115 protein-coding genes, 1 tRNA gene and 2 pseudogenes (2 of these 118 cut by a window edge) are annotated in these 115343 nt (G+C 41.6%); 44 read left to right on the forward strand and 74 right to left on the reverse strand.

Going from position 1 to position 115343, the window contains the following annotated elements:
• Positions 1–1326 carry the 5' portion of a translational GTPase TypA gene (gene typA, locus D469_RS0100590; RefSeq protein WP_018921411.1) on the reverse strand. The gene continues 507 nt to the left of window position 1, outside the view, so the window shows 1326 of its 1833 coding nt (coding positions 1–1326); the start codon lies at positions 1324–1326; its stop codon lies off the left edge, out of view.
• 163 nt (positions 1327–1489) lie between these two features.
• Here typA and D469_RS0100595 point away from each other — a divergent pair, with 163 nt between their 5' ends.
• The gene (locus tag D469_RS0100595) at positions 1490–1681 is read left to right on the forward strand and encodes a DUF5325 family protein (protein ID WP_018921412.1); all 192 of its coding nucleotides are present in this window, start codon (positions 1490–1492) and stop codon (positions 1679–1681) included.
• Between the two features lie 142 nt (positions 1682–1823).
• Here D469_RS0100595 and D469_RS0100600 read toward each other — a convergent pair whose 3' ends face one another.
• Both D469_RS0100600 and D469_RS0100605 read right to left on the reverse strand, forming a co-directional pair.
• The gene (locus D469_RS0100600; RefSeq protein ID WP_018921413.1) at positions 1824–2633 is read right to left on the reverse strand and encodes an inositol monophosphatase family protein; all 810 of its coding nucleotides are present in this window, start codon (positions 2631–2633) and stop codon (positions 1824–1826) included.
• Between the two features lie 368 nt (positions 2634–3001).
• A complete protein-coding gene (locus D469_RS0100605) occupies positions 3002–3190 on the reverse strand; it encodes a hypothetical protein (RefSeq protein ID WP_018921414.1) in 189 nt (62 codons plus the stop codon).
• 257 nt (positions 3191–3447) lie between these two features.
• Here D469_RS0100605 and D469_RS0100610 point away from each other — a divergent pair, with 257 nt between their 5' ends.
• On the forward strand, positions 3448–4095 hold the full coding sequence (locus tag D469_RS0100610) for a YktB family protein (protein ID WP_018921415.1): 648 nt from the start codon (positions 3448–3450) through the stop codon (positions 4093–4095).
• 140 nt (positions 4096–4235) lie between these two features.
• Here the strand turns inward: D469_RS0100610 and D469_RS0100615 are convergent, their stop codons facing one another.
• The 5 genes from D469_RS0100615 to D469_RS0100635 form a co-directional block, all read right to left on the reverse strand.
• Positions 4236–4514: a UPF0223 family protein gene (locus tag D469_RS0100615; RefSeq protein ID WP_018921416.1), complete on the reverse strand. Its 279-nt coding sequence runs from the start codon at positions 4512–4514 to the stop codon at positions 4236–4238.
• Positions 4515–5132: 618 nt separating this feature from the next.
• Positions 5133–5261: a GapA-binding peptide SR1P gene (locus D469_RS21395; RefSeq protein WP_083910672.1), complete on the reverse strand. Its 129-nt coding sequence runs from the start codon at positions 5259–5261 to the stop codon at positions 5133–5135.
• A 247-nt stretch (positions 5262–5508) separates the two neighbouring features.
• Positions 5509–5949, reverse strand: a complete 441-nt coding sequence (locus D469_RS0100625) for a hypothetical protein (RefSeq protein ID WP_018921417.1) — start codon at positions 5947–5949, stop codon at positions 5509–5511.
• Between the two features lie 280 nt (positions 5950–6229).
• Complete coding sequence (locus tag D469_RS0100630) at positions 6230–7321, reverse strand: M23 family metallopeptidase (protein ID WP_018921418.1); 1092 nt, start codon at positions 7319–7321, stop codon at positions 6230–6232.
• 43 nt (positions 7322–7364) lie between these two features.
• Positions 7365–8243, reverse strand: coding sequence for a polysaccharide deacetylase family protein (locus D469_RS0100635; protein WP_018921419.1), 879 nt, complete (start codon positions 8241–8243; stop codon positions 7365–7367).
• Between the two features lie 403 nt (positions 8244–8646).
• Here D469_RS0100635 and D469_RS0100640 point away from each other — a divergent pair, with 403 nt between their 5' ends.
• The gene (locus D469_RS0100640) at positions 8647–10353 is read left to right on the forward strand and encodes a glycine betaine uptake BCCT transporter (RefSeq protein WP_018921420.1); all 1707 of its coding nucleotides are present in this window, start codon (positions 8647–8649) and stop codon (positions 10351–10353) included.
• Between the two features lie 782 nt (positions 10354–11135).
• Here D469_RS0100640 and lpdA read toward each other — a convergent pair.
• The 5 genes from lpdA to D469_RS0100670 all read right to left on the reverse strand — a co-directional run bounded on the left by lpdA (position 11136) and on the right by D469_RS0100670 (position 17267).
• Entirely contained in the window at positions 11136–12551 is a 1416-nt protein-coding gene (gene lpdA, locus D469_RS0100645) for a dihydrolipoyl dehydrogenase (RefSeq protein WP_018921421.1), read from the reverse strand.
• A gap of 2 nt (positions 12552–12553) precedes the next feature.
• Complete coding sequence (locus D469_RS0100650) at positions 12554–13837, reverse strand: dihydrolipoamide acetyltransferase family protein (RefSeq protein WP_018921422.1); 1284 nt, start codon at positions 13835–13837, stop codon at positions 12554–12556.
• Between the two features lie 168 nt (positions 13838–14005).
• Positions 14006–14983, reverse strand: coding sequence for an alpha-ketoacid dehydrogenase subunit beta (locus tag D469_RS0100660; RefSeq protein WP_018921424.1), 978 nt, complete (start codon positions 14981–14983; stop codon positions 14006–14008).
• A gap of 3 nt (positions 14984–14986) precedes the next feature.
• Positions 14987–16069 carry a pyruvate dehydrogenase (acetyl-transferring) E1 component subunit alpha gene (gene pdhA / locus D469_RS0100665; RefSeq protein ID WP_026286041.1) on the reverse strand — a complete coding sequence of 361 codons (1083 nt, stop codon included), beginning with the start codon at positions 16067–16069 and terminating at the stop codon, positions 14987–14989.
• A gap of 487 nt (positions 16070–16556) precedes the next feature.
• Positions 16557–17267 (reverse strand): YkyA family protein, encoded by a 711-nt coding sequence (locus D469_RS0100670; protein ID WP_156816869.1) that lies wholly within the window; start codon positions 17265–17267, stop codon positions 16557–16559.
• 420 nt (positions 17268–17687) lie between these two features.
• Between D469_RS0100670 and D469_RS21400 the strand changes: the two genes are divergently transcribed.
• Together D469_RS21400 and def are read left to right on the forward strand one after the other, a co-directional pair.
• The gene (locus D469_RS21400; protein WP_018921427.1) at positions 17688–17828 is read left to right on the forward strand and encodes a YjcZ family sporulation protein; all 141 of its coding nucleotides are present in this window, start codon (positions 17688–17690) and stop codon (positions 17826–17828) included.
• Positions 17829–18008: 180 nt separating this feature from the next.
• Positions 18009–18545 (forward strand): peptide deformylase, encoded by a 537-nt coding sequence (def, locus tag D469_RS0100680; RefSeq protein WP_018921428.1) that lies wholly within the window; start codon positions 18009–18011, stop codon positions 18543–18545.
• 382 nt (positions 18546–18927) lie between these two features.
• Here the strand turns inward: def and D469_RS0100685 are convergent, their stop codons facing one another.
• The gene (locus D469_RS0100685; protein WP_018921429.1) at positions 18928–19701 is read right to left on the reverse strand and encodes a Cof-type HAD-IIB family hydrolase; all 774 of its coding nucleotides are present in this window, start codon (positions 19699–19701) and stop codon (positions 18928–18930) included.
• A gap of 332 nt (positions 19702–20033) precedes the next feature.
• Between D469_RS0100685 and D469_RS0100690 the strand changes: the two genes are divergently transcribed.
• Together D469_RS0100690 and rnjA are read left to right on the forward strand one after the other, a co-directional pair.
• Positions 20034–20243: a DNA-dependent RNA polymerase subunit epsilon gene (locus D469_RS0100690; protein ID WP_018921430.1), complete on the forward strand. Its 210-nt coding sequence runs from the start codon at positions 20034–20036 to the stop codon at positions 20241–20243.
• 2 nt (positions 20244–20245) lie between these two features.
• A complete protein-coding gene (gene rnjA / locus D469_RS0100695) occupies positions 20246–21916 on the forward strand; it encodes a ribonuclease J1 (protein WP_018921431.1) in 1671 nt (556 codons plus the stop codon).
• Between the two features lie 109 nt (positions 21917–22025).
• Here rnjA and D469_RS0100700 read toward each other — a convergent pair whose 3' ends face one another.
• From D469_RS0100700 to D469_RS0100710, 3 genes are all read right to left on the reverse strand, one after another.
• A complete protein-coding gene (locus D469_RS0100700; protein WP_018921432.1) occupies positions 22026–22718 on the reverse strand; it encodes a potassium channel family protein in 693 nt (230 codons plus the stop codon).
• Between the two features lie 489 nt (positions 22719–23207).
• Positions 23208–23681, reverse strand: coding sequence for a TlpA disulfide reductase family protein (locus D469_RS0100705; RefSeq protein WP_018921433.1), 474 nt, complete (start codon positions 23679–23681; stop codon positions 23208–23210).
• 97 nt (positions 23682–23778) lie between these two features.
• Positions 23779–24330, reverse strand: a complete 552-nt coding sequence (locus D469_RS0100710) for a peroxiredoxin (protein WP_018921434.1) — start codon at positions 24328–24330, stop codon at positions 23779–23781.
• Between the two features lie 400 nt (positions 24331–24730).
• On the opposite strand from D469_RS0100710, the gene D469_RS0100715 reads away from it, so the two are divergent.
• Positions 24731–25573 carry a mechanosensitive ion channel family protein gene (locus D469_RS0100715; RefSeq protein ID WP_018921435.1) on the forward strand — a complete coding sequence of 281 codons (843 nt, stop codon included), beginning with the start codon at positions 24731–24733 and terminating at the stop codon, positions 25571–25573.
• A gap of 142 nt (positions 25574–25715) precedes the next feature.
• Here D469_RS0100715 and D469_RS0100720 read toward each other — a convergent pair whose 3' ends face one another.
• The 3 genes from D469_RS0100720 to dapD form a co-directional block, all read right to left on the reverse strand.
• On the reverse strand, positions 25716–26846 hold the full coding sequence (locus D469_RS0100720; RefSeq protein ID WP_018921436.1) for an N-acetyldiaminopimelate deacetylase: 1131 nt from the start codon (positions 26844–26846) through the stop codon (positions 25716–25718).
• Complete coding sequence (locus D469_RS0100725) at positions 26846–28024, reverse strand: aspartate aminotransferase family protein (protein WP_040606424.1); 1179 nt, start codon at positions 28022–28024, stop codon at positions 26846–26848. The genes D469_RS0100720 and D469_RS0100725 overlap by 1 nt, the downstream gene beginning before the upstream one ends.
• Before the next feature lie 192 nt (positions 28025–28216).
• The gene (gene dapD / locus D469_RS0100730; RefSeq protein ID WP_018921438.1) at positions 28217–28933 is read right to left on the reverse strand and encodes a 2,3,4,5-tetrahydropyridine-2,6-dicarboxylate N-acetyltransferase; all 717 of its coding nucleotides are present in this window, start codon (positions 28931–28933) and stop codon (positions 28217–28219) included.
• 370 nt (positions 28934–29303) lie between these two features.
• Between dapD and rraA the strand changes: the two genes are divergently transcribed.
• Entirely contained in the window at positions 29304–29783 is a 480-nt protein-coding gene (gene rraA, locus D469_RS0100735) for a ribonuclease E activity regulator RraA (RefSeq protein WP_018921439.1), read from the forward strand.
• Positions 29784–30192: 409 nt separating this feature from the next.
• On the opposite strand, the pseudogene D469_RS22480 reads toward rraA, so the two are convergent.
• From D469_RS22480 to D469_RS0100750, 3 genes and pseudogenes are all read right to left on the reverse strand, one after another.
• Positions 30193–30372, reverse strand: a pseudogene (locus tag D469_RS22480) (isocitrate lyase); the annotation flags it as partial.
• Between the two features lie 329 nt (positions 30373–30701).
• On the reverse strand, positions 30702–31703 hold the full coding sequence (locus D469_RS0100745) for a phosphotransferase (RefSeq protein WP_156816871.1): 1002 nt from the start codon (positions 31701–31703) through the stop codon (positions 30702–30704).
• A 43-nt stretch (positions 31704–31746) separates the two neighbouring features.
• Positions 31747–32541, reverse strand: a complete 795-nt coding sequence (locus D469_RS0100750; RefSeq protein WP_018921441.1) for a HipA family kinase — start codon at positions 32539–32541, stop codon at positions 31747–31749.
• 350 nt (positions 32542–32891) lie between these two features.
• Here D469_RS0100750 and D469_RS0100760 point away from each other — a divergent pair, with 350 nt between their 5' ends.
• The 3 genes from D469_RS0100760 (at position 32892) to D469_RS22490 (ending at position 34877) form a co-directional block, all read left to right on the forward strand.
• Positions 32892–33971 (forward strand): glycosyltransferase, encoded by a 1080-nt coding sequence (locus tag D469_RS0100760; RefSeq protein WP_018921443.1) that lies wholly within the window; start codon positions 32892–32894, stop codon positions 33969–33971.
• Positions 33972–34397: 426 nt separating this feature from the next.
• Positions 34398–34589, forward strand: coding sequence for an RraA family protein (locus tag D469_RS22485; protein WP_240473296.1), 192 nt, complete (start codon positions 34398–34400; stop codon positions 34587–34589).
• Positions 34590–34628: 39 nt separating this feature from the next.
• A complete protein-coding gene (locus D469_RS22490; RefSeq protein ID WP_240473298.1) occupies positions 34629–34877 on the forward strand; it encodes an RraA family protein in 249 nt (82 codons plus the stop codon).
• An 88-nt stretch (positions 34878–34965) separates the two neighbouring features.
• On the opposite strand, the gene aceA is transcribed toward D469_RS22490, so the two are convergent.
• The 3 genes from aceA to D469_RS0100785 all read right to left on the reverse strand — a co-directional run bounded on the left by aceA (position 34966) and on the right by D469_RS0100785 (position 38002).
• Positions 34966–36243 (reverse strand): isocitrate lyase, encoded by a 1278-nt coding sequence (gene aceA / locus D469_RS0100775; protein ID WP_018921445.1) that lies wholly within the window; start codon positions 36241–36243, stop codon positions 34966–34968.
• A gap of 4 nt (positions 36244–36247) precedes the next feature.
• Positions 36248–36406 carry a hypothetical protein gene (locus D469_RS21895; RefSeq protein WP_018921446.1) on the reverse strand — a complete coding sequence of 53 codons (159 nt, stop codon included), beginning with the start codon at positions 36404–36406 and terminating at the stop codon, positions 36248–36250.
• A gap of 372 nt (positions 36407–36778) precedes the next feature.
• The gene (locus D469_RS0100785) at positions 36779–38002 is read right to left on the reverse strand and encodes an MFS transporter (protein WP_476748567.1); all 1224 of its coding nucleotides are present in this window, start codon (positions 38000–38002) and stop codon (positions 36779–36781) included.
• A gap of 105 nt (positions 38003–38107) precedes the next feature.
• Here D469_RS0100785 and D469_RS0100790 point away from each other — a divergent pair, with 105 nt between their 5' ends.
• Complete coding sequence (locus D469_RS0100790; RefSeq protein WP_018921448.1) at positions 38108–38983, forward strand: LysR family transcriptional regulator; 876 nt, start codon at positions 38108–38110, stop codon at positions 38981–38983.
• A 252-nt stretch (positions 38984–39235) separates the two neighbouring features.
• On the opposite strand, the gene D469_RS19320 is transcribed toward D469_RS0100790, so the two are convergent.
• From D469_RS19320 to D469_RS0100815, 5 genes are all read right to left on the reverse strand, one after another.
• The gene (locus D469_RS19320; protein WP_083910673.1) at positions 39236–40108 is read right to left on the reverse strand and encodes an SDR family NAD(P)-dependent oxidoreductase; all 873 of its coding nucleotides are present in this window, start codon (positions 40106–40108) and stop codon (positions 39236–39238) included.
• Positions 40105–41154, reverse strand: a complete 1050-nt coding sequence (locus D469_RS0100800) for an HD-GYP domain-containing protein (RefSeq protein WP_018921450.1) — start codon at positions 41152–41154, stop codon at positions 40105–40107. Before D469_RS0100800 ends, D469_RS19320 begins: the two co-directional genes overlap by 4 nt.
• A gap of 471 nt (positions 41155–41625) precedes the next feature.
• Positions 41626–42021, reverse strand: coding sequence for an HPr family phosphocarrier protein (locus tag D469_RS19325; RefSeq protein WP_018921451.1), 396 nt, complete (start codon positions 42019–42021; stop codon positions 41626–41628).
• A gap of 414 nt (positions 42022–42435) precedes the next feature.
• Entirely contained in the window at positions 42436–43596 is a 1161-nt protein-coding gene (locus D469_RS0100810) for a mechanosensitive ion channel family protein (RefSeq protein WP_018921452.1), read from the reverse strand.
• 216 nt (positions 43597–43812) lie between these two features.
• Positions 43813–44952 carry an amidohydrolase gene (locus D469_RS0100815; RefSeq protein ID WP_018921453.1) on the reverse strand — a complete coding sequence of 380 codons (1140 nt, stop codon included), beginning with the start codon at positions 44950–44952 and terminating at the stop codon, positions 43813–43815.
• A gap of 550 nt (positions 44953–45502) precedes the next feature.
• Between D469_RS0100815 and D469_RS0100820 the strand changes: the two genes are divergently transcribed.
• Positions 45503–45577: transfer RNA gene (locus tag D469_RS0100820), tRNA-Val, on the forward strand.
• A 164-nt stretch (positions 45578–45741) separates the two neighbouring features.
• Here D469_RS0100820 and D469_RS0100825 read toward each other — a convergent pair.
• Positions 45742–46248 carry a copper amine oxidase N-terminal domain-containing protein gene (locus D469_RS0100825; RefSeq protein ID WP_018921454.1) on the reverse strand — a complete coding sequence of 169 codons (507 nt, stop codon included), beginning with the start codon at positions 46246–46248 and terminating at the stop codon, positions 45742–45744.
• 237 nt (positions 46249–46485) lie between these two features.
• The gene (locus D469_RS0100830; RefSeq protein ID WP_018921455.1) at positions 46486–46863 is read right to left on the reverse strand and encodes a hypothetical protein; all 378 of its coding nucleotides are present in this window, start codon (positions 46861–46863) and stop codon (positions 46486–46488) included.
• Positions 46864–47258: 395 nt separating this feature from the next.
• On the opposite strand from D469_RS0100830, the gene D469_RS0100835 reads away from it, so the two are divergent.
• Together D469_RS0100835 and D469_RS0100840 are read left to right on the forward strand one after the other, a co-directional pair.
• Entirely contained in the window at positions 47259–48317 is a 1059-nt protein-coding gene (locus tag D469_RS0100835; protein WP_018921456.1) for a glycosyltransferase, read from the forward strand.
• 2 nt (positions 48318–48319) lie between these two features.
• On the forward strand, positions 48320–49735 hold the full coding sequence (locus D469_RS0100840; protein ID WP_018921457.1) for a protein kinase family protein: 1416 nt from the start codon (positions 48320–48322) through the stop codon (positions 49733–49735).
• Between the two features lie 115 nt (positions 49736–49850).
• Here D469_RS0100840 and D469_RS0100845 read toward each other — a convergent pair whose 3' ends face one another.
• Positions 49851–50567 carry a metallophosphoesterase family protein gene (locus D469_RS0100845; protein ID WP_018921458.1) on the reverse strand — a complete coding sequence of 239 codons (717 nt, stop codon included), beginning with the start codon at positions 50565–50567 and terminating at the stop codon, positions 49851–49853.
• 103 nt (positions 50568–50670) lie between these two features.
• Here D469_RS0100845 and D469_RS0100850 point away from each other — a divergent pair, with 103 nt between their 5' ends.
• Positions 50671–51519: a polysaccharide deacetylase family protein gene (locus tag D469_RS0100850; protein ID WP_018921459.1), complete on the forward strand. Its 849-nt coding sequence runs from the start codon at positions 50671–50673 to the stop codon at positions 51517–51519.
• Between the two features lie 595 nt (positions 51520–52114).
• A complete protein-coding gene (locus tag D469_RS0100860) occupies positions 52115–53836 on the forward strand; it encodes a pyruvate kinase (RefSeq protein ID WP_018921461.1) in 1722 nt (573 codons plus the stop codon).
• Between the two features lie 65 nt (positions 53837–53901).
• On the opposite strand, the gene D469_RS0100865 is transcribed toward D469_RS0100860, so the two are convergent.
• Both D469_RS0100865 and D469_RS0100870 read right to left on the reverse strand, forming a co-directional pair.
• Positions 53902–54132, reverse strand: coding sequence for a hypothetical protein (locus D469_RS0100865; RefSeq protein ID WP_018921462.1), 231 nt, complete (start codon positions 54130–54132; stop codon positions 53902–53904).
• 40 nt (positions 54133–54172) lie between these two features.
• Positions 54173–54484, reverse strand: a complete 312-nt coding sequence (locus D469_RS0100870) for a metal-sulfur cluster assembly factor (RefSeq protein ID WP_040606428.1) — start codon at positions 54482–54484, stop codon at positions 54173–54175.
• Between the two features lie 395 nt (positions 54485–54879).
• On the opposite strand from D469_RS0100870, the gene treP reads away from it, so the two are divergent.
• The 4 genes from treP to mbcS all read left to right on the forward strand — a co-directional run bounded on the left by treP (position 54880) and on the right by mbcS (position 60585).
• Positions 54880–56298 (forward strand): PTS system trehalose-specific EIIBC component, encoded by a 1419-nt coding sequence (gene treP / locus D469_RS0100880; protein ID WP_018921465.1) that lies wholly within the window; start codon positions 54880–54882, stop codon positions 56296–56298.
• Between the two features lie 90 nt (positions 56299–56388).
• Positions 56389–58071 carry an alpha,alpha-phosphotrehalase gene (gene treC / locus D469_RS0100885; RefSeq protein WP_018921466.1) on the forward strand — a complete coding sequence of 561 codons (1683 nt, stop codon included), beginning with the start codon at positions 56389–56391 and terminating at the stop codon, positions 58069–58071.
• A gap of 29 nt (positions 58072–58100) precedes the next feature.
• A complete protein-coding gene (treR, locus tag D469_RS0100890) occupies positions 58101–58811 on the forward strand; it encodes a trehalose operon repressor (RefSeq protein WP_018921467.1) in 711 nt (236 codons plus the stop codon).
• Positions 58812–58998: 187 nt separating this feature from the next.
• Positions 58999–60585: an acyl-CoA synthetase MbcS gene (gene mbcS, locus D469_RS0100895; RefSeq protein ID WP_018921468.1), complete on the forward strand. Its 1587-nt coding sequence runs from the start codon at positions 58999–59001 to the stop codon at positions 60583–60585.
• 84 nt (positions 60586–60669) lie between these two features.
• On the opposite strand, the gene D469_RS19330 is transcribed toward mbcS, so the two are convergent.
• The 3 genes from D469_RS19330 to D469_RS0100910 all read right to left on the reverse strand — a co-directional run bounded on the left by D469_RS19330 (position 60670) and on the right by D469_RS0100910 (position 63143).
• Positions 60670–61236, reverse strand: a complete 567-nt coding sequence (locus D469_RS19330; RefSeq protein WP_018921469.1) for an NADPH-dependent FMN reductase — start codon at positions 61234–61236, stop codon at positions 60670–60672.
• A 160-nt stretch (positions 61237–61396) separates the two neighbouring features.
• Positions 61397–62053 carry a TVP38/TMEM64 family protein gene (locus D469_RS0100905; RefSeq protein WP_018921470.1) on the reverse strand — a complete coding sequence of 219 codons (657 nt, stop codon included), beginning with the start codon at positions 62051–62053 and terminating at the stop codon, positions 61397–61399.
• 127 nt (positions 62054–62180) lie between these two features.
• Positions 62181–63143, reverse strand: coding sequence for a 2-hydroxyacid dehydrogenase (locus D469_RS0100910; RefSeq protein WP_018921471.1), 963 nt, complete (start codon positions 63141–63143; stop codon positions 62181–62183).
• A 210-nt stretch (positions 63144–63353) separates the two neighbouring features.
• Between D469_RS0100910 and fumC the strand changes: the two genes are divergently transcribed.
• On the forward strand, positions 63354–64739 hold the full coding sequence (gene fumC, locus D469_RS0100920; RefSeq protein WP_018921472.1) for a class II fumarate hydratase: 1386 nt from the start codon (positions 63354–63356) through the stop codon (positions 64737–64739).
• A 536-nt stretch (positions 64740–65275) separates the two neighbouring features.
• Here the strand turns inward: fumC and D469_RS0100925 are convergent.
• Positions 65276–65461: a hypothetical protein gene (locus D469_RS0100925; RefSeq protein ID WP_018921473.1), complete on the reverse strand. Its 186-nt coding sequence runs from the start codon at positions 65459–65461 to the stop codon at positions 65276–65278.
• A 177-nt stretch (positions 65462–65638) separates the two neighbouring features.
• The gene (locus D469_RS0100930; RefSeq protein WP_018921474.1) at positions 65639–66190 is read right to left on the reverse strand and encodes a phosphatidylglycerophosphatase A family protein; all 552 of its coding nucleotides are present in this window, start codon (positions 66188–66190) and stop codon (positions 65639–65641) included.
• Positions 66191–66319: 129 nt separating this feature from the next.
• Between D469_RS0100930 and D469_RS0100935 the strand changes: the two genes are divergently transcribed.
• From D469_RS0100935 to D469_RS0100945, 3 genes are all read left to right on the forward strand, one after another.
• The gene (locus tag D469_RS0100935) at positions 66320–67036 is read left to right on the forward strand and encodes an alpha/beta hydrolase (RefSeq protein ID WP_018921475.1); all 717 of its coding nucleotides are present in this window, start codon (positions 66320–66322) and stop codon (positions 67034–67036) included.
• A 67-nt stretch (positions 67037–67103) separates the two neighbouring features.
• Complete coding sequence (locus D469_RS0100940) at positions 67104–67640, forward strand: 2'-5' RNA ligase family protein (RefSeq protein ID WP_018921476.1); 537 nt, start codon at positions 67104–67106, stop codon at positions 67638–67640.
• Positions 67634–68062, forward strand: a complete 429-nt coding sequence (locus D469_RS0100945; protein WP_420834845.1) for a GNAT family N-acetyltransferase — start codon at positions 67634–67636, stop codon at positions 68060–68062. The genes D469_RS0100940 and D469_RS0100945 overlap by 7 nt, the downstream gene beginning before the upstream one ends.
• A 124-nt stretch (positions 68063–68186) precedes the next feature.
• Here the strand turns inward: D469_RS0100945 and D469_RS19335 are convergent, their stop codons facing one another.
• Both D469_RS19335 and D469_RS0100955 read right to left on the reverse strand, forming a co-directional pair.
• Positions 68187–69107, reverse strand: coding sequence for an MBL fold metallo-hydrolase (locus tag D469_RS19335; protein ID WP_018921478.1), 921 nt, complete (start codon positions 69105–69107; stop codon positions 68187–68189).
• Between the two features lie 266 nt (positions 69108–69373).
• On the reverse strand, positions 69374–69613 hold the full coding sequence (locus D469_RS0100955) for a hypothetical protein (protein ID WP_018921479.1): 240 nt from the start codon (positions 69611–69613) through the stop codon (positions 69374–69376).
• A gap of 164 nt (positions 69614–69777) precedes the next feature.
• Between D469_RS0100955 and D469_RS0100960 the strand changes: the two genes are divergently transcribed.
• Positions 69778–70233, forward strand: coding sequence for a CotY/CotZ family spore coat protein (locus tag D469_RS0100960; protein WP_018921480.1), 456 nt, complete (start codon positions 69778–69780; stop codon positions 70231–70233).
• Between the two features lie 15 nt (positions 70234–70248).
• Here the strand turns inward: D469_RS0100960 and D469_RS0100965 are convergent, their stop codons facing one another.
• Positions 70249–70836 carry a CotO family spore coat protein gene (locus tag D469_RS0100965; RefSeq protein WP_169577104.1) on the reverse strand — a complete coding sequence of 196 codons (588 nt, stop codon included), beginning with the start codon at positions 70834–70836 and terminating at the stop codon, positions 70249–70251.
• A gap of 195 nt (positions 70837–71031) precedes the next feature.
• Here D469_RS0100965 and D469_RS19340 point away from each other — a divergent pair, with 195 nt between their 5' ends.
• Positions 71032–71442: a hypothetical protein gene (locus D469_RS19340; RefSeq protein ID WP_018921482.1), complete on the forward strand. Its 411-nt coding sequence runs from the start codon at positions 71032–71034 to the stop codon at positions 71440–71442.
• A 162-nt stretch (positions 71443–71604) separates the two neighbouring features.
• Positions 71605–71991 (forward strand): hypothetical protein, encoded by a 387-nt coding sequence (locus D469_RS0100975; RefSeq protein ID WP_026286045.1) that lies wholly within the window; start codon positions 71605–71607, stop codon positions 71989–71991.
• A 556-nt stretch (positions 71992–72547) separates the two neighbouring features.
• On the opposite strand, the gene fabI is transcribed toward D469_RS0100975, so the two are convergent.
• The gene (gene fabI / locus D469_RS0100980; RefSeq protein ID WP_018921483.1) at positions 72548–73330 is read right to left on the reverse strand and encodes an enoyl-ACP reductase FabI; all 783 of its coding nucleotides are present in this window, start codon (positions 73328–73330) and stop codon (positions 72548–72550) included.
• 157 nt (positions 73331–73487) lie between these two features.
• On the opposite strand from fabI, the gene prpE reads away from it, so the two are divergent.
• Positions 73488–74279, forward strand: coding sequence for a bis(5'-nucleosyl)-tetraphosphatase PrpE (prpE, locus tag D469_RS0100985; RefSeq protein WP_018921484.1), 792 nt, complete (start codon positions 73488–73490; stop codon positions 74277–74279).
• A complete protein-coding gene (locus tag D469_RS0100990; RefSeq protein WP_018921485.1) occupies positions 74276–74716 on the forward strand; it encodes a hypothetical protein in 441 nt (146 codons plus the stop codon). The genes prpE and D469_RS0100990 overlap by 4 nt, the downstream gene beginning before the upstream one ends.
• Positions 74717–74748: 32 nt before the next feature.
• On the opposite strand, the gene D469_RS0100995 is transcribed toward D469_RS0100990, so the two are convergent.
• The 4 genes from D469_RS0100995 to D469_RS19345 form a co-directional block, all read right to left on the reverse strand.
• Positions 74749–75672 carry an RluA family pseudouridine synthase gene (locus tag D469_RS0100995; RefSeq protein WP_018921486.1) on the reverse strand — a complete coding sequence of 308 codons (924 nt, stop codon included), beginning with the start codon at positions 75670–75672 and terminating at the stop codon, positions 74749–74751.
• Between the two features lie 375 nt (positions 75673–76047).
• Positions 76048–76842 (reverse strand): NAD kinase, encoded by a 795-nt coding sequence (locus D469_RS0101000; RefSeq protein WP_018921487.1) that lies wholly within the window; start codon positions 76840–76842, stop codon positions 76048–76050.
• Positions 76843–76864: 22 nt separating this feature from the next.
• A complete protein-coding gene (yjbM, locus tag D469_RS0101005; protein ID WP_018921488.1) occupies positions 76865–77500 on the reverse strand; it encodes a GTP diphosphokinase in 636 nt (211 codons plus the stop codon).
• Positions 77501–77513: 13 nt separating this feature from the next.
• Positions 77514–77897, reverse strand: coding sequence for a UPF0738 family protein (locus D469_RS19345; RefSeq protein ID WP_018921489.1), 384 nt, complete (start codon positions 77895–77897; stop codon positions 77514–77516).
• Positions 77898–78121: 224 nt separating this feature from the next.
• Between D469_RS19345 and D469_RS0101015 the strand changes: the two genes are divergently transcribed.
• From D469_RS0101015 to D469_RS21900, 5 genes are all read left to right on the forward strand, one after another.
• On the forward strand, positions 78122–78709 hold the full coding sequence (locus D469_RS0101015; RefSeq protein ID WP_018921490.1) for a CYTH domain-containing protein: 588 nt from the start codon (positions 78122–78124) through the stop codon (positions 78707–78709).
• Positions 78710–78781: 72 nt separating this feature from the next.
• Positions 78782–79477 carry a lytic transglycosylase domain-containing protein gene (locus D469_RS22645; RefSeq protein ID WP_018921491.1) on the forward strand — a complete coding sequence of 232 codons (696 nt, stop codon included), beginning with the start codon at positions 78782–78784 and terminating at the stop codon, positions 79475–79477.
• A gap of 174 nt (positions 79478–79651) precedes the next feature.
• Positions 79652–80062 (forward strand): globin domain-containing protein, encoded by a 411-nt coding sequence (locus D469_RS0101025; RefSeq protein ID WP_156816873.1) that lies wholly within the window; start codon positions 79652–79654, stop codon positions 80060–80062.
• On the forward strand, positions 80059–80961 hold the full coding sequence (locus D469_RS0101030) for a ClpXP adapter SpxH family protein (RefSeq protein WP_018921493.1): 903 nt from the start codon (positions 80059–80061) through the stop codon (positions 80959–80961). Before D469_RS0101025 ends, D469_RS0101030 begins: the two co-directional genes overlap by 4 nt.
• A gap of 65 nt (positions 80962–81026) precedes the next feature.
• Entirely contained in the window at positions 81027–81203 is a 177-nt protein-coding gene (locus D469_RS21900; protein WP_018921494.1) for a hypothetical protein, read from the forward strand.
• Positions 81204–81343: 140 nt separating this feature from the next.
• Here D469_RS21900 and pepF read toward each other — a convergent pair whose 3' ends face one another.
• The 7 genes from pepF to D469_RS0101075 form a co-directional block, all read right to left on the reverse strand.
• On the reverse strand, positions 81344–83167 hold the full coding sequence (pepF, locus tag D469_RS0101040; protein WP_018921495.1) for an oligoendopeptidase F: 1824 nt from the start codon (positions 83165–83167) through the stop codon (positions 81344–81346).
• Between the two features lie 31 nt (positions 83168–83198).
• A complete protein-coding gene (locus D469_RS0101045; protein WP_018921496.1) occupies positions 83199–84392 on the reverse strand; it encodes a competence protein CoiA in 1194 nt (397 codons plus the stop codon).
• A 139-nt stretch (positions 84393–84531) separates the two neighbouring features.
• Positions 84532–85203 carry an adaptor protein MecA gene (mecA, locus tag D469_RS0101050; protein WP_018921497.1) on the reverse strand — a complete coding sequence of 224 codons (672 nt, stop codon included), beginning with the start codon at positions 85201–85203 and terminating at the stop codon, positions 84532–84534.
• Between the two features lie 337 nt (positions 85204–85540).
• Positions 85541–85936 (reverse strand): transcriptional regulator SpxA, encoded by a 396-nt coding sequence (spxA, locus tag D469_RS0101060; RefSeq protein ID WP_018921499.1) that lies wholly within the window; start codon positions 85934–85936, stop codon positions 85541–85543.
• Positions 85937–86553: 617 nt separating this feature from the next.
• Positions 86554–86682, reverse strand: coding sequence for a hypothetical protein (locus D469_RS22650; protein ID WP_018921500.1), 129 nt, complete (start codon positions 86680–86682; stop codon positions 86554–86556).
• Positions 86683–86730: 48 nt separating this feature from the next.
• Positions 86731–87288, reverse strand: coding sequence for a GNAT family N-acetyltransferase (locus D469_RS0101070; RefSeq protein WP_018921501.1), 558 nt, complete (start codon positions 87286–87288; stop codon positions 86731–86733).
• Positions 87289–87469: 181 nt separating this feature from the next.
• Positions 87470–88672, reverse strand: a complete 1203-nt coding sequence (locus D469_RS0101075) for a putative glycoside hydrolase (RefSeq protein ID WP_018921502.1) — start codon at positions 88670–88672, stop codon at positions 87470–87472.
• Positions 88673–89050: 378 nt separating this feature from the next.
• Between D469_RS0101075 and D469_RS0101080 the strand changes: the two genes are divergently transcribed.
• Complete coding sequence (locus tag D469_RS0101080; RefSeq protein WP_018921503.1) at positions 89051–89587, forward strand: HD domain-containing protein; 537 nt, start codon at positions 89051–89053, stop codon at positions 89585–89587.
• A 190-nt stretch (positions 89588–89777) separates the two neighbouring features.
• On the opposite strand, the gene D469_RS0101085 is transcribed toward D469_RS0101080, so the two are convergent.
• Positions 89778–90650 (reverse strand): NAD(P)-dependent oxidoreductase, encoded by an 873-nt coding sequence (locus D469_RS0101085; RefSeq protein ID WP_018921504.1) that lies wholly within the window; start codon positions 90648–90650, stop codon positions 89778–89780.
• 205 nt (positions 90651–90855) lie between these two features.
• Here D469_RS0101085 and D469_RS0101090 point away from each other — a divergent pair, with 205 nt between their 5' ends.
• The gene (locus D469_RS0101090) at positions 90856–91830 is read left to right on the forward strand and encodes a sodium:calcium antiporter (RefSeq protein ID WP_018921505.1); all 975 of its coding nucleotides are present in this window, start codon (positions 90856–90858) and stop codon (positions 91828–91830) included.
• A gap of 80 nt (positions 91831–91910) precedes the next feature.
• On the opposite strand, the gene D469_RS0101095 is transcribed toward D469_RS0101090, so the two are convergent.
• Entirely contained in the window at positions 91911–92816 is a 906-nt protein-coding gene (locus tag D469_RS0101095) for a DMT family transporter (RefSeq protein WP_083910680.1), read from the reverse strand.
• Between the two features lie 71 nt (positions 92817–92887).
• On the reverse strand, positions 92888–93337 hold the full coding sequence (locus D469_RS0101100; protein WP_018921507.1) for a TlpA family protein disulfide reductase: 450 nt from the start codon (positions 93335–93337) through the stop codon (positions 92888–92890).
• A gap of 51 nt (positions 93338–93388) precedes the next feature.
• Here D469_RS0101100 and D469_RS21905 point away from each other — a divergent pair, with 51 nt between their 5' ends.
• Both D469_RS21905 and trpS read left to right on the forward strand, forming a co-directional pair.
• The gene (locus D469_RS21905; RefSeq protein WP_018921508.1) at positions 93389–93565 is read left to right on the forward strand and encodes a hypothetical protein; all 177 of its coding nucleotides are present in this window, start codon (positions 93389–93391) and stop codon (positions 93563–93565) included.
• A gap of 90 nt (positions 93566–93655) precedes the next feature.
• Positions 93656–94648 (forward strand): tryptophan--tRNA ligase, encoded by a 993-nt coding sequence (gene trpS, locus D469_RS0101110; RefSeq protein ID WP_205621060.1) that lies wholly within the window; start codon positions 93656–93658, stop codon positions 94646–94648.
• A gap of 865 nt (positions 94649–95513) precedes the next feature.
• On the opposite strand, the gene D469_RS0101120 is transcribed toward trpS, so the two are convergent.
• Positions 95514–96272 (reverse strand): DUF3603 family protein, encoded by a 759-nt coding sequence (locus tag D469_RS0101120; protein WP_018921511.1) that lies wholly within the window; start codon positions 96270–96272, stop codon positions 95514–95516.
• 88 nt (positions 96273–96360) lie between these two features.
• Entirely contained in the window at positions 96361–96582 is a 222-nt protein-coding gene (locus D469_RS0101125; RefSeq protein WP_018921512.1) for a YuzI family membrane protein, read from the reverse strand.
• Positions 96583–96711: 129 nt separating this feature from the next.
• Here D469_RS0101125 and D469_RS0101130 point away from each other — a divergent pair, with 129 nt between their 5' ends.
• The 4 genes from D469_RS0101130 (at position 96712) to D469_RS19360 (ending at position 101570) form a co-directional block, all read left to right on the forward strand.
• Positions 96712–97011, forward strand: a complete 300-nt coding sequence (locus D469_RS0101130) for a hypothetical protein (protein WP_018921513.1) — start codon at positions 96712–96714, stop codon at positions 97009–97011.
• A gap of 127 nt (positions 97012–97138) precedes the next feature.
• On the forward strand, positions 97139–97792 hold the full coding sequence (locus tag D469_RS0101135; protein ID WP_018921514.1) for a hypothetical protein: 654 nt from the start codon (positions 97139–97141) through the stop codon (positions 97790–97792).
• A 46-nt stretch (positions 97793–97838) separates the two neighbouring features.
• The gene (locus D469_RS19355; RefSeq protein WP_018921515.1) at positions 97839–100424 is read left to right on the forward strand and encodes a CBS domain-containing protein; all 2586 of its coding nucleotides are present in this window, start codon (positions 97839–97841) and stop codon (positions 100422–100424) included.
• 99 nt (positions 100425–100523) lie between these two features.
• On the forward strand, positions 100524–101570 hold the full coding sequence (locus D469_RS19360; RefSeq protein ID WP_018921516.1) for an LCP family protein: 1047 nt from the start codon (positions 100524–100526) through the stop codon (positions 101568–101570).
• Between the two features lie 69 nt (positions 101571–101639).
• On the opposite strand, the gene fabF is transcribed toward D469_RS19360, so the two are convergent.
• The 13 genes and pseudogenes from fabF to D469_RS0101215 form a co-directional block, all read right to left on the reverse strand.
• Positions 101640–102884 carry a beta-ketoacyl-ACP synthase II gene (gene fabF, locus D469_RS0101150; RefSeq protein ID WP_018921517.1) on the reverse strand — a complete coding sequence of 415 codons (1245 nt, stop codon included), beginning with the start codon at positions 102882–102884 and terminating at the stop codon, positions 101640–101642.
• 88 nt (positions 102885–102972) lie between these two features.
• The gene (locus D469_RS0101155; protein ID WP_018921518.1) at positions 102973–103908 is read right to left on the reverse strand and encodes a beta-ketoacyl-ACP synthase III; all 936 of its coding nucleotides are present in this window, start codon (positions 103906–103908) and stop codon (positions 102973–102975) included.
• A 256-nt stretch (positions 103909–104164) separates the two neighbouring features.
• Positions 104165–104419, reverse strand: a complete 255-nt coding sequence (locus D469_RS0101160) for a hypothetical protein (protein WP_018921519.1) — start codon at positions 104417–104419, stop codon at positions 104165–104167.
• A gap of 466 nt (positions 104420–104885) precedes the next feature.
• On the reverse strand, positions 104886–105842 hold the full coding sequence (argF, locus tag D469_RS0101170) for an ornithine carbamoyltransferase (protein WP_018921521.1): 957 nt from the start codon (positions 105840–105842) through the stop codon (positions 104886–104888).
• A gap of 21 nt (positions 105843–105863) precedes the next feature.
• Complete coding sequence (locus D469_RS0101175) at positions 105864–109034, reverse strand: carbamoyl phosphate synthase large subunit (protein ID WP_018921522.1); 3171 nt, start codon at positions 109032–109034, stop codon at positions 105864–105866.
• Positions 109027–110109 (reverse strand): carbamoyl phosphate synthase small subunit, encoded by a 1083-nt coding sequence (locus D469_RS0101180; protein ID WP_018921523.1) that lies wholly within the window; start codon positions 110107–110109, stop codon positions 109027–109029. Before D469_RS0101180 ends, D469_RS0101175 begins: the two co-directional genes overlap by 8 nt.
• Before the next feature lie 53 nt (positions 110110–110162).
• Positions 110163–111323, reverse strand: a complete 1161-nt coding sequence (locus tag D469_RS0101185) for an acetylornithine transaminase (protein WP_018921524.1) — start codon at positions 111321–111323, stop codon at positions 110163–110165.
• A 13-nt stretch (positions 111324–111336) separates the two neighbouring features.
• A complete protein-coding gene (gene argB, locus D469_RS0101190; RefSeq protein WP_018921525.1) occupies positions 111337–112119 on the reverse strand; it encodes an acetylglutamate kinase in 783 nt (260 codons plus the stop codon).
• Between the two features lie 32 nt (positions 112120–112151).
• Positions 112152–113384 carry a bifunctional glutamate N-acetyltransferase/amino-acid acetyltransferase ArgJ gene (gene argJ, locus D469_RS0101195; RefSeq protein ID WP_018921526.1) on the reverse strand — a complete coding sequence of 411 codons (1233 nt, stop codon included), beginning with the start codon at positions 113382–113384 and terminating at the stop codon, positions 112152–112154.
• 19 nt (positions 113385–113403) lie between these two features.
• Positions 113404–114444: an N-acetyl-gamma-glutamyl-phosphate reductase gene (gene argC, locus D469_RS0101200; RefSeq protein WP_018921527.1), complete on the reverse strand. Its 1041-nt coding sequence runs from the start codon at positions 114442–114444 to the stop codon at positions 113404–113406.
• A 245-nt stretch (positions 114445–114689) separates the two neighbouring features.
• Positions 114690–115004, reverse strand: a pseudogene (locus D469_RS0101205) (redoxin domain-containing protein); the annotation flags it as partial.
• A 15-nt stretch (positions 115005–115019) separates the two neighbouring features.
• The gene (locus tag D469_RS0101210; RefSeq protein WP_018921529.1) at positions 115020–115202 is read right to left on the reverse strand and encodes a hypothetical protein; all 183 of its coding nucleotides are present in this window, start codon (positions 115200–115202) and stop codon (positions 115020–115022) included.
• A gap of 83 nt (positions 115203–115285) precedes the next feature.
• Positions 115286–115343, reverse strand: partial view of an SCO family protein gene (locus D469_RS0101215; protein WP_018921530.1) — the 3' end only. It continues 563 nt past the right edge of the window; only the last 58 of its 621 coding nucleotides appear in the window; the start codon falls outside the window, past its right edge; the stop codon is at positions 115286–115288.

Raw genomic sequence — 115343 nt, forward strand, 5'->3', positions numbered from 1 at the left:
AAGCCGCACTTGACCGTCTCCTTGGTTGATCATATCCACCATTTCACCTTTTCGTTCGCCAAGTGCCTCCATTACAGAACCGGTATAATCTTCAGGTACATCTGCCTGAACGCGTTCAACTGGTTCGCATTTCACACCGTCTACTTCTTTAATAATAACTTCTGGCTTAGACACTTGTAATTCATAGCCTTCACGGCGCATATTCTCAATTAGGATGGATAAATGTAATTCGCCGCGTCCTGATACACGCCAGGCATCGGGAGAATCGGTCTCTTCTACTTTAAGACTCACATCTGTTTCCAACTGGGTTAACAAACGTTCTTCTATTTTGCGGCTCGTTACGTAATTGCCTTCTTTACCTGCAAAGGGGCTTGTGTTTACAAGAAAAGTCATCTGCAAGGTTGGCTCATCAATACGAGGTACTGTCAGAGCATCCGGATCTGATTCTGGACAAATGGTTTCTCCTACATTCAAATCTTCAATACCTGAAATTGCAATAATATCTCCGGCTGAAGCTTCTTCAATTTCAGATTTTTCAAGCCCTAAATAGCCGAATAATTTACTAATGCGGACGTTTTTCTGAGTTCCATCACGTTTCATTACAACAGCTTGATCTCCTGTTCGAATCGTCCCCCGAAAAACTCTCCCGACTCCAATACGACCTAAATAGTTGTCATACTCAAGCATCGTCGGCTGGAACTGAAATGGTTCGTCTGAATTATCAAAAGGAGCCGGCATATTTTCCATAATGGATTTAAATAAAACATCCATTCCCTCATCCTGATTCTCTGGGTCTTCACTTGCCGTGCCATTGATAGCCGAAGCATATACAACTGGAAAGTTCAATTGATTTTCATCTGCTCCGAGCTCGATAAATAAATCTAATACTTCGTCCACGACTTCCTCAGGCCGAGCACTCGGTCGGTCAATTTTATTTAATACGACAATTGGAGTCAGCTTTTGTTCAAGCGCCTTTTTTAACACAAAACGCGTTTGCGGCATACAGCCTTCATAAGCATCTACCACGAGCAATACTCCATCTACCATCTTGAGAATACGTTCAACTTCACCGCCAAAGTCAGCGTGGCCGGGAGTATCCAAAATATTAATTTTTGCATCTTCATAACGAATTGCTGTATTTTTAGCAAGAATCGTAATCCCGCGCTCTTTTTCTAAATCATTTGTATCCATTGCCCTCTCGTCTACCTGCTCGTGGGCTTGAAATGTTCCGGACTGCTTTAACATTTCATCTACAAGCGTGGTTTTGCCATGGTCTACGTGGGCGATAATTGCGATATTACGCAAGTCTTGTCGAATTGTACTCACTACGTATTCGCTCCCTTAACTAACGACTTTAGTCGCCTTGATTTCTATCCAACTTTCCCATTGTAGCATACCTTCTTCTTCCTTCCTATCACTCTCGCCTTTATTTCTTAGTATGGACAAGGTATAATAATACACAGAACTTTTAAAAGAGAGAGGCATTTCAATGATGACGAAAGAAAAATGGATTTTTTTACTTCTTGCCACATTGACAGTATGTTGTATATTAGCACTTGGCGTGGCCGTAGCTGAACGAAGTATTTGGATTGCGCTTGGCGCCGTTGGTGTAATGTTTGGTTGCTTTAACGTTGCCAGGTCCTACCGGGAAAAACTGCAAACCAACTCCACCCACAACTAAGAAAAATAGAAGGGGCTTTCGTAACGACGCAAAGCCCTTTTCTCCCACTAACAACGCATCACCCGCCGGCCGCGCGTCGTTATTCTTTTTACTCTTCCGCTATTAACCTTCCTTGAACCCCTCAAAAGGGAACCCGTTTTACTTATTCACGTTCTGATTGTGAAAAGGCAGTGCTAAGTGTTCCATGAAGGTCAGAAGCAGCACAAAGCAATGAGGTTTCTCCTTCGAATGTCAGAGATTGGCCGAAGATATCTGATATCTTCCCGCCTGCTTCTTCCACTAATAATTTTCCAGCTGCATAATCCCAGGGAGAAACTCTCATCGTAAGATAGCCATCGAGCCGTCCGCAAGCAGTATAAGCCATTTCTAACGCCGCAGCGCCATAAGAGCGAGTAGCCCTTATATCACGAACAATGTGACGACAAACCTCTGCCCGGCGTGGAAACCGTTTGCTAATTAACCACCTTGCATTCAGGCCAATAATTGATTCTTCATAAGGACCGCTTGCTGCCATCTTTTTTTGCTTATCATTATGAAAAAAGCCAGCACCTCTAACGGCGCTAAACCATTCATCATTCATCACGTCATATACAACCCCAACTCTCGCTTCTCCATCTTCATAGATTCCAACCGAAATGACGAAATTATAATGTTGATGGACAAAATTTGTCGTCCCATCAATAGGGTCAATAATCCATACGGTCCCCTTATTCGCATTTACTTCTGAACCTGTGCCTTCTTCACCTATCATTTTATGTTCTGGATACATTTCGGCAATGCGGGTTCTAAACAGATCTTCTACCTCTTTATCTTTATCTGTAACCAAGTCATCGGCATCACTTTTCGTTTGAATATGTAATTCATCCTGAAGAGGTGTGCAGAGAAGCTTGGCTGCTTCTTTAATAATGGTTTCAGCGTTTTCTTTCACATGAAAATCGGTTTGGTTAGACAAAACGTCTCAGCACCCTTCATTAAATTTATCTTCCTTATTATGCCACAATCCCTGTGCTGATGAACAGGAAACAAGCTATCCACCCTTATCTTACCCCCTTTAACAAAAAACTAATAGCACACAAGCATTACTGCCTTAATGAGTGAACCTTCATCCCTAATATTGATAGTCCTTCCATGACTTCTTTTTCCACGAGCACCCCGCCTTCTTCAGACTAACAACCTGCTAAGTCTCACTACACCCGATTGTCCTGCCGAACCTCGACCCACCCTGAAATATTAATGATCTTTATCAAACGTTCTTGGGCAGAGCTATAAAAAAAGACTGCCCCATTCATTGTTGGGACAGCCTTTGTATTTATTTAACATTTAAGCTTCCAGTTGAAGCCATTCCAATCTTAATTGTTCTAAACGATTCTTTGTTTCCTTCATCATATCTTGATCTTTAACCATCATGGCGTCATGGAGCGAAATAAGTTCATAATCAATCTCCATGCGCAAAATCGGAATACGTGTCTCTGCGTCTGTCCTTTTAAACGTTTGAATGACTTGTTCCATCACACTCACACCCCTTAAAGTGATCTGTAATCTTCGCATGGCCCACTACGTGACAGGGTAATAACTAAATTTTCTGACTTATTAGATTATCGATATTATAGCATATGTGTAGATAAATTCAAACGGAACAGCTTGTTTTTTTAATTATGAGTGTAAGGTCCTGTCAAGGTCTCTACTTGATACAGCGGCCTAATCATTTGCGTGCCTGTACAAAACCTCGTAAGATTGAAATAACTTATATTTTAAGAGGTGAAGATATGACTGAAATACAAGGTTTCACAAAGGAAGACTTTAATGTTTTTACTATACCTGGCTTAGAAGAACGCATGGACGCTATTCGTACCCACATTCAACCTAAATTTGACCTGTTGGGCAAAAATGTTTCAGCCTCCTTATCAACACTGACTGGTGATGAAATGCACTATCATATTGCCAAGCATGCCCGCCGAAAAGTGAACCCACCCGAGGATACATGGGTAGCTTTTGCCGATTCCAAACGCGGCTATAAAAAGCTCCCACATTTTCAAGTAGGTCTTTTCGAGTCCCACCTTTTCATTTGGTTTGCTATGATATATGAAGCACCGGCCAAAGGAGAATTTGCTGAAGCACTTTTACCACAATTAAATGACTATCTTCAAAACGTACCTTCAGATTATGTTTGGTCCATAGACCACACCAAACCAGAAGCCATGAAACAAAAGGATCTAACTGCTGCGGAGATTGAGCGGCACGTAGAACGCCTAAAGAAAATAAAGAAAGCTGAATTGCTCGTTGGCAGGCATTTAAACCCTAATGACGAAAATGTCCAAGATGGGGCACGCCTTCAACAAACGGTAGAAGAGACATTTGAAACGGTCCTCCCATTTTATCAGCTTGCTAAGTCTACAGCTGTACCTAGTAAATAGCCCCTAACTCACCTCATGTTATACAGGCTGTAGCGGAATAAACTCTCCTGTTAGCTTTGCAGCAACTGCGTACACACTTAAAAGCAGAAAAAGCGTCCACTTGGCCAAAACAACGCTGTAATGCCAAGGGACGCTTTTACTCACGTCATTTTGATTAACTCGTCAGCTTCTGCTTTTTGAGCCGCTTGAATGGTTTTCCAGGATGATACATCAGCTGCTTGGTCAAATTCTGCGAATAACTGTTTTTCTTCCCGCTTCGAAGGAACCACCGCTTTAAATTTTTTGTACTGTTCAACAAGTAACTCACTTCGTATACCATCCGCTTGAGCTTTTTGTATCATCTCAAAAAACTCTACGACATGAATCACTTCTTCCTTACTCCATTCCATCGATATTGGATAATGTATATCTTCTTTCACTCTCGTCACCCTTTGGTTATTAGTCAGTTAATTGTAAACCCTCTTGCCTAGATGAAGTACGCTTATATCCACATTTGCTTTTAACTATTTACTTATATGCTTGCATATTACCATAACCGTACAATACAGGAACTTTTCAAGACACAAATAAAGCAAGAAGCAGTGCAGCTTCCTAATACCGTATCACCTTATTGTTCTCCCAACAAGCGTTGCTTAATAAAACGTGTTAAAGGGACAGTGAATTTTCTTTATCAACTTAAGGCATGACTTTTTTCTCCGGCCTGTGCTCAGTCCAGGTAGGTTATTCTTCGCCTATCAACGACCTATATCAACAAGTTCCTTTACGTTAACAGCATCGTTAAAAAATGCTGGTGAAGTTTCCTATAAGAACACGTACAATATTGGCTTCAGCCTTACCATCCGGTTAATGTTGCTGTGTCTTCCTTCAGCCTCCGCTTCAAGAAGATAGAGCAGCTGACCAAACATCGGATGTTTTTCAACACACTTTTTTATGGATACATGTGCAACACTAAAGATTTAAACTCAGGCAATGATTCTCCACACAAAAAACACCTCTGGCTTATATTACTTCAGCCAGAGGTGATGATCGTCTCTAATTTATTTTTTCTTTGCAGTAGACTTTTCACGACTCGAACAACTTGAACAAGTTCCATAAAGTGTAGCCACCTTCTCACCTTCGTGATGACCAATCGTTTCGTTACACGTCCGGCAAATAATGATATCCATGCGTACAACTCCTTTAGAAACAAATTATGTTCTTCTTACTTAATATAGTATGACACATTGAAGGCGTTGTCAATTTAAATTGTATAACACATTTATTTTTGTATGCTTACCTATCAAGGATAGCTGACAGTTCCACTACTCTTCACGACTCATCAGGGCACTTCGTTATTTTTCACGAACCTTTAATCTAAGAAAAGCATAGTAAAAAGCCTGGCATTAACCAGGCTTTTTTCAAAAGAAACTGTCTTTAATACGTGAATTGATGAACATTATTACTTACGAAACGAGTAACTTCTTTCAAGAACGTCGCATCCTCTTCATCAAACTCAAAGCTTTGTCTGGGAATGTGCAAAGCTAGTACACCTTGTAAAAAAGCTTGCGAAAAGAAAGGAACGAGTACGGAGTGTGTATGTAAACTATAATAAACCGTAAGCTCCCCACGTATGGCACACATTTTAAAAGGGAGATGTTGATATGTTTCTATTTCTTTAAAGGGACAAGCTCCGAATTGAGACAGGCGTTGAAACTCTCCATGCGTATGGCGGTAAACAGAAACACTTCCTCTTTTTAAATAACAGGCTCCAAATATTTCAGCAATTTTATCATAAAAGTCTTTGAGTGATTGAGCTACATCTAGTGTCCGACCGACCTCCAGGCGCATATCATCTAGTTGTTGTGAACGATCCATAGCCATCCCTCCATTACGTTCTATTTTATACTCAGGAGTGGTTTGCTATAGAATAGCACATTCTTTTCTACGTTAAGAGACTTTTCTAATTATTAGTCACCACTCGTAAAAAGTTTTCACAAATCGACTGATTTCGACAAAATCGCTTCTGCTTGTAAAGAAAAACACCCAGCCGAAGAGCATGTCCTATTTGCTGTCACTCTTCTGGCCCGGTGTTATCTCTTCGCTATTAATTAAGCAACCACTTCGGTTTTCTAGAAATGCCTTCCTTCTAACACATTTAAAAAATCTGTTGCAAGACATCAATCACTTCTTCTTCATTTAAGGGCTCATAAAATAAGTCCCCATAGATTAATAAGTCTTGATGCAAATGTAAACCGCCCATCTCATCACCTTTTACAGCATGACTAGTACCGGAATTACCGACATAACCGATAACTGTTTCTTCATCAATTGTATCACCCACTTGTATATCGTCAGGGATATCATGTAAATGAGCAAAACGGTTCATGACTCCGTTTTCATATTGAACCCATACTTGTTTCCCCCGCAAACGATCAAGGATATATTCCGGGGTTTCATCAGCATCAGCTGCAAGCGCTAAATCTTCATCTCTTTCTTCCGGTGATGAATATTCTTCGTAGTCATGGTCTGCCCGTACCACGGTACCATCGGCCATTCCATAAATTTCAGTATCGGTAGTTATTTCAACCTCAGTTCCATATTCATACCAGTCAATCCCTTCATGTTCTCCATTGCGATAATCGCGGGGAGCACCAGGGAGGTGACTCTCAACTGTACTTACTTCCGCCCCTTCAATAGGAGACTGAAGAAAGGCTAAATACTCACTCATTTGTTCAGCGTCCCATTCTTCTTCTTCAAAGGTAAAATCAGCAGGCTCTCCGTATGCTGGAGTCGATTTTTCCGTGGGAGAGAAACGCACTTCATCATCATCTGCTTCGTATGCTAAACCTAACCCCTCATTTAAGAACTCTAGAGAAAGATAAACATCTTCATCTTCTACTTCAAACTTAACTTCTTCATTTGCAATATATTCACCATTATGTTCTAAGACCGGTACATCATAAATCATTTTATACGTTTCATCCATGATCGATACTTCAAGCGTACGGTGTAACTCATCATAAGAATAGGAGCCATCAAACGTATCTACCAGGTCCGCTGCAGACACAAATTCGTTGTCATTTTCTTTTAGAGGAAGCTTACTTAATTCCTGCTCTTCTTCTTCACCTTCATTATCATCAAGGTTTTCATTTTCGCTCTCGTTTGATTGCTCTTCCCCGTCATCAGTACAAGCGGTCAGCATCATCGCTAGGATAGCTCCGCTAATTATGTGCTTCATCTTAACCATATTATGCTTCCTTTCATGTTGTACAAGTCATGTTCTACAAGTCTTACTCTTCACTAGAGCCGATCAAATCGGGGTCAACAAATTCATATCCTTTTTCTTCAATTCCATCCACAATGGCAGGGAGTGCTTCATATGACCATTCCCGATCATGCATTAATAAATTGGCGCCATTCGACAGGTGCTCCGTCTCTACCATTTGTTCTGCTAATGCTTCTTCTTCTAAATATTCCTCTTCCCAATCATAGCCGTACGTCCAATTCATTGAGATCATTTCTTCTTCTTCCATTAGCGACCGGGAATACTCTGTATTTTCACCAAATGGGGCTCTAAAAAAACGGGGCCGCTCTCCTGTAATATCTTCAATTTTATCATTGAGGTCTACGATTTCTTCATGCTGCTCTTCTTCTGACAAATCATTTAGGTTCCGATGCGTCATCGTATGATTCCCAATTTCAAAACCAAGCTCGTCAATTTGCTTTAATTGTTCTTCTCCTTCTTCATCATCTATGAAGTGGCCATTTATAAAGAAGATAGCCGGAATTTCCTCTTCGGCGAGAGTTTCAGCCATTTTATGACCATAATCCTCCGGAGCATCATCAATAGTCATTAAAACGACTTCACTCGTTGCTTCATCAATCGGGACAATTGAAGAAGCATCATTTACTTCATACTTATACTCTGGTTCATCTTTTTCGCTTTCAACTTCTTCTGCTTCAGACTCATCTTCAGATTCTAGCGTAACAGCTTCTTCGTCGCTTTCTTCTATGTCTATACCATTAGCTGAGTCCTCTTCGTCGCTTTCTTCTTCATTTGTTGATGGGGACTCTTCTTCCTCAGAATGCGATGCTTCCTCTTCAGCTGTACAGCCTATCATTAAACAAAAACTTCCAATTAATGCTCCGAATCGCCAAAACTTCTTCATTTTTTACCACCTTTACCCCTTTATTGATTAATCTTATCAAATCTTTTTAAAAAAATTGAACCGCTTATAACAAATTTATTTTACAATTTCATATTTAAATTTTCAGCGGCACAGCAAGGGTCTGAAACGTTCAAGCCATTAAAGATGTATTGAATTCTTTAACTTAGGGTATAGAATCTAGGCAAAGACAGATTTTGCGCCTTTTCAACAAAGTGTTATAATGATTTGCGTGGTTTTATTAAATGTTTCCTATAGACTTTTTGAGTAGCAATTATTGATTACTTATTTTATTGCGTAACAGGCATCATGTTTTCAAAAAGGAAAGGAAGCACTCCACATCATGAAATTGTACATCCTTTAAATTCTACTAAGCAGATTTTGATCGAAAGGTGGCACGTAACATATGAAAAAACTGACTTCAGTCTTTATGATTTCAGTTGTAATCGCGTTTGCGTTTATTCTCTGGGGTGCTATTGCTCCAGAAAATTTAAATGAAGTCACAGGAATCATTCAAGGCTTTATTTCCTCGGAACTTGGCTGGTTCTACTTATTAGCGGCAACTGGTTTTGTTATCTTTTCTATCTTTCTTATTTTCAGCCCATATGGCCGAATTAAGTTAGGTAAACCAGATGACAAGCCCGAATATAATTACTTAACTTGGTTTGCTTTTCTCTTCACGGCCGGTATGGGGATCGGCCTTGTCTTTTGGGGAGCGGCTGAGCCTCTTTTCCATTACTATGCACCAATGAGTGCAGACCCAGAGACAACAGATGCAGCAAATACTGCCTTACAGTATTCCTTTTTCCACTGGGGATTACACCCGTGGGCTATTTACGCGGTAGTTGCTCTTTCTCTCGCCTACTTTAAGTTTCGTCATGATGCTCCAGGTGTTATCAGTGCAACCTTCCGCCCTCTTATCGGTGATAAAGCCGATGGAGGCTGGGGTGTTCTAATCAATACGGTTGTTGTATTTGCTACCATCTTTGGTGTTGCAACATCCCTTGGCTTTGGAACCCTTCAGGTGGGAGCAGGGCTAGATTACACGTTTGAATTTATTACAAATGATATAGGCACCCAACTGTTGATCATTCTCGTCATTACAATCTTATACATGATTTCCTCATTAACAGGACTTAACCGTGGTATTCGTATTTTGAGTAAGGCTAATATTATTCTTGCTATCTTGCTTATGCTATTTGTATTATTCCTTGGGCCAACTGTCCATATTATGAGCGTCTTCACTACTACGCTTGGAAGTTATATACAAAACTTCATGCAAATGAGTTTTCAGCTTGAACCGTTTGGAGCAGAAGATGCTTCTGTGTGGATTGAAGATTGGACCATCTTCTACTGGGCATGGTGGATTGCCTGGGCCCCATTCGTTGGAACATTTATCGCCCGTGTCTCCAGGGGGAGAACGATCCGTGAATTTATCCTCGGCGTATTAGCTGTACCAACTCTATTTGGCGCATTATGGTTCTCCGTTTTTGGTGGAACAGCCATCAATTTTGATACAACGTTGGGTGGAGCCATCTATGATATGATGGATGCTGGTGAAGAAATGGCAATGTTTGCCTTACTGGATCAATTCCACTTTTCTGGATTAGTAACGATCATAGCTGTGCTATTAATCATGTCTTTCTTTATCACCTCAGCCGACTCAGCAACATTTGTACTCGGCATGCAGACGACAAACGGAAGTATGAATCCGCCAATATCTGTTAAGTTTATCTGGGGTATTATTCAGTCTTCCGCTGCTGCTATTCTTCTCTTATCAGGTGGGTTGGATGCCTTGCAAACCGCTGCTATTATTGCGGCCTTACCATTTACCATTATAATGATATTAATGTGTGTCTCTCTAATGAAGAGCCTTCGCAAAGAAAGGCCGAGCCTGCAGGTTGAACGAGCCCAGCTACGAGAAGAACGCCGTAATTTAAAAGAGGATAAAGAACGATTGAAACGAGAAAAAGCTCAATTTAAACGCGAGAAAGCAAACGCACGACCAACCTCGAAATCAAAAGAATCATTAGACCACAAAGATGTGAAAGAAAACAAGTTCACGGAGAACAATGAAAGTGACGAGGACGATGAACAAAATAGAGATCAGTAACCATTGCTAGTTTGTTCTTATTCCTTCTAAAAAGAGCCAGCTGTGAATAAATCACAGCTGGCTCTTTCTCTCTTTGATGATAGTTAATGGTCCTTTCACACGTCTCGCTAGCGGAATTTTTCAGTGTTTACTCCTTATGACCTTTATGACTTAATCACAAGTCATCCAAGTCGTTTTGGTTCAAGTATTATACAGTCTTTCACCTTAACCTATCATTCAGTCGATTGCATGTCCTTAGCGTTGCGTAACTGGCTACAGGTTCTTCAATCATTATGTAGGCCTTCAATAAAAGGTTAGACTCTTCGATTTTCCTACAAGGACGCTTTCACGACAGACATAAGGCAACATCAGCTTGGTCTTCTCCTCGTTTGAGCTCGACAACGCCACCTCCTCATAGAAAAGCTGGTCAGCTTTGAAAAAGGAATGTTACGTAAATCACTAGACTTCAGCTCCCCTTTTCAGAGACATAGAAATACTGTTTACCGTTTAAGAGTCGATTTTTATTCATAATCTAATCTGTATAAAGAGGTGGATGACGCTTACGAGTGGAAAAGTCGGCATGCCACTTCTAGCGTTGCTCTGCAGGGTCTCGTTTGCTCTGCTCTCACCAACTATTTCTCTCTCACGATAAGTTGAATGGTATGAGAATGAATGTAAATTGCAGTGAAATAACATTTTCAACAGCCTTGTTCGTTTTCTCGCTGGAGTGACAGTAGCAAATTTAAGTATATAAAAAAAGAAGCTATGTTCTCAAAGGAGATCATAGCTTCTTTTTCTTATACTTATTTTGTGATATGAACAGGCAGGCCTATAGCTACTTCTGCTGCTTCCATCGTAATTTCACCTAGTGTTGGGTGAGCATGTATGGTCATAGCCAGATCTTCTGCTGTCATACCGGCTTCAATAGCCAGGCCAAGTTCAGCAATCATATCAGATGCATTTGCTCCTGCAATTTGAGCACCAATTACAAGCCCGTCTTCTTTTCGCGTCACAAGCTTGACGAAGCCTTCCGATTCATTAAGAGAAAGGGCACGTCCATTAGCCTGGAATGGAAATTTAGAGCCAGTAACTTCATACCCTGCTTCTTTTGCTTCGCTTTCTGTGTAGCCGACACTAGCAAGCTCAGGCTCTGAAAAGGCTACAAGTGGAATGCTAAGGTAGTCAATCTCACTCGCTTCTCCAGAAATTGCTTCAGCAGCTACTTTGCCTTCATAAGAAGCTTTGTGGGCAAGTGGAGGGCCATCAATGATATCTCCAATAGCATAGATATTTTTTACGCTTGTTCTGCACTGCTTATCCACAGTAATTACGCCTTTGTCTGAGAGTTCTACGCCTAGCTGCTCTAAGCCTAGCTCATCAGTGTTTGGCTTTCTGCCGACTGATACGAGAACGTAATCGGCATCAAAGCTCTTTTCTTCACCTTTGACTTCTGCTTTTACCGTTACGCCTTTATCAGTTTCTTCTACGCCAGAAGCTTTTGCTTGTGTTTCAATGGAAACACCTTTTTTCTTCAAATTGCGCTGTACCAACTGGGCCATTTGCTTTTCAAAGCCACCGAGGATGCGCTTTTCACCTTCTAGGATAGTGACTTCACTGCCCAGGTTAGCATAGGCTCCCGCAAGCTCAACGCCAATATAGCCGCCACCAATAACGATAAGTTTTTCAGGTACGTCTTGTAGATCAAGCGCTGCGGTAGAATCGATGACACGGTCACTGTATTTAAAGTTTGGAAGCTCAATCGGACGTGAGCCTGTAGCTACGATACAATTTTTAAACTTATATGTTTGTGAATTGTAATCATCACCCGACACTTTCACGGTACTTTCATCGGAAAAGTACGCTTCTCCTTTAACGATGTTGACTTTATTGCCTTTTAGGAGCCCTTCGACTCCACCGGTCAATTTCTCTACTACACCATTTTTCCACTCTTGGACTTTAGAGAAATCAAGAGAAACATTGTCTGTCTTGATCCCCATCTCTTCATTGCCTTCTTTTGATTCATGATACTTATGACCAGCTTCAATTAATGCTTTAGAAGGAATACAGCCAATGTTTAGACAAACACCGCCTAAATTTCCTTTTTCCACAATCGTTACTTTTTGGCCAAGCTGAGCTGCACGAATTGCTGCTACATATCCCCCTGGTCCTGAACCTACGATTAGTGTGTCTACTTCTTCTGCAAAATCTCCTACAACCATTCTTACCCCTCCATTACTAATAGTTCTGGATCGTTTAACAATCGCTTCACATGGTTCATTGATTCTTGGGCAGTAACTCCATCAATGATCCGATGATCATAACTTAAGGATAAAGCAAGCATTGGTCGGATGACAACTTCTCCATCACGAACAACCGCTTTTTCTTCGATACGGCCAATTCCAAGAATTGCAACTTCTGGATGATTGATAACTGGAGTAAACCAAGCACCTTGTGCTGAACCAACATTAGAAATCGTGCATGTGCCGCCTTTCATTTCATCAGAAGAAAGCTTCCCGTCCCGTGCTTTTGCAGCAAGTTGGTTAATTTCATCAGCAAGCATAAAGATCGACTTACGATCTGCATCAGGAACAACCGGCACAACAAGCCCTTGTTCTGTATCGGCAGCAATACCAACATTAAAGTACTTTTTATAGACGATCTCTTCATTTTCATCATCAATGGAGGCATTTAATGCTGGATACTTGCGAAGCGCAGAAGTTAACGCTTTTACTACATATGGTAAATATGTGAGTTTGATATCTTGTTCCGCAGCTACCGGCTTAAACTTCTTGCGGTTAGCTACTAGCGCGCTTACATCTACTTCATCCATATGAGTAACGTGTGGAGCTGTTTGCTTAGAGTTAACCATTGCGTTTGCAATAGCTTTGCGAATACCTTTCATTGGTACACGCTCTTCTTCTCCTTGAACAGAAGCAGCAGCAGGTTTTTCTTCTTTAGCAGATTCTGCTTGCTTTTCTGGTTCTGCAGTTTTTTCTTCTGCAGGTGTTTCACCAGAAAGGTAGGCTTCAATATCTTCTTTTAGGATACGGCCATTTTTTCCGCTTCCTGTTACTTTAGAGATATTCACGTTTTTCTCACGAGCAAATTTGCGAACAGAAGGCATAGCAATAACTCGTTTATCACCGGAATCATCCTCTTCGTCAGCAGCCGGTGCTTCTTTCTTTTCTTCTGAAGAGGCTTCGTCTGCAGGTTTTTCCTCTTCCTGCTCTTGTGGGGCGGCTTCTTCTTCTGGCTCTTCTTCTCCGCTGCCGTCATCAATCGTTAAAATGACATCTCCTACAATCGCAGTTGTTCCTTCGTCCACTTTAACATCAAGGACTTTACCATCTACAGGAGAGGGAATTTCTACAACTGCTTTATCGTTTTGAACCTCGCACAAAACGTCATCTTCTTTAACTTCATCGCCAGGCTTAACCATCCATTTTACAATTTCACCTTCATGAATACCTTCGCCTATGTCTGGGAGTTCAAATTTAAATGCCACAAATAGTGCCTCCTTTTTATCCATCTCAGTAGCTGTTCTAACGCTTGCCGGCTGCCATGTTAATGGCACTGCCTCCAGAATCACAAGCTATTTCAATCTTTTCTTGTAAGCGGAAAACAGACTGGAATAAATGATCGCTCATTATTCCAGTCATAACACAATCCCTTATTAGAAGTTGATCACTTCTTTTGCTTTTTCCACTACATCTTTTTGGTCCGGTAGCCATAGATCTTCCGCAGCAGCAAAAGGATAAACCGTGTCAGGTGCTGTCACGCGCATCGCCGGAGCCTCAAGATGAAGAATTGCTCGTTCAGTAATTTCAGCAACAATGTGAGCAGCAATTCCAGCCTGACGCTGTGCTTCTTGAACGACAACGACACGGTTGGTTTTTTCCACTGACCCTAAGATAGTATCAATATCTAGCGGGCTGACCGTACGTAAATCAACCACTTCAGCTTCAATTCCTTCTTCGGCCAAGTCGTCAGCTGCTTTCAGGCAAGTATGGACCATCGCTCCATACGCAACAAACGTAATGTCGCTGCCTTCTCTTTTAATATCTGCCTTACCAAGCTCAATTGTATACTCTTCTTCGGGTACTTCTTCCCGGAAAGAGCGGTACAATTTCATGTGTTCTAGGTAAATAACAGGGTCGTTGCTTCGGATTGATTCAATTAATAGCCCTTTTGCATCATATGGAGTAGAAGGGATAACTACTGTAAGACCGGGTGATTGCGCCATCAAACCTTCTAAGCTGTCTGCGTGAAGCTCAGGAGTTTTTACACCGCCGCCGAATGGGGAACGTACTGTAATAGGCGCTTCATAATGCCCACCGGAACGATATCTAAGTCTAGACATTTGACCGGATACGCTGTCCATCGTTTCAAATACAAATCCAAAGAACTGAATTTCCATGACAGAACGATACCCCGTTAAGCTAAGTCCAATAGCCAGACCGCCAATACCAGATTCGGCAAGCGGTGTATCAAACACACGGTCTTCCCCAAATTGTTCTTGCAGGCCTTCTGTAGCACGGAATACGCCGCCATTTTGACCAACGTCTTCACCAAAAACTAACACATCTTCGTTATTTTCCAATTCTGTGCGCATTGCATCTGTAATTGCTTGAATCATTGTCATTTCTGCCATAGCTTAGTTCGACTCCTTCGCTCGATATTCGTCTAACTGCTCGCGGAGGTTGGCAGGCATCTCTTCATACATAATGTTTATTAAGTCGGACACCTTTTGTTTTGGTGTATCGTCAGCTTCTTTGATCGCTGCTTTAATATCTTCTTTCGCCTGCTCGACGATTTCGTTCTCTTGATCTTCACTCCACAAGTTTTTATCTTCAAGATATTTGCGGAAACGAACAAGAGGGTCTTTTTTCTCCCATTCACTATCTTCTTCAGAAGTGCGGTAACGCGTCGGGTCGTCCCCTGCCATGGTATGAGGGCCATAACGATAACAAATAGACTCGATCAAAGTTGGCTTTCCTTCCAATGCGTTTTCCCGAGCTTCTTTTGTTGCAACATAAACGGCAAGTGGGTCCATTCCATCGACTTGAACACCATAAATACCTGCTGCCACTGCTTTTTGAGCAATAGTCTCAGCTGCTGACTGCAATTCAACAGGAACTGAAATAGCAAACTGGTTATTTTGCACAAAGAAAATTGCAGGTGCGTTATATGCGCCAGCAAAATTCATCCCTTCATAAAAGTCACCTTGTGAAGCGCCGCCGTCACCAGTATAAGTAATCGCTACATTGTCTTTTTGCTTTTTCTTTAAGCCCAAAGCCACTCCTGCAGTTTGAACAATCTGAGCGCCGATAATAATTTGAGGCATAAGTACGTTTAAGCCTTCTGGCATTTGTCCGCCTTTAAAATGACCTCTTGAGAATAAGAAGGCCTGGTAAAGCGGCAGTCCGTGCCAAACAATTTGTGGAACATCGCGATAACCCGGCAAAATCCAATCTTGTTTATCAAGTGCAAGTTGTGAACCAAGCATCGAAGCTTCTTGGCCAGCAACCGGTGCATAAAAGCCTAGACGACCTTGACGGTTCAAAGAAATTGCACGCTGGTCCCAAATACGTGTGTAAACCATCCGTTTCATCAGTTCTTGTAAATCTTCATCTGATAAATCAGGTTCAGCGTCCTTGTTTACGATTTCACCGTTCTCGTTAAGAATTTGGAAGGTTTCAAATTGACCTTCGATCTGCTCTAATGTGTTAGCAGCCACAGCTTTCACCTCTTCCTTTCCTCGAAAAAATGGCGTTTTTTTTTATCAATAAGGGAGCCTTATATGAAATTGAACTCGCTTGGAAAAAGCACGCTGGTTGTAGTATAACCTTTTAAAAACAGCTCATCCAACATCTTTCAACTAAAATCAGGAACGTACGACTTACTAGCCCATTTCCCGACATCTCCGTTTGTTAATCATGCTCTTGTCCCTTATCAACACCTGTTTCACTGTTTCTTTCAATTAAGTGATACAACCATCTTTCTGGTCCTAAGTTTACACGAGGGAGTTTTACTTCGTCAATCCTTATGCACAAAGGACTTATCTCCATCCCTACCCTTCGAAAAATTTTCTAACATCTCACTACTGTTATATATCATCCTCACTTTTATCTGCACAGCTGACTGTATAAAGATAAAAAGAAAGCGCCCTTCGTCGACAGCGAAAAGCGCTTTCCTTTATTCTATAACACGTTAAGATGTTTGAATTATTCCGAGTCCTCTTCCTCATTTGGTTCCTCTACTTCTGTTTCTGCAGCATCCTGAGTAACCTCTAAACCGCTCGTTTCATAAAATTGATTTTTAGCCTCATTGTATTCATCTGTATAGGTATTAAAATCATCTTTAGCATCTATAATGGAACGATACACTTCGTTGATTTCTTCAATGTGGTCACTTAACGTTTCAATGGTTAAATCTTCGTTCTGGAACATTTCATATAATTCACTGTCAAGTTCTAATGCTTCTTCATAATGACCATACATTTCTTCGTACGCTGCTACTCTTGCTTCCATAGCCTCTTCCATCGTTTCAGCCTCAGCATAAGCTTCTTCATCTTCTAAGTCATCTTTTAATTCGATGGCTTTTTCGTACTCTTCATAACTGGCATGCAAACTTTCTCGTTCTGTTTCTAATCGTTCTTGCCTTTCATCGACAAGCTCTAACGCTTCCTCAGCCAACGCTTCAATTTCATCCATTTCATCTAGCCCTAAATCAATAATTTCTTCGTAAATCTCTTGCTCTCTTTGTTCAGCCTCAAGTAATGGTTGCTGCTGTTGTTCAAATACTTCTTCTGTTTCAACTGCCTCTTCAAGGTGAGAATGCATCTCTTCTGCTGTGTTTTCTTGACAAGCCGACAGCAACAAGAGTACAAGACCCATGAGGAAAAACATAGGCATCCTCGACTGTATCGTCTTCAACTATTATCCCTCCAATTGATTACATCACCAAACGACAATCACACATGTAGAAAGTTACCTTAACCATAATAAATCAAGTGCTTATCCTTTTCAATAAAACCACCTGACTTTTTAAAACGATCGGTCACACCGCTATTTGTTACATAATCCAGCATCCTCTTGTATGGAAGATGCACATAAACACGAACGTATTCTCTAAGTAACCTAAGTGAACGAGCTGTTTACTCCCTTTCTCTCTTCTGCCTTATTTAGACATAGCCACCGCAGTAGAACTGCTAAATGAAACTTTGTTCTCCCGTTTCAACCCTTCCTCTCAGGGAGTTCTTTACGAATTGGGCAACCGTCCACCCTGTTTTGGTTCTGCGACATACGCTGTACTGTACCCACCTACTTTTGGGAAGTTTAAAGGAGGATGTTAGCATGGTTGGTCATGGTTGCTATGACCCTTGTGGATATGGCTACGGCCCTTCATATGCCGGAGATGGCAGAGGAAAAGGGTTTGCCCTTATCGTCGTGTTGTTCATTTTGTTAATCATCGTCGGCGCTTCTAAATATTGTTAAGCTTCTTGAGTCCCGCCTCAGTACATTCTGGGGCGGCTTATTTGTTATTCCCCCTTAAATACTATCCTTTATTATCTTCCTTAGAATTCTTTAGTGTAAACCGAAAGTTTGCTATACTTATGAGCGAATCCACAATAAAATGCTGGTTATCACAACGAGATGAGTTTGGAGTTGACTTAAATGATTACGATGGATGATATCGTTCGCGAAGGAAATTCTGTATTGCGGGAAGTTGCAGAAGAAGTAAACCTCCCTGCTTCTGAAGAAGAAGTGGACTTATTAGAACGCATGATGCAATTTTTAAAAAACAGCCAAGACCCCGAGATTGCCGAGAAGCATCAGCTCCGTTCAGGTGTTGGTTTAGCGGCACCACAGCTAGGTATTTCTAAGCGCTTAGTGGTGGTGCATTTCACAGATGACAAAGAAGAGGTACACAGCTACAAATTAATTAACCCTAAAATCGTCAGTCATTCTGTTGAAACAACCCATTTAGATGACGGAGAAGGTTGTTTATCTGTAGATAGAGAGATTGCAGGAATTGTCCCTCGTTACAAACGGATTACGGTACGAGCTTATAATGAAAAAGGAGAGGAACAGTCTTACCGCCTCAGAGGATTTCCCGCGATTGTTTTCCAACATGAAATTGATCATTTAAACGGAATCATGTTTTATGATCGTATCGAAGAATTTAAGGATCCTTTAAAGCGACCTGTTTAAATCCACATACTAGATCGAGACAAAACATCTGCTTTTGCGAGCTCATCGTCGTACTTACCCACATAAAGCGAACTTACCTCCTTGTTTGATGTAAAGTATCTTTCTTCGGTTCATTAAAAGGTAAAAAAACTACATCATTTTATTTATAGATGAATTACAGTCGTATTTTGCTCTTGAGCGTTTATGCATACGAAAATCCTGCCCAGGAAGCGTCCTGGTGCAGGATTTTTAATAAGGATGATGAATGTAAAAGCAAAAAGCTTTAACAGCGTAAAGGGTTCCGTGAGTCTACGGAGGACTAACTGGCCCTGCCATAAAACAAGAGCCCTTTCCTCTCCTCTTCCACTTGGCTTTAAAAAAAGTACAACTCTACACTCCTAGTTTACAAAAGCTCCAGTCTTTGCACGGCTTCCTGAATGCCATCTTCTTCAACATGTGCAGTAACTATGTCAGCAACTGCTTTTGCTTCCTGCTTAGCATTTCCCATCGCAATGCCTGTACCTGCTTCTCGTAACATTTCGATGTCATTTAATCCGTCACCGAAGGCTATGACCTCATCCATACTATAACCGAGCTCTGAGGCAAGAGCTTGAATTCCTTTTGCTTTAGATCCTCCTCCCGGCAAAACATCGACTGAATATTCATGCCACCGGACATAATTAAAAGAGGAAAAGTTTTCTTCATATAAACTTTCTTCCCCAGCCTTACAATATAACAAGGCCTGATAGATCGTTGTAGTATCCGGATAAGACCCATTAAATGGTGGATAAGGAAGCTTTAACTCTGCTAAGCTTTGAGCGACCTCCGCGTGATTTTCCACGTTAGCCGCATAGCCTTCCGCGGCTAAAAATACCATGGGATGGTTCGTTTGAGTAGCTGCTTCATGCAGCCTCTCGAGAGCTGCGGGGTTCAACGCTTGCTCATAAATCACTCGTTCATCACTTACAACATATGAGCCATTGAAACTCACGTAATGAGAAATGTCCAGTTCTTTTCTAAGGTCACTAAAGAAAAATGGTGCTCTTCCAGTTGCAATAGCGAGCGGATATCCAGCTTGCTGCAACTTTTTAAGCGTTAACTTTGTTGAGGGGGGAACCGTTTTTTCATCAGTAAATAACGTACCGTCAATATCAAAGATCAAACAATTCTTTTTCATATTTCTCTCCTCCCACCCGGTATCATAACATGTTTTTTGAACTTTCTCGACGGTGCCGCTTCATCCGGTCCTTCATCATATTTATGTGTGACGGAGGAAGGAATGGAGGAATGACAATGTAGCAGTAGACAATACTCGAACTCCTTTTAAATCAACCCCTTATACTGTTTCGACAACTCCTCCTATTGCTTATTAGAAGAAAATCCCTTACAATTTGGTAATTGCAGAGGTATTTCGAACGGTTAACGGTTTGTTCAGGGTTCAAACATGAAAAGTCGGTACAAATGATTTATAATAAACTAAGCTATTTTTCGAATAAGGAGAGATTGAACATGATTTATAAAGTATTTCACCAGAAAAATTTCAACGAAGTAGCTGTACGTGAAAACACAGATACCATTTTTGTTGAAGCAGACAATGAACGAGAAGTTAGAAAAAAACTAGCTGACCACAATTACAACATTGAATACATTGAACCCCTATCTGAAGCCCTGCTTGAATACGAAAAACAAAAAGATGATTTCAAAGTGGAGAACTTGTAAACATGAAGCAATTAGAAGAACATCAAGTAGCTGCATTTTCCCTTGGAGGGCTGGGGGAAATCGGCAAAAACACTTATGTTATTGAATATAAAGATGAAATTATTTTAATTGATGCGGGGATCATGTTCCCCGAAGATGAGCTTTTAGGAATTGATTATGTCATTCCGGACTATACCTATCTCATTAAAAACAAAGAAAAAATCAAAGGGCTTTTTATCACCCATGGGCACGAAGACCACATAGGTGGGATCCCATATTTGCTTCGCGAAATTAACATCCCGATTTACGGTGGAAAATTAGCCTGCGGGCTGCTTCGTAATAAGCTCGAAGAACACGGACTTTTACGACAGACAAAAATGACTGAAATTCCTGATGAAGATGAAGTCTTTTCTTTTAAGCATCTAGCGGTGACGTTTTTTAGAACGACGCACAGCATTCCAGATTCATTTGGCATTGTGGTAAAAACCCCAGAAGGAAATATTGTTCAAACCGGTGATTTCAAATTTGACTTTACGCCAGTGGGGGAACCAGCCAATTTAACAAAAATGGCCCAAATTGGTGAAGAAGGCGTTCTTTGTTTATTATCAGACAGTACTAACAGTGAAGTGCCGCAATTTACAACTTCTGAATCTAAAATCGGCGAAAACATCGAAAATATATTCCGCCGTGTTGAAGGACGAGTCATTTTCGCCACCTTCGCCTCAAATATTCACCGCTTACAGCAGGTCGTTGAAGCTGCAGTGGCCCATGAGCGTAAAGTAGCTGTTTTCGGACGCAGCATGGAAGCAGCAATCGGTATCGGCCAGGAACTCGGCTATATTCGGGCACCAAAAGATACGTTTATTGAGCCATCTCAATTAAACCGCCTGCCAGACAATGAGGTAACTATCCTCTGTACCGGTTCTCAAGGTGAACCTATGGCAGCTTTATCCCGGATTGCCTTTGGCACGCACCGGCAAATTCAAATTATTCCTGGTGATACAGTTGTTTTTTCAAGTTCTCCTATACCAGGAAACACATTGAGTGTAAATAAAACGATCAACCAATTGTTTAGAGCAGGTGCGAACGTGATCCACGGTTCCTTAAATGATATTCACACCTCAGGGCATGGGGGCCAAGAAGAACAAAAGCTTATGCTCCGTTTAATGAAGCCTAAATACTTCATGCCCATTCACGGCGAATACCGTATGCTCGTCAACCATAAGAAATTAGCAGTTGAGTGCGGAGTTGAACCAGAAAACTGCTTTGTTATGGAAAAAGGAGATGTACTTGCCCTCTCAAAACAAGAAGCTAAAATAGTTGGAAAAGTTCCGTCTGGTTCTGTTTACGTAGACGGGCATGGAATCGGAGATATTGGTAATATTGTCTTGCGCGACCGCAGAATTTTGTCTGAAGAAGGTCTTGTCGTGGTAGTCGTAAGTCTAGATATGAAAAACTTTAAAGTTTCTTCCGGACCGGATATTATTTCACGCGGATTTGTATATATGAGAGAATCCGGAAATCTCATTAACGATGCTCAATCACTTCTTTCCAAGCATTTGCAAGAAGTGATGAAACGACAGACTACGCAATGGTCTGAAATAAAAAATGAGATTATTGATCTTCTGTCACCTTACCTTTATGAAAAAACAAAGCGTAAACCAATGATTCTACCAATTATCATGGAAGTGTGAAAATTAATAGAAACGAGATGTAAATGCAGTCATCTCAGCACGCCTACAACAACCCCCCTTTTTTGCTTACTAGCTTAAAAGGGGGGGTTATTTATATAAAGGGTTTGCTTCAATTCTCATCAATCCAGTGATTTTCAAGGCGGTTAATATCCTTGTCTGCTCCAATCACAATCAATACATCATTCTGTTTAATCTCTTCTTCAGGCCATGGAGATACTTTAATATCTTCTCCCCGTTTTATCGCAAGTATATTACAACCATATTTTGAACGAAAATCTAAATCGATAATCGTTTCCCCACCAATCGTTTTCCCTGCTACAAGCTCTACGATACTATACTCATCAGAGAGCTCTAGATAATCTAGCACGTTTTCTGAAACAATATTATGGGCAATCCTTACCCCGATATCCCGTTCAGGATGAACAATTTCATGAGCACCAATTTTATTTAATACTTTTTCATGATAATCATTTTGAGCTTTTACGGTAATATGGCCCACTGCCATTTCATCTAGAATTAGAGTAGTAAGAATGCTGGCCTGAATATTATCACCAATAGCAACAATTACATGATCAAAGTTACCTATGCCCAGTCCTCTTAATGCTTTTTCATCGGTACTATCCGCAATCGCTGCCTGTGTCACAATGGCAGCATATTCATTTACTTTCTCTTCATCGGTATCAATCGCCAGTACTTCCATACCTTCTTCTACAAGCGATTTACATATGCTCCCCCCGAAACGACCGAGCCCGATGACAGCAAACTGCTTTTTCACATTCAATCCCTCCGACCCTTCCAACATATGTACGTCTGCTCCTATTGTACATAAACCCTATTTAAAAACAAAGCTATGTTTTCCCCATCCCTAATACAAGACAATAAACGTAACAACGTTTTATTAGAGGCGTCCCTGTAAAGGCATGAGCAACCACTAGCGTTGTAAATGTATCCACACAAGAAGAAGTGCCGGACAATTGCCTCCCCAGTTTTTGGTTTGCGCCTTCATTCATCCCCTTTCTGCGGATGAACCACCTGGTCTCCTAGAGCGTGGACTTCCTGAGGAGATGCAAGTGTTACTGCGGGAAAGAAGACACGGCGAGGTCAAATGAAGTGAAGACCAAGCCGATGTCACTCTGGCCTGTGGTGAAAGCATCCGCATGAAGCGAAGACTGCAAACATTATATGGAAAGCTTACATAATGATCGAAGAACCGGTGGAGAGTTTTGCAACGCTAGTGATGACCAACAGAGAAAGAAGCTAACCTTTTCAACAGGTCAGCTCCTTAGATAATCTATTCAGATGTTTCTTCAGCTTTCCGCTGTTTATCAAGCACGCGGTTAACGCGTTTAGTTAACATTTTCATTCCGCCACCGCCAGCTTGGAAATGGCGAAGAGCGCCATCTTTATCAAATACATAATAAGCTGGCACATATTCATTTTCAAACGCATCGGTCAATTTGTGTTCGTTATCTACAAAGATTGGCTGAGTAATGCCATGTTCCTTTGCTGTTTCCTCGATGCTATCAAGATCTAAGTCTTTTTCGGACCGCGGCATATGCACAGCTATTACATTTAATTCATCTTTATACTCATCTCTAAATTCATTTACATTTGGCATTGCTTCCTTACACAAACCGCAACTCACTGACCAGAAGTGAACAAGTGTCGGTTTATCGCCAACTAATTCGTCTTTAGAAACTTCTTGGTTAATCCATTTGGTTGCGCCTGATAGTTCTGGCATCTCTGAGCGAAGCTTTAAACCCATTTCACTTCCTCCTTTGTGACTGTGTAACTCATGCATTGGTTAGAAAAGGTCTAACATCAATGCTAGACCTTTTCGTTACTTCATTTAATTCCTTCGATTATACGTTTAATGTTTCTTGGCCTGGCTTCCAGTTCGCCGGGCAAAGTCCACCTGTTTGTAGAGCTTGAAGCACGCGAAGTGTCTCATCAACATCACGGCCTACATCGTTGTGGTTTACAACAGAGTACACAAGCTCTCCTTCTGGGTTAATAATGAAGAGACCGCGTAGTGCAACGCCTTCTTCTTCGATTAAAACACCATAGTCACGGGAGACTTTGTGATTCGTGTCGGCTGCTAGCGGATAATTCAAGTCGCCAAGACCGTTTTCGTCACGGGAAGTGTTAATCCATGCTTTGTGTGTATGAACAGTATCAGTTGAAACACCGATCACTTCTGCATCAAGGTCTTCAAAGTCTTCGTAACGATCAGACATTGCCTGGATTTCAGTAGGACATACAAACGTGAAGTCCATTGGATAGAAGAAAAGGACAGTCCATTTGTCTTCTTTCATTACGCCTTCCAAACTTACTTTGTCAAACTCTTTATTTGGAAGAACCGCATCCATTTCAAACCGTGGAGCTTGTTTTGCTACCATACGTTTTTCACTCATAGTAAAAGACCTCCTAAGTAAATTAGCTCTTTGTTTTGTGAACAAGAATCATTATAATCTAAGAACTCATGTTACGTCAATAAATGCGATGTTCTTGCAATGTACTCGAAGCTATATCGCCTTCAATTCGATCCTTGGCCCTGCAGTTTGGATTTCGTTAATAAAAGGAGGTGCTAATTAGCTTCTCTTTAGTTTTTATTCATAAATGACAACTACTGCCGACAATAACTTGACCTCACTTAAAAGCATACCCAACCTTGGCTTTAAAAACATGCGTAACATTTTCCCTTTTAGTTGATAACTAAACATGTCATACTTTGTTTGCTTTCATCAAATTTTAAGGTATAGTATACAGAAATCCGGGTAAAGGAAAGAAGTTGTCGAAAAGGAGTGTCAGTCATTGCCACAATGGATTGAAGAAGGAATCTGGGGTGCTTTTCTCAGTGGGGCTGTGATTATCGCACTGCAAATTCTCTTAGCAGTCATTGCTTATTTTATTGCACGGGCAATCGGCAAGAAAATTATTAACCGAAGTTTCACCCGCATGCAATCTCAAAAGAACATGCACCCTGGACGCGTCAAAACGTTAGAAAAGCTTGGTACTAGCGTTTTTTCTTATGTACTTATCTTTATTTTCGTAACAATTATTGTAGGTATCTTCGAATTAGATATAGCCCCTCTTATTGCCAGTGCCGGTGTTATTGGTCTTGCGATTGGTTTTGGGGCACAAGGGCTTGTAAGTGATGTAGTTACCGGATTCTTCATCTTAATGGAAAAGCAAATTGAAGTTGATGATTACATTACCATCAGCGGGCTTGATGGCGTGGTTGAAGAGGTAGGTTTGCGCACAACGCAAATTCGCGGCTTTGACGGCACCCTTCATTTCATACCTAACCGTGAAATAGGCAGTGTGAGCAATCATTCAAGGGGAAATATGCAGGCGCTTGTTGATATTAGTATTTCCTATAATGACAATGCCGACGAAGCCATTCGTGTGCTGCAAGCAGCGTGTAACCAGGTTGCCAGTGAAGAAGAAGCAATAAAAGAAGGACCGCATGTTATCGGTGTTCAAAGCCTGGGCGATTCTGATGTCGTGATTCGAATCCTTGCTCAAACGGCCAATATGGAACAATGGGGTGTGGAACGAATGCTGCGCAAAGCGGGTATGGAAGCATTGCAAACAGCCGGAATAGAGATCCCTTATCCTCATCAAGTTTATGTTCATAAAGACGAAGCAAAATAAATACACAGATTTGTACAAACGGCGGTTTTCACAAATCTTGACTTAAAAGCCAAAAGCAGTGGTCGTACATGTGCCTATAGTGCAGGCACAAACAGCCAAAAAGAAGGAGTGGATGTCTCATTAACACCCACTCCTTCTTTTTTTATTCTTTATTCATAGCGTATTCAAAATATGAAGCCACATGATCGACTGCAAGTTTCATAGCTTCTTCATCCGGATTCAGCCTTGCATCATGCAAACCGTAAGAGCTATTGACCCCCAGCCAAAACATAACCCCTGGTATCTCATCTAAGAAGTATCCAAAATCTTCGCCAGTCATAGCTTCTTTACATTCTACTGCTTGAAGCTTGGAGTATTTATCCGTATACTCCAAGAAATCGCGTGCCAAGGATTCTTCATTATACACTTGCTTATAATTGGCTCCCCAATCAATTACTGCTTTGCATTCGTAGGAAGCTTCGATCCCTTGCACCATACTAGTAATGCGTTTTTTCACTTCTTCCATTGAAGTAAGGGAGAGAGTGCGAATCGTCCCTTCCAAACGAGAGGTCCCTGCGATTACATTTTGTTTTGTGCCACCTTGAATGCAGCCTACTGTTATAACAGCGGAATCAAGCGGGTCTACATTACGGGCCACAATAGATTGGAACTGTGTCACCAGAGCACTGGCTGCGACTACCATGTCATTTGCTTGATGCGGATAAGCAGCGTGTCCTCCTCTGCCTTCCAAGTCAATAAAGAGCTCAGATGTATTGGCAAAGAGCAGACCAGGGCGAGTAGCCACTGTACCAACTGAGTATTCCGGAGCGATATGCAGTGCAAGCATCGTGTCTGGACGCCATTTGTTAAAAGGTTCTGCTTGCAGCAATGGCAAGGCTCCGCCAGGCCCTTCTTCAGCCGGTTGAAAGATAAACACCACATGGTCCAGCGGCTGCTGATGACTAAAGTAATGGAGCAATCCGTAGGCAATTGTCATATGAAGGTCATGCCCACACGCATGCATATAGCCTTCATGTTCAGAAGCGAACGCATACCCTGTCTGTTCAGCAATCGGCAATCCATCCATGTCCGTTCGGTAGCCGAATGTTTTTCTTCCTTCTTTCCCAGTAACACGTACTAAAATCGCAGTTTTCCATGTTTCAACCTCGAGGTAATCTTGTGGCAGTTGAGCAATCAAATCAAGCAAATAGGCTTGTGTTTTTGTTTCGGCAAACCCTGGTTCCGGAAATTTGTGTAACTCTCTTCTAATTTGAATTAATTCGTCTTGCTTCATTATGTTTCCGCTCCTTCGCGGGATTTTGGCAACAGCTTTCTCATACTGCTTATAAAGTCATCAATTTCTTCGAATGTTAATGTCAGAGGCGGCAATAACCGAAGAATCGATTGTTGGGTGATGTCTACTAAATATCCTGCTTCCATAAGTTCCTGGCGCAGTTTTTTAACTTGTCCACCTTCCATGTTCATAACCACCCCTAGCATCATCCCTTTACCCCGCACCCCGGAAATATGCTGGGGAAACTCTTCTGTAAGCTCCATCAGCTTCTGCCACAAATAACGTGCTCGTTCTGCCCCTTTAGTTAGTTCATCATCTTTAAAGAGCGCATCCAGCACAGCATTTCCAAGCGCCGCGCTTAAAGGGGACGGGCCGAAAGTCGTGCCGTGGTCCCCCGGCTGAAAGGACGCCAATACTTTATCGCCGGCAATAAGGCCGCCAAGAGGAAGGCCCCCGCCGACCCCTTTTGCAAATAAGACAATATCTGGTGATACATCGCAATGCTGATAAGCAAATAAAGTACCGGTGCGCCCATTCCCGGTCTGAATCTCATCCATGATAAACAATGTGCCGTACTCATTACACAACTGAGCCGCTACCGAAATGTATTCTTCAGATAAAGGTACGATTCCCCCAGAGCCTAATACTGGTTCCATCAAAACGGCAGCTGGCTTGTGCTCAGCTAATGTGCGACGCAATTGTTCAATATCTTCTGCCTCGCTTTCATATACGGGAAAATCAGCCGCAGGGAAGTCCTGGTAAACGCCTTCCTGGCGCGTCAACTGAATAGTACCGAGCGTGCGACCATGAAAGCTGTTTTTTAAAACGACAATGCCCTTTTTAGCTTCTGTTTCAGCTTTAGCCCACTTGTGGACCAGCTTTACCGCAGCTTCAGTCGCTTCAGCTCCCGAGTTAGCAAAAAATACTTTTCCCGGAATGGAGTGCTCCACTAATCGTTTGGCCAAGGTTACCGCCGGTGGAGCAACGAAGTAATTGGATATATGCAAAAATGATTTCCCTTGTTCTTCTAACGCCTGCATAATTCTAGGATGGGAATGCCCCAGCACATTTACCGCCAATCCGGTAAATAAATCCATATAGCTATTTCCATCCGCGTCAATTAACGTGTTGCCCTCAGCGCTTTCAATTGCAAGCGGAAGCCGATTATAAGTCGGCATGATATAAGTTTGATCAAGTTCCAGCCAATCTTGATTCAAGGTTTCCCAACCTCCTCTATTTCCCTTTGTTTATGTTCTTTACATTTCGTATTTATTTAGCAATGTATATACGATAGCTCATGAGCTATTTTACAACACTTTTTCCTTATGTAAATAGAAGACTCCCGCCACAGCGGGAGTCTTTTGAATCAATTAATCATTTAAGCGGCGAAGTTCTGCTTTAATTTCTGTTTTTCCTTTTGTTTGCTCATCAATTTCTTTTAATACGCGAGCTGGCGTTCCCGCAACAACTGTGTTCGGTGGTACGTCTTCAGTAACAATAGCACCAGCAGCTACTACTGCACCTTCTCCGACTGTTACCCCTTCAAGCACTACACAGTTCGCACCAATGACAACACCGTCTTCAATGATAACAGGTTGAGCAGAAGGAGGCTCAATAACTCCTGCTAGCACGGTACCTGCTCCAACGTGACAATTTTTACCTACAGTGGCACGGCCGCCCATTGCCACATTCATATCAATCATTGTCCCTTCGCCAATAACGCAGCCAATATTAATAGTAGCTCCCATCATAATAACTGCATTATCGCCGATTTCAACCTGATCGCGAATCGTAGCACCTGGTTCAATACGTGCTTGAATATCTTTTTGGTCAAGAAGTGGAATTGCGGAATTACGACGGTCATTTTCGACTACATAATCTTCAATTTTGGCCTGATTTGCTTCAAGCACTTCTTTAATCTCTTTCCATTCGCCAAACAGTACACCTGTATCGCCATAGAGGAATGTTTTCGTTTCGCTGCCGAAATCAATTCCTTCTAGCTCTCCTTTAATATGTACCTTTACCGGTGTTGACTTTTCACTTTCTGAAATAAAACGAATAATTTCATTCGCATCCATCATGGACATATACAATCTCCTCCTCATTTCTTTCCTTTAGCTTACCACAGCTTATCCCCTTCAAAAAAGCATGAAGGCCTTTCTTTCCCACTGCGTTCAAGCCAACTGTATTATTGTATCATGAGCGGCCGTTAACGACTATATGTATGTTTCTCCAACTGTTAAGCAGGAACCTGCCTTGTTCCTGTCAAAATATATTAATGATGCTGTTTTTACTATAAGGCCGTATTTTTTTATTAAGGCTTTTTGGTGACCGCCATACTTGTTTTTCATGTAGCACTTAAACAAGTGTGCCTGCTCTTTCGCTTATAGCAAAGTTGTCTCTCCCTTTATATTAGTTAAAACGAACAATTATTCACTATTGTAGGAGGTTTTAAACATGAATGTTCCGACAGCTGATATTTGTGATAAGTATCCTGAGCAAGTGCAACTAGCTTCAATTCCTTTCCACTCCTATGGAAAAAAACAATCCTTTGCTGGTCCTATCGCTACCGTACATGTACATGAAGATAATGTTCTGGTGGAACAAGCATTAAACGATGTACCCGAAGGAACAGTACTCGTTGTCGATGGTGAAGGGTCTAAAGCCTGTGCTTTAATGGGAGATCGACTGGCAGCCATTGCCCAAGACCGCAGCCTGGCTGGAGTGATTATTAATGGCTGCATTCGTGACTCGGCAGAAATAAATGACCTGGACACTGGCATATTTGCATTAGGCACGAACCCATTTAAATCTAAGAAAAGTGGGGACGGCCAACGCGATGTCCAACTTACCTTTGCAAGCCTTACGTGGAAGCCGAATATGTGGGTCTATGCTGACGAGGATGGAATTTTACTAACGGAGTCAAAGCTTCAATAGAACGAACCTAGATACATCGCAGCAAACAAACATAAAACAGTTAATGGTAGCAGTGGGAGCAACCAAGCCTGCAGGCCTGAAAGGTAACGCAGCATACGGAGGACCAGCTGTAAACACAAGCACAGATGAGGGAGGGGCTTTCCCAAAAGGGTAGCTCCTTCCCTATTTATCTCAATTCTAGTACTAAAATAAAGAGATCATCCTTTTACTGAAATGAATAGGAACCACACTAACCACAAGAAAGGATGATCTCTTAAGTTTAAAGATTAATCCATGGGACCACTCGTTCTATCACTGAATTTTAGTGATTTAATTCCAGAAACTCAGGGTTCACGTGTGATACACAAATTGATTGAACAGGTGGAGGACCAGCTTTTAACTATATCTTCTTACAAAGCTCTTTCTTACTTTAAAATTGAGATTCTTCGGTGGAACCCGTAAGCGCGGTAGTCAAAGACGTGCCTCTGGATATGACGTGGGAAACTTGATCAAAGTAGCCGGTGACCACTTCCCGCTGATGGCGGGTCGCGCTGCAGCCATTTTCTTCGCTTGCAAACTCCGCCTGTTGAAGCTCGGAATAAGCGCCCATTCACCGTGGTGAAACTAAATGAGTTTTTTATATGTAGACCGATTACTTTAATCGTCTTCTTCATCCTCTTCACCCTCAGTGGCCGTATTGCGACTTTCGCATCTCTATGGTGTTTCCTATTGCTACTTGGTTTTTTTCAACAATACAGAGTGTTCCTGAATGGTTGAAGGTACTTGGAATTCGTAATTATTCCACTTTTGTTTAATTTGATTTTTGTAAGCCATTAAGCCATGTATTATCTATTATATAGAAAACATGGCTTTTTTCTTTCTCGCTTGTAAGATACATAAATATATCTATGCAAGCTCATCGTTATTTAGATTTTCTACTTAACTTTCTGAATAACGCTGTAACACATATTCTCTTTTTCTTATCTCACTTTCAATCCAATTTGTTAATCCTTCAAGTACCGTTTCCTCTTTTTCCAGCTTCTTTAGCTTCTTCGTTTTTAAATATCTCGTAATCTCCTTATGAATACGGTGCGGAAAGATAGTATCTGCTGCATACAAACTCTCGTACGCTTCATCTTCTGGACAAAAATTGAAATAGTTATCAAAAAGAAAATCCAACTTTTCAACGTGCTCACTTCTATTTGAAAGAGAGTATACCAAATATCTGAAATCATCCATTGGAAGGCCATAATATGCTCGGTCATAGTCAATGACCATTATTTCTCCTTCTTTATTTAAATAACTATTTCTCGCATTATAATCCCCATGGCAAATGTTATTTCTTTCCTTAACTTGATTTATATAAGAGTTAATATCACAGGCTTCTATTCTCTTTATACTTTCTTCCGCTTGCATAATCATTTCTTCTAAACCTGCTTTTACATGTTCGTTCTTTAATGAAGAATGCCATCCTTGCATGTCCCTTAGCTTATCCCTATAACTTGCCTTAAACTCATCCACAGTAGGAAACTGTATCTTCTCTTCCATTTCTTTTAATTCACTAAAACGAGCTAACTGATGAAAGTCTGCCAAGGCCTTTACTCTCTGAATAGTAGATAATTTCCCAGCCGGTTCAATATATTCAGATAAGAAATAACACCCTTCTTCCTTTTCTACATACAATTCGTCTTTCTTTGTTTTATAGACTGCAGGTGCTCCAAATCCTTTCTTATTCAAAAGGTGTTGCAACTTAATTGGGAACCATTTGTGTTTGGGTTTTACTACTTTTAATACATACACGTTATTTGTTTCGTGTTCTTCGACAAACCAAATTTTAATAATCGGATTCCCTACTTTTCCAGCTGGATTGATGGAACGAATTTTCTCCCTCTCAATCCCATAGTGTTCCAACACTTCACGGTTAGGCATATTGTCGCTCACTTCAAATCCACATCCCTTCTTTAAATAGACTGATTATAAAAGATTACCGTTTTGCTCCTATCTTCTTTCCATACTTTTCAACAATTAAATCAACCACTTTTGATAGGTTTTCTTTTTCATTAATTAAATAATTAATCAATGATTCTTTATCACTTGTTGTTGCGTTCCATTCTTCGGGAATTGACTGTACAATATTGGCAATTGATTCATTTGAAAATTCTTTAATTTTCTCGGCAAATGCATAGAGTTGATCTTGACTTTCTACGAATGAAAGAATCCATTTATAAACAGGCATCTTAATTCTATACTGTGGTTCCTCTTTTAGAGTTTCACTATTCCAACAGTATCCTCCAGGAAAACATCTGCCATGATCAATCATATAAACATAATAACTATTTTCAAGCTTTTTAAATAAAATATTGTTTCTTCCTCGATCCGTATTGTTTACCCATTGGTCAAACACCACAATCCCTGCCAGTTCTTCCTCGCTATTATCTACTGTCCCTATTGAAGATTCATCTCCCTTATTAGGAAATGTCACAGATTCCTCAATGAATAAGATAGCATAATGATAGCCAGGTTGAAGCTTCTTACGACTAGATACCTCCTTTATAAAATCCTCTGGAATGAATACAAGTCTTGATGGAATCGTTGGCAAAGATAGATGAGTTGCTAATTGTCCAACAACATATTCATTAACTAACTCTTTTTCTCTTTTCTCCTTCTTCGTATCAAATTTCACGACATAATTGAATCCGTCACTAAATTGAATCACATGGGCAATTGCTCCTCTTAAAGACTTTATATATTTCACTGGATAAATATCTTGCTCTGTCATACTTTCACTCCTCTATTTTTGATCCTTTGACTACTCTAAGAGGCTTAAAATAGTCCTCAGCCAATAACTTATGCTGTCTTACTTTATAAGCCACGGCAGATCCTCCTAGTAATTCCCCCATTTTTCTATGGATGATTTCTTTAAAGTTAAATGCCGTTTCTCTTTTCTACCTATTGAATAATTTAATTTTTGAATGGCGCTAGTCCCCTGATAAGGTGGTGAACGAATTATCCGAGACAGAATGTGCTTAGCATTTAGGTTCGATGTTATGAGGAGGTAGCCCCTTAGGCGGAAAGTACTTGAACTGAGTTCTTATAATTTTACAAAACAACAAGAAAGGAGATTTTCAATTGAAAAAAACCATTGCTCATTTTCTATATAAAGGTGTAAAACCGCATCAAGAGTTTGTTTACCACCAAATATCCAAATTAAAGAATTATCGTTCAATTGTGATCGGACCTTATCAAGAACAAGATAATTTTTACCCTTTTGCAGAGTTTTACAACTTAAATGATATTGGAAATTTAGCTGAATTCTTAAAAGAACAAAATGTTGTTGCCATTCATTCTCATCATGGTGGTGAATCCTTAAAGATATTGCCTAAAATTAAAGAACTAGACATTCCTTTTATCGTTAGTATTCGAGGTAGAGACGGTTCTGCACACAAAAATGCGTTTGACCGTAATTTTAATAGATATAAAGACTTAAAAAACTACGGAACTGTGTTGTTTCCAGTTTGCCAATATCTTGCAGACGACATGAAGAAATTGGGTTTCCCAGAAAAGAAATTAAAAGTGTTATACGGTGGAATTGATCTTGACCACTTTCCTTTTGTCGAACACCAATTACCAGAAAAAGGGGAAGTGCGAATTGTTTCTGTAGGAAGATTAGTTATGAAAAAGGGGTTTGACACGTTAATTGAGGCCTTTGCAAAGGTTCACCAAAACCATCCAAATACAACGTTACACATTATTGGAGAAGGCGAAAATCAAAAAGAACTAAAATCACTAATCAAAAAAAAGAAATTAAAGAACGTAATAAAACTTCGAGGGAGATTAAGCACAGAAGAAATAGCTAATGAAATTCAAAATGCTCATATCTTCTGCTTAGCAAGCCAAATAGCAAGCGATGGAGATGTAGAAGGCATTCCTAATGCATTAAAAGAAGCCATGGCAAGTGGAACCCCAGTTGTATCCACAGAACATGGAGGAATTCCTGAATTGGTTAGACACAAAGAAACTGGATTTCTAGCTACTGAGAGAAACCCTCACCAACTAGCACAAGGTATTGAATTCTTCCTTGAGAATCCAGACATTTGGAAGGATTATACGGAAAAAGCACGCCTAGTCATCGAAGAAAACTTCGATTTGGATACGCAAATCAACGTACAAGAGTGCTATTATGACGCTGTTGTCGACCATCAAGACTGAGGAACACAATCGAGCAGGAAGCGCATCACTGCGCCGTCCTCTCCCACCACCGTACGTACGGATCCATCAGTAAGTTAAGTGTACTTAATTAACTTTCTGATGGAGAGGATTCAGTTATAGTAGCCCGATTCTTTCAAGTATTTGTGTAGGGATGGCAATGGGTGGAATATTGTTATTGGAAATACGCCAAAAACCTTTACGGGGGTTCGCCCATTCCCAAGCCTTTTGCTTGGAAACTTTCATTTTTCGGAGGTTCTTATAGCGGGTTTTATTCTTCTTCCATCTTTTACAGATAAGTTGTCGCATACCACGCCTTAACCAATACAAATTTCAGCTTTTTCCTAAGGTTTTTGCGAACTCGCTTCGCCTTCCACGGAAAGCCGGTTTGCCTCTCCTATGACTTGCAGGGGGATAAAATCAGCCGTTATGGGAGGTTATCATATAAATGTATCTACCACAGATATTTGTGACAACGATCCATATAAAGTCCAATTAGCTTCTCTTCCTTACCTTCCATACGGTAAAAAACGTTCGTTTGCCGGCCCGGGCGCAATTGTAAATATGCACGAAGATAATGTGCTCGTTGAACAAGCATTAAAGGAGGTTCCTGGTGCGTGAAGGAACAATACTTGTCGTCGACAGACAAGGGGCCAAGGCGTGCGCACTGAGGGGGATAGACTCGCAGCTATTGCCCAGGACAGAAGCATTGCCGGAGTAATTATTAATGGCTGTATTCGCGACTCCGCTAAAATAAATAACTTGGATACTGCGATTTTCGCCCTCGGCACGAATCTTTTAAATCTAAAAAGAACGAGGACGGCCAGCTGGGAGGCAATCTTTCCTTTGCCGGTCTCGAATGGCAGCCAAACATGTGGGGTTACGCCGATGAAGATGGTATTTTATTAACGGAGCACAAACTTCAATAACTAAAAACACCTTATAAAGAGAAAGGAGCTGTACCCGCCCGGGACAGCTCCTTTTTGTCGTTTGATTTTTAAAATTGAGATTCTTCAGTAGAACCCGTAAGTGCGGTAGTTGACGAGGTACCGCCTGATACTACTTGTGAGACCTCATCAAAGTAGCCTGTGCCGACTTCACGTTGATGTCGAGTTGCGCTGTAGCCGTTTTCTTCACTTGCGAATTCCGCTTGCTGAAGCTCTGAGTAAGCTCCCATTCCACGATCTTTATAGCCGCGAGCTAATTCGAACATACTGTGATTTAACGCATGGAAACCTGCGAGTGTAACAAACTGGAACTTATAGCCCATCTTCCCAAGCTCACGTTGGAAGTTTTCGATTGTATCTTCATCAATATTACCTTTCCAATTAAAGGAAGGCGAACAATTATAAGCAAGCAGTTTATTTGGATATTTTTCATGAATCGCATCTGCAAAACGCTGTGCTTGTTCTAAATCTGGTTTGGACGTTTCGCACCAGATCAGATCTGCATACGGGGCATAAGCTAGCCCTCTAGCAATTGCTTGATCCATGCCCGCTTTTGTGCGGTAAAAACCTTCAGCTGTTCGTTCACCGGTAATAAACGGAGCATCATTTTCATCAATGTCACTCGTTATTAAATCTGCTGCGTCAGCATCTGTCCGTGCCATAATAACTGTTGGAACACCGCTTACATCAGAAGCGAGTCTGGCAGCCGTTAAGTTTCGAACCGCAGTTTGTGTTGGCAGCAGAACTTTCCCTCCCATATGGCCGCACTTTTTCTCGGAAGCTAACTGATCTTCAAAATGTACGCCGGCCGCTCCAGATTCGATCATCGATTTCATTAATTCGAATACATTTAATTGACCCCCAAATCCAGCTTCTGCATCGGCTACAATCGGAGCGAAATAATCAATATCTCCTTCTTCTTCCATGTGCTGTATTTGGTCAGCGCGTTGTAATGTCTGATTTATGCGCTTTACTACATGAGGTACGCTATTGGCAGGATAGAGACTTTGATCTGGATACATCTGTCCAGACAGATTGGCATCAGCTGCCACTTGCCAGCCACTTAAATAAATCGCTTTCAACCCTGCTTTGACTTGTTGCAAGGCTTGATTTCCTGTTAATGCCCCTAGAGAATTTACATACTCCTCTTCCTCCATTAATTCCCACAATTTGTTTGCTCCCCGTTGGGCAAGGGTATGTTCAACTTGCAAGGAGCCTCGAAGATTTACTACATCTTCTGCACTATAAGGTCGTTCAACTCCCAGCCAGCGTGGATTCGTTGCCCACTCTTTTTGCAGTTCTTCTACTTGCTCTTTTTTTGTAACCATTCTCTCACTCTCCTCTATATAATTGATAGACAAACTCAAAACTGCCCTTCTTCATGCTGTATTTCTCTTTCGTTTCTTTACTACTCATAACCCGCGGCTTCTCACCTATGCCATAGAGCAGTTCAGCTGACAGACTCTCAGTGGTGAAGCTGCCTTTTTCCATTTCAATCTTCCTGAGCAGTCAGTTCTTTTTTCATCAGAAACACTGCTTCACTGAGCACCACCCTTTCTGTGTTAATACAGTATGTTTATTTGATTATTATAATATAACAGATTGACGGAATAATCAACCAATTTTCAAAAAATAAATAAATTTTTTTATAACAGGAAGCTAAATCGACTGTTCTGTTATAAAACAAAAGGGTTCTGCTACACTACTTTTTAGAATGTTGCCCTGGATTTCAGAAGGCCGAGCGCAGTTACAACCATTAAAAAACTGACTCCTGTGCCCGGATCGATAAGGGAGAGGAGTCAGCTTCTATGCAATAGTTAATTGTTTTCTCATGATTCATAGTTTCTTCAGCTCTAATTCTAGCTAAGAAGCAGTGGTAATTGTTCCTTGTGCTTTATGCACATTTTTTTGAGTTATATACAGAGAAATGGTGATCAATCCAGTGAGCACCAAAACAGCAAAGGACCCAGCAATAACCCCGGTCCATTGGAATTGCTCCCACAACCAGCCATAATAAAAGTTCCCTAATCCCCCACAAAGGTAATAAGACGTTAAATAAAGAGCTGAAGCACTTGATTTTCCCCCTTCTGCCACTTCCGCAACATAGGCACTGGCACTTGAGTGAGCAAAGAAAAAACCAAAGCTAAGCAGACTTAAAGCGAGTATAATAGCGATAAGATGAGGAATCAGTGTAACAAACAAAGCAGCAGCCATCATAACAATCCCTGAAATGATTACAATTGGCTTTGAAAGCCACTGTGCTGCCTTCCCTGCCGCCGTCGAGGAAACTGTACCAGCGGCATAGGTAAGAAATAAAAAACCGAGTAGCGCTGGACCTGCATAAAAAGGAGTCCCGCTTAGATAGAAAGTAATATAGTTGAATATCCCCATAAATAAGAAAAAGTGAAGACCGCCGATTATATAAGCTGAACGCAGGCGGCTATTCTTGAGGTGGCGCACATGGTCTAGCGCTACATCTTTTAACCGAAAAGGTTTAGGCTTGAACTCTTGTTCAGCGGGCAAGTATCTTGCCACCACGAGCAAAAGAATGATGCTTAAGACACCAAGGGCTACAAAAGCTATCTGCCAGCCAGCAAGCTCCATGCTAATACCGCTTAATAAACGCCCGCCCATTCCACCTAAACTATTGGCGCTAATATAAATACCAACAGCTACTGCCAAGGCACGAGTGGTAAATTCTTCACTAATATAAGCCATGGCTGCAACAGGAACTGCAGCGAGAGCAGCGGCCTGCAACATCCTAAGAATCAACAAGGCCCAAAACCCTGGACTGAATATAAGCAGGACAGTGGCTACTAAGCCTACACAAAGGGAAGCGAGCAATACATTCTTACGGCCTACTGCATCGGTAATGCCGCTATAAATGAAGAAACTTACCCCTAATGTTAATAAAGGGAGTGAAATTAAAAGCCCCGCTTGCGTAGAAGAAATAGAGAATTCTTCAGCAAAGTACGGGAGTAGAGGTTGAGGATAATAAAGAGTAGCAAATATAAAAAAAGAAGAGCAGGCTAGCGCAAAAGTGGCAAGCCAGAATGTTTTTGTCTGACGCTCAATCAAATCAGTCACTTCCTTCGTAACACTTGATATATTGAGCGTAGCATGTGTAATATGATAAATAAAATATATGATTTTTATTTTAATAATAAATGATGTTTATCCGAAGGTGATATCATGGAAATCCGTCAATGTGAATACTTAGTGACGATTGCAAAACATAAAAGTTTTACGAAAGCAGCAGAGGAGTTACGGGTCGCGCAGCCCGCATTAAGTTATGCCATTAAAAATTTAGAAGCCGAACTAGGGCTGGTTTTGTTTAAACGCGGTAAGCGTCAAGTCCACTTAACGCTTGAAGGAGAGGAGGTGGCATCCCACGCCCGCATTATATTGAAGCATGCTAATGAAGCACGGCAACTTGCATTTAACTTTCAATCGTTAACTAAAGGCACAGTTTCTTTAGGCTTGCCTTCAATGACGGGCTCTTATCTGTTCCCACCTTTTTTTCGGAGTTTCAAAGAAAAATATCCTGGGATACAGTTTGAACTTACCGAAGCAGGAACAGAAACGATTCAAGACTTGATAGCAAAGGAGCAGCTGGATATGGGGCTGATCGTATTACAAGAAGAAGTGGACCCCAGCCTTGAAACCTTTCCGCTGACAGATATTGAGATGGTAGCAGTCACTTCTTTGACTGAGCCTTTGCTTCCTCCCACTTCTATTGAGGCCTCCCACTTATTAGAAATGCCTATTATTTTATTTAAAGAAGGCTACTATCAACGTACACTGTTGCAGCAATTAGAAAAGCAGGCTGGAAAAAAAGCAGCGATTGCCTTTGAAACAGACCAAATTTCTATGGCTAAACAACTGGTGAAAGAAAGGTTGGGCGTGACTTTATTTTTAGACATTGTCGTAGACGAAAAAGAAGAATTGCTCTCTGTAAATTTAGAGCCAAAGGTCACCTTAAAACTGGCTCTTGCTAAGAAAAAAGAGAAAACAATGACCCGGGCTAATCAAGCATTTTTAGAATTTGTTGCCTCATCCAATTATTAATACAACCCTATGAATCAATTTCATAACTCAACTTACTATCTTCAAATACGAATATTATTTATAAATCATACGTTGTCGCTCGATTTTGTTTCAGGCGGACGCTTTCCACGGACTTGGCCTCAGCCTCCTCAGCAGCAACATTACTGCCTGCGGGGTCTTCACCTCAATCCCGTTGGAGTCGCCGCCTTTCGCTAAATGCGAAACGTTGGTGATTTTTATTCCAAAGACCAATGATGAAATTGATTCCTATGTCTACTTATTTAGATTTCTAAGCACCGCCCTGCGCCAAGCTTGCCAAGGAAGCAGCCATTTTAAAAATTGCAAGAGCCGGCTATTTCCCCCAAATGTCTGGTGCAGCCTTGGTTTACAAGGTTTTTTCGCTGCTTTTAATAATTGAGCCGCTGCTTTCTGGGGTTCTTCAAAATTTGATTGCTGTTTACTTACTCGTTCACGCAGCTTCTGTTCTATTATCTGAGCGTACTGAGTTGGCTGGCTGCCCAGTTGGTTTTCCTGTATTCCCCGTTCCCAAATTGCTGTTTTAAACGAGCCGAACTGAAAGGAACGAACATTGATATTACGGGTTTCAAGCTCGAAGTGAAGGCTTTCGGCAACTGTGTCTACTGCTGCTTTCGACGAAGCGTAAGCAGAAAGACCAGGAAACGGGGTGATTGAACTAATAGAAGAGACAAATAGAATTAGAGGGCAAGCAGACTTATACATCCAGGGAAGAGCAGCTTTTGTGACAGCTACAGCCCCGAATACATTTACATCATACTGCTTTTTCCAATCATCAAGCGAGAGTGTTTCCAAAAATCCTGCTGCTGCATAGCCTGCATTATGTATAAGGACATCCAGCCTTCCTGCTTTTTGCAACCTTTCCGGCAGGTCATTTTCTACTTCAGCGTGATTAGTGACATCAAGCTTAAAAATAACTAGCTGCGCACCGACGCCTTCCTGTTCAGCTGTTTCCAGCAAGGAATCACTATTTTCAATCTTCCTTACTCCAGCTAACACCCTATAACCCGCTTTCAAAAATAAAATCGCCGTTTCTTTTCCTATCCCTTGTGCAGCTCCTGTGATAAGTAAAACAGGGCGATTAAGTTCATCCAGTTCATCAAGCATCATAAAACTTCCTTGATAAATACAGTCGTTTCTTTGGAAAGGTCTACTTCATTGATATCATAATCTTCCGTGCTGTTCCCTACCACAGCAAACGTACGGACGATCGGACGCTGGGGCAACCCTTTCGGCTGTCCAGTCACAACCCCTGTTTCGCCTGTTGTTAAGCGAACTTGGCTTCCGGTTGGATAAAAAGCAACAGAACGCAAAAAGCGCCATACGACATTATGGGCAAACTGAATGTTAGTCAGTCCCATCATATGTTCACATGCTTCGTTTGGAAGTAGAACTTCTTTGCCATCTGCTGCTGAGATTAAATTATCATATTCATTCGCTACGGCAACAATTTTTGAAAGCAAATGAATATCATCACCTTTTAATCCTCGCGGCTCCCCCATCCCATTAACAAATTCATGATGGGTAAGGGCAATATGGGCAGACAGTGTGCTTAACTCTTGGTTGCGCCTTAATAAATCAAAACCTTTCCAAGTATGATGAGTAGGATCTTTGACTTCTTCTGTCGTGCGCAAAGACAGTTCCTGGTTAGACAAAATCTTACCGACATCATGAAGCAAGGCTCCTACTGCTAGCTCTTGCAGCTTTTGGCGGTCCAGTCCCATTTTTAAACCAATCAATAATGAAATCATGCAAACATTAACAGCATGTACGTACATCTTATTATCTTGTGTTCGAATATCAGTTAAATTAATAAGCGTGTCTTGGTTTAGTAAAAGCTCTTCAATCATTGAATCGACTGATTGATTCAATGACTTTGCATTAAAATCTTTGTTATTTTGAATATGTTCATAACAAGAGGACAGCGCTGTCATCGTTTCCCTTCGGGTTGTTTCGGAAACAAGTTCTTCCACTTCTATATCGGCAAACATATCATCTTGCAAGTAAACGGCCCTCACGCCCATGTGACGTAATTTCGAAATTAACCCGATCGTCAGTTGAACGTCAGCATGCAGTAAAATTCGGCCATCGCTTGCATAGATGTGGCGTCCCAGCCTGTCCCCTTGTTGAACATTCTCAATTAATGTATAGCGCATTTTTTCAGCCCCTGATATGTTTGGATTCAAACTCAATCTATGTTTATTATAAAATAATAAGAGAAGCAAAAACAGAAATTTCCCGAAACAACATAGAATTGTCTTTTTAAAGCGGAAATAGTTAGTGTCATTATTTATCAAATAAACCCCACTTACTCCGCTCTCATCAGCCCCTTCTCAATAGAAATTGAAGTGAATGATGATCCATGTAACTAACCGTGAATTGACTTTTGCAACAGCTTCAAAAAGGGGCAGCTAATACCAATCAATGAGCGGTTGTAGCTCTAAAGGAGGCTGAAACATCCCCTGCCGAAAAGAAAACACGGCGACAGCAAACCTAGTAGAGATAAAGCCGATGCCGCGCTTGTACCTATTTTAAAAAGGAGTATATTGCGAGAGCCACATGGTCTAACCTCATATAAAAACAGCAATAACCTCAAGGAATTGAAGTTATTGCTAGAAGCAACAGATTTAATGGCGTGTAGTTTTTAAATAAGATTTGGCGACATGCCGTACTTTAGGAGACCAGGAATGAAGAGAACCAGTCATCGCTCGTTCGATCGAATCAATTCCTTCTTCTTCCCAAAAATCAAGTGGAGTGTCGGCAGCTTCTGCCTGTTGAAGAAACGCTGTCACCGCCTCTACTAAAGAATCAGCATCCTGCCCTTTGATATGGACCTCAACCTGGTCGCCGACCCGAAGAGTAGTCAACAGGGACATCATGCCAAGCGTGCTCTTTCCATTTACAGTAACATGTTTTTTTGAAAAAGAAATGTCGCTTTGAAACGTTTCAGTGATATGCACTAATTCGACCACTTTGTGCACCGAAAGACCTTTGAAAAACGACAGTTTCTCTTTTCTTTCCATTTACATCTTAACTCCTTTCCTTTCTTCTCTTGTTTATAGCATACGATTTTAACTGCATCTATAACTTTGTAACGTCATCTCTCATAAAAAAACACCCGAGCTTCACTAACCGTGTAACATTATATTCTTTTCCCTTTCAAATTACAATACAGTCTCCAAATTACAATTGACAATTTAAATAACCTTCTTTCCATAACACATATCCATTACTCATCTGTCTCCTTTTATTATCTTCCGCTGAACAGGGGTATTTTCAATGGTTAGTACTAACAAACATTTATAAAGAAAACCCGGCAAAGCCAAGCCTACGGCGTAGGGTGAGCCTTCGTTGCCCCTATATTGCTTCCTTCAACTATTTATACATTCTTACGGTGATTAAAAAAAACTGACCGTTAAAAAGGTCAGTTCGACTGCTTAGCTCTCTTCGTCTGCTGCTCCGTCCAGTCGCTCGTTATCACGTAAAATTGTATTATCCTCGGGACGTACACCTGTTCCACCTTGTCTTCTCGGGTCTTCTTCAACATAAATACTGCGGGTAGGGAAAGCAATTTGCACCGATTCTCCTTGTAAGATATCCATGACCTTGAAGTTAACCCTCTCCTTCACTTCCAGCCATTCCTGCCAGGTGGTGGTTTTAGTAAAGAAATAACAAAAAATGTTTAAGCTTGATTCGTTAAACTCATCAAAATAGACTAAAATGTCCTCCTGGTCTATATCATCATGGTCCGTCAGATACTCTCTAATTTTTTCAACGCAGGCTTCTAGTCGATCCTTCGGGGTGGTGTATGTTACACCGATAGAAAACGTGATTCTCCGCCTCCCCATTTCTGACCAATTAGTAATCGGCTCATGAGCAAGAATCGAATTAGGGACAATAATCAGAGAGTCTGCAAAGGTACGTATTTTCGTACTGCGGAAATTAATATCTTCAACGAGCCCTTCCACACTAGGGGTCTCAATCCAGTCATCCTTTTTAAATGGTTTTTCAGCAATAATAACGACACCGCCGAACAAATTGCTTAACGTTTCCTGGGCAGCCAGTGCAAAAGCCAGTCCCCCCAAACCAAGGCCAGCAATGAATCCATTGATATTGTAACCCCATTCTACTGCTACAACGGTTATGGTAAGAGCAATGATTAAAAAGCGAACAATCCTGGACAGGAATGGGATGACCATGCTGTTGCCGCTTTGGTCTACCTTCCCGGCAATGGTGTTAAATAGCGTCGAAGACGTTCCAGAGAAATTATAAAGCCCCCAGCCGAGGACAATAATAAGAATAGAACGAAATAAGAGATGGAGGTAATACATGATTTCCGCAGGAATCGGTAAATAAACGAGCGCTAAGTAAAAACCTAGAATGGTCATTAAAAAGTGAAGCGGTTTTTCAAAAGAAAATAATAAATTAGGAACAATGTCAGTTGATGTTTTTTTCGAAAGTCGTAAAAAGAGCGTAAAAATATACTTTGTGAAAATCTTTCGAAAGAGCCAAAAACCTGCTCCAATTAAGACTGCAAATAAATAATGGAGCCACGGCCAATTTTCAATGAATTGCTGTACATCAGTTAGTAATTGCAACGTAAACGCCTCTACCTTCTTTGCGAATCATGGAGTTCAACTTGTCCTTATCGTACCAAAATCAATATCTTCTTGCTATAATGCCGAAATAAAAATGTGCCCGAAACAGCAGATTAGCTAGTTTGGGCACATTCCATCCTTCATTTTTTGTCATTCTTCTTCATTTTCATCTGCCTTTCGCAGCCATTTAATAGCTTCATGCATAGCAGGAAACTATCATTTCAGTACATCTTTTCCCTCAATAAACACATCTTGAACCGTTGTCCGGTAATCAAACGGATGGCCGTTCCAAATGACAAAATCAGCATCTTTCCCTGCTTCAAGAGAGCCAAGGCGATCTTCTAGCCCAAGATGTTTAGCAGCGTTAATGGTAATGGCTCGTAAGGCAGAACTTTCAGGGAAACCAGCGTTATGAGCTTTTGCAGCGCCCGTGACAAAATGTTCGATACTAATGACTGGATGATCCGTCGTAATCGCTACATTGACCCCGTTATTTTCAAGTTCCTGCAAGGTCTCCCACTGCTTATCGTTAACCTCTACTTTAATTTTGGGTGTCATCGTAGGCCCTACAGACACCGACACATCATGCTTGCCGACATAATCCGCAATGTGGTGGCCTTCGGTGCCGTGTTCAAGCGTTAAGTTTACATCGAATTCTTCCGCCAAACGAAGCACTGTCACCATATCATCCGCACGGTGTGCATGTACGCGTAGCGGAATTTCTTTATTGAGCACTTTAACTAATTGCTCCATGCCGAGATCACGGTCTAATGATTCCCCGTTTTCAAGTTTGCGTTTATAATTTTGGGCTTTGATCAAGTTCTCGCGAAATACGGCTGCTACGCCCATTCGTGTAATCGGTTTTTTGCCTTTTGCTTCATACACCCGCTTCGGATTTTCTCCAAAAGCTGCTTTCATACCCGATGGCGATTGAACAATCATTTCATCGACGATATGGCCCGCTGTTTTCACCGTGCACATTTCGCCCCCGATTACATTCGCGCTTCCAGGCAGCACTTGGACAGTGGTGACACCACAACTCCTCGCCAATAAAAAACCTTCTTCTCTCGGATTCAGTCCATCCAGCGCTCTTACTTCCGGAGTGGCCGGGTCGCTCGTCTCATTAAAATCAGCACCTGGCTTTCCAATCGATTCTTCATGGACGCCAAGGTGCGTATGGACGTCAATAAGCCCGGGAGTAATTGTTAAGCCGTTCACATCAATTTTTTCTGCTTCTGCAGGGACTTCATGCAGCGAAAGAACATCTTTAATTTTTGTGCCATCAACGAGCAAAGCCTGCCCTTCTACCCATTCTCCTTTTTCGTTTAAAAGCGTAGCGTTTATGTATGCTTTCATCTTACTTCCCCCTAGTGTTTTCAATATCTTCTATTTTATCATTTCGCCTTACGAAATAACAGCAAACTTTGAGAAAACTGCCACTTTATCATTACTGAAAAGATTGGCTTGAATCTGTGCTTAGCGACCTTCTTATTTATGAGACTCTGTTAACGTTGATTGTGGAAACATAGAAACGTAGAGCAGGCCCCCTCTCCTGCGGAAGCATGTGGAGGCCACTGAAAGCCATCTAATGATAATATGTTCTTCAAAAACCTGGATACTCCCTCCGGAAAGGTTCCAGCAGGAAAAGCAAAGCTCGCGATCCCGCATAAGAGGGGTTACCTGAGGAAGCCGAAGCATTGCCTGCGGAAAGCGAGGGGATTTTTTAAGGTCATACTCACGTTTTCAGCGGCTTCAAGTATGTGGCTCGAAGACCCCACAGCGAAGCGAGGAGGCGGAGGGGCACATTCGCGGCAAAGAAACCACGGGCTCATTCCATTAAAAGTGTTGACCCATAGACATATGCATAGTATAGTATATTTGTCGTTAACAACTCAGCAAACTAAAGGTTCCGTTAGTTCAGTGGGAGAACGCTTGCTTGACAGGCAAGAGGTCACTGGTTCGAATCCAGTACGGAACACCATACATATGAACAACCGCTGAAGCATTTGCTTCGGCGGTTATTTTATTTGTCCAATAACTACAAAAAAGCTGTAACGGTCGCTTAAACCATCACAGCTTACGTTTCTTCAACATTCAGATGACCAACTTACCCGCTAAAAGCCTCCAACAGCCTCTAGTAAGCGATTAATCCGTGAAATCTACCAGGCTGATTTCTTCGTCCTCATCTTCTGGTACTGATTCTGGAAGTGGAAGTTCTTCATCAGGAGTTTCAGCAGAAACAATCTTTACCGTTTTCTCCTTATCATGCCAATCTACTTTAGCGCCAAATGTTTCACTAACAAACCGTAACGGTACCATTGTGCGATCATTTACTGTTTGAGCGTTCACATCCAACTCTACTTCTTCGTTATTAATAATCGCGTTTGAGCTATTAAGCGGCAATTCCATTTCTATCTCTTGATTTACGGCATGTACCATTTCTGTTTTTTCTTCCCATGTTACTTCAGCGCCCAAATCTCCAAAAATCCCCCGCAGAGGCACAAGGACTCGCTCTTCTTTCAAGACAGGTGATTGATCATATTCCTTTACATCGTCGTCGACCACAACAGTAATGCCTTCAGCAGCCGCTATAGGTCCCCAGGCCAAAAAACCAACCAAAAACAATAAGGCACCTATCCCAATTTTCTTCATTGCTACAACCTCCTCTACCCTTCTCTTACTCTTATTCGCTTTTTTTCTCTGTTTTCCTTTTTAATTCTACAAAGTAGTGTAAGCTTACATTCAATCACTCTTCCTAACGCAATCGCATGGTTTTCTTAGCTATTCCTGGTCTACTGCTTCTGATCACGACTGGCTGCAGTCTCTTTCAAACTTGCTATATCAAGCCAGCAGAAAATTTGTGCTGGCCTTCATCTTTAAAACCTGAGATTAACAAGGTCGACAATGCTGTTCTGTTTCTAAGTCTTTGGCTCGTTTAATCGCAAAGCCTTTTACTTTTTTACCTTTCCGCTTTAAAATTCGCACACTTAAATTTTTTGCTGCCCGGTCGGGTGCTACGACAATAATTGATTTCTCTCCCAGTACATTATGATGGCGTTTCAAATAAGCAAGTGGTAACTGTATGATCGATAAATGATTAGGCTCTACATTATAGAACTGTTCATCACTCACATCTACATAAATCCAATCCTCATGCTCTTTTAACTGAGAAGAGTGAACATCACGGACCCCAGGAACAGGAACGTAGCGTTGATATATTATATATGTAAGAAAAAGTAAAATCAGGATGATGACACCAAACCACATCGAGTCTCTTCTCCTCTCACGATTATTCTTTAACGGAGTAAATGATGCATCCGTTCCATACACTATCTAACTTTATAAAAGATTTCAAGGCTTAACTCTTAAAACTAAAAATAGATCGTTGTCTGTTATCTTTTTCACCTTGCGCTTGCTGCCTAGTATTGCTTTCCTGTACTCCAATTTATAAACCACATGCACAGTACGATACTAAACATCACTACCTATAACTCGTATGCCAAGGGGGCTAATGTTGTTAGTAGATTAATATAACCGTGGAATTCAGCGTACAAATTTGTTCTCTTTGCGTATTTGTCCACTCGTAATTCACCGTTTTGCATAACTAAGTGTTAGAGCAATTTTTTTTGCTTTAAATTGTTTTGTCGAAAGGAGTACCGAACATGACTACCGTTATGCATTTGAATTTACGAGTAGACCCCACTCAATATATTCCGCAAATTCGTCAAGTTCCCGGATATGACTATATCCACTTAGTCAGGCAGCCTAAATATATGACAGACCCCTCACTTTTAAATGAGCATGTATATTATCTTAATGAAATTTTTTCTCCAGGAGATTTTGTTAACAATAAAAACATTTCATTAATGCATGCTCACCATGGCCAGTTGGGGATATTGCTGCTTCCTTTTAAAGATAAAACAAATCTTCCCCTGGTCACCAGCATACGCGGCGCAGATGCCACCCTTTCTGAAGGAAGGCTTGGCTATTACGAGCACATGAAGATGCTGTTTGAAAAAGGAGAGCGCTTTTTTCCAGTGTGTCAATTTTTAGCTGACAGAATTAATGCCTGGGGATGCCCTTCCGAAAAAATCCAGGTTTTATACGGCGGGGTTGATTTGAGCCAATTCACGTACCGTCCTCCACAAATGAGAGAGTCACAAAATATTTTATCGATGGGAAGACTCGTAGAAAAGAAGGGCCATCACGTATTAATGCAGGCCTTCGCTAAAATCCGGGACAAGTTCCCTAAAGCCACATTAACCATTATCGGAAGAGGAGACCTCGAAGAACCGCTTCATTCTTTAGCTACCCAATTAAATTTAGGCGATTCTTTCCGCCTCTTAAAACAAATCCCTAAAGCTCAAGTACACGAGGAAATGGCTCAGGCTGACTTATTTTGCGCAGCCAGCTTAGAAGCATCCGACGGAAATGTGGAAGGCATTCCGAACACAGTCAAAGAAGCGATGGCAACAGGGCTTCCGGTTGTCTCAACAACACACGGCGGCATACCTGAATTAGTGACCAATCACGAAGATGGTGTCTTAGTTGAGGAAAATAACGTGAACCAGCTTGCTGAAGCGCTTGAATATATGCTGAAAAACAAACACTTATGGGAGCAATTCACCACCGCCGCACGGCAGACAGTTGAACAAAACTTTGACCAGACGAGGCAGCTTCAAGAACAAGCCAGATTATACGATGAACTGTTAGGAGGGTAAATATGGCTGATTTTACGAAGATTTCAGTTACCACCGGAGGGGAAAAATCGTTAATGGTTGATAACCCCACCTCCTACCCGCTTATAGGAATGGGGGCCCAAGGTGCCGTATTCAAACTGTCAGAAGAGAAATGTGTCAAAATCTATGCAAACACTGAACGAGCAAAAATGGAGGAAGAAGCTCTTAAAGCTGGACAACATCTGTCCTTTATGCCTACGTTATATGAGTCCGGAGACAACTATGTAGTGATGGACTACTTTAACGCTCCCGATTTAAAGCTATATCTTAAGAATTGCACGTTTATGCCAGAGTCTGTAGCTCGAAAACTATTAGATACCTTAAAAGCATTAAGACAAGAGAAGTATACCATGGTCGATGCTCCGCTGCGGCATGTGTTTGTGCTTGAAAATGAAGAACTAAAAGTCGTAGATCACGTACATGCATACACACGAGAGCATCCTGTCCCTATTAAATTGTTGCGAGAATTAAAAATGCTATTGTTAAGAGAATCCTTCCTCATGCATGCCGAAAAGCTAGAACCCGAGATGTATGAAGAGTGGCAGGAGTTTTTTGAAGCGAGAGACCTTGATTTCAGGGAAATTTCCGTAGCTTCCGGAGGGTCGGGAAGGGCGGTAAACGTGGACAGCGCTCTTCCGATGCCGCTCATTGGTCAAGGACATCAAGGGGCTGTCTACCGCGTTTCCGAAGATCAATGTGCTAAAATTTACGGCAAAGAAGAACATGCAAAACAAGAACAAGAAGTGCTCGTTTCCTGCCAGGACTTACCCTTCATTCCAAAAGTCTTCGAAACCAGCTCCAATTATGTTTTAATGGAATATCTGCTCGGCCCCGATTTGAATTCTTTTCTTAAAAAACAACGCTCTCTTCCAGAAGAAGTAACAAGGCAGCTGCTTGATATCTTAAAAACAATGGAAGAAAGAGGGTTTAAACAAATCGATGCCCCCCTCCGTCATACCATTATCACAAAAGAAGGCTATAAATTAATCGACCATGTGTATTCGTTCAGCCGCGAACAAGACCGGCCGCTCGAACTGTTCGACGATCTTCATCAATTAGACTATTTGGACGCCTTTTTGGAGCAGGTGCAAGCTATCGACCCAGAAACCTACAACAAATGGACTGAAACACCTATTCCGTTAAGAGATGAAGAACGCCTGCCAAACTATACAGGCCCGCATATCAAAGACTTCGAAGAAGAGTATATGAAAACGCCTGAACAAATAGCAAAAGAGTTGGTAGCATACACCGATACCCCAAAAGTAAACAGCGAGGACCCTCACTACGTCGTCAGATATGGTCCAGCAACTGAAGAGAAACCAGATATGCCAAAAACACAAGAGAAAGACAAGGAGCAAAAGAAAAAAGAGAAAGCAAAAAAGGAACAGAAAAAAAGATAAAAAATAAACCTTTACAGCTAGACAAGTTCATCAGCTGATTCTGCGGCATGGCTATCGCTTCTTGCGACTGCCATGCCTATTTTTTATCCTCACCTTCACAATAGGTCCAGTGGCTTTACACCTCAACCGCCTCGTAAGAATAGGTTCCATTTTCATACAAGAGAGCGTTCAGCTGGAAGCCAAAGGCCGCTCCGCCATCGATGCCAATCTTATCGTCGTCCGGGCTAAACCATGGCGCCGCCTTCTCTTGAAGGTTAGGCGTGGGGGTGTGGCCAAAAATAATTCTGCGGTCTTCCCCCGCTTTTGCTTTAGTAGACAGGAAAGGTTCCCTCATCCACAAGAAATGATCGGGATCCGCCTCCCAGAACTTCTTCAATTCTGGAGGGAAGCCCGCATGGACTGCTATATGGTCATCATCTGCGTAGTAGTATTGAAGGTTTTCCATAAATGTTACATGTTCAGGAAACTGATCAGCCAACTTGCGGCAGATCATTTCCACTCCTTCGTTCTCGATTTCTTCCGCTTCAAAATAGCTAAGCAATGTTTCTTTTCCGCCTTGATCAAGCCACATGGACCGGTCCATATCCCCCGGCCTGTTCATTAGTGAATGATGCATCCAATCATCATGGTTTCCTTTCAGGCACACAAGTTTTCCTCCCCTATTTTTCAAGTCAATAATATAATCAATTACCTGTTTAGAGGATGGGCCACGGTCTACGTAATCGCCGCATAATATTAAATGATCATTTGCACTGTTATAATCAATCTGCTTTAATAATCGTTGAAAAGCGTCCAAGCATCCATGAATATCCGAAATAAAAATTTTTCTCATCTTAACGGCTCCTCTCTTTACCTTCATTTCTAGATGAGATCCATATTTCCTGTACGATCTTTATCGTAACTGTTTGTTTTATCTGAACACTGGAGGTGCTATCATGCGTTTGTTTTCATTACTGTTGCTGTTGTTTATTCCCATTCTTTCATTTTGTTCCCCGCCGCTGGACCAAGACCCTCATCCAAAAGCAGCAGAGGAACGCGGCTTTTTTGAAAAACCTGACGCTGAAAAAGAAAGTGAGCCCCCCATTGACCTTTTCCAATATCCGCAAAGCGCAAGTGAGTGGGGAGAAGAAATTGACGGCGTAAAAACCAGGCTTGATACCAGCAAAAAAGTGCTGGCGTTAACGTTTGACGCTTGTGGAGGCGCTTTTGGCAGCGGCTATGACGAAGAATTGATTTCGTTTTTACAAGCTGAAGAAATACCGGCTACGTTATTTATAAGCGGCCAATGGGTCACTGATAATGAAGAAAACAAAGCACTTATGCAGGAACTCGCGGACGACCCGCTCTTTCAAATAGAAAATCATGGAAGAGATCATCTCCCCTTATCAGTGGACGGGCGCACAGCCTGGGGAATTGAAGGGACGTCCAGTCCAGAAGAAATAAAAAATGAAGTTGTTGAAAATCAAGAAATTTTAAACAAGTATACGACTAACGAACCTTCCTACTTTCGTGCAGGCACCGCCCATGTGGATGATGTTGCCGTCCAAATTGTAAATGATCTTCATCTGGAAATTGTAAATTATTCAATCGCTGGGGACGGAGGCGGCACTTTTACTAAAACAGAAGTGGAAGACGCTTTAGTAAACGCCCATCCCGGCGATATCGCTCTTCTCCATATGAACCAGCCTGAAAGCGAAACATTTGAAGGCGTAAAAGCTGCCGTATCCAATTTGCAGCAGGAAGGGTTTGAATTTGCAACCCTGGATGAATATGAGCTCAAATAAATGCCTGTCCTTCTGCTGCCGTCGGACTTATTAAAAAATGTTAACCAGGTCCAGCCTCCGGGCCTTCGTTCTTTCGCTCGTCAAAAAGAACTCCCTCAAATGGAAAAAACATGAGGGAGTTTACTATTTATGATCGGGAGTTCTTATCAAAGGCTCTATATAGCAAACGCTTCACTTGTTTAAGTACAAAACCAATTACAACAGCTCTTACGATGCGTCGAATAATCAGACCCATTTTCATTCACCTGCTTTCCTAAAGATTACTTATGTTATGTGTTATTCCCAACCAGGGAGGCAAAACAAACTAAAAGCTAAGCCCCCCTTCAAAAATACACGGTGCTTAGTACCGGAACCAACCGGCTCATTAATCCGTCTGATTTTCATCACCCTTTCATGCTCTGTCTCCTTCTTTTTTCTTTCTTCGGGGCAACCCTTTCATTACTGATCTTCTCCATCCAATTCAGCAGTTTTAAAAAACTAAAAACAAAATTCCTTGCTCTAAATCACGCGAAAGTGGGGAAAATGTCAAATACCGACATATTTTTATGAGTTCTTGGGAATGAAAAATATAGGATTGATAGAGGGGGCTGTACGTATGCAAGAACCAATAACTGCTCGAAAGCAATTGCTTTCACTTTATAAAGAAACAATAAAAAACGTGGAAAAAGATTCTTCTCGACCCACTTTTAAAGATCAGGGAAGACAAATGAGCGCAGATAATTTAGCTGTCTATGAGCAGATAAAATCAATCCCCTTTCAGAAAATAAACGAAGAATTGGAAGAACGAGGGTTAACCCCCTTCATAAATAAAGAAAGTCACCTTCTGAGCGCTTTTGAACGCCTGCTCCAGCATTTTGGGGAAGTAAAGGATGAAGGCGATTCTCTTAAGCGCCCTACGAAAAGAAACAGCCAAGCGCTCTTAGACTGGCGCAGTAAATTATTATTAGGGGGCCCAAGGCAAGGAGCCAATATCATGGTCACCTTAGACAGCAGCCGTCATCGTTCAATCGATGAATTGGAAAATCTTTGCCAACAAGGGATGACTCTTGCTCGTATTAACGGAGGAAGAGATGAGGAGAATATTCTAGCAGACTGGTTCAGCTGGGGGAGTCAGCTATCTGATTCGTATAGTTTGCGTATCGGCCTGGACCTTCCTGGTGACACCCTTCGTATCCCTTCTTTACAAAAAAAGAAAGGAATTCTAAAAGTGCCAGTTCGATATAATGAATATTTTATTGACGGCACTTTGACCCCAGTCACGACGCAAAGTATTGTCGAAAAACAAACAGTGGATCAATCGACTTTCACGTTATATGTTAAAGACATTTCGCTTTCGTCTTTTAAAAAAGGCGATAAACTAAAATTCCATGACTACAGAGGCAGAAAACGAAAACTTCACGTTTTAACAGACCCAGTTGGCGATAACCTTCAAGTACGCCTCTACCGGAACGCCTATATTGAAAACCAAACGACACTGTATTACAAAAAGAAAATGATCGGGACGATTTCGGGTATTCCTTCTTCTCCTGTCACCCTGTCAGTAACCGACGGAGACAAGCTCCGTATTCGTTTTGATTCTTCCGCTCCCGAAGACCATATGGAAGAAGATGGAGCATTTGTAATAAACTCTCCTGCTGCTAAATTCTTTGAAAACTTGCAGGCAGAAGAACCCTTTTTAATAGATGATGGAAAGATTTCTGGCGTTGTTCAAATCAGCACACCAGAATATGTTGAATTACTTGTGCAACACCCTAAAGACCAACGTTCTCCGATTGAAGAACAACGAAGTATCGTTTTTCCAGAACAAAAAAACCTTTCTCCTTCCCTCTCCAACCCTGATAGAGAGCTGTTAGAGAAGTGGGGAAAACAAAGTGATTTCATTCTCTTATCATTTGTTGAAAATGCGGAGCAATTACAGGAATTAAAAAAAGAGCTCGAACGTTTGAATTTAACACACCTAGGAGTGATGGCAAAAATCGAATCCGAACGAGCTGTAGAAAATATTGACACCATTCTTAAAGAAGGTTTATCTTTTCAAAAGTTTGGCGTTATGTTGGGCCGCGGAGACTTACTTGCGATGGTAGCCAGTGATGAATTGCCTCATATGCAGCGTACCGTTTTAAAAAGTGCAAAAGCCGCTCATCTCCCTGTCATCATTGCCACCGGGCTGTTGCAGCGCACCGCAAAAACGGGCCAAGCACATCAAGCAGAATTAATTGATGTGGAAGCTGCCAAAGAAGCTGAAGGGGTAATGCTAAATAAAGGAAACTATACGAGTAAAGCCGTTTCCTTAGCTAAAGCTATCTTAGAAAAATGAGGGGGTGGAGCGGTGATTTGTAACACTGCTATGTAATTCTTCAGCAGCCATTTAATCGGGCTGTCTCATAAGTCGGTTGATGGCGAAAGCAGCAGGAATATGCTCGCTTTCACCACAGGCAACACGTACAAGCGCGACAGCTGCTTCACCTTTACGATGTTTGCTGTCGCTGTGTCTTCTTTGCCATGGGCCAGGGTACAGCCTCCTTTTGGGCCGCAACCGCTCCCTGCCGGCCCTCCACTCAATTGCAATGCCTGCAGGAGCCTCGCATATTCCAGGTGCTGGGTTACTTTCACATTTTAAATAAACCTATTGGTAAACCTTTATTTTTGATTATTACTTTTGGTCTTCCGGACCTTCATGAATGCCTAAAGCAATCTTGGCATACCTGGACATCATGCTTTTATCCCATGGTGGATTCCAGACAATCTCGACATCTACATCATTAATTTCCCCAAACTCCTGCAAATCGGAGAGTGCTTTTTTTATATCGGAAACAATCGTTCCAGCTAGTGGACATCCCATCGAGGTAAGGGTCATTTCTACTTTAACATTTGATTGTTCATCTACATGAATTTCGTACACTAAGCCAAGATTAACAATATCAACCCCCAATTCTGGGTCAATTACTTGTTCTAATTCGCCCATGACACGTTCTTTTAGTTCTTCTTTTTCTTCTAAAGTCAAGGCAAAGTCACCTCCTGCTAATCAAAAAATCTACCTAAATTTACTATACTCTGCTTGCTTTAATTATAAACCAAGAATTTTGTTCTATCATCCTTTACGCTTTCTGACTGTTGTTTTTCTATATCCTAATAGAACATTCCACTGTCCCTTTATGGTAACGATTGCAAATATAGCTATCATTTACCTCCTCATCCCTATTATAGTCCGTATTTCATTAAATATTTTTTGACTTGACCAATTTGTATAGGCAAGTTAGAATTACGTTTGGTTGAACTATTTGTATATACAAGATAGTTTATGAAAACGCGTACACCGCTAAGTTTATATTTGAAAACGATTACGAGGGGGAGAAAGGAATGGCGAAAGTCACCAAACAAGCGGTTGAACAAATTGTTGAAGCCATTGGTGGAAAAGATAACATTTCAACCGCCACTCATTGTGTCACTCGGCTTCGGATTGTTCTGCACGATGAAAGTCAAGTTGACCAAGAAACGTTAGAAGAAATTGATATTGTCCGCGGAGCCTTTAGCAGCGGGGGCCAATACCAAATTATTATTGGCCAAGGTGCAGTAGAAAAAGCGTATGACCATTTAACGTCTATAACTAACCTGGAGGAAGCTTCAAAAGATGATGCAAAAGCTGCTGCATCACAAAATATGAATTGGCTGCAACGCGGAATAAAAATGCTTGCTGATATTTTCATTCCGATCTTGCCGGCAATTGTTACTGCTGGTCTTTTGCTTGGGCTTAATAACCTACTTACCGGGCCTGATATTTTTTATGAAGGGCAATCCGTCATTGATGTGCACACCCAGTGGGCAGATTTAGCTGACATTATTGCCTTAATCGCCAACACTGCGTTTGCTTTTCTGCCTGCATTAATCGGTTGGTCAGCTGTTCATAAATTTGGCGGGAGTCCACTACTCGGGATTGTGCTTGGATTAATTTTAGTAAATCCAGACTTATTAAATGCATGGGAGTATCCGGACGCGCTCGAAGAAGGTAGTGTACCGACATGGAACTTATTTGGACTTGAAATTGAACAAGTTGGATATCAAGGTCAAGTGCTGCCCATCCTGCTTGCTTCTTATATTTTGGCTAAAATGGAAATAGCCTTGAAAAAACGAGTACCAGACGCTATTCAAATGCTTGTCGTAGCACCTACCGTCTTGCTAGTTACCGGTTTCCTTGGTTTTATTATTATCGGTCCGGTGATGTTTACAGTCGGAGATGGTATCACCACATTCTTTGTCAATACATTTGAGCAATTTGCTTGGTTAGGTGGACTCTTGTATGGACTACTGTACGCACCGCTTGTTGTGACCGGCCTTCACCATACTTTCCTAGCCGTGGATCTACAGCTGGTTGGAAGTACAGGAGGCACCTTCTTATGGCCGATCTTGGCTTTATCTAATATTGCTCAAGGTTCTGCTGCATTTGCCATTATGCTTGCTACCCGCAGCGAAAACATGCGAGGTCTTTCTTTATCAAGTGGTATATCAGCCTGGCTGGGAGTTACAGAACCTGCAATGTTCGGGGTTAATTTACGCTACCGCTTCCCGTTCGTCTGTGCGGTGATCGGAGCGGCAATTGCTGCCACCTATATTTCGATTAGCAACGTGCTTGCTACTTCGATTGGGGTCGGCGGTGTGCCTGGAATCTTCTCTATATTCCCAGAAGATTGGATGCCGTTTATCATCGGCATGGTTATCGTCATGATTGTTCCATTTGTACTAACTTATCTTTATGCTAAGATACGAAAAGTTGACGTTTAAAAAAACAAGCTCCCTTCGTTGTCCGCAGACAATTGATGGGAGCTATTCCTTCCTTATTTGCAACTATATTTCTTATGGTGGTGAAACGATATGAATGAATGGTGGAGAAAATCCGTCGTCTATCAAATATACCCGAAGAGTTTTAATGACACGACGGGGAATGGGGTAGGCGACATTAATGGAATTATTGAAAAGCTTGATTATTTAAAGACACTGGGAGTTGATGTCATCTGGTTGACTCCGATTTATACCTCGCCTCAGCGCGATAATGGCTATGATATTGCTGATTATTACTCCATTCATGAAGAATATGGGACGATGGCTGACTTCGAACGCCTATTAGATGAAGCACATAAACGCGGCATCCGTGTAATTATGGATATTGTCGTGAACCACACATCAACAGAACATCCATGGTTTAAAGCTTCACAGCAAGGAAAAGATCAACCATACCGTGACTTTTACATTTGGAAAGATGAGGTGGATGGAGATGTACCAAACAATTGGCAGTCAAAATTTGGAGGAAGCGCCTGGGAATTTGATGAGAAAACGAATCAATACTACCTTCATTTGTTTGATGTTACGCAAGCTGATTTAAATTGGGAAAATGAAGAGGTTCGCGAAGCTGTATATGAAATGATGCATTACTGGTTTAACAAAGGGGTGGATGGGTTTCGTCTCGACGTCATTAATTTGATCTCAAAAGATCAGTCTTTCCCTAATGATGATGGCATCCAGCCGCCGGGGGACGGCCGCAAATTCTACACAGATGGACCTAGAGCGCATGAATTTATGCAAGAGATGAATAAAGAAGTCTTTTCTAAATATGATGTCTTAACCGTCGGTGAAATGTCTTCCACTACTATCGACCATTGCATTAAGTATACGCGTCCAGACCGAAATGAATTAAGCATGACGTTTAACTTTCACCATTTAAAAGTCGATTACCCAAATGGTGAGAAATGGGCCATTGCCGACTTTGATTTTATAGCCTTAAAAGACATTTTATCGACATGGCAAAAAGAAATGCATGCTGGTGGAGGCTGGAACGCTTTGTTCTGGTGCAATCATGACCAACCACGGGTAGTCACTCGGTATGGTAATGACGCTGCTTACCATAAGGAATCGGCTAAAATGCTTGCTACCACCATCCATATGATGCAGGGCACACCTTACATTTATCAAGGTGAAGAGTTTGGAATGACAGACCCTAAGTTTGAAGCCCTTGATCAATACCGCGATGTGGAGACGCTCAACTACTATGAACTCATGAAAAAAGAAGGCAAACCACATGATGAGATTATGGAAATCATCCAAGCGAAGTCTCGTGATAATTCCCGGACCCCCGTGCAATGGGACGAGACAGAACAAGCCGGATTTTCCACAGGCACCCCCTGGATTGATGTGGCATCAAATTATAAAGAAATCAATGCAGCTGAAGCTGTGGCGGATGAAGAATCGATCTTCCATCACTACCGCAAACTGATTGAGCTGCGAAAAGAATATGATATTATCACTTATGGAGACTATGAACTCCTGTTTCCAGAAGACCGAAATGTTTTTAGTTATATTCGCACCTTTGAACAAGAACAGCTGCTTGTTGTCAGCAACTTTTATGGAGCTGAAACTACTTTCGAGCTTCCGGAAGAGTACCAACATGCGCCGAACAAACACGTGGCTGTCTTATTATCCAATTATAAAGATTCAACTACTGACCTCTCTTCTCCACTTACGTTGCGTCCGTATGAATCTATTATTTATCATATAACTTAAGCATGATATGATGCGTTAGGTGATAGCCGATGAAAAAAAAATATTTAGAGATCTATGACAAGATTCGATCTGAGATACGAGATGGCTCCTATACTGCTGGAGAATTACTGCCGTCTGAACATGAATTAAGCACCCTTTACCAAACGTCGCGCGAGACGATTAGAAAAGCGCTGAACCAATTATCAGAACACGGCTTTATTCAAAAGCAGCAAGGCAGAGGTTCAATTGTGCTTGATGTTGAGAAGTTCAATTTCCCGGTTTCCGGTCTCGTCAGCTTTCAAGAACTCTCCCCTAAACTCGGTGAAAACGTAGTAACTGAAGTAACTGCTTTTTATGAAGATAAATGTGACTCCCATGCTGCAAATCAGTTAGAGGTCGCTGAAGCTGAACCAATCTGGCGCTTGAACCGTGTCCGCGAAGTGGATGGTGAACGTATAATACTTGATAAAGATATTCTGCTGCAACGAGTCCTCCCTGACCTTACGAGCGACATTGCGGCAGGATCACTTTATGAATACATGGAAGAAGAGCTTGATTATTGTATTAGCTTTGCCAAAAAGGAAATTACGGTAGAAGAAGCTACAGAAGAAGACCGAGTACATTTGGACTTAGAGCAATTCGCGTCGATTGTCCTCGTTAAAAACTATGTATATTTAGAAAATGCCACTTTATTTCAATATACTGAATCAAGACACCGGACAGATCGATTTCGTTTTGTTGATTTTGCCAGAAGAAGATAAAATGTATTAGGGCTGTCCCAAAAGCTTAGTTACAACTTCCTTCAATAACTAACTTAAGGACAGCCTCTCTTTTTTATGGGAAGAATGCTTTTACACCCACTTCTCTCACCAATATTTCCTTTTATTGCTACCTTCCTCTCGTGTATAATGGTAATTGTATGATTTTTCAGATAAAGGAGGGCATCTTTTGAACCGAAATGATTTAATTGCACCTGAAATTTATAATGTAACCTCTGAAATGGAATCGTTATCTATTGAGGGGGAGCAGACAGCTATCCGGTGGCTGAATGAACATAGTAAGCGCCGCAGTTTATCCTACTCACAATTGACTGAAGAAATGAATCGCTACGCCAATGTCCTTACTCGAGCTGGTTTAAATAAGGGAGAGCGAGTATTAATTATCCTTCCCCGCTTACCCGAAGCTTATATCGTCTATTTAGCTTGTTTAAAAGCGGGTCTTGTGGCTGTGCCGTGTTCTGAAATGCTGCGGGCAAAAGATTTAGATTATCGCATGCACCATTCAGAGGCAAAAGCGATTATTGCTTACCACAGTGCTATCAATGAAATCAATCAAATGGAAGACGGAAGCATTGAATATTATTTTATCGTAGGTCAAGACCGACATAATTGGGCCCGATTAGAGACGCTTGCACAGGCAGAGGAAACAACATTTGAAACAGTCTCCACCCATCGTGAGGATATCGCTTTTTTATCTTACACCTCAGGTACAACGGGCAATCCTAAAGGTGTCGTTCATTCACACGGCTGGGGCTACGCTCATTTAAGAACCGCGGCAAAAGGATGGCTGGACGTGCGGTCCAAAGATGTGGTTTGGGCAACTGCAGCACCTGGCTGGCAGAAATGGATTTGGAGCCCTTTCCTGTCTACTATTATGCTGGGAGCGACTGCATTTGTGTATCACGGACCTTTTAATGCCCATACGTATCTAAAGTTGTTACAAGATGAACAAATAAATGTGCTTTGTTGTACCCCGACTGAATATCGATTGATGGCTAAAGTAGACCAGCTCTCATCATATAAGCTTGAGCACTTGCGCAGTACCGTCTCAGCAGGGGAACCGCTCAACCGCCCTGTCATCGAAGCGTTTAAGACGGCATTTAACCTTGACGTGCGGGACGGGTATGGACAAACTGAAAACACACTGCTTGTTGGCACCCAACTAGATATGACCGTAAAACCCGGTTCAATGGGAAAACCGACCCCAGGAAATGATGTGGAAATCATTGATGAAAATGGCGAAGTTGTAAACGTAAATGAAGTGGGCGACATTGCTGTTCATAAGGACGCTCCTGCCCTTTTCCAACATTATTACAAAGAGCCTGAAAAAACGAAAGCAACTTATCGAGGAGATTGGTATCTAACCGGAGACCTGGCCAGTAAAGATGAGGATGGCTATTTTTGGTTTGAAGGACGCAGCGATGACATCATCATCAGCTCTGGCTATACGATCGGACCATTTGAAGTCGAAGATGCGTTAACCAAACATGATGCTGTGCAGGAATGTGCAGTCGTCGGAGCTCCTGATGAAGTAAGGGGGAACATCGTAAAAGCATACGTTGTATTAAAAAAAAGGAACAATAAAGTCAATGAAGAAGAATTAATTCACATACTTCAAGAACATACGAAGAAATGGACCGCTCCCTACAAATACCCACGAAAAATAGAGTTCGTCCATGAATTGCCAAAAACCAACTCTGGAAAGATTCGCAGAGTGGAATTACGACAGCGAGAACGTGAGCAGTCAAATGTATAACGCGTTTTACCATTAATAAAACGGGAAGAGCTTTAATGCCCTTCCCGCTTTATAGTTATTATCGAACTCATTCTCCTTCGCCCTTTAACTCTTCTGCATTTGGAGGTAGCGATGATGCAGGGCCTGTAAACTTCTTCTTAAGAGATTAATCATTTCTTCTGAAGCAAATTCCCCGTTTTCATTTATTTGATTTTGAACCTTACCAATGAACACTTCCGGTTGCTCTACTACGTAAGCACCTGTCGCTGCCAGGGTCTGCTTCACTTGAACTTGAGCTAATGCAGTGCCTAAAGGAGCTGGTGAAGCTCCAGCTACTGCTGCTGGTTTTTTAGCCAACACATTCGTATTCGTTACACTACCTGCCCAATCAAGCGCATTTTTTAACACCCCAGGCATCCCGTGGCTGTATTCCGGAGTCACAATGTAAAGCGCATCATGTTCATCGATAAGTTTTTTAAAGTACGCTACTTCGTCAGGATCGCCCCCTTCTTCATCATCTGCGTTAAATAAAGGCACAGCATCTAATGAAAAGGTAGTTACTTGAACCCCAGTTGGAGCATGAGACTTTAATTCGGCTAAGACTTTTTTGTTAAAGGAGTCTTTTCGTAAACTACCGGCAATTCCTAAAACCTTAAGAGAACCATTCTCCATAGGACTTCCTCTCCTTTTGTGATATGTTACGTCTCCGTATGGGCTCCTTCAGTGGGAAAAGCAACAACTGAAGACTAAGCAGGGCGGGCTTTCTGCGCAAAGCAAGCATATTTCAGCTGCGCTGTTTTCCGAGAACAGACTTATGGAACAACCCCACTTTTTAATTTGGATATGAAGCTTGCTTATGATGGAGCGTACGTTCGGCCCGACGCTTGAACGTTCGATAAAGTACAAAAAAGATAGCCAAAAACAAGCCATACACTAAGATCACGTAAAGTAATTGACCAGGATCTGTAGTGACAAGCGTGCCGATCGTTGCAAAGAGAATCATAGATGGCACTTTGCCAGCAGACGATGCAATAGCATAAGGCCAAAACCTGACACGGCTAATTGCGGCGTAACAATTTATAATAATGCTTGGGATAACTGGTATTAAGCGGGTAATCAACAAAGTGAAAAATGCGTTTTTTTCAAAAAGAACGGTAATTCTATGAAGCGCTTTATACCGGGTAATCATCTTGACGCCCCAGTCATGATACCCGTAACGTACAAATAAAAACATAAGAATAGATGCGGCAGCAGAACCGAACCACACAACAAAAGACCCTAAGACAGGCCCGTAAGAAGCGCCGGTGATCCCCCCGATTATTGGATACGGAATAATAGGAAATAAAGAAAACATCGTAGCCGCAATCATAGTTAGCGATACATATTCATGGCCATCACTTTGAATCCATTGGGCTACGCCTTCTCCGTACTGATAAATAAAATAACCAATAATAATGTATAAGAGTGGAATAAACCACTTTTTTGTCATAAGCTCCCCCTGCTCTCCATAGTGTTTCTTCTTATCTACTGTAACATGAACATTTTTTAAAAAGCGATCAGAAACACTGAAGTTAAAGGGGTGAAGCCATAACCTTGCGCTGTAAGTCCCTCTGTGCTTAAACCACTAAATGATCAGGATCCTCCCCATTTAATACTTGCAGAATGTGACGTGCTGTCATGCGAGCCATCTCCATACGTGTATTTACACTCGCGCTACCAATATGCGGAGTAGCTACAACATTTGACAAAGTGAGTAATGGGTGGGTACTGGCAATCGGTTCCCCTTCAAACACATCTAATCCTGCTGCGTAAATGTCATTGCTTTTTAAAGCTGCATATAGTGCTTCTTCATCAACAGTACCCCCGCGTGACACATTAATTAATATGGCTGTCTTTTTCATTTTTTGAAGTTCGTCTTTTCCAATTAAGTGATGGGTTTCCTTTGTATATGGGGTGAGTAAGCAGACATAATCAGACTTCTCCAGAAGCTCGTCAAAAGAGGCAAACACCGCTCCGCTTATTCGTTCTGCTTCATAATTTCTGCTGCGATTATTATATACGACTTCCATTTCAAATCCCTTGGCCCGTTTCGCAAGAGCAGAACCGATTCGTCCCATGCCAATGATGCCAAGCGTAGCGTGAGAAATATCTTGTCCAGTCAAGAAAAACGGGGACCAGTTATTCCATTCATCTCTACGGATGGTATCCATCCCTTCAGGTATCCTTCTTGCTGTAGCCATTAGTAATGCAAAAGCCAAATCAGCCGTAGTGTCAGTTAAGACGCCTGGTGTATTAGTTACCCGGATGCCACGTGCTTCACAAGTCGATATATCTATGTTGTTATATCCCACTGCCATATTGGCTATTACTTTTAAGTTTTGAGCTTGGTCTAGTAATTCAGCATCAACAGTTTCAGTAATCATACAAAATAACGCTGCTGCATCTTTTATTTGTGCTTCTAACTCGGAACGGGGGATAGGCTTTTCTTCTTCCTCCCACATATACACTTGGCAGCGCTTACTAAGTTGGTCATATATTTCAGTTGGTAATTTTCTAGTTACTACCACTTTTGGTTTCATGAAAAATACCCCCTTCAAATTTATGTGTTTATTCCTTGCCCTATCTTCCTTCTCTTTCTTATTGTATAATTTGTGCCTTTATTTGCAAAATAAAATCCTTTTTCCCCTGTATATCTACAAATCTTTTTAAAGGTTTTGCCATTTGCCAGCTTCCGTTTATAATTAAAGTGTACTTACTGAAATTTTCTGACGAGAGGGGATAGTTGTAACGTGAGTTATCGAACAGAAAAAGACACACTAGGCGAAATGCAAGTACCAGCTGAAAAACACTGGGGTGCTCAAACACAAAGAAGTCTTCAGAACTTTCCAATCGGCAGCGAAACCATGCCAATAGACGTTGTGCGCGGCTTTGCAGTTTTAAAAAAAGCAGCTGCCTTAAGTAACCTTGAACTAGGTAACCTAGAAAAAAACAAAGCTGAAGCAATCTCTCAAGCGGCAGATGAAGTAATTAATGGAGATTTGGATGATCATTTCCCACTCGTTGTGTGGCAAACTGGAAGTGGAACACAGTCTAATATGAATATGAATGAAGTGCTTGCCCGTCGTGGAACTGAATTGTTAAAAGGTGAAGATGATGAATTCATCCATCCAAATGATGATGTCAACCGTTCGCAAAGTTCCAATGATACCTTTCCAACGGCCATGCATGTTGCTGCAGTAACAAAAGTTGAAGATGACCTTTTGCCTGCACTTACTAACTTAAAAAGCACCTTAGCTGAAAAAAGCAAAGCTTTTAATGACATTATTAAAATTGGCCGGACCCACCTTCAAGATGCAACCCCTCTTACGCTTGGCCAAGAAATCAGCGGCTGGCACCGCATGCTGGAAAAAAGCGAACAAATGATTAAAGAAAGCGTTGAACACCTCCGTGATTTAGCAATCGGTGGTACAGCGGTAGGGACAGGCATCAATGCTCATCCTGACTTCGGAGATTTGGTTGCTAAGCATATTTCAACAGTAACAGGAAAAACGTTCCGCTCTGCTCCAAATAAGTTCCACGCTCTTACAAGTCATGACGATACTGTTCATGTACATGGAGCGATTAAAGGCTTAGCTGCAGATTTAATGAAAATTGCAAATGATGTACGTTGGTTATCCAGCGGCCCACGCAGTGGAATTGGAGAATTAACGATTCCAGCAAATGAACCAGGGAGCTCAATCATGCCAGGAAAAGTCAACCCAACACAATCGGAAGCACTCACAATGGTTACAAGCCAAGTGATGGGTAATGATGCTACGATTGGCTTTGCCGCAAGCCAGGGAAATTTTGAATTGAATGTCTTTAAGCCCGTTATCATTTATAATTTCTTGCAATCCTGTGAATTGCTCGCTGATTCAATGACTGCCTTCAATGACAAATGTGCAGTAGGGCTTGAACCTAATAATGATAAAATAGAAGAACATGTTCGTAACTCCCTGATGCTTGTCACAGCCCTCAACCCACATATTGGCTATGAAAATGCAGCAGCCATTGCTAAAAAAGCCCATGCTGAAGGAAAGACCTTAAAAGAAGCTGCTCTAGACAGCGGCCAATTAACAGAAGAAGAATTTCATGAGATTGTGGATCCTTCCAAAATGGTTGGACCAACGAGTTAATAAGAAAAGCCGTCCCTCTTTCCCGGGACGGCTTTTCTTATTCCACCGTTGCCTTGACCCAATGGACGGTAAGATAAAACAGCTTCTCACTTTAAAGAAAACTTGGCAAAGCCAAGCTACGGTACAGACTGAGCCTTAGTTGCGCTTATACCGTTTCCATCAACTATTTAGACATTCTTACGGTGTAAAATAAGTGTCTTTCTCCTCCTCTAATTAATAACGGAATACCGGAAGTTTTCAAAAAACTTATGTATCGACTTATCTCAATTTACTACGTCAGCATCCAAAGAAGGGGCACCACTTAGTTTTGTTGCTTCACCGGCATGCAGAGCCCCTCTCCTTGATAGATTGACTACTAATAAAAGTAAGACCCCCAGATTCCAGGCCTTATCTCAACTGTATTTCCTTTGGTAAGAAAATTCCTTCAGAAACATGTATCAGCTGCGAGCCTGTTCTCTGCTTCCATTTTTCTCGTATAATACGTACGATCAGCCTTCCACCCTTGTCCCCTCTCTTGACCTATAGGGTCTTAACGCTTACTCATCGTATGTATAACGAACCACATACTTGTTTGACCGAAGTTTTTTTATCTCTACACTTGGCCCTACTTCATATCCATTTTCCCAATTGTCTTCAAGCTTAGCTTTTATACATCCTGCCTGAAATTTTGAACGAAAGGTCTGCTTCCAATAAATCCACCTTGGCGTCGTCACGGCTTCCATATCCTATCGATGCTCCTTCACTTGTAATTTTTATTCATTGTACCGAACGTGTTTGTTTCTTTCCAGTTATAAGCTTTCGTTTATCATTTTGTCTAATAGAGACCAGTTTATACGTAATCAGCTAAACTGATCTCTACTGTTACTACCCTTTACATAAACAGAAAGGGGGAACAAACACTATCCGATGAGCTCTTCATCTTCACGCTTTTTTATTTCATCGTTCTTCCGGTTTTCCTCTCGGTCTCTCATGCGGTGAGCGAGACGGGCAGAGGCGCTAGCTGCAATACTGCAGACAAGATCATCCAGAAACGTATGAACTTTCTCTTTTTGCGTATCGAGTTCTTTAATAATGCCCACTTTTTCTTTATCTAAATAGCCAAATGTTGTCACAGCAATACTCCCAAATCCAAACACTGAGCCTAGGGCAATGGTTTCATCAACGCCGAACAATCCTTCGTCTGTATCCACCAATGACTGCAAGGGCTCAGATAGCATATTTTTTTCTGCCAGCTGGTCAAGTTCAATCCCTACCAGGATAGCATGTTGAATTTCTCGTTTACAGAGCACTGCATCTGCACTTTCAATGCAATCTTCCATTGTTAAATTATCTGAATATTTGGCTTGCATATCATAAACAATTTGAGCGATATCTTTTACATAAACACCACGGTTTTCTAAAGCCTCTCTTGCCGCTTTTTCAACTAAATTGCATGGTACTGGGTCTTTCATGTGAATCAACCTCCTTCTAACTTCTATTCTAGCATACTCTTGCTTCTCGTTTTGTTAGTAGCCATATGGTACAATACCTCATGATAATTGAGCTAAACATAAGACTGCATCTAAAAAAGGGGGCTAGATATGGAAGGAGAAATGAAAGTTATTCATATAGACAGTGAATACTTACAGGAAAGGGTTCAAGTAAAGCTCTATATTCCTCCTAATTACAACGATTTGTATACGTACCACCTAGCAATCACACAAGATGGGCAGGATTACTTTCATCTGGGTAAAATCGGTCGTAAAATGGAAGAGTTTATCCTTGAGGAAAATGGCGAAGAAACGATCGTAGCCGGTATTGTCTATCCGAGCGTTAATGTGCGTAGAGCTTGGCTTCACCCTGATTCCAACCAGCACTCTTCCTACTTACATTTTTTGGTACGCGAGTTACTTCCTATACTAGAGGAACGCTTCCACACCTATGAGCTGCCCTTCGGCAGAACATTAATAGGAGATTCCCTTGGCGCTACAACTGCCTTGAATGCATGTATTCGTTATCCCAGCTGTTTTGCCAGAGCTATTTTGCAATCTCCTTATGTGAACGCTTCTTTTCTTGAGGCTGTCAAACATGCTGAAAAATTATCCTCTGCTGACCTTTATCACTCGATCGGACTTCAAGAAACTCGGGTTCACACAACTGACCAACGAATACTTGATTTTCTATCACCAAATCGTGAATTAAATCAAATCCTGCAAACCCAGGTTGAAAACTACACATACAAAGAATTAGAAGGAGACCATACCTGGGTCAGCTGGGAACCAGACTTAAAACATGCATTGTGGTACATGTTTCAGTAAGCAGATATACGGGTATACAATAATGATATCTATACCCGGGGGTTAAATACGGAAAGGGAGGGTTTTTATGCTTTCGTATGGCATCGCTATTTTTCCTTCAAAATCATTGCAGGACCAAGCAAATGCTTACCGTAAACGATATGATTCACATTATCTGCATATTGTGCCTCATGTTACGTTAAAAAGCATTATTCCGTTAACGAGCGAGGAAGTGCCAGATGCCATGTCGGAAATAGAACATATCGCAAACGAAACCCCTCCATTTCCGATGCATGTATATAAAGTTGATACCTTCCATCCAAAAGAAAACAAAATCTTTTTCAAGATTGCACCTGACAAAACACTGGCCGGTTTATATCAACGCTTAAACGAGGGATGGCTTGGTGACAAAGGTGGTTCTCCTCGGAAGTTCATTCCACACCTGACGGTCGGTCAAGACCTTAGCAACGATGAACATTTTGATGTGGTGGGCCGCTTGCAACTGAAAAATATCGATCATTGTGAATATATTGACCGTATTCACCTTTTATACCAATTAGATAATGACTCATGGGCGGTATACGAAACATTCCGCTTACTCGGAAAGGAACGAAATCAATCGTGATAACCGTTACAGAATGCCAAACAGAGCAAATGCGAAAGGATGCGTACCACGTACGCTTTACCGTTTTTGTTGAAGAACAACAAGTTCCAGAAGAAGAAGAAATCGACGACCTTGAAGAAGAAGCTGTTCACTTTACAGCATATGATGAAAAGACGCCTGTTGGTGCAGGCAGGCTTCGCCTCATAGATAAAAAGGGCAAAGCCGAACGAATGTGTGTTCTTCCCTCTTACCGCAAAAAAGGAGTTGGGCGTCAGCTTATGGAGTGGCTCGAACAACGAGCAAAAGATGAAGGTGCAGAAAAAATCGTTTTAAACGCCCAAGTTCAAGCAAAACCGTTTTATCAATCCATTAATTATGAAGTGACTTCGGGTCAGTTTTTAGACGCCGGCATCCCCCATGTCACAATGGAAAAACAATTGTAAAGAATGAGGAGCTGTCCGAGAAAGGACAGCTTTCTTCATATAACCCTTCCTTTTTGCTGAGATTTGACTCCTTCCCTCAAACGATCAAGCTTAACTTATTGTCCTGGTCGCTTAATCATTTAGTTCAACCCTTACAGCTGTTTTCTGTACCCTGTGCTGATTGAACACATAACTTTTGCTCGATAAATACCCACTCTGCTTCCTTACGGCGGACCAAGGCTGTTACATATGCCGTGACTGCTGTCCGATATAAGGCCCACTTAGGAAGGTTGTCGATTGTTACATTATATGCTGAGCACGTTGTAGCAATCACGTCGGTTAAAGGCAATGGAGACTGCTGTTGAATGAGATCTGCGATTGACTGATAAATAGCTTGATGTCGCTTTAAATTCATCTCCAAGGTTGTTGTGCCATCTGCTTCAAAGTCTCCATGTCCTGGTAATACTCCGACTCCGTTAGATACAGCAGCTTGGACTTGCTCGATTGACCGAATTGTTTCCTCATAATCGACAATAAATGGAATGGCATGTTTTTGAAGATATTCTTCGCCAAAATAACTATCGGCAGCATATAGAATGCCATCACACATGACCCCGACCTGTTCATGGCTGTGTCCCTTTAATGATAAAATCTCAACCGCCAGTGTACCAATAAAGCACCTCCCTTCTTCTACAGTTTCCTCTACCTTAATGGCAGGGCCTTCTAAAAATTTTGTCCGCAACTCAGCAGGTGGCTCATTACCTTGAAACAAATACAACGGTTCAAGCTTTGGAAACGATAATACTGCTTGTTCTAACGGAGGAGCTAACACAATAAGCTGATGCTGCTTAGCGAGCCAATCAGCCCCCCCAAAATGGTCGGCATGGGCATGAGTAATTAATAGATGCGTGAGCGGATACCCCCCCTCTGTGACCGCTTTAACTGCTTGTTTGGCCTGTCTTTTTTCCAATCCTGCATCAATAAGCAATCCTGTCTCACCGTCTGTAATATATCCAATATTGACGTTTCCTGCTATGTAATAACAGCTGGGCGTAAGTCGAATCATCCTGCTCCTGCTCCTTCCCTACATTTCTCCAATTCATCTTATATAACTGGTCATGTTAAACGTTAATCTTGCTTTTCGCTTCAAGCTGTTCACTTTTTGCAGGAGCATCGCACCTTCTGCTTTCAAAACTCTCCCTTACAAATGCCTAATAAACAAGTAGAACATCAGTGAGGTAAAATAGACTCCCATCCAATTTTGGAGTTTTCAGGTGAATATATATACTCTCAATAAAAAAGAACGCACCGTAGTACGTTCGACATTAGACTCTAAACCCCTGCATCAATTTCTCTTCCTTTATTTGTGATTTCCTGCTCGATTTCACGCCGCTTGTTTAATTTTTGCCAGTGCTCTTCGAACCGACCGTCATCCCGCTCATTTCTAAGGATGAAATTCATAAAACTGACATTTTCAGCTGGAGGAACGGGTTGAACCAGAGGCCTTTCTTTTTCAGCTCTTTGCCCATACTTTACCGCCGTTTCATTTTGCGTAGGTGGTACATAGCCCATTCGTTCACTCTCCTTTTTTATAAATTCTTTTATGAACAACTACCCTTTTTTCAATAAAATCAATCATGAAAGATTGACTCCCCAAGAATGGGTATTTCTTTGAACACGCATTGACGTTCACCTACATAGAATGTAGCGAATAACCAAAAAAGGAGTGAATTTGTGTGAGCTGTGGCAAAGATTTCAAAAGCGGTAACTGCGTTTGTGACGCCGTTCTAGCAATTCATGAAGCACAAAAAGCTGTTCAAAAGAAAGGCGAGTGTGTCAACAGCTGCTTTCAAAACTTATTAAAGCCTAATGGCAGACCTTTAGATACTACCCCTTTTATGTTAAAAGGAAAAGATGGTAAGCCATTCTGGGCAACAGGGGGCCTAACAGCAAAAACTGACATCCCATTTAACACAATCTTCTTCCGTGTAGAACATGTGGACGAAGACGATTGCTGTGCAACCTTGTCTTTACTAAGACCTGATCCGGCTATTGCATTTAAGGACAAATGCTGTGTGGACCCAGACTCCATTCTTGCTGTTACTTCGCTTGAAAGAACAGAGTTCTGTGTAGAAGTGGATCTTTCTTGCTTCTGTGCCATCCAGTGCTTGGACCCAGAGCTGGTCGGCTAACAATAGCTAAGCTATTTAACTGAACCTTTCAATATCAATTTCTTCCACATCTTCATAACGAAATGTTTTCATATGCGGAGCCATAAACAAATGGAGAGTAAACTCATTTTCATAAACGTCGCCTAGCAAACCGTAATAGTCTTCCCCATTTGAACGACAACGACAAACAGGAGCAGCACGTCGCATTAACCTAGATATAAAATCCACGCGTTCTTGAACATTTTGTTCAGCGTATGGCTTTCGTTTTCTCTGTTTTGGAAGAGAATCTTCTTCCTCATCGCCTTCCTTGACCAGAGTCTCGGGAGGCCTTCTTTTTTTTGAGTCTCCTTCTAGTTTATCGCTTACTCCGTTATTTCTATCATCTTCAGCTTTGTCGTCTAATAAGGTCCCCTCTTCTTCATCTATTTCTTCTTTGTGAGTTGTATTTCCTTCATTTTTAGTAGGTTTTTTTTGTTCTGTTTTATCTGCACGCTCACTAGTATTGGTATTGCTTTTTTTGTAAACAAAAGGCCGCTCCTTTGAAGTTGGTATCGCTTGCTCCTGTGGTTGATCAATATAGAAAAACGGGCGCTTTTTTGATTCCCGGTTGGATGATTTAGGCACAGCCATCCCTCCTCCTTAGTCTACTTCTATGCCTATGCCGTGCTTGTTTATTTATGATTATCTGCATGAAATGATTTGCAGTTGAGTAGGACAAGTTCATATTCTTTGCTGAGTTGGGGTAGAACGTTTTTTGCTGCTCCTTTTTTATTCATACCCATATGGACAAAGCATATTTTGTGGTGAGGTGATTTATTCATGCTTTGGCTTTTGCTTTCTTGTCATATGCTTATGCTTCTCCTAGCCTGGTTATTTCTTTTTAAAGAGAAACGGTTTATTAATTACCATTTAGGAATGAATGTGGCTATGGTTCCCACCGGTTTGTTCAGCCTTTCAGCTGGATTAATTTTACTCTCACTTTATCCAGAAGCATTCATTATGATTACTATCATAACCACATGTATTGGACTGGCTACTGGCATTTTTTTTGGGAGTTTGATTGATAAACAAGGAGCGTTAATGGGATTTAGCAGTGGAATCATGAGTGGAATAATGGCTCCGATGTTAGGAGCCATGGCCGCCGATATTTCACCGCTTCTCACCTTCAGCACTCTCTTATTTTTAACGGGGATGACTTGGCTTATTTTTCCTACGAATCGGAGAGCTTAGCTCAGGCAGAGTAAGGCAACTGCCCTTTTATAAAATGGGGATAAAGATCATCTCACCACTTCTTCTTCTTTTCATAGGCTATAGCAGATAGACAAAATCACGATGTTGGTGCTCATGATTTTAGCCTATGAAACATGGCCACATAAAAAAGGAGGTAGTGAGATGTATCCACCAGAGGAAGAATTCGAACGCCAGCAGGTGACCCCTCAACTGGTTCCACCTGTTGTTATTAACCGTTATATCAATCAGTGGATCACCACATATATTCCTGGCTATGGTCAAGTAATTGCTTATGTATTAGATTATAATCGGCGTACAGGGATGGTTTCACTTATCATTTACCCGAGACGTAGACGGCGAGGCCAGTACTTGCAAGTGCATTATAGTGATATGGTGGGAATCAGCCCATACTTTGGCCCCACACCAGGCCCTCGGCCAAGGCCCCCATTTGGACCAGGGCCTGGTCCGGGTCCAGGACCGGGTCCAGGACCGGGACCAGGACCGGGACCAGGAGGGTTCTGGCCGTGGTTGTGGCAGCATCTGTTTTAACGAATTCAGCAAGAATAAAAAGCAAAAAAGCCAACCGGAGTTTTTTCGGTTGGCTTTCACAAGTTTAGGGAGAGAAAGTCTTATCCCCCCGTTAGCAATTTCGCTATGATATTATTTTTCAGCTGATTAAAAAACTAGTGCCCTATCGTTTAAATAAGGCCAGACTTCTTTCAAAGTCACGAGTACCATAGAAAAACCTGATCTACTCCCTGCCACCTTAGCATATCGCTTGTGGGCTGGACCTGAGCGGCGCATGCACCCTCCTCGGCGGTGAAGAAGGGCCCTGCGCCAATGTTCAGGCGCCCTCCGCTTTTCTGTCCAGCTGCAAGCGGCAGGGGCTCGAGGTCAAAAGTCGCGCCCTTTCAAAGCCAAAAAGCGGCTTTGGCAGTGCTCGTCTTTTGCTTGACGCCCCTAACCGCCGCTTTCCGCTTTTCTTTGTCCAGCTTCGGCGTCTAGATGCTCGAGCTTTTCTTCTCCTGACTCCGAGTCGCAAAGCGCCGCTGCGCAGGCGCAGAAAAACCTGTCGCATCTGAACAAGACGCCTCCGCTTTTCTTTCTACATGCCGGTGATGTTGTAGCCTCCGTCTACGTGGATGAGTTCTCCTGTAATACCACGGGCTAGGTCGCTCATTAAAAAGAGTGCAGTGTCACCGACTTCTTCTTGTGTTACAGAGCGGCGAAGCGGGGCTTCTTCTTCCATTTTTTTCAACACATCATTGAAGCCGCCAATCCCCTTGGCTGCAAGTGTTCGAATAGGACCGGCCGAAATAGCGTTAACGCGAATGCCTTCCTTTCCTAAATCATTGGCTAAATAGCGGACACTTGCATCTAGAGAAGCTTTGGCTACTCCCATTACGTTGTAATTTTTCACAACTCGTTCTCCGCCTAAATACGTCATCGTAATAATGGATCCGCCATTTGCCATGACATCATGTTCTTGTATCGCTTTGGCTACCCCTGTTAAAGAATAAGCACTAATGTCATGAGCTAGGTGAAATCCTTCCCGGGTTGTGTTCAAATAGCCTCCTTCTAGCTCTTCTGCTTTTGCAAAAGCAATACAATGAGCCAATCCGTCAATTGTGCCCACTTCTTCTTTGATTTGCTTGAAGGTTTGATCGATTTCGCTATCGTCTGTAATATCACAAGGCAGAATCACGGAATCATCACGGTCCAATGTTTCTGCCAATTGTCTTACATTTCGTTCCAGGCGCTCACCAGCATATGTAAATACAAGCCGAGCTCCAGCCTTTGAAAGGCTTTGTGCTATGCCCCAGGCTATGCTTCGTTTATTAGCCACTCCCATGACTACATATGTTCGTCCTTCTAATGATAAGTTCATATTAAATTGCTCCCTTCGCTCTCGTCTTTGTATTAAGACCTGGTACCAATTGTATTATAGCATGGTTCTCCCGTCCAACCTATTCGTACTTTTGATTTTGTTCAGCTATTGTATTTTTGATATGCTTTGAGAATAAGAATAGAAGGAGTGAGCCGTGATGACATACGACTTCATCGGTGATATACATGGTTGTTTTGAGGAACTTGAAGCATTACTCCATACTCTTTCCTATCAAAAGTTTGAAGGAATATATCACCATCCTGAAGGAAGAATTCCAGTTTTCATTGGAGACTTGACTGACCGTGGTCCCGATTCTATCTCCGTTATGAAATTAGTAAGCCAAATGGTGTTAAAGGGAAAAGCAAAATATGTTCCGGGTAATCATTGTGACAAATTGTACCGCTACTTGCTTGGAAATAACGTCAAAATTACACACGGCCTAGAAACAACCGTGGCTGAACTTGAACAACTGTCTAAGCAAGATAAGCGCGAGGTAAGTCAGTCCTTTCGCAGATTATACAAAGATTCACCTCTTTATTTAGCGCTTGCAGATAAACAAGTCTATGCTGCTCACGCTGGTTTGCGGCGTACATACCAGGGACGCACAGATAAAGCGGTGAAAACCTTTGTCCTCTATGGTGACGTAACTGGGGAAAAGCATCCGGACGGCTCCCCCGTACGCCGTGACTGGGCCCGGCTTTATGATGGCGAGGCCTGGGTGGTATATGGACATACACCTGTGCTTCAGCCACGCGTGAAAAATCGTACTATCAACATTGATACTGGCTGTGTGTTTGGAGGTTCGCTTACTGCCTTCCGCTATCCGGAAATGGACATTCACTCGATTCCGTCAATGCAACCCTATCTCCCTGAAAAATTTAGTAAGTTTGCAGACTCAGATCCTCTCCCTACTACTAACGAATCGAACCCCGGAGGTAAAAAGATATGAAAGCTGTCCTGTTTTTAGTTACGCTATCAACCCTAATCGCCTGCACACCTGAGGCGGAGCTATCTGTAGATGAAGATGAAAGTACAATTTATTGGCATGAAGATGAGAATCTGCTCGCTTTTCATGTTGTTTTTACAAATCAAGCTTCCCTGCCGGCAGAAAATCATTATGCCGCTTTTCGAATTAATGATGAAGACCTTGCCGAAGCTGTCGGCGATGATTATTTACTATTAGAAACGGAGAGCGGTGATGGTGAACCCATGACCTTTGACTTAGATGGAGGAGATCGCTTTTTTGTTAATGAAACGCTTGGTTTAGCAGAAGATTCAGGTTTAACGACTGAACAAATTAAAGGCCAAGTTGAAGCTGTCCTCTTAAATGAAAATGATGAGGAAGTGTTTTCCTACACTTTGGCTAACATTAACGAAGAAAGTTAAGAAAGTCGCTTTTAAAAAAGGAGTGAGTCTGTCTACATCTCACTCCTCCTGTTTCGATCTACTTCCCCTTCTCCCAATAACACATTCATATCGGCAGGTAACGGAGCTTCTATTTCCAACCGTTCTCCTGATAAAGGATGAGTTAACTCTAAGCGCCATGCGTGTAATGCATGCCGTTTTATGAAATAATCATTTCCTCCATATAGTGAATCTCCGAGCAAGGGATAACCGGCATGCGCCATATGAACTCGAATCTGATGGGTTCGGCCGGTTGCTAGCTGAAAAGATACCAGGCTCCATTCTTTCCTTCTGCTTATACACTCATACTGGGTAAAAGCTTCTTTTCCATCTGTTCGAACACAATGTTCAATCAAACTATGTTCTGCTGGTCCAATCGGAGCAGTAAAGATGCCTCGATTTCCCGGAAACTCTCCCTCACAAAGCGCTAAATATGTTTTTTTTAGCTTAAGATCCAAATTATTTGCTTCCTGCAAGAAACAATGGCTGTAGCGGTGTTTGGCTACAATTTGGAGTCCGCTCGTATTTTTATCAAGGCGCCCGATGGGATGGAAGGATGCTTCCCAATTTTTCCAGATATACTCATAAAACACTGCGCTGGCGAGTGAAGGTTCAGCCTGGTTCCTTGATGGAATCGTAGGAAGGCCACTTGGTTTGTTAAGTATGAGAAGATGATCATCCTCATATAACACATTTAATGGCAGCGGCACTGGCCTTATCGATTCTGAACGGATTTCTCTCGGCAAATAAATCGCAATTTCATCGCCTTGAGCTATCGTTTTGCCGAGATACCCTCTTTCTCCATTTACCAACAAGCCATCTGCTTGTTTTAAAGCTGTTAACAGCCTACTGGAACAGCGTTTATGCTGTTTTAAAAACGTCTTAAGTGTAACGCCTTCCATCTCTTCTTCTACAATCCAACACCATTTAATCAACATATCTGTTCTCCAGGGTGACATATAGTTAAGGTAGTTTTTTAAACGATAGTATTACTAGCATTGCAAAAGGCCACAGGTTCATCAAACATTAGTTTAAACATTCAAATGGTGGCTTTAGTTCTTCGCTCCAGGCCGACGCTTTCACAAAAGCACAAGGGTGATATCTGCTTAGAGCGAGGTTGCGTTAGCGTCATTCACCACTTGAGACAGATTAGAGATAAATAAAAACCCATTCTTATACGATAAGCAGTTTTTGTGGCTCTTACTTTTTCTTCAGCCGGATTTGCCGCATTGTCTCATATGGTTTTGCTTCGCACTGTAGCTGCCTGACTCTTTCTTCAAGGTTTTGAGCAAAGAGAACAAGTTTGTAATTAATTAATCTCCAATAAATGATTCTTTGACACGCTGCCAAAATGGAAAAGGCCTGAATCGTGCAAATCGAATTTTTTCTTCGGCGACGCGGCATTGAATCGATTGAATGTTACGGTCCACCATTGAATAATGATCGACAGTTAACTGCATTTCCACATTATTTAAAGGCTTGAGCAAACACGTATGATGCTGAGGAAGCACCAGCGGCGACCCAATTGTACGATAGATCCGATTATTAATAGAAGCCATCTCTGCAACCTGCATGGATTCAAGAGACGGGTGTAATATTGCTCCTCCCAGTGCCTTGTTGTAAGCCGTGCTTCCAGATGGCGTAGAAATACACAAGCCATCACCTCGAAATGTTTCAAAAATCTCGCCTTTAATTTCAATATTGGATACGAGCGAGCCTTCCATTGTTTTTACAGTACATTCATTCAAGGCTAAATACCGGTCAGGCTCTTCTGCATCTAAATGGCGGACGACCACTTCCAACAGAGGATATTCCACTACTTGGAAAGGCGTTTTCGCAATATGGATAACCAAACGCTCCACTTCTTCAGGTTTCCAATCAGCGTAGAAGCCAAGGTGGCCTGTATGTATACCGACAAAAGAGGTTTCCTCTAAACGATGCAAATAACCGTGAAAAGCATGCAATAATGTGCCGTCCCCGCCTACACTAATCACAATCTCTGGTTCTTCTTCACTTTCTGTCAGGCCAAACTCGGTTAAATAATTACGAATTCGCTGACAGAGTGCGTCTGAAGTTTCATCTCCTCGTGATCTCACAAAGTAGTTCATCTTACCCTCCTACCATTATAGCTTAAGAATTTGAACGATTTTCAAACTGTTTACGCGTAATAATTTGCTGGGCTTCACGCACTTCATCTTGTATTTTAGACATTTCTTCGTCTAAATTAAACGCTGCTTCAGCTGCGCGCTGCAGACGACGTTGAATATCTTCAGGAATTTCACCGCTATATTTATAATTAAGTGAATGCTCAATAGTAGCCCAAAAGTTCATAGCAAGGGTACGAATCTGTATCTCTACAAATACATACTTCGTCCCTTCAATCGTATGAACAGGATATTGAATAACCATATGATAAGAACGATAGCCGCTATCCTTTTTTTCTTTGATATAATCCCGTTCTTCAATGACTGTAAAATCAGTGCGGTCATGAATCATTTCTACTATTGTATCTATATCGGTAACAAATTGGCATACAAGCCGGATACCGGAAATGTCGGTAATCTCTTCTTCGAGCTGGTCCATTGTTATTTGTTTTCTATTTACTTTTTCAATAATACTTACAATCGGTTTAACCCGCCCTGTAACAAACTCAATCGGTGTATGTTTAGAAGACATTGTATATTGTTCGCGAAGACCTTTCATTTTAACCTTTAATTCTTCCACCGCTTGTTTATAGGGAGCAAGGTAAACTTCCCAATTACTCATGATCCCACCTCGTTCAATTCGCCTGTGATTCAGGAAATGCCTGTGCCACCACGTGTTCAAAGTCTTCCCCGTAGTTATTGTTTCCGGGAATGTTTTCTAATAAAAAGTCGAGTTCACTATGAAAGCTTGTTAACTCAATCTCTGGTGCTTCTGCTAATACAACAGGAAGCCGTTCTTTTCTCGCTTCATTTAACACCGGCCAAGTATGTTCAGCAAAACGTACTTGAGTAAACATACCACCTTGATCAACAATATAGACAAAAGCAAAGTCATTAGAATCGGTTAAGAGACGTTCAGTAGGAGTGATCTCTTTAAGCTCTTGCTTGCTTTTGTCTTTTAAATAAAGGCGAACCGCTTGTTCATTTATTTCAGCGTGTTCAACATGCATAACTGTCATAACAAAATCACCTCTAGTAGTATTCGATAGTTCACGATGTTTCCCTTCTATTCAAGAAGTATCACATGTGGCATAATAACTTCCAGTTAGTATTCTTCCGTTTGATAATAGCTGCATCTCCCCCCCAATGTCAGTTATACGAAACGATATAGGGTATGAGAGTCACTGACTTAAATACTAACGAAGCCAGGAAATAAAGCACCTATAAAAAAGGAGGTAATAACATGTCTGAAGAACTTGAAATCGAAGGGAAAAATTTAGTTACAGCTGCTGAATTTGAATCGCTTCTCTCTTATTTTAATAAAGGATGGAACGATTTCGTTACCCAGCGCAATCACTATTTTGACACAGCTGATTTCCAATTAAAAGAGAAAGGGTGCGCTCTCCGCATTCGAGAAAAAAATAGTACGCACACTTTAACTCTAAAGCGTCCTCATGCAGAAGGGCTGCTAGAAATACACCAATCTCTTTCAGAAACAGAAATGGCTCAGGCCTTGTCAAAGGGCCCATTACCAGCGGGAACAGTAGCAGAGCAACTATCCAATAACCTGCAGCTCTCTCCTGAGAATTGCCTGTACCTAGGCACACTTGAAACGAAACGTGTAGAAGTTGCTGCTTTTGACGGCCTTTTCGCCTTAGATTATAGCACGTACTTAGGAACGGATGATTATGAAATTGAATTTGAAGGCACTTCGCGCGCTCACGTCAACCAGATCTTAAACGATCTGTTCGAACGTTACGAAATCCCCAGCCGTGAAACGCCAAACAAAGTGAAGCGCTTCTTTACAAGGAAGAAAGAAATTACGTCTTAGTGACTATTAGCAATTGTCGGTTTCTCTTCCTTTTGGTATAGTTACAGTACTACTTTTATTGAGGTGACTTGAATGAACGAGAGCCTTTGGAGCTCATCTCTCTTTTCCCCTATTGGCCAAAAACTCCCTCTTGCTGGGACAAACTCTAATCAGTCTACGTCTTTGAATGATCAAGCTTCGTCCTTATTTGCTGCTTACTTGCAACATGCTTTTGCAGGACCATCTTCAACCTGGATGGCCGAAGATACTAGCACAGCCAAGATGAAAGACTCCTTATATCTACATCCCGAGCTGCATGATCCAGCCTTTCAGACGGCAGCGTTTTCGCAAGAAATGGAAGCTGTCCCGGCAGCTGGTACTTCTGAAGCTGACGACCTTCCAAATTCAGCGGCATATAAAGAGTTAATAGAAGAAGCTGGTGCAAAATATGATGTCGATCCCTCCCTTATCTATGCGGTAATGAAACAAGAATCTAATTTTAATCCAGATGCAAAAAGCCATGCGGGCGCGATGGGCTTAATGCAGCTAATGCCCGGCACCTCAACTTGGCTAGGCGTAAATGACCCTTACGATCCGAAAGAGAATATAGAAGGCGGAACCAAATACCTGCGTGATATGTTAGACCGTTACAACGGTAATACAGAGCTGGCCTTGGCTGCCTATAATGCTGGTCCTGGCAACGTCGACAAACACGGTGGCATTCCACCATTTCAAGAAACTGAACATTATGTCCCTACAGTAATGGGTACGTATCGATCGTTTGCATAAAACGATCGATTTTTTTTATACCTGGATTTACTCGGAAAAGCAATCTTCTTCATTCTTTATCGCTTAAGTGATCTAATGTTGCTGGAATCAAAATGCTTGCATGGAGTGTAAAGCATGTCATATGATGTATCATAGTCAATAGCTTCATTAATTATATGCATGTAAGGAGTTCAAATTATGAGTAGACCATCCCTCCCTTTTGAAGAGGTAGGTGGAGAAGAGATCATTCATGAACTCGTTGAAGCATTTTACGCACGAGTTCAACAACATCCAGATCTTGCCCCAATCTTTCCAGCCGACTTAACAGAAACCGCTCGTAAACAAAAGCAGTTTTTAACTCAATTTTTTGGTGGGCCTTCTTACTATACGGAGGAACATGGTCACCCTATGCTTAGAGCTCGACATATGCCTTTTGAGATCACACCTAAACGAGCAGAAGCTTGGCTCTGGTGTATGGACCAAGCAATGGATGAAATAGATATCCCTCCTGCAATGAAAGAAGCAATGCTGGAGCGCCTCACGCTCACTGCTCATCATATGGTAAACTCCCAAAACGATGAGAATAAAGAGAGTGATCGTTCATGAGCGAAGATAAGCACTATTTATTTTGTGATAACGAAACCGGAACGTGCGACGGGCTTCCAATTAACGCCAAAAAAGTGGAACTTTATGTATTCACTGACCCTCTCTGCCCTGAGTGCTGGGCTTTTGAACCTAAATTGAAAAAATTAAAAATGGAATACGGTCATTATTTAACGATTCGTTTTTTTGTTGCTGGCCATTTACAAACATGGAACATATGTGAGCAAACAGAATCGTATACCACCCAAAAGCAAAAAGATCTGGCTTCTCAATGGGAAGAGACTGGTAGCAGAACAGGGATGTCCTGCGATGGAGATTTGTGGCTTGAAGATCCTATATCATCTGCGTGCGTACCTTCCCTGGCCATAAAAGCTGCGGAGATGCAAGGACGTCAACTTGCCACCATTTTTCTTAGAAAGCTGCGAGAAGCTCTGTTTTTAAATAAACGAAACATTGAAAAAGAACAGGAACTTCTGCTTTGTGCTGAAAACGCAGGGCTGGACCTAGAGGAATTTAAAAAAGATCTTCATTCTAACGGGGCAATAAAAGCATTACAATGTGATATGAGGACAACAAGAGAGATGGAGGTTGAAAAAGCACCTACGTTTGTTTTTTTTAATGATTGTATTGAAGATGCTGGTTTAAAAGTGTGCGGTTTGTATGATTATGCAGTGTATGTAAACATTTTGTCTGAGTTAGTCGGCGAGCATCTCTATGCAGAAGATAAAGTAGACCTGCCTGACTTTCTTAAACAATACAAATATGTGGCCACAACCGAAGTAGCTGAAGTTTACGATTTAAGCATTAACGAAGCCGAGTGCAAATTAAAACAACTGCAGCTTCAACAGAAAGTAGAAAAAGTACCCGTGAAATACGGGACGTTTTGGCGCTATCTTGACTAAATGACTAAAGCCGGCTTTGAGCCATATTTAGTCCTACCATCTACCATCTGTCAGGAGGAATCGGCATGCCTCGTTGGATGATAGCACTCATCGGTGGAACAGCTATCCTTGCCAGTTTCATAGCATTCATCCTTGGATTAATGTACTTTATCCCTGTTTGGATTGGTTCAGTCGCTTTATTTCTATCAATCTTATGGACGGTTTACAAATGGAACGAAAGTAAACGGTTCAAAGGTTTTTAACGTACCGCTCATTCCTCCCATCGGACAACAGATCATAAATTAAGTACCTTTTGCTTGTATAACGTCTTTATTTTCCCTATATGTTTTTGATTTTTAAAAGAGGGTCTCGCCAATAACAGGGAGACCCTCTTTTCTATTATTTATTTCTCCTCGTTTAGTAAGTTTTCCATTTCATCTAAGGTTTTCGCAAATACATTCATCGCTTCTTGAATTGGTTCTTTTGAAGTCATATCAACACCGGCTTTTTTCAACAGCTCAATCGAATAATCTGAGCTCCCAGAAGATATAAAATCTAAATAACGCTTAACGGCCGGTTCTCCTTCTTCAAGAATTTGATTCGATAGAGCTGTAGCAGCACTAAAGCCTGTCGCATATTGGTAGACATAGAAATTCATATAGAAATGGGGGATGCGAGCCCACTCTCTTGCGATCTCATCACTAACATGCAGGCCTTCACCGAAATATTTTTCGTTCAGTTCATAATACCAGGCATTTAGCCGTTCTGGAGTTAATGGTTCTCCTTCTCCAGCTTTTTTATGAATCAGCTGTTCAAATTCAGCAAACATTGTCTGGCGAAAGACAGTGCCGCGAAAATCCTCTAAAAAATGATTTAACAAATACATTTTTTCTTTGCGGTCATCCGTCTTTTGTAACATATGTTGATTTAACAGCATCTCATTTAAGGTGGAGGCTACTTCAGCCACAAAGATGGTATAATTCGCATAAGGATAGGGTTGCTTTTCTTTCGTATAATAACTGTGTAGTGAATGACCCAATTCATGGGCAAGGGTAAAAAGGTTATTGAGATCATCCTGCCAATTCATCAAAATATAAGGCATGGTTCCATAAGCACCAGATGAGTAAGCTCCGCTCCTTTTCCCCACATTTTCATACACATCAATCCAGCGGTTTCTAAACCCTTCTTTTACGCGTTCACGATATGTTTCTCCTAAAGGCTCCACCCCTTTAAGCACCAGTTCTTGAGCTTCTTCATAGCTTACTTCCATGTCTACATCTTGAACAAGGGGGGTGTATAGATCATAGCTGTGCAACTCTTCTACCCCTAACACTTTTTTCCGTAGTTCAACGTAGCGGTGAAGCAAGTGCAAGTTTTCATTCACTGTTTCCACTAACTGGTCATAAACCGTTTCAGGAATATGGTTTTTACTTAAAGCAGCCTGGCGGGCAGACTCATAATTCCTAACATTTGCATAAAATAAATTGCGTTTTACCTGACCACTTAATGTACCTGCAAACGTATTTTCATATGCGGCATATGTTTCATACATTGCTTCAAAAGCTTCTTTGCGCACGCGCCGGTCAGAACTTCGTAGAAAGCCAAGAAAACGTCCATGTGTCACTTGGACTTCTTCTCCATTCTCATCCGTAATATAGGGAAAGGTTAAATCAGCATTATTTAATAAGCCGAACGTATTACCGGGCACCGCTCCTACTTCCCTGCTTTGGGCCAAAATAGACTCTTCGGCTTCAGAGAGAACGTGATCACGTTGTTTGTTAACTTTTTCTAAGAAATGTTCATACAACTTCAAGCCCTCATGCTCTTTAATAAAAGATTGAAGCGTTTGTTCAGATATACTCAAAATTTCAGGGACAATAAACGATGTTTGTTGACCTGCTTGACTTGCTAAATTTTGAGCTCGGTCGTCCAACCCCTGATAGTAAGAATTTCCTGTATCCTGGTCAGACCGCATATGGGCATATGTGGCTAACCGCCCTAACCTTTCACTTAGCTCATCTTCGAGGGATAATGCTTTATAAAGGTTTTCCGAACTCTCAGCGAGAATGCCTTTAAATGCTTGAATATCGGGCAGACGGTTCTTCACCTCTTGAAACTCTTTCTCCCAATTTTCATCTACTGGGAAAATATCCTCTAAATTCCACGTAAATTCAACAGGTACTTCTTCACGCTTTGGAAGCGTTTTATTCTTCGTACTACCTGCCATTTACTCACCTCCTATAGCATTCATTTCCATTTTACATGAACTCTTTCGATTTAGGAATGAAATTTACCTGCTTCTTGTACATGACAGCTAACTGCTGATCCCGTTGAAAGCCTTCCTCTAAACTCTCAGGAAGCCTCAACGCCTTTTTCCAGCTGATCTTTCTTCCACTTATCGTTACAAGCCCGAAAGTTTTTAATACATGCAAATATTCATGACATAGCTGATTAAAGCAAAAAGACACCATCGGGAGCGACCTTACTTTTATTGTTTCCATCTGAACAAACTGCTTGATCATTTCTACTACATGCTCTACATAAAAATCTGTCCCAGGCGTGAACCGTTCAATTAGTTTAAAGAGCAGAAGGGATTGCCATATATAGCTTGAGGTAAGGATAGGAAAAGCAGATTGAAGGGGCCAACCGACTTCCGGCGGGAAATAAGGAAAGGAGCGTTTATAAGAAGCGAATAACTGTTGAAGCTCAAATGGTTGATCCCGGAGATTATTACGTCCAAATCTTATGTTTTTACGGTGTCGCAGCCAGTCAATAAAGGGAAACGTTGGAAACAGCGGGGAAGGCTGTAATAAACCAGAGACTGTTAGCTTATTCATGGGAATAGTAATACTTTTAGAAAATGCTTTATTCTTAGAGAGGGGATATGAAACATGGAGATTAAAAAATAACTCGGAGGAAGGGTTAAAATAATATAGGTGGGGCAGCGCTTGGACATCAGTTTGTCTAAGAGCACTCCACGCAAAACTTCCAATCGAAACAAAAGAAGTGCTGGGGCGCCGCGGGTAATGATGATGGCTGAATATCCAGACCGGATAAATGTCTTGTTTAAGGTAATCCAAGGTCCGTTCTGTTAAATCTTGCGCAGGCAACGTAGAACATTGAAATTCAATCGCAACTTTGCCCTGAGAAGTAAGCAGAAAAATGTCTGGCTGTCTTTGAATCGTCGGTAAATACTTTTCTAGAGAAACCTCATAACCATGGTTCTTCACCCACTTATATAACTTTATTTTTCCCTCCATATGCTCTTTCGTTTCTGGTTCACCTTGAATTAAACAAAGAGAGCTTTTGTTATGGGCAAAATGCGGACGAATAATGGCCCCCTTTTTTAAATGTACAGGATGCTCGCAGGCCGGGCAATAAAGCGATTCGGTCAATAATGGCTCATCTAAAGCATTTACATATTGTTTATTTTTTGTAATTGCAATGAACAAAAGCATCCTCCTTTTAATAAAATATGGCATAAAGAGTGTAAAAAGGGTAATTAGAAAATGGGGGGAGTAGAAGGGGATAAAGGTAAAAAAAGAACGACCGCAAAATGTGCAGCAGTCGTTCTCAGCGAAAACCATATACTTAGGTGTGGAAATGTTGACTTAACGTCCGTAACCCGTTTTCGCCTACGACCGTAGTACCATACTCACGAATGCGATGAATGGAGATATCAGACTCATCACCAAATTCAAGTACACGGCTCAGCATATTATCTTGCTCGTCCTCAGAATAGTAATCGTCAAACGCAATATAAAGATAATACGTACCATCAAAATGGTAAATTTCATTTTGAACTTGCTCTAGCGTAAAGGACTGACTTAAGAAGAGAAGATCTTCAAGGTCTTCAAAAGCCACGACTAATTCAAGATCTTCACTTTGACTTGATCCTTGATTTTGCTGTTCTTTATTTCCTTTTCGAAATTGCTCATCTAGCATATCGACAATATTATCATCAACTGGAGTCTCGTCATTTTGGTCCTGAACTGGAATTTCAAGTTTCACATTCCCATCCGAGATTTGCCCCCGGGTAACTACCATTTCCAGCCCTTTTTCAAGTGCTTGAACCTGAATCCATAACGGGCCTTCTATCTCAAAGTTCTCATGATCATGAGCTTCATTCATCATATCAAATAAAAGCTCTTCACCTCGTTCACGGTTATACCAAATTTCATCACGATCAAAGCCACGATCTTCAATGTCTTTGTACGTAATGAAAAATTTCAGCGTTGAGTCGTTAATTCTCTCTATTTCCACAGTGTCTCCCTCCCAGAAGGTAAGGTGGAATGCAGGGATTACTTAGCCCATTCGATTTACCTAAAGATTGCTTGTTGTTTATTATGGTAAGTTACCTACTTTTATTTTATACGATTCCCGTTAGCTTGTTAAGGATAACCGTATAAAAAGTGTGGAATTTTTGTTCGACAGTTCATGCACTTTCCACTTCGTTAAATTAACATTTTGAAGGTAACACCTTATTCTGTCAACCCCATGCACATTACTACCTTCTTCAATACGGATCTTATTTTCAATCAGCTTCTTTAAATGAGAAAAACTCCTACTGTAAATTTCATAGTAGAAGTTTTTCTCACCTTTAATTAACAAGCTTTTGCGCCTCTTGCAAATGGTACGTTCGAACTTGCCGCGGTAGGAACCGACGGATTTCCGCTTCATTATATCCTACTTGCAGACGTTTATCATCAAATATAATCGGGCGTCGCAACAGCCCTGGATGCTCACTGATTAAATTGAACAAATCTTGTAGAGGCATCGCATCTAGGTCTTGATCTAAATCTTGATAAACTTTGGAACGTTTTGAGATAATTTCATCCGTTCCATCTTCAGTCATCCGAATCACTTGTTTGACTTCTTCTACAGTTAATGGTTCTGCGAACACATTGCGTTCGTTAAATTCAATCTCATATTCTTCAAGCCAACTTTTGGCTTTTCGACAAGATGTACAACTCGGAGATGTTAACAAGGTAACCATGATAAAATTTCTCCTTTCAATACTCGATGCGCCTCTAATTCCTTATACCTTCTTTTGTCACAAGTTAAGTATACAATAATAATTCTAATTTGGGTAGAGTTATAAAAAATTTACCAGAGGTGTTCACAATATTGTATAACATTTGACTTCTTCAATACATGAGTCTTTAACCGCTTTGATTGATATTTAAACACGGTTTTAAGAAAACGGAATTTTCGGAAAACATTTGCACGATAAGTCAGTCTTCAGCAAAAGTCCTTTGCCAACAGGAGTCCCATATTCCGGGTACTGACTATTTTTCGTACCCTAAACTGCCCTGTAGTTACTGCCCAAGTTACTCCACCTAGAATGTTTCATTAATCATACAGTCGCTGTAGTTATTTATGCCTTCCTTCTTTCGACAGCATTAATAAATTGAACTGTCATTACTTAAATGCCTTACTATACAACCGCAGCCCTAGCTCATAATGAAAACTTGGCAAAGCCAAGCCTACGGCGTAGGCTGAGTCTTAGTTAAACTTTTACTGTTTCCTTCAAATACCTATACATTCTTAGGGTGAAAAAAGAGCCCTACCTAAGTGGTCGGCTCTTTTTGCAGTCTAAGCCTAAAAGTCAGCTTATTTCCCTGCTGTGGCTGGGCCCTTATGCGGACTGGGGACACCTTTTAAATCTTTTACATTTTTCTTTAACAAATCACGCATGACTTCTCGTTTCTTTCGTAATTTTTGTTTTTGTTTGTTTTTCATTTCTCATCCCTCCTCATTTTATTAGTTAAAGAAGGATATACGAACATGTTATGATTTTACTTCTTCGCTATCAAAAGTTAATACTCGGTCCACATCTTCATATGATGCTCCGTAAAATTCTACATCCTTATAGGTGTGGATTTCTTCATAGGTTTGTTTCATTTTCTCATATATGCTTTCTTCTGCTTCATCTGTAGGAGACCAAAATAAAATTTCTAGGACATTTTGGTCATTAGTTGCTAGTGAACGACGTCTGTATCCGATTGATTTAGCGTGCGTAAATCCTTCTCGTTCATAAAAATTCAAGCGTTTATACGTGTCAGAATCTTCATAATCGAGCGGCTCCACTTCCAAAATAATCGGCTTTTCCTTTTCCTTTAGTTTGCTTATTAGCTTATGCCCTAACCCTTGGCCACGGGCCTCAGTAGAGACGAACAGGTAATCAATAAAAGTGAAATGAGGTGTTTCAGCATACATCATGACGTGATGAGGCCCTTCATCTTTATGGTAGAGGTCACTCTTTTCTTTGAGTAACGTCTCCATATGCTCCTTTGACTTCATTTCTTCCACAGGAAAATATTCACTTAACTTATCATACCAGTTCATCTTGTATTATAACCTCCAATATGCTTCTACCCTTATTATAAGAAACTAGCCGCTTTTTGAAAATGGTTGTTACTCTCATTTTGCTACGATATGCGTCTACTATACATCATGTTGACAAATTATCCTGCAAATAAAAAAGCTTTTCCCGTTCTTCGCGGGAAAAGCTCCTCTTCTTATGCTTCTAATCAAGTGGCGTGTAGTCAACGCCTTCAGAGTAATTATTTGAAGCGTTCCATAATAAAAACTCATCGACCCCTTCTTCATTAAATGCCCGAATTTGCTTTTCTACTTCTTCAGCCCCGTATTCACGGTAATTCCCTTCGCCCAGGTATGGAGCCGTAAAATCCTGCAGCCATGGACGGCTGGTTGGAGGGTCATCTGCCTCCTCAAGAATTTCATTTTCTAACTTAGCATATTCTTTGGTCACTTCATACGGATGTAAATCAGGGTTGTCATAACCAAAATGAGCCGTCCAATGACTTGGATACGGCATCGAGGAAATAACGTCTACCTCCTCTGCCATTTCAGCGAAATTCTGACCAATACCTGGCGCTTCTTCAAGCGTTGCTGTATAACCGAATATATCTGCAGACACATCCACATCATAAGGCTCAAGTTCTTCTTTAGCTTCTGCTAAAAAATCATTGATTGCATTCACTCTTGCGCGTACATTGTCTTCTTCTTCTTCATAATTACCACGGGAATAATCTAAGTCTTCATCCCTTGTTTCAAATCCTTCCGGAAAACGCACGTAATCAAACTGAATATCTTCAAAGCCCATCTCAGCTGCTTTTTTTGCCACTTCTATATTATATTCCCATACTTCTTCCATCAATGGATTGACAAAGGCTTCTCCACGTGAGTTTTTCCAAACTTCTCCATTATCAGTAAAAGACCATTCTGGCTTTTCTTCGGCTAATAAGGTGTCTTTAAATGCAACAATTCGAGCAATAGGATAGATTTCATTCTCTTCTAATGTTTCCATCATTTCTTCTGGGTCAGATATCATGTTTTGGCTCATATCGTAATATGGATCGTCTTCGTCAGGCCTAAAGGTTATATACCCCTCATCTTCTTTAATATCGATAACCATTGCGTTCAGATCCGTTTCATTAGTGAGCTCCACTAATTCATCAAACTTGCTCCCGCCGGCAGAATGGCCTGTGACAAATATACCTCGCACCGCATCAGGATATTCAAAATCATAACCAGAATCATATGTAAAACGTGACATGTCTTCAGGCACTTCCCGATCATTATTTTCAACTTGTTTATAAGAATGAGCAGAAGCAACTAATTCCTCATTAGCTTCTGCGTAAGGAACACTAACTATGATGCCTGTCGCAAAAGTCGCTAACAGAAGTGATGAAGTGAATCTTTTCATTATATTTCTATCCCTTCTATATATGTTCATGTTGAAAAATCTCAAGTTCTTCCAAAATCAATTATACAAGTGATAATACCTCACACCAACCATTTTTTAAGAAAAACTTAAATTCCTCTGCCAGCCTCACGTTACTCTGGTTCTTATTCAAATAATGCGGTATACGAACTGACAACGCCCTCATAGCCAGTGGAAAGCAACATGCTCTTCACTTCACTGTCATAGTGTTTAAAGATATGCTTTTTCGGGCAGTTACATGACTATATAAATGTACTATAGGCGTTTATATGTGAGTAAAATGCAGCTTGCATTCGCTTTTCCAACTGTTTATAATTGTAGAAATATACCTTTTTGATGGTATTAAAGGAGGTTTGTTTTATGCGAAAGGTTACCTTAACCGAATTGTTCAGCCACCCGATCACCCAGAAATATGTGAAACGTGCAGGGTTAGCACATGCTATTTCTACAGCCTACCATGCTTTCCGGTTAGCAAAAGAAAACGGAGTTAACCCTGATCTCGCCACGAAGGCTGCGTTTTTGCATGATATGGGTCATTACACTTGGTACCGAAATGGAAAGTGGGATTTTGAGTTGTATAAACAAAATGATATCCATGCGATTAAAGGAGCCGAACGAGCTCATAAATTATTAGTACGCTGCGGTGAAGACTTAAAAGTCGCTAAAGAAGTATCGTTAGCTGTTCTCTTGCATACTGATTCCTACTTGCCAGATGAAAATGTTAACCGCACCCCCCTTCAACAAGTCGTTAAAGAGGCCGATGAACTCGACGAGGAACCAGATGGAAAACACCATTACCGGGAAATATCAGATGAGCTAGCACACAAAAAATTAAATGACCTTGATGAGAAAATCAATCAGGCCATGCTCGAACGGCCTCTGTCGTCCTCTAGCTGATAAAACATGCTCTTACTTAGACAGAGCATGTTTTATTATGTAACTGAAAGTAACAACGACCTTTCGATCCCCTTCGACCTTCCTTTCCCTCTTTTCTTTCCATTCAATCCTTTTTCAATAAACTATTTTATCTCGGCCTGGCCCTCGTCCTTACTTCTAGAAGCAGACCAGAAATTAATGCACAGCTTGTTCACTGTTTATTGATAAATTTGTACATCGCACTCATATCTTTCTTTTTCAAATCTGAATGCGCAGCTTGTTCAAATTGTGAGGTCACTTGGCGGCCAATAGTTAGCGGAGTATCACTTTCTTCTGCCATTTCTCGCACCAAGTCTAAGTCTTTGAACAATAACTCAATTGCAAAGCCTCCATCAAATTGATCTTTTGCAATAAAGTTCGGATAATGTCTGTCATAAAGTTTACTTTGCGCAAAACTCTGGCTCAATATTTCATAAACAAGTTCCGGGTCTACGCCTGATTGTTCTGCTAACCCAACACCTTCAGCAACTGCTAAGGTATGCATGCCCACCATATATTGATTTAGAAGCTTTACTTTTGTGCCGCTGCCGGCAGCCCCTGTATGGAAAATTTGTTCCCCTACACTTTTAAACAATGAATATAACTGGGAAAAAACCTCTTTTTCTCCTCCAACCATTACTGTTAATGTTCCCGCTTCTGCACCAGTTGTGCCTCCGCTCACTGGAGCATCGACAAAATGTATATTTCTTTGGTGACACACTTGATACAAGTGTTCTGCTAACTTTGGAGAAATCGTACTAAAATCAACAATGTACAACCCTTCTTTTGCATGGTTTAAAATGCCGTCCTCCCCTAATACCATCCTTTCTACATCTTCTGGTTTTGGGAGACATAGACAAATCACATCTTCTGTTTCAGCTAACTGAGCAACAGAGTAGCCTACTTTACCTCCAACTTCTGAAAACCCTTGTTCTTTCCCTTTTGAACGGTTAAAACCTGTCACTACATATCCCTCTGCCATCATATTCTTTGCCATCGGCATGCCCATATTCCCTAAACCAATAAATCCAACATTTTTCATCATTACAACCTACCTTTCGTCAACAATTAAAATTAAGCGAAACATATGCACGCTTAGTAGTAGATTAGATTTATTCCCTTCGTTTTCCTGCCTAAAGTCCCTCTTCGTTAAATGGGCCTGTTTCGTTGACCCTTAAAAGAGGTGGTGATACTCTAATCAGAGCAATTATGTCGTTCATTACATGTCGGAAACTGGGAGTATTTTGAAAATGGTTTTTGTTTTGTTCATATTATCTGCATTAATTACTGTCCTTGCGGCTATTCGACTTTCCCGCTATGCTGATACATTAAGTAAAAAATCCATGCTTGGTGCTTCATTGATTGGAGCCTGGCTTTTAGCTGGCGCCACTTCTTTACCTGAATTAACTACTAGTGTAGCGGCTATTGCAGTAAATACGCCAGATTTAGCAGTAGGAAACGTAATTGGAAGTAATCTTTTTAATATCTTAATCATCGCTTTTTTTGATATATATTATCGTAAAAAAAGGGTATTTGTTTCTGTTTCGAATGCTTATAAAACGTCTGCGGTGGCTGGAGCCGTATTATCACTTGTTACGACAGCCATACTTATTTGGCCGCTGGAATATCAACTTTCTATTATCAGCGTGCAAAGTATTGCGATCCTTATTACATATAGTGCTGCTATTTATATGTTACAAAGAAGACAGCCGAATTTAAGCGCCGATGAATCAGAGCTCCCTCCTTTTCCTGTTTCCACGCGAAGAGCTGTGTATGGCTTTACGCTCGCTGCTCTTCTAATCTTGTTAGCTGGGTCAATCTTAACGTACACCGCAGATGAAATAGCACTTACCACAGGGCTTGGGGCAAGTTTTGTTGGCAGTTTCTTTGTAGCAGCATCTACTTCTTTACCTGAAGCAGTCGCCGTACTTATCGCTCTTCAATTAAATAATTACAACTTAGCTTTAGCTTCTATCCTTGGCAGCAATTTATTAAATTTACTTTTTCTTGTGTTTATTGATGCATTATACGGTCCAACAGCTCTGTACCCCGTGTTATCTGCTGCTCATATCGTAACCGCTGTTGCAGTTACCTTATTGTCATGCGGGCTTCTAGCACGAATGATGTACGCAAAAAAGACCATGCGAAGCTATGCGAGTTGGCCTTCTATCCTGCTAATATTGCTATATTTCATTTGTACAGCTATCGTGTATTATTTTTCCTAACCCCCCTTTACGACTCCATCTCTACAAGCGTCTGAAGGGACAAGACTCACTCAAACCATTCACCTAAGAGAGGGGCTTTTTCACGTATACAAAACAATCAAAATAACGCCGGCAAAAACAATAGCAGCTGACCACAAGGTATACTTGTAAATGCGTTCTTTTCCTTTTAAAAATAAGGTCGCTAAAATAATGGTAAGAAGCGGTTCTAAAGCTGCAATGACTGAGACATAAGAAACTTCAATGTATGTAATGCCTGTAAAAAATGAAATCATTGCAGCTCCAGTTGCTACCCCTGCACCAGCATAATAGAGGTTCCGATTTTTTATCTGATAAATAAATTGAGCTTTCACGTTGGTTTTAAAAGATTGTAAGGTAGTTAGTGCGACAAAGGCCACAACAGCGCTTACAAACGCTCCAAAAAATGGGTCAGGGAAAGCATCTACTCCTGGTTTTCTAAAAACCTGCCCCAGGCCAAATGTTAGCGCAGCCAGTAACGCGATCATGTAACCGACCCGCTCGTCTTTTTTTACAGCAGCTTGACTTTGTTCTCCTTCCGTTCTCACCATAAAATAGCCTTGAATAAATAAGCCAATCAGTACAAGTAATGCCCCCCATAAGGCCATCCCTTCCATCCGTTCATTAAAGAAAGTTACGGCAAACAAAATCGTAAACAAAGGTGCACTGTTTTTAATCGCAGTTCCCCGGGTCGGGCCTATTAACCGGATGCTTTTAAATAAAGTGGTTCTCCCTAAAAAAGTCGTGAAAATACCAGCTAGAATAAACCAGCCAAATCCGGTTAAAGAGAAAGGCACACTTTCAATTAAGAGACGATAACCTAACGCTGCCACCCCTAGCATCAAGATATTCACCGTCAATGTCATAAAAACACCATTGTCTTCAGGTGAACGTTCCATTCCTTTACGAATAAGGATGTTACTTATAGCGAAAAATAAAGCGGTTAAAAACGCAAAAAAAATGCCCATCATTTATTATCTCCTGACTAAGAGCTCCTGCCTTCATTATACAATGTATAGCTACATAGTTCATATTTAAAGACTTATAACTCGTCGATTAAAAGTCCCTTTTTATTTACCACTAAGTGAGCGGGAACAGATTGAATATCAAAATGCTTGGCGGCATCTCCTTGATGATCGTAAACAATATTTAAGGTACTATCCTCTACTTGACGTTTTGCCGAAGAAGGGTCGGGTTCTAATTCGAGTAGATGAATCGCAATATAAGGAGCTGGTTCTTCCCTTTTTTCCAACTGTGCAAGCTCCCTTTGACAAATTTCACACCACGTTGTAAAAAAGAAGAGATTCGTCTTTTCGTCATTCAAGAGTTCAATTAAAGCACGGTTTTCCCCTTCTTTTGTTTCGATAAGCACGTTTTCTGCTGCTTTTACGTCAGAGGGTTCTTCACTTATTATAGAAGCAGTAACGCCACTAACTATTACTATGAAAGCTAACCACGGCTTAATCAGTTGGATACAGGTTTTGAGGATCACTTTCATCAACTCCTTGTTGTTAACGTAAATGATTGGAAAGGGGCCGGAACTGTGACATTATCTTTACTACGAATTGGATTAGGGCTTTTGGCCGTTTGGGTGGCAGCACTTATTATTATAAGTACAATTACAGGATCAGATCCGGGTGCTTGGCTTTTACTACCGCTGTTGTTAGCAATTCCACTTTGGATAGCAGCTTTATTCATCAAATATCGAAAACCAAAATAAGCCTAATTACGTGAAGACTTTATTTACGAAGGGGTTCTACTTAGGGTAGGATGTAAAAGAATAGAGATGAGAAGAGAAAGGCAGGAAGTAATTATGAGTACGGTTTTTTCCGGCATTCAGCCGAGTGGAACATTAACGATCGGCAATTATATTGGAGCTATGTCCCATCATGTTCAATTTCAAGAAGAACATGATTGTTTCTACTGTATTGTAGACCAACATGCAATCACTGTCCCTCAGGACCGTTTGGCACTTAGGAAAAATATTCGCAGCTTGGCTGCACTATATTTAGCTGCAGGTATAGACCCTGAAAAGTCTACTTTATTTATTCAATCTGAAGTTCCAGCTCACAGCCAGATGGCTTGGATGATGCAATGTGTAGCCTACATAGGTGAGTTAGAGCGTATGACACAATTTAAAGATAAATCGGCTGGTAAAGAAGCCGTCTCTTCAGGGCTTCTTACTTATCCTCCATTAATGAGTGCAGATATTCTCCTGTACCAAACAGAACTTGTTCCCGTAGGAGAGGACCAAAAACAACACCTTGAATTAACTCGTAATCTAGCTGAACGTTTCAACCGCACATACAATGATATTTTAACCATACCAGAACCTGAAATTCCGGACGTCGGCGCTCGGATTATGTCTTTACAAGATCCAACCAAGAAAATGAGCAAATCCGATGCCAATCAAAAAGGGTTTATTTCTATGCTTGATGAACCTGCTACCATCCGGAAAAAGATAAAAAGCGCTGTTACCGATTCGGAACAAGAAATTTATTACGACCCGGAAAATAAACCAGGCATTGCGAATTTGCTCTCCATCTATGCGCTTAGCAGCCAGCAAGCAATTGAAGATTTAGTTGAACAATATAAGGATTCAAGTTATGGCACGTTCAAAGCAGATGTAGCGGAAGCTGTAGTCAGCATGCTAGAACCTATTCAAACTCGTTATTATGAATTAATTGACTCTGAAGAACTTGACCAAATCCTAGACCAAGGTGCTGAGCACGCCAATCGAACTGCAAACAAAACACTGACTAAAGCAGAACGAGCAATGGGCTTAGGAAGAAAACGAAGATAGATCTTAAAGTAGAAGGAACCTACTCACCCATCATGGTGCAGGTTCTTTTATCACACCGGGGAGATCGGTTTCACCCCAGTACGGCGATCAGCTAATGAGTAGCGAAACTGAAGAGCAACTAATGACATCAAAGGACGCCATGCTTACATTTTACCGGTCATCTATTCATCTATGTCGGTAAACAAGCGCTTTTTCATTGAATTGCGGTCATTTGTTTCGCTATTCTACCAAAATCCTATCTTTTTTAAGCTAACAGCTCAAATAGCTAAACGTATGTCCGTCAATTTTTCAAAAAAGGCAAGTTCAGCAAAATAACGGAATACCTGTTCATACGTGTTGCTAAACTGCCCCCAGGTTCTTAACCTTTAGATAAACATTCAATATAGTGATTTCAGTTCTTCGCGCCAGGCAGAGCACTTCCCGCTGGCCTGCACGGACGAAGAGGCTTTCTCTGCTGCTGTCATTCACTTAAATAAAAAAGAGCTGCCTTTGAAGATTTCCTTCATGTGGGCAGCTCTTTCTTAGATGTTGAAGCAGTCTCATCTTTTTCAAGTGTTAAAAAAGGCTCACTGCCTGTCTCAGCAGTGAGCCACACTTTTCTTTAATAGCCATTATTTTTTCGCCATACTTTACCTACAAATAGGGCTCCGCCGACTGTACCGACAGCAAAGAGGATGGTCAACCATTGCATCACAATATATACGAAGTTGTCCATCTCCACCACCTCCTGTAAAAACGAGTCACTCTATACCTAAACCATATTATAGATAACTATCCCTCGCCTGTAAACGATCAATACATGACCGTTACAAATTATCCACATCTTTTTTAACTGTATGGTATGATTTAGATATGAATTGGAACTTTAAATACCGTTTTCTTTGACAGTATCCTTATGTTCCAGGCTCCAAAGCTTTTCAAAAAAGGGCTGGCCCTTTACGAGGCACCGGCATAAATTATAATGACGTGTCGTCCATCCTTCACTTATTTCTCGGTATAAACGGTTCCATATCTCCTCTCCTGTTAACGCATCAAGCCACGGGTAATCTTCAGGAGACCATTCTGTAAACCAATATTTTAATTTCGCACGATTCTTTGATGTATTCAATTCATCAATAGCCATATACAGAAGCTGTTTTAATGCCCGTTCTTTTCTCGTTAAACCTGCCATATGTGCAGGAGGGGGAGATAAAATATGGTAGCTTTTTGGCGATGGTGTAAAACCCAATTCAAATGGAGTGCATACATCATGTTTTATTTTTTCTAATACGAGTTCTTCTTGTCGTGGTGTTAATCTACTTTTCTTAATCGGGGTATGATAACCAGCTGTATCTACAGCAAGTACGTTTTCGCCGTCTGTAGCTATAAAACAGTAATCCAGGGTGATTTTTTTCATGTTTTTACGCAGCGTTGTTTTTTGATATACAGACGACATCAGGCTATCAGGTAACTCTTCGAGGCGGTCCTCAATGTAGTTTAGCAATGAAGGGGTGACGCGAACGATTTCTGCGTAATCCAATACCTCAATGTGATCTTCACTCCGCCATTCATGAAACGGGCAGACATTATATCCATTTTCTTCTCCTTCGAACCAATTGACCCAAACATCCCGAATTCTTGCCACCGGGCCTCCTCCTTTCTTATTTTCCTGTAGTCCCATTATCGTCTGTACTTGTCCATTTTATTCCATAATTTGCTTAATTATTTGCTGTTCACTGTTTGCGGCGATTGTTTAGCTCAGGAATATAGAAGCTCGATGAAATTAAAATACATCCGGTGATAAAGAAGTAAAGCTCGATTCGATGAACAATAAAATCCATAAATGTTCTGACGTCATACCCGGTGGCTAAATAATTAAAATACCCGATTAATGAGACCCCGCCTGAAACCGCTAGACTAAAACCGATCACCATCAACCCGAATCGAAATATCATGAGAGCGGCGCTCCTTTTTGCAACCTGTTTTCATTTTTTTTATACTGTCAGAAAGTACAGAAATCATAAACAAGGTTGTATATTCCACAAAATGGATGAATGTCTTTATGGCTAAAGGACGGATAAACCATGACAACCCACAGAGAACGTTTACAGAAAGAGTATGATGAAGAAGTAAAACAATATGACGAACTTGTACAAATTCTTAATAAAAAAGGACGACGCTTAGCAATAGAACAAATGTTTACCCACTTACGTTTGTATAAAGAACAAAAAGACGAGATTGAAGATATTATGAGTTATTTCGATCGCATAGGAATGGATGCTAAAAATAATACAACGGAGACCATCATCGCCATGGCCTTAAAAGAATTTCATCACTATATTCTATCCCTCGATTCTTCAAGCGACTTATCTGAGCACGAATGACCTATATCAAGTTGGCTTTGCCAATGCTCCCGAGGAAGCGGACGGGTATGCACTCATCCTTCCAAGGTATGTCGTTTAGCCCCATGCTTTTTCAAGAGCCCACTAAAAATGATGGAGTGTGATGATTATGGCCCGCATTCGCCCGGCTTCCTCTCTTAGAGCCAACCGTATAAGCTCATCGTATGTACATCGCATGACTCAGCCCGGCCAAGTTTCACGGGTAGAACCTATTGCTCCAACTCAAAGAACACGAGAAGTAGATCAACATCCGAGTCATCATGAAGCTGCTTCTTATGCCTTACTTGACACTAAACTTAAGCAACTCATTCAACAATTTAAAACGTTTTATAATCACCCAGAACGTGTAAACTATACACTTGAGCAAATAAACTCTAATAATAAAAAGAAGAAAAAAGTGATTGTGGAAACAGAGGAACTGTTAAGAAAATACAATGAAGTCATAAAGACCATTCAAGCAATTGATAAACAAGATGGTACGACCTTCGCTGAACGGCTGCACACCATTTATAAACAATATGAAACTACTTTTGCTGATTATGGTATTTATGCTACTCCAAATTATGTACTCAAGCTAGAAGGCGATCGTTTTCTGCGCAAATTAAAAGCCGATGAACATGCTAATCAGACTCTTTTTACGACGTGGCGGCAAGCAATTTTACGAGAATACCGCGCACTTGTTCAATTACAAACATCACTACACCACTATGATGAAAGAAATGACATGCCTGTAAAAGGCTTATTATTCGAAGCACAGTCTTAAAAGATCATTTATGTCTATGCAGCGATGGGAAAGGTTGAAACGCTTTATGATTATACTAGCAACGCACGAACAAGCTGATTTTGATGCCCTTGCCTCACTGGTAGCAGCAAAAAAATTATATCCAGCCGCAGAAGCCGTTCTCCCTCCCTCTCAACAACCAGAGGTGAAACAGTTTTTAGCCTTATACCGTGATAGCTTTTCTTTTACTTCCCCGGCAGATATTCAAATGAACAACCCAGACCATGTTATTTTAGTGGATACAGCTGAGATCGAACGACTAGGTTCCTTTGCTTCAAATTGGCAGCCTGCACATGTAACAATTTACGATCACCACCTCGAAAAAAAGAATAGTTTATCTTCTGATCATTACGGGGTTGTCGAAGCCACCGGAGCTTGTATAACCATTCTCATTGAAAAGCTGCAAAAAAAAGATATACGTATTAGTTCACTCGAAGCTACCTTATTTGGCCTAGGGTTGTATACCGATACCGGCTCTCTTTCCTATCCATCGACGACGGTGCGTGATTTACAAGCATCTGCTTTTTTGCTGGCGAATGGGATGAATTTTGATTTAATCGGACGCTTTTCTGAACAGATTTTAAGTCAAGAAGAACAACACACCTTCCAGAAGCTGCTAGAGCAAGCTGAAGATATCGAACTTGACGGGCTAACTGTGCTTGTAACCACCCACGAACAAGAGGAGTACATAAGCGGCTTAGGTACGCTTGCCTCCAAATTAATGGAAACAACAGGGGTGGATGGAGTATTTTTACTAATAAGAGCAGGCAAAAAAACATTTATCACAGCAAGGTCCAGCTCTGACCGTCTTGATGTCCGCCTGCTGATGCAAGTGTTTAAAGGAGGCGGTCATGCCCGCGCCGGCTCTGCCGTCCTTAAAGAGGCAGATATAACGGCTACAAAAAAAGAGTTGACCGACCATATTCATCAAGCGTTAAGACCTGCGTTAACTGCTGAAGTAATCATGTCCAGCCCGGTAAAATATACAGAAGAACACATTCGCATTGATGAAGTGAAGGAATTAATGTTTCGTTATGGGCATTCAGGACTCCCTGTCGTAAAAGAAGGTAACTTAATCGGGATTATTTCAAGGCGGGACGTTGACAAAGCTATGCATCATGGTCTTGGCCATGCGCCCATTAAGGGCTTTATGAGCAAGGACCCAGTCAGTATTGCTTTGAATACATCACTTGAAGAAATTCAACGCTTGATGATTCAGCATAATATCGGGCGCTTGCCCGTAGTCGATAAAGAAACAATGGTGGGCATCGTCTCCCGCACGAACGTTCTCGAAGTCTTACATGACGAAACCTTGCAGCAACAACTTCAACAAAAGAAGAATGTCACCACCACGATGAATGAACACTTTCCTCAACCCATCTTTCAATTATTAAAACAAATTGGTAGACTGGCTGACGAAAAAAAAGTTAAAGCTTACATGATTGGCGGTATTGTTCGTGATTTACTATTAGAGCGAAAAAATGAAGATATTGATATTACGATTGAAAATGGAGATGCTGTAGAATTTGCTGAACAATTTGCAAACGATGCGTTTGGCACAGTGCAGGAACATGAAACGTTTAAAACAGCGACAGTAAGCTTAGAGCGTGGGTACAAAATTGATTTTTCTACGGCACGCACTGAATACTATGAGCAGCCTGCAGCCCTTCCAACTGTAACAGCTTCTAATCTTAAAGAAGATTTATCAAGACGAGATTTTACCATTAATGCTTTGGCCATTCAGTTAAACGACGGAGATTTTGGGCGTTTACTTGATCATTTCCGTGGCTTGACGGATATGAAAAATCGAAAAATTAGGGTCTTACATAATTTAAGCTTTGTAGAAGACCCTACTCGCATTCTACGGGCTGTGCGGTTTGAAAATCGATTAAGTTACAGCATGGATGAAGAAACCGAAACCTTTGCCAGGCAGCGCCCAGATTCCATTAAGCTATTATCTCATGATCGAATCTTGGCAGAATTTCAACTTATTCTTCAGGAAAATGATCCACACCTTAGTTTGCAAAGGCTCGCTGATTTGCAAGTAATAGATGGTTTTTTGCCTGATGCTGGTTTTCATCACCCTATTCCGGCACTCTTTCAAAAAACTGAAGAATATATACAACAACAGCATAAAAGTAAAGAAAAGGCTTTTAGCAAAAAGGAGGAGACCTTCTTTAAACTGCTTACTCTTTATTTGGATTACGATGGGAAGAACTTACCTCAAGCCAAATTTCTATCGCAAAATAAAAAATACCATACCATGATTGAGCAAATTAAAGAATGGACAGTTTTAATTAAATCAAGCAAAAACATTTCAATGGGAGAGCTTCATACTATAGGAGCAAACCATCATTCACTGATGTTGTGGTTATGTATATGGTGGGGTGAAGCGACTGGCAGCCCACAGATGTCAGAGCAATTGAAAACGTACCTTACCGCCCGTGAGCAACTGCCTAAACTTGTAGACGGGACCGATCTGCAACAGCTAGGAATCAGCCAAGGTCCTATTTATAAAGAATTGCTTTTTTCGATAGAAATAGGCTGGTTAGAAGGATGGATCCGTTCACGGGAAGATGCTATATACTGGCTGAAGCAGCAAATATCGTCATAAGTTTCTGCAGACAAATTTAGACTTTCTTTTTATTTTTCTTCTTGATCGTTTTATTCTCTGTTATAATCAAAGTTGTTATTGTAAGGGAGGGCAGTTTTTGTGATATCTCGACTTGATCGTAAGAAGCAGAGAAAAACCCGATTGCGCCGAAAGCTTTTATTGTTAACAGGCTTTTTAATGATAGGCGGAGGCACGATATTTGCTAATCAATATGAAACTATGAGTACAAGTTCAGATACAGAGACCATGGCAAATCAAACTGATGCAACTGAAGAAGACGACTTAGATAACGACGACATGGTTTCAGGCAATGAAGCAGCTGCAGCAGAAAACGACCCATTAACTTTTCTACTGGTCGGTATTGATGATGAAGAGGAAGGCGGAGTGGCACGAACCGACACCATTATGCTGGCTCGGTATACCCCGAATCAGGACGACCTTCGGCTTGCCTCGTTAATGCGGGACAGTTATGTTGAAATCCCGGACCACACGGATAATAAATTAAATGCAGCTTTCTCACACGGTGGAATTGAGCTGCTTGAAGAAACGATTGAAAAAAACTTTGACATTGAAGTAGACAACTATGCAAAAGTGAATTTTGATGGATTTACTGAAGTGGTTGATATTGTCGCCCCCGACGGAATTGAAATAGAGGTTGACGACCCTATGCATTATACAGACCAGGCAGGCGACCTCTCTATCGGTTTTGACAGTGGCACTCACCAATTAGATGGTTCAGAAACATTGAAGTATGTTAGATACCGCGGAGACCAGGACAATGATTTTGGACGAGTAAACAGACAGCAAGAAGTTCTTACACTTTTAAAAGATGAATTATTCTCCTTATCCGGGGTGACAAAAGTTCCGCAACTCATCGGCTCTATTCGCCCAAATATAGCAACTGATCTTTCAGCTGGTAAAATGCTTTCCCTTGGCCGCGAAGCTTTAACTGGTGAAGTTGAGGACTTTGATACATTAACGGTGCCTGTAGAAGGGGCTTATGAAGACGAATATTACAGTCATGCAGGTGCAGTACTTGAATTACAAATGGAAGAAAACCGTGAAGCCTTGCATGAATTTTTAGGAGAAGACAAAGAGAGCCCTGAACAACTAGATCAAGCACGGCATACAAACTCTACCGATTAAGGGATGCAACGAAATAAAAGCATAGAAAAAGGATCGTGAGCCCACTCTCACGATCCTTTTTCTATTTCCTTACTCCACAAATTGTTTAAATGCTAGCGTAGCATTGTGACCACCAAAACCTAACGAATTACTTAAAGCTGCGTTGATAGAAACTTCACGTTTCTCGTTAGGTACATAATCCAGGTCACAATCCGGGTCTGGCGTTTCATAATTAATCGTTGGCGGGATGACCCCGTCTTCAATAGCTTTGACGGTAAAGAGCGCTTCAATTGCTCCAGCTGCCCCGAGCAGATGGCCGGTCATCGACTTTGTGGAACTTACTAATAGCTCAGAAGCATGGGAGCCAAAGACTTTTTTCAATGCCATTGTTTCGTATTTATCATTATATTCAGTGCTTGTCCCATGAGCATTCATATAGGTGATGTCTTCAGGAGCTAAACCGCCATCCTCTAACGCTTGCTGCATTGAACGCTGCCCACCCTCACCTTCTGGAGCAGGTGCTGTAATATGATAAGCATCTCCTGTGGCACCATATCCAACGATCTCCGCATAGATATGTGCGCCTCTTCTTTTAGCTGAAGTTAGGGATTCCAAGATGAGGATTGCTCCTCCTTCCCCCATTACAAATCCATTACGGTTCGCATCAAACGGGCGCGATGCCGTAGCTGGGTCTTCCGATGTCGTAATCGCCTTAGCTGCACTGAAACCAGCTACTGCAATATTTGTTATCGGTGCTTCTGTTCCTCCAGTAATCATAATGTCAGCATCCCCACGCTGAATTACTTTAAAGGAGTCTCCAATCGAATTCGTACCTGAGGCACAAGCTGTTACGCTACAAGAGTTAATTCCTTTTGCCCCCGTCGCAATGGACACTTGCCCAGAAGCCATATCAGGAATCATCATTGGTACGAAAAATGGGCTGACGCGCCGTGCTCCCTTATCTAAAAAGTTTCTGAATTGCTGTTCGTAGGTTTCCATGCCGCCGATTCCAGAACCGATCCAAACTCCTGTGCGTTCAGCATTATCATCATTTATTTCTAGGTCCGCATCTTTTAAAGCCATAAACGCTGAAGCTACGGCAAATTGAGTAAAACGATCCATTTTTCTCGCTTCTTTTTTGTCCATAAAGTCACCGGCGTTAAAGTCTTTCAATTCAGCAGCAACTTTCATAGGAAATTCATCTTTATTTACTCTAGTCAATTCGCCTACTCCAGATGTCCCGGCAAGTGCCTGCTCCCAAGTAGTTTCTGTGTCATAGCCTAAAGGATTAACCGTACCTAGTCCAGTAACGACTACACGTTCTTGTTCACTCATACGAATCTGCCTCACTTTCTTCGTCGTTTGAGAGAACTCCAGCAATAAGCTCGGAGTTCATATTATTATTACCTCTTTAAGTGGTTGCTTACCTACCCCAACGGAGAGCAGCTCCGCCCCAGACAAGCCCAGAACCAAACCCAACCATAACGACAAGGTCTCCATCTTTAATTTTACCATTTTTTAATTCTTCGACCAGAGCAATTGGTATCGAGGAAGAAGAAGTATTTCCATATTTCGCTACCGTCACCGCCATTTTTTCTTTTGGCAGCTCCAACCGCTCCCTTGCTGCTTCCATAATGCGAATATTTGCTTGATGGGGAACGAGAAAATCGACATCTTTTTTCGAAAGTCCCGCTTTTTCTACAACATTCACACACGTTTCTCCCATTTGGCGCACAGCAAATTTAAATACTTCTCTGCCGTTCATTTCAACAAACTCTTCTTTTTTGATGTGCATTGCCCCTTCTCCATCAGAGCCAAGCTCATGAGCTAGAAGACCTTTATCTTGAGAAACCGGTCCCATCACAACTGCACCAGCTCCATCCCCAAACAGCACCGCTGTATTTCGGTCATCCATATCTGTCCATTGGGTTAATTTTTCAGCTCCAATAATTAATACATTTTTGTGAGCACCTGTAGCAATAAACTGAGCTGCAGTAGCAATACCATAAATAAAACCAGCACAAGCAGCACTAAGATCCATGGCTCCCGCTTTTGTAGCTCCGAGTCGATGCTGAATTAATGAAGAAACAGAAGGGAACGGGTAATCCGGTGTCACAGTTGCCACTAAAATCATATCCAAATCTTCTGCTTTTACTTCAGCATTTTCTAATGCCTCGAGAGCCGCATAATATGCCATATCTGAAGTGTTTATATCTTCATGGGCAAAAACCCGCTGTTCAATTCCTGTTCGTGTTCGAATCCATTCATCATTTGTATCAAGCGTCTTTTCAAATTCTTTATTCGTTACTACTTTGCCATCCACATAACGGCCTACTCCCCAAATACCAGCTTGCCTCATCTCCGCTTCCTCCTTCATACTTCTCAAATCAACATATATTAATTTTCACTTATTATTATGACCTGGTTCTAATTTTAAGTAAAAAAAACCAGCTTGTCTACTTATGATCCACTTTTAAGAGAAAAAACTTTACGTCCCTGGCAATATAGTACAGCTTGGTAGTATTTACTGGACCCACGTCTTTTATTAAAAGACCCTTCTATACCGAAGAGCTGCCCACCAACAGGTCAGCTCTTCGTCCTTTTGATTTACCGTTTTAAAAGAAAGGACCCGATCCTAACTCTGGTCCAAATTGCGGACCGTACTGCGGGCCATACTGGGGACCATATTGGGGGCCGAACTGTGGACCGTATTGGGGACCATATTGCGGACTGTACACATAAGGGGGATACCCGCCATACGAACCGTAGCCGCCAAATAAAATGGGCCCTACCGCGAGTCCAGCTAAAAAGGGCAGAAAAGGAAAGTAACGAGTATCTGAGCGATGATGCCTCATATAAGGGCTATACATTATCGTTCCTCCTAAGCTATATGATAGTAGTATAGACCATTATATGCGTACCAAGAGATGACGTGCTATATACGTGGTCGCTTCAAAACCTCGCTCTAGAGCATGAAATGGTAGCTGAAAACAAAATCCAAACTCAGGAATTTCCATTGGTCAATATAGCACGGTAAGCTACTTCTGCCAAAATCGCGACCAGTATGGAAATAATCGCTGCCAGTGATCCTGAAAGGTTAAATCCATAACTCATAATAAAGAAGGAAATAATGATAACCACACAAAATATGACCAAGCCTAACAAAAGTTCACGCATATGAATATCCTTTCTCCAAAAGAAATGAATCCATCCAATTGTAACACTAACCAACGATGATGCTTTTTAAGATCTTTTAACGAATCACTTATTTTGTCACTTCACATAAAATAACAGCCCCTTTTCGAAACAGGGGCTGTTCATACTACGTGATTTGACTTATTGAATAACGGCTACTAACAGAGCTTTTTGTACATGAAGACGGTTTTCAGCTTCTTCATAGATCTCAGAATGCGGCCCATCAATGATATCGGTATGAACCTCTTCTCCCCGATGAGCGGGCAAGCAATGTAAGAATATATAGTCATCTTTTGCTTGCCTTACAAGCTTCTCATTGACTTGATAAGGTTGAAACACTTTCTCTTTAGCTGATTGCTCTGCTTCATAACCCATGCTTGCCCATACATCTGTATAAATAACATCTGCATTAACAACCGCATCATCAGGGTCATTCGTCACCTTCACGCTACCGCCATTTTCTTGGGCTACTTGCTCCGCACGCTTAACAACCTCTCTATCTGGCTCATAACCTGGCGGCGTAGCCACCACACCTTCCATACCCATTTTTGCAGCTGCCACAAGCAAGGAGTGAGAAACATTATTGCCATCTCCGACGTAGCATAGTTTCAACCCTTTTAATGTTCCTTTCGCTTCTTTAATCGTCAACAAATCTGCAAGCGCCTGGCACGGATGATAATTATCAGTTAAAGCATTAATGACCGGAGCATTGGAATGCTGGCTGAACTCTTCAACCTCAGCATGCGAATTCGTACGAATCATAACAGCATCAACATAGCGGCTCATCACATTGGCCGTATCTTGAATGGGCTCCCCACGGCCAATTTGCATATCTCTAGAACTTAAAAATAAAGCATGTCCGCCCAACTGAGTCATTCCTGCTTCAAATGATAACCGCGTACGTGTTGAAGCATTCTCAAAAATCATTCCTAATGATTTCCCAAGTAAAGGCTGGTACAGCTCTCCATTGCGCTGCCTTGTTTTTAAGTAAGCAGCATCATCAAGGAGAGCAGAAATTTCTTCTGCCTCTAAATCTAACAAGGTTAATACACTCCGCCCTGTAAGATTAGCTTGCAACGAGATCGTTTCCTCTGCCACATCGGCACCTACTTTCACGTCTTATTTCGCATAGTTTGTTTCTATCCATTCTTGAATCGAAGCGGGCTCTTGTTTGCCTTCTTCCATTGACTGAATTAATTCCTGTAATGTCTCTGGATTAGTCACAATGGTCTTCCGGTGAATAAGAGCCTGCCGCCTTTCTTCTTTCCCTGTAGATTCTCCTTTTTTCGGGATATTGATGAAGGCTACAGCTTCTTCTGAAGCTACCCAGTCTTCAAACGAAGGACCATCAGCTTCGTTATCTTGCTTATCTATCAGCGTATACCCTTTCGCCTGCAGCACCTCGAGTGCTTGCTTACAGGCCGGATATTCAGTTGTGTGAATATCTGTATAGACTGAGCCCTTTTTCTTATACAGTGCAGGGATTTGAGCTTCAGACCACGCAAACGCTTGATTCAAGGCCTCTTCTTTCGTATAGGCAAGACTCATTAATTCACCGGTAGATTTCATTTCTGCACTTAAAATCGGATCTAGCCCTGGTAATTTATCATTTGAAAACACCGGTGCTTTGGCAGTGTAATAAGGTGTTTCTCGTTTCAACCCTGTTTCGCCGCCTGTTAGTTCAGGTAATGTTTTGCCAAGCAACAGCTGAATGGTTAGGTCGATCATGTTAACTCCGGTTACTTTTGAAAGAATCGGTACAGTACGTGATGCGCGCGGATTCACTTCAATCACATATAGTTTTTCGCCCTGGTATACAAATTGAACGTTGAAAATCCCTCGGAAATTCATTCCTTTCGCGATCGATCGCACATCTTCTTCTAAATGCTTCAACGTTTCTTTGGAGATGGAATAGGGCGGTGTTACGGCCATGGAGTCACCAGAATGAACCCCGGCCCGTTCTACATGTTCAAAAACCCCAGGGATAAGAATTTCTTCCCCATCTGTTAAAACATCTACTTCAAGTTCTTTTCCTGGCATAAAGGCATCAATTAATATCGGATAATGAACGGCTTCGCTCAAGTCACTCAAATAAGCCGTTAATTCCTCTTCAGTTGCTTGAATTGTCATGCCTTGACCACCAATAACATAAGAAGGACGCAGTAATACGGGATATCCAATCTCTTTCGCTTTATCAAGAGCATCTTCTTTATTTACAGCTGTTACGCCTGGAATATGGGCAACATTCACCTCATTCATTAAACGGTAAAAGCGATCACGGTCTTCAAGTTGATCGATCGTATCTGAATCTGTTCCTACAACAGGCAGACCGGCAGCTTCAAGCTCTTCTGTTAGTGAAATGCCTGTTTGTCCCCCCAGTTGAACAATCACTGCCTGAACTTGCTCACGCTCAGCAACTTGTACGACATCTTCTGCAGTCAACGGTTCAAAATAAAGACGGTCGGCCGTCGCATAATCAGTACTCACCGTTTCAGGGTTGTTATTCATGATGATCGTTTCGTAACCTGCACGCTGTAACGCAAAAACACCATGGACCGAACAGTAATCAAATTCTACTCCCTGCCCGATCCGAATCGGACCTGAACCGATTACGAGCGCTTTTTTAGAGTTAGAGGTTGGTTCATCATCATGCTCGCCTTGATAGCTAGAATAAAAATAAGACGTCTCGGCAATAAATTCTGCTGCACATGTATCTACCATGTTGTAAGAAGGCGTGCAGCCCGTTTCAAGTCGATGCGTGAGAATGTCTTGAGACTTAACGTCCCATTGGCTGGCAAGCCATTCATCGGAAAAGCCGAAACTTTTCCACTGCCGTAATTTATCAGCTGGAACAGCACTCCATTGATACGCTTTAATCTCTTCTTCCATCGCAATTAGCTTAGAAAAGCTATCTATATAGAAGGAGTGAATTCCAGTTTCCTTACGAATTTGCTCTTTGTTATCACCACGGCGCAATAGTTCCAACACGACAAAAAAGCGGCGGTCATCTTGCTTACTTACATCATCCCATAGTTCTTGCTCGCTTTTCGTTTTTAAATGCTGCAATTCCAATCCTACTTCACGAATATCTAAGGAGCGGACAGCTTTTTGTAAGGCCGCTTCTAAATTTCGTTCAATCGCCATGACTTCGCCGGTAGCTTTCATTTGCGTTCCCAACTTCCGGTCAGCATGGACAAATTTATCAAACGGCCAGCGCGGCATTTTTACGACTACATAATCAAGAGCAGGTTCAAAGCTGGCATAAGTATAACCTGTCACCGGATTTTTCAGCTCATGCAAATGATAACCGAGGCTTAACTTTGCCGCCATCCGTGCAATCGGATAGCCTGTCGCTTTGGATGCTAGTGCGGAGGAACGGCTGACCCGGGGATTTACTTCAATTAGATAATACGATTTGCTGTTAGGGTCGAGCGCAAACTGGATGTTGCAGCCGCCTACAATGCCTAGGGCACGAATGACTTTTATCGATACGGAGCGAAGCATTTGATACTCTACATCTGTCAACGTCTGCGAAGGGGCGGTAACGATCGAATCACCGGTATGAACGCCAACTGGATCAATATTTTCCATATTGCAGACCGTAATGCACGAATCATTCTCATCGCGCATGACTTCATATTCGATTTCTTTATAGCCAGCAATACTTTTTTCTACTAGACATTGATTGATTGGGCTCATTTCCAGTCCCGCACTCATGATCCGCTTTAATTCATCTTCTGATTTGGCGATACCTCCGCCGCCACCCCCCAATGTATAAGCCGGCCGTACAATAATCGGATAACCGACACCACCAGCAAATTCCAATGCACTTCCTACATCTTCTACAATTTCACTTTCAGGTACAGGTTCATTTAGCTCATTCATTAAACTGCGAAAGGCTTCCCGGTCTTCGCCTTTAATTATCGATTCAATCGAAGTACCGAGCAGTTTCACGTTATAGCTTTCCAGAATGTTCTCTTCATATAGCGATAAGGCTAAATTCAGCCCTGTTTGGCCGCCTAATGTGGCGAGTAGTCCATCAGGACGTTCTTTTTTTATAATTTCTTCAACGGATTCTTTCGTTAATGGTTCGAAATAAACAGCGTCAGCGCAAGCATCATCCGTCATGACAGTCGCTGGATTATTATTCAAGAGAATGACACGCACACCTTCTTCTCTAAGCGCTAAACAAGCTTGCGTGCCAGAATAATCAAATTCCGCTGCCTGCCCGATCACAATCGGGCCTGAACCGATTACGAGCACACTTTGAATCGATTCATTTTTAGGCATATACGGGTTCTCCTTTCTTCTTGTAAATTAAGTTGGTAAATTCCTGAAAAATCTCTTCTGTATCGGCCGGACCCGGGTGAGCTTCCGGGTGAAATTGAACCGATAAAATGTCGAGACTCTCATGTTCAAGCCCTTCTAAAGAATTATCATTCACGTTGATAAAACGCGGGCGGAAGTCGCTGTTTTCAAGGGAAGCTTCAGTAACTACATAACTGTGGTTTTGAGAGGTCATATATACCCGTTTGGAATGAATGTCCTGCACAGGTTGGTTTGCGCCGCGATGGCCGAAGCGAAGTTTTTTCGTATCTCCACCAAAAGCCAAAGCAAGAAGCTGGTGACCTAAACAAATGCCAAGCGTTGGATAACAAGCTGCAAGCTTGCGTATTTTACCAAGTTCATTTTCGACTTGTTTTGGATTTCCAGGTCCATTTGAAAGCAGGAGGCCATCCGGTTTTAACTCGTGAATGCGCTCTTCAGAAGTGTGATAAGGAAGAACACATACTTCATAACCGCGATGAACAAGTGCCTCTACCATGGATGATTTATAACCAAAATCTAGTAACGCAATCCGTTTTGCTCCGCTTCCATATGTTTCTTCTTCCGCTACCGACACCTCGTCAATCACATGTCGTTCTCCAAGCGGAGTATATACAGAAAAATCAATGGGTTGTGCTTTAGTCGTAACAACTGCTCCCATATCTCCATGTTCACGGATCCGTTTCACGAGCGTCCTGGTATCCACATTGGTAAGAACTGGAACTTGGTGATAAAGCGCCCAGGCAGCAAGTGATTGATTAGACTGATAATGGTAGCCTTCGTGATGACATGAACTTAAGACAATGGCTGCGGGTTGAATTTCTTTACTTTCAATATCGGTATCGTTAATTCCGTAATTACCGATTAACGGATACGTGAACACGACGATTTGGCCTTTGAAGGAAGGATCGGTTAAAACTTCCTGATAGCCTGTCATTCCAGTGAAAAATACAGCTTCTCCGTAAATCTCGTCATTTGGTGTATGAATGAATTCACCTGTAAAGGTTCCTCCATTTTCAAGGACAATGTGACCTTTCATATCCAATCCCCTCCTTCATGGTTGGTTGTTTGTTTACTTTCTTAGTCTTTTCTTTATGAATGAACATAGGTTACGGTTTCTTCAATAAGGTCGGCTGCCTGCTTTAACTCGTCTTCGTTTATCGTTAACGGTGGCAGCAAGCGAATCACATTCGGCCCGGCATTTAAGACAAGCAATCCTTTATTTCGCAAGGCTTGCATGTATTCCACCACATTTTCGGTAAGATCGAGCCCCACCATTAAACCTTTTCCGCGAATTTCTTTTACATGATCTAGTGACGCAAGCCGATCGGTTAAAAGTTGGATGAACTCTTCTCCTTTTGTTGTAACCTCTTGTAAAAAGTCAGGCTCAAAGGCGACGTCCAACGTAGCTGAGGCTGCTGCCATTGCCAGGGGATTACCGCCAAAGGTGGAACCATGAGAACCAGCAGAAAATGCATCTTTCAATTTCTGCTTTCCTATGACTGCGCCCACAGGAAAACCATTCCCTAAGCCTTTAGCTACCGTTACAATATCAGGGTCCAACCCTTCATGCTGATATGCAAATGGCTTTCCTGTCCGGCCAATCCCGGTCTGGACTTCATCAATGACAAGCATGGCATCATATTGTTTTGCAAGTGTTTGCGCTTTTTCTAAAAATGAAGTGCTGCCAACACGAATGCCACCCTCTCCTTGAATAACTTCTAACATGATGGCAGCAGTCTCCTCATCCACTTCTTCTTCAAGTGCAGCTGCATCATTAAATGGGGTGTAGGCAAACCCAGTCAGCATCGGGCCGAAACCTTGTTGAATGGACTCTTGGCCCGTGGCTGCCATCCCGGCATACGTGCGGCCATGAAATGAGTTTACACAGCTTACAATTTTTGTTCGGCCGGTCGCTTTGCGAGCTAATTTAATAGCCGCTTCATTAGCTTCTGCTCCGCTGTTGCAAAAGAAGACCTTCCCACCATTTATTGCTTGGTCAGTAAGCTGGCCTGCTACTTTTTCTTGCAAGGGGTAATGAAAAAAGTTTGAGCCGTGCCATCCTTTTTCTAACTGTTCTTCAATCGCAGCTTTCACTGTTGGATGATTATGTCCTACATTTACAACCCCAATACCAGACATGAAATCAAGGTATTTATTATGGTCTGCATCTTCAATAGTTGTTCCTTCTGCCCGTTCAAATGTAAGGGGCCAGCGTTTATACGTTTGAAAAAGTGCACTTTCTTCCGGCATGCAGTTATCCTCCCTAGTTTATACTTTGTATCGGAGCTTTCTGAATGGCGGTCCCTGGTATAGTCTGTTGTTCATTTTCCTCCGTTGCTGCACCGTTAGTGATCGTAACCTTTTGAATCGACCCTTCCAAGCACTGAACTGCAGCTTTCACTTTAGGGATCATTCCTCCGTAAATGGTTTCATTTGTAATCAATTGATCAATCTCATCTACAGTGACATACTCCAATACTTGATTGCCTTTTAAAATTCCATCAACATCTGTAATAAATAACATTTCTTCAGCTTGGAGAGCATCAGCTACTGCTGCGGCTGCACTGTCTGCATTAACGTTCAGCCTTTCTCCTGCACCGTTGGAAGCGATCGGTGCGATACAAGGAATATAATCCTGTTCTAATAAGGAATGAATAAAAGTTGTATTTACTTCTTTCGGCTGGCCTACTAAGCCAAGCCGCTCATCGTTAACTTGCTCCGCTACAATTAACTGAGCATCTGTTCCGGATAAGCCAATCGTTTTTGCCCCGCATTGTTCAAACTTTGAAACAAGCTGACGCTGAACTTTTCCACAAAGAACCATCTCCGCAATATCAAGTACTTTGGCGTCTGTTTGCCGGAGTCCATCTACAAAATACGGCTCGACGTTTAAAGCCTCTAGCATATTATTTATAGCTGGTCCTCCACCATGTACGAGGACTGGATATTTCCCGCTTTTTTTCAAATTTACGACGCGTTCGAAAAATGTGTCCGTCAGTGACTCAATGGTTGACCCTCCACATTTAATCACCACTATCTCTTTCATATACCGACCGTCCTTTTTACTTAAACTGAAAGCTACGTACGATAACCTGCATTAATACGTACATATTCGTAAGACAAATCACAGCCCCAGGCCTTTGCAAAGCCATCTCCTTGCTGTAAGTCTACGTGAAACGTAACCGTGTCTTGTTGTAAGTAAGCCGTTGCCTCTTCTTCTGAGAAAGAAACCGGTCGGCTGTCTTTTAAGGTTTGAATTGGACCGATGGCAATATCAATCGTTTCAGGGTTGATGGTGGCGCCGCTGTAACCAATCGCACAAATGATACGCCCCCAGTTTGCATCTGTTCCGTATACTGCTGTTTTTACAAGGTCAGAGCCCACCACTTGCTTGGCAACCTGCCCAGCTTCTTCATCATTGACCGCCCCGCTCACTTGCACTTCTACAAGCTTACTTGCTCCTTCACCGTCGCGAGCAATTTTTTTAGCGAGGATTTCACATGTTTCTTTTAAAGCAGCAAGAAATTGATGCCAATCCGAATGCTCCGGATTCAGTGGTTCATGTTTGGCATGCCCATTTGCCATGACGACAACCATGTCATTCGTTGACGTGTCTCCGTCTACGGTAATTCGATTGAATGTTTTATCTGTAACAGTCGATAAAGCATGTTGCAGCCAATACGGCGAAATATTTGCATCCGTTGTAATAAAGCTGAGCATCGTTGCCATGTTTGGGTGAATCATGCCTGATCCTTTTGCCGTTCCGCCGATAGCAACCGGCTCGCCGTCAATACTGGTTCGAAAGCAAGCGTGCTTTTTCACTTTATCCGTTGTTAATATAGCTTCGTTAAAAGCATCGGCCTCTGTAAATGTTGGTCCTGGCTTCAGCGCCTCAATCCCGGGAATGATTTTATCCATAGGCATTGGCTCGCCAATGACTCCAGTGGACGTGACGGCTACTTCAGTTTCCGCAAGGCCAAATGTTGCTGCACTTTTTTCCCGCATCTGAAGTGCATCTTTCATACCTTGTTCTCCAGTGCACGAATTTGCATTACCGCTATTAACTACAATAGCCTGCAGTGTGCCGTCCTCAGCAATACTTTCCTTCGTTACTTGAAGAGGGGCAGCTTGAATTTGATTTAACGTATATACAGCCGCTGCGGAAGCAGGCTGGTCGGATAGGATTACACCGAGGTCTTTGCGTTTTCGCTTCACTTTGGTATGGAATCCAGCTGCTGTAAATCCATTGGGTGTCAAAATACTTCCGCCTTCTACTTCTGTAATCTGTTCATTCAATGTTAGTTGCCCCACAACAAATCCCCTCTACTTTCTATGGATAAATCGGAACGATATCTAGACCGCTCTTTTCGTCAAAGCCGTGCATCACATTCATATTCTGTATCGCCTGGCCAGAAGCGCCTTTTACTAAATTGTCAATCACACTTACGATTGTCAGGCGCCCGGTGCGTTCATCGATTGTTAAACTTATATCACAGTAATTGCTTCCGTACGTTTCTTTTGTACTTGGAAAACAATCTGAGGTTCGAACTCGGATAAACGGTGCATCTTTATACACATCGGTTAATACCTGCAAGTGATCAGCTGCTGATGCACCCGTTTCAGTTGGTTCCGCATAAATAGTTGCCATAATTCCTCTAGGTATAGGCAAGAGATGCGGAGTAAATGTTAGTGTTTCTCGGGCTCCGCGTACAGTTGAAAGTTCTTGTTCCATTTCTGGCAGGTGTTTATGCTGATTTACTTTGTACGTCTTAAAATTTCCGGAAAGTTCACTAAAATGAGTCATTTCCGAAGGAGAACGACCTGCTCCTGTTGTCCCTGTTTTCGCGTCAATGATAATACTGTCGGCTTTAATCATATCCTGCTCTACTAGTGGTAGCAGCGGAAGCAGTGAAGCCGTTGGATAACAACCTGGATTTGCAATAACTTGAGCTGTTGCAATGGCCTCATTGTTCCATTCTGTCAATCCGTAAACAGCTCGCTCAAGCAGGGCCGGTCCTGCTGTATTCTGTCCATACCACTCTCGGTACGTACTCTCATCATTAATGCGCAAGTCTCCGGACAAATCAATCACTTTAGCGTGCGAAGAAAGAATTTTCTCTGTCCATTCCGCAGAAACCCCTGCTGGCGTTGATAAAAAGACGACATCATATTGATTGGAAACCAGACTGTCATCAAGCTGTTCTAATGTTTTTTCCTGAATCGAATTCATATGCGGATAATTTTTATTCAAAGCTTCCCCTGCTTGGGAAGAAGAAAATAGTGTAATGTCTGAAACATGCGGATGTTGATGCAAAAGTCGAAGCAGTTCAATTCCACCATAACCTGTAGCGCCTACCACGGCAATATTCATAAAGTTGCACCCCGTTCTATCTTTATACGAATTAACTAGTAACTCCTATTATAGAAATGAATAAAAATTAATGCAACTGTATTTTTATATTTTCTTTACATTTTTATTGTGAATTACTGCGCCCATTCGTAAGAACATGGATGAAACCCCTATTTCTCTGGATTTATTAGCTTTTATACAACTAGGTAAAAGCCATAAAAAAACCTTAGCTTTCCCCAAAAGAGAGAAGCTAAGGTATTCATTCCTTATTCATTTTCATTCAATGCGTCTTGAATGCGTGCTGCTGTGTCTTCCATTTGCTCTGCAAAGTGATTATTTTCATGGCTCGTCAGCACTTCGCCATTTTCATCTAATACGCTAAAGCCACGCAACGCTTGTTCCTCGTCCCCCATGTCCGTATGTGACATGATCGTTAAGTCAGGGTCAGACAAAATTGTATAATCTATACCTGCTGCTTCTTTGAATTCTTCATGGTTAGCTGGGGGATCAGCACTGATTGCATAATAATCGAGGTCCATTTCATCAAATCGTTCCTTCTCTGCTTGCAGCTGCACGAGCTGCTGTTGGCAAAGACCTCAGTTTACTCCGGTAAAATGAAATAAGACAGTGGGCCTCTCGTTGTTAGCAAGTGATACTTCTTCATGTTCTTCATCCAAAGCTGTAAGCTCTTCTTCTTCGCCGTCACCACAGGCTGCAGCTAGAACGGCAAAGATAAGTACAGTAAGCAGCATAAGGATTGATTTTTTATAACCATGCATCTCCTCCACTCCCCCTTTCTTAGGATCAAACTGATTATACTGTAGCGGTTGAGTCAATAAGCGTCAATAATTATGCTTGATTGTCACTCTTCATTCACCAGTGCTTCAATCTCTTCTACATATGCATCCGTATCACTTTCC

The organism is Salsuginibacillus kocurii DSM 18087, from assembly GCF_000377705.1.
Lineage (GTDB): Bacteria > Bacillota > Bacilli > Bacillales > Marinococcaceae > Salsuginibacillus > Salsuginibacillus kocurii.

Bases quoted from the DNA above. Each gene is read 5' to 3' on its own strand.
- D469_RS0100595 (WP_018921412.1), top strand. From the start codon at position 1,490: ATGATGACGAAAGAAAAATGGATTTTTTTACTTCTTGCCACATTGACA.
- D469_RS0100605 (WP_018921414.1), bottom strand. From the start codon at position 3,190: ATGGAACAAGTCATTCAAACGTTTAAAAGGACAGACGCAGAGACACGT.
- D469_RS0100610 (WP_018921415.1), top strand. From the start codon at position 3,448: ATGACTGAAATACAAGGTTTCACAAAGGAAGACTTTAATGTTTTTACT.
- D469_RS21395 (WP_083910672.1), bottom strand. From the start codon at position 5,261: ATGGATATCATTATTTGCCGGACGTGTAACGAAACGATTGGTCATCAC.
- D469_RS0100625 (WP_018921417.1), bottom strand. From the start codon at position 5,949: ATGGATCGTTCACAACAACTAGATGATATGCGCCTGGAGGTCGGTCGG.
- D469_RS0100630 (WP_018921418.1), bottom strand. From the start codon at position 7,321: ATGGTTAAGATGAAGCACATAATTAGCGGAGCTATCCTAGCGATGATG.
- D469_RS0100635 (WP_018921419.1), bottom strand. From the start codon at position 8,243: ATGAAGAAGTTTTGGCGATTCGGAGCATTAATTGGAAGTTTTTGTTTA.
- D469_RS0100640 (WP_018921420.1), top strand. From the start codon at position 8,647: ATGAAAAAACTGACTTCAGTCTTTATGATTTCAGTTGTAATCGCGTTT.
- lpdA (WP_018921421.1), bottom strand. From the start codon at position 12,551: ATGGTTGTAGGAGATTTTGCAGAAGAAGTAGACACACTAATCGTAGGT.
- D469_RS0100660 (WP_018921424.1), bottom strand. From the start codon at position 14,983: ATGGCAGAAATGACAATGATTCAAGCAATTACAGATGCAATGCGCACA.
- D469_RS21400 (WP_018921427.1), top strand. From the start codon at position 17,688: ATGGTTGGTCATGGTTGCTATGACCCTTGTGGATATGGCTACGGCCCT.
- def (WP_018921428.1), top strand. From the start codon at position 18,009: ATGATTACGATGGATGATATCGTTCGCGAAGGAAATTCTGTATTGCGG.
- D469_RS0100685 (WP_018921429.1), bottom strand. From the start codon at position 19,701: ATGAAAAAGAATTGTTTGATCTTTGATATTGACGGTACGTTATTTACT.
- D469_RS0100690 (WP_018921430.1), top strand. From the start codon at position 20,034: ATGATTTATAAAGTATTTCACCAGAAAAATTTCAACGAAGTAGCTGTA.
- rnjA (WP_018921431.1), top strand. From the start codon at position 20,246: ATGAAGCAATTAGAAGAACATCAAGTAGCTGCATTTTCCCTTGGAGGG.
- D469_RS0100700 (WP_018921432.1), bottom strand. From the start codon at position 22,718: ATGTTGGAAGGGTCGGAGGGATTGAATGTGAAAAAGCAGTTTGCTGTC.
- D469_RS0100705 (WP_018921433.1), bottom strand. From the start codon at position 23,681: ATGGGTTTAAAGCTTCGCTCAGAGATGCCAGAACTATCAGGCGCAACC.
- D469_RS0100710 (WP_018921434.1), bottom strand. From the start codon at position 24,330: ATGAGTGAAAAACGTATGGTAGCAAAACAAGCTCCACGGTTTGAAATG.
- D469_RS0100720 (WP_018921436.1), bottom strand. From the start codon at position 26,846: ATGAAGCAAGACGAATTAATTCAAATTAGAAGAGAGTTACACAAATTT.
- D469_RS0100725 (WP_040606424.1), bottom strand. From the start codon at position 28,024: ATGCCGACTTATAATCGGCTTCCGCTTGCAATTGAAAGCGCTGAGGGC.
- dapD (WP_018921438.1), bottom strand. From the start codon at position 28,933: ATGTCCATGATGGATGCGAATGAAATTATTCGTTTTATTTCAGAAAGT.
- rraA (WP_018921439.1), top strand. From the start codon at position 29,304: ATGAATGTTCCGACAGCTGATATTTGTGATAAGTATCCTGAGCAAGTG.
- D469_RS0100750 (WP_018921441.1), bottom strand. From the start codon at position 32,541: ATGACAGAGCAAGATATTTATCCAGTGAAATATATAAAGTCTTTAAGA.
- D469_RS22485 (WP_240473296.1), top strand. From the start codon at position 34,398: ATGGGAGGTTATCATATAAATGTATCTACCACAGATATTTGTGACAAC.
- aceA (WP_018921445.1), bottom strand. From the start codon at position 36,243: ATGGTTACAAAAAAAGAGCAAGTAGAAGAACTGCAAAAAGAGTGGGCA.
- D469_RS21895 (WP_018921446.1), bottom strand. From the start codon at position 36,406: ATGGAAAAAGGCAGCTTCACCACTGAGAGTCTGTCAGCTGAACTGCTC.
- D469_RS0100790 (WP_018921448.1), top strand. From the start codon at position 38,108: ATGGAAATCCGTCAATGTGAATACTTAGTGACGATTGCAAAACATAAA.
- D469_RS19320 (WP_083910673.1), bottom strand. From the start codon at position 40,108: ATGATGCTTGATGAACTGGATGAACTTAATCGCCCTGTTTTACTTATC.
- D469_RS0100800 (WP_018921450.1), bottom strand. From the start codon at position 41,154: ATGCGCTATACATTAATTGAGAATGTTCAACAAGGGGACAGGCTGGGA.
- D469_RS19325 (WP_018921451.1), bottom strand. From the start codon at position 42,021: ATGGAAAGAAAAGAGAAACTGTCGTTTTTCAAAGGTCTTTCGGTGCAC.
- D469_RS0100815 (WP_018921453.1), bottom strand. From the start codon at position 44,952: ATGAAAGCATACATAAACGCTACGCTTTTAAACGAAAAAGGAGAATGG.
- D469_RS0100825 (WP_018921454.1), bottom strand. From the start codon at position 46,248: ATGAAGAAAATTGGGATAGGTGCCTTATTGTTTTTGGTTGGTTTTTTG.
- D469_RS0100830 (WP_018921455.1), bottom strand. From the start codon at position 46,863: ATGTGGTTTGGTGTCATCATCCTGATTTTACTTTTTCTTACATATATA.
- D469_RS0100835 (WP_018921456.1), top strand. From the start codon at position 47,259: ATGACTACCGTTATGCATTTGAATTTACGAGTAGACCCCACTCAATAT.
- D469_RS0100840 (WP_018921457.1), top strand. From the start codon at position 48,320: ATGGCTGATTTTACGAAGATTTCAGTTACCACCGGAGGGGAAAAATCG.
- D469_RS0100845 (WP_018921458.1), bottom strand. From the start codon at position 50,567: ATGAGAAAAATTTTTATTTCGGATATTCATGGATGCTTGGACGCTTTT.
- D469_RS0100850 (WP_018921459.1), top strand. From the start codon at position 50,671: ATGCGTTTGTTTTCATTACTGTTGCTGTTGTTTATTCCCATTCTTTCA.
- D469_RS0100860 (WP_018921461.1), top strand. From the start codon at position 52,115: ATGCAAGAACCAATAACTGCTCGAAAGCAATTGCTTTCACTTTATAAA.
- D469_RS0100870 (WP_040606428.1), bottom strand. From the start codon at position 54,484: ATGGGCGAATTAGAACAAGTAATTGACCCAGAATTGGGGGTTGATATT.
- treP (WP_018921465.1), top strand. From the start codon at position 54,880: ATGGCGAAAGTCACCAAACAAGCGGTTGAACAAATTGTTGAAGCCATT.
- treC (WP_018921466.1), top strand. From the start codon at position 56,389: ATGAATGAATGGTGGAGAAAATCCGTCGTCTATCAAATATACCCGAAG.
- treR (WP_018921467.1), top strand. From the start codon at position 58,101: ATGAAAAAAAAATATTTAGAGATCTATGACAAGATTCGATCTGAGATA.
- D469_RS19330 (WP_018921469.1), bottom strand. From the start codon at position 61,236: ATGGAGAATGGTTCTCTTAAGGTTTTAGGAATTGCCGGTAGTTTACGA.
- D469_RS0100905 (WP_018921470.1), bottom strand. From the start codon at position 62,053: ATGACAAAAAAGTGGTTTATTCCACTCTTATACATTATTATTGGTTAT.
- D469_RS0100910 (WP_018921471.1), bottom strand. From the start codon at position 63,143: ATGAAACCAAAAGTGGTAGTAACTAGAAAATTACCAACTGAAATATAT.
- D469_RS0100925 (WP_018921473.1), bottom strand. From the start codon at position 65,461: ATGGAAGCCGTGACGACGCCAAGGTGGATTTATTGGAAGCAGACCTTT.
- D469_RS0100930 (WP_018921474.1), bottom strand. From the start codon at position 66,190: ATGAAAGACCCAGTACCATGCAATTTAGTTGAAAAAGCGGCAAGAGAG.
- D469_RS0100935 (WP_018921475.1), top strand. From the start codon at position 66,320: ATGGAAGGAGAAATGAAAGTTATTCATATAGACAGTGAATACTTACAG.
- D469_RS0100940 (WP_018921476.1), top strand. From the start codon at position 67,104: ATGCTTTCGTATGGCATCGCTATTTTTCCTTCAAAATCATTGCAGGAC.
- D469_RS19335 (WP_018921478.1), bottom strand. From the start codon at position 69,107: ATGATTCGACTTACGCCCAGCTGTTATTACATAGCAGGAAACGTCAAT.
- D469_RS0100955 (WP_018921479.1), bottom strand. From the start codon at position 69,613: ATGGGCTATGTACCACCTACGCAAAATGAAACGGCGGTAAAGTATGGG.
- D469_RS19340 (WP_018921482.1), top strand. From the start codon at position 71,032: ATGCTTTGGCTTTTGCTTTCTTGTCATATGCTTATGCTTCTCCTAGCC.
- D469_RS0100975 (WP_026286045.1), top strand. From the start codon at position 71,605: ATGTATCCACCAGAGGAAGAATTCGAACGCCAGCAGGTGACCCCTCAA.
- fabI (WP_018921483.1), bottom strand. From the start codon at position 73,330: ATGAACTTATCATTAGAAGGACGAACATATGTAGTCATGGGAGTGGCT.
- prpE (WP_018921484.1), top strand. From the start codon at position 73,488: ATGACATACGACTTCATCGGTGATATACATGGTTGTTTTGAGGAACTT.
- D469_RS0100990 (WP_018921485.1), top strand. From the start codon at position 74,276: ATGAAAGCTGTCCTGTTTTTAGTTACGCTATCAACCCTAATCGCCTGC.
- D469_RS0100995 (WP_018921486.1), bottom strand. From the start codon at position 75,672: ATGTTGATTAAATGGTGTTGGATTGTAGAAGAAGAGATGGAAGGCGTT.
- D469_RS0101000 (WP_018921487.1), bottom strand. From the start codon at position 76,842: ATGAACTACTTTGTGAGATCACGAGGAGATGAAACTTCAGACGCACTC.
- yjbM (WP_018921488.1), bottom strand. From the start codon at position 77,500: ATGAGTAATTGGGAAGTTTACCTTGCTCCCTATAAACAAGCGGTGGAA.
- D469_RS19345 (WP_018921489.1), bottom strand. From the start codon at position 77,897: ATGACAGTTATGCATGTTGAACACGCTGAAATAAATGAACAAGCGGTT.
- D469_RS0101015 (WP_018921490.1), top strand. From the start codon at position 78,122: ATGTCTGAAGAACTTGAAATCGAAGGGAAAAATTTAGTTACAGCTGCT.
- D469_RS22645 (WP_018921491.1), top strand. From the start codon at position 78,782: ATGAACGAGAGCCTTTGGAGCTCATCTCTCTTTTCCCCTATTGGCCAA.
- D469_RS0101030 (WP_018921493.1), top strand. From the start codon at position 80,059: ATGAGCGAAGATAAGCACTATTTATTTTGTGATAACGAAACCGGAACG.
- D469_RS21900 (WP_018921494.1), top strand. From the start codon at position 81,027: ATGCCTCGTTGGATGATAGCACTCATCGGTGGAACAGCTATCCTTGCC.
- pepF (WP_018921495.1), bottom strand. From the start codon at position 83,167: ATGGCAGGTAGTACGAAGAATAAAACGCTTCCAAAGCGTGAAGAAGTA.
- spxA (WP_018921499.1), bottom strand. From the start codon at position 85,936: ATGGTTACCTTGTTAACATCTCCGAGTTGTACATCTTGTCGAAAAGCC.
- D469_RS22650 (WP_018921500.1), bottom strand. From the start codon at position 86,682: ATGAAAAACAAACAAAAACAAAAATTACGAAAGAAACGAGAAGTCATG.
- D469_RS0101070 (WP_018921501.1), bottom strand. From the start codon at position 87,288: ATGAACTGGTATGATAAGTTAAGTGAATATTTTCCTGTGGAAGAAATG.
- D469_RS0101075 (WP_018921502.1), bottom strand. From the start codon at position 88,672: ATGAAAAGATTCACTTCATCACTTCTGTTAGCGACTTTTGCGACAGGC.
- D469_RS0101080 (WP_018921503.1), top strand. From the start codon at position 89,051: ATGCGAAAGGTTACCTTAACCGAATTGTTCAGCCACCCGATCACCCAG.
- D469_RS0101085 (WP_018921504.1), bottom strand. From the start codon at position 90,650: ATGATGAAAAATGTTGGATTTATTGGTTTAGGGAATATGGGCATGCCG.
- D469_RS0101090 (WP_018921505.1), top strand. From the start codon at position 90,856: ATGGTTTTTGTTTTGTTCATATTATCTGCATTAATTACTGTCCTTGCG.
- D469_RS0101095 (WP_083910680.1), bottom strand. From the start codon at position 92,816: ATGATGGGCATTTTTTTTGCGTTTTTAACCGCTTTATTTTTCGCTATA.
- D469_RS0101125 (WP_018921512.1), bottom strand. From the start codon at position 96,582: ATGATATTTCGATTCGGGTTGATGGTGATCGGTTTTAGTCTAGCGGTT.
- D469_RS0101130 (WP_018921513.1), top strand. From the start codon at position 96,712: ATGACAACCCACAGAGAACGTTTACAGAAAGAGTATGATGAAGAAGTA.
- D469_RS0101135 (WP_018921514.1), top strand. From the start codon at position 97,139: ATGGCCCGCATTCGCCCGGCTTCCTCTCTTAGAGCCAACCGTATAAGC.
- D469_RS19355 (WP_018921515.1), top strand. From the start codon at position 97,839: ATGATTATACTAGCAACGCACGAACAAGCTGATTTTGATGCCCTTGCC.
- fabF (WP_018921517.1), bottom strand. From the start codon at position 102,884: ATGAGTGAACAAGAACGTGTAGTCGTTACTGGACTAGGTACGGTTAAT.
- D469_RS0101155 (WP_018921518.1), bottom strand. From the start codon at position 103,908: ATGAGGCAAGCTGGTATTTGGGGAGTAGGCCGTTATGTGGATGGCAAA.
- D469_RS0101160 (WP_018921519.1), bottom strand. From the start codon at position 104,419: ATGTATAGCCCTTATATGAGGCATCATCGCTCAGATACTCGTTACTTT.
- D469_RS0101175 (WP_018921522.1), bottom strand. From the start codon at position 109,034: ATGCCTAAAAATGAATCGATTCAAAGTGTGCTCGTAATCGGTTCAGGC.
- D469_RS0101180 (WP_018921523.1), bottom strand. From the start codon at position 110,109: ATGAAAGGTCACATTGTCCTTGAAAATGGAGGAACCTTTACAGGTGAA.
- D469_RS0101185 (WP_018921524.1), bottom strand. From the start codon at position 111,323: ATGCCGGAAGAAAGTGCACTTTTTCAAACGTATAAACGCTGGCCCCTT.
- argB (WP_018921525.1), bottom strand. From the start codon at position 112,119: ATGAAAGAGATAGTGGTGATTAAATGTGGAGGGTCAACCATTGAGTCA.
- argC (WP_018921527.1), bottom strand. From the start codon at position 114,444: ATGAATATTGCCGTGGTAGGCGCTACAGGTTATGGTGGAATTGAACTG.
- D469_RS0101210 (WP_018921529.1), bottom strand. From the start codon at position 115,202: ATGCATGGTTATAAAAAATCAATCCTTATGCTGCTTACTGTACTTATC.